Origin of the sequence: Microbacterium marinum (genome assembly GCF_014204835.1) — a bacterium.
Lineage (GTDB): Bacteria > Actinomycetota > Actinomycetes > Actinomycetales > Microbacteriaceae > Microbacterium > Microbacterium marinum.
This window is the reverse complement of record NZ_JACHMD010000001.1, coordinates 2,650,055-2,764,448: the sequence shown is the minus strand read 5'-3', so window position 1 is coordinate 2,764,448 and position 114,394 is coordinate 2,650,055. Positions and strand designations below refer to the sequence as shown.

At 69.4% G+C, this 114,394-nt stretch carries 97 protein-coding genes, 3 tRNA genes, 1 other RNA gene and 1 pseudogene (2 of these 102 cut by a window edge); 64 read left to right on the top strand and 38 right to left on the bottom strand.

What is annotated here, in order from left to right:
- A pseudogene (locus BKA24_RS13605) lies at window positions 1-954 on the top strand (IS3 family transposase) (it extends 196 nt beyond the left edge of the window).
- A gap of 122 nt (window positions 955-1,076) precedes the next feature.
- Here BKA24_RS13605 and BKA24_RS13600 read toward each other — a convergent pair.
- Window positions 1,077-2,234 (bottom strand): DNA (cytosine-5-)-methyltransferase, encoded by a 1,158-nt coding sequence (locus BKA24_RS13600; RefSeq protein WP_184219304.1) that lies wholly within the window; start codon window positions 2,232-2,234, stop codon window positions 1,077-1,079.
- Between the two features lie 205 nt (window positions 2,235-2,439).
- Here BKA24_RS13600 and BKA24_RS13595 point away from each other — a divergent pair, with 205 nt between their 5' ends.
- Window positions 2,440-3,618 carry a hypothetical protein gene (locus tag BKA24_RS13595; protein WP_343066151.1) on the top strand — a complete coding sequence of 393 codons (1,179 nt, stop codon included), beginning with the start codon at window positions 2,440-2,442 and terminating at the stop codon, window positions 3,616-3,618.
- A 144-nt stretch (window positions 3,619-3,762) separates the two neighbouring features.
- Here BKA24_RS13595 and BKA24_RS13590 read toward each other — a convergent pair whose 3' ends face one another.
- On the bottom strand, window positions 3,763-4,794 hold the full coding sequence (locus tag BKA24_RS13590) for a lactonase family protein (protein WP_184219299.1): 1,032 nt from the start codon (window positions 4,792-4,794) through the stop codon (window positions 3,763-3,765).
- A gap of 267 nt (window positions 4,795-5,061) precedes the next feature.
- On the opposite strand from BKA24_RS13590, the gene BKA24_RS13585 reads away from it, so the two are divergent.
- Together BKA24_RS13585 and BKA24_RS13580 are read left to right on the top strand one after the other, a co-directional pair.
- On the top strand, window positions 5,062-8,385 hold the full coding sequence (locus BKA24_RS13585) for a helicase-related protein (RefSeq protein WP_184219296.1): 3,324 nt from the start codon (window positions 5,062-5,064) through the stop codon (window positions 8,383-8,385).
- A 20-nt stretch (window positions 8,386-8,405) separates the two neighbouring features.
- Window positions 8,406-10,337, top strand: coding sequence for an AAA family ATPase (locus BKA24_RS13580; RefSeq protein ID WP_184219293.1), 1,932 nt, complete (start codon window positions 8,406-8,408; stop codon window positions 10,335-10,337).
- 508 nt (window positions 10,338-10,845) lie between these two features.
- Here the strand turns inward: BKA24_RS13580 and BKA24_RS13575 are convergent.
- Entirely contained in the window at window positions 10,846-12,396 is a 1,551-nt protein-coding gene (locus BKA24_RS13575) for a carboxypeptidase-like regulatory domain-containing protein (RefSeq protein ID WP_184219290.1), read from the bottom strand.
- A gap of 124 nt (window positions 12,397-12,520) precedes the next feature.
- On the opposite strand from BKA24_RS13575, the gene BKA24_RS13570 reads away from it, so the two are divergent.
- Genes BKA24_RS13570 through BKA24_RS13555 form a run of 4 tightly spaced genes read left to right on the top strand, consistent with a single transcriptional unit; the run spans window position 12,521 to window position 15,378 of the window.
- A complete protein-coding gene (locus BKA24_RS13570) occupies window positions 12,521-13,324 on the top strand; it encodes a sulfite exporter TauE/SafE family protein (protein WP_184219286.1) in 804 nt (267 codons plus the stop codon).
- Window positions 13,325-13,382: 58 nt separating this feature from the next.
- The gene (locus tag BKA24_RS13565) at window positions 13,383-13,829 is read left to right on the top strand and encodes an FAS1-like dehydratase domain-containing protein (RefSeq protein ID WP_184219283.1); all 447 of its coding nucleotides are present in this window, start codon (window positions 13,383-13,385) and stop codon (window positions 13,827-13,829) included.
- Window positions 13,826-14,236, top strand: coding sequence for a MaoC/PaaZ C-terminal domain-containing protein (locus tag BKA24_RS13560; RefSeq protein ID WP_184219279.1), 411 nt, complete (start codon window positions 13,826-13,828; stop codon window positions 14,234-14,236). The genes BKA24_RS13565 and BKA24_RS13560 overlap by 4 nt, the downstream gene beginning before the upstream one ends.
- A 5-nt stretch (window positions 14,237-14,241) precedes the next feature.
- Window positions 14,242-15,378 carry a UDP-N-acetylmuramate dehydrogenase gene (locus BKA24_RS13555; RefSeq protein WP_184219276.1) on the top strand — a complete coding sequence of 379 codons (1,137 nt, stop codon included), beginning with the start codon at window positions 14,242-14,244 and terminating at the stop codon, window positions 15,376-15,378.
- A gap of 290 nt (window positions 15,379-15,668) precedes the next feature.
- Here BKA24_RS13555 and BKA24_RS13550 read toward each other — a convergent pair whose 3' ends face one another.
- Window positions 15,669-16,868: an aminotransferase class I/II-fold pyridoxal phosphate-dependent enzyme gene (locus BKA24_RS13550; RefSeq protein ID WP_184219273.1), complete on the bottom strand. Its 1,200-nt coding sequence runs from the start codon at window positions 16,866-16,868 to the stop codon at window positions 15,669-15,671.
- Between the two features lie 61 nt (window positions 16,869-16,929).
- A complete protein-coding gene (gene map / locus BKA24_RS13545) occupies window positions 16,930-17,703 on the bottom strand; it encodes a type I methionyl aminopeptidase (RefSeq protein WP_184219268.1) in 774 nt (257 codons plus the stop codon).
- A gap of 46 nt (window positions 17,704-17,749) precedes the next feature.
- Here map and BKA24_RS13540 point away from each other — a divergent pair, with 46 nt between their 5' ends.
- Window positions 17,750-18,007 (top strand): helix-turn-helix domain-containing protein, encoded by a 258-nt coding sequence (locus BKA24_RS13540; RefSeq protein WP_184220818.1) that lies wholly within the window; start codon window positions 17,750-17,752, stop codon window positions 18,005-18,007.
- Window positions 18,008-18,085: 78 nt separating this feature from the next.
- A complete protein-coding gene (locus tag BKA24_RS13535; protein WP_184220815.1) occupies window positions 18,086-19,903 on the top strand; it encodes a DEAD/DEAH box helicase in 1,818 nt (605 codons plus the stop codon).
- 72 nt (window positions 19,904-19,975) lie between these two features.
- Here the strand turns inward: BKA24_RS13535 and BKA24_RS13530 are convergent, their stop codons facing one another.
- Window positions 19,976-21,571 carry an isocitrate lyase gene (locus BKA24_RS13530; protein ID WP_184219265.1) on the bottom strand — a complete coding sequence of 532 codons (1,596 nt, stop codon included), beginning with the start codon at window positions 21,569-21,571 and terminating at the stop codon, window positions 19,976-19,978.
- Between the two features lie 45 nt (window positions 21,572-21,616).
- Complete coding sequence (gene aceB / locus BKA24_RS13525) at window positions 21,617-23,275, bottom strand: malate synthase A (RefSeq protein WP_184219262.1); 1,659 nt, start codon at window positions 23,273-23,275, stop codon at window positions 21,617-21,619.
- Between the two features lie 140 nt (window positions 23,276-23,415).
- On the opposite strand from aceB, the gene BKA24_RS13520 reads away from it, so the two are divergent.
- Window positions 23,416-24,879: a helix-turn-helix transcriptional regulator gene (locus BKA24_RS13520; RefSeq protein ID WP_184219259.1), complete on the top strand. Its 1,464-nt coding sequence runs from the start codon at window positions 23,416-23,418 to the stop codon at window positions 24,877-24,879.
- 4 nt (window positions 24,880-24,883) lie between these two features.
- On the opposite strand, the gene BKA24_RS13515 is transcribed toward BKA24_RS13520, so the two are convergent.
- Entirely contained in the window at window positions 24,884-26,431 is a 1,548-nt protein-coding gene (locus tag BKA24_RS13515) for a PucR family transcriptional regulator (protein ID WP_184219256.1), read from the bottom strand.
- Between the two features lie 91 nt (window positions 26,432-26,522).
- Between BKA24_RS13515 and gabT the strand changes: the two genes are divergently transcribed.
- From gabT to BKA24_RS13440, 15 genes are all read left to right on the top strand, one after another.
- Window positions 26,523-27,881: a 4-aminobutyrate--2-oxoglutarate transaminase gene (gene gabT, locus BKA24_RS13510; protein WP_184219253.1), complete on the top strand. Its 1,359-nt coding sequence runs from the start codon at window positions 26,523-26,525 to the stop codon at window positions 27,879-27,881.
- Window positions 27,882-27,919: 38 nt separating this feature from the next.
- Complete coding sequence (locus BKA24_RS13505; protein ID WP_184219250.1) at window positions 27,920-29,278, top strand: flavin monoamine oxidase family protein; 1,359 nt, start codon at window positions 27,920-27,922, stop codon at window positions 29,276-29,278.
- A complete protein-coding gene (locus BKA24_RS13500; protein ID WP_184219247.1) occupies window positions 29,275-30,162 on the top strand; it encodes a universal stress protein in 888 nt (295 codons plus the stop codon). Before BKA24_RS13505 ends, BKA24_RS13500 begins: the two co-directional genes overlap by 4 nt.
- Window positions 30,159-31,724 carry an APC family permease gene (locus tag BKA24_RS13495; protein ID WP_184219244.1) on the top strand — a complete coding sequence of 522 codons (1,566 nt, stop codon included), beginning with the start codon at window positions 30,159-30,161 and terminating at the stop codon, window positions 31,722-31,724. The genes BKA24_RS13500 and BKA24_RS13495 overlap by 4 nt, the downstream gene beginning before the upstream one ends.
- Window positions 31,721-33,181: an NAD-dependent succinate-semialdehyde dehydrogenase gene (locus BKA24_RS13490; RefSeq protein ID WP_184219240.1), complete on the top strand. Its 1,461-nt coding sequence runs from the start codon at window positions 31,721-31,723 to the stop codon at window positions 33,179-33,181. Before BKA24_RS13495 ends, BKA24_RS13490 begins: the two co-directional genes overlap by 4 nt.
- A gap of 20 nt (window positions 33,182-33,201) precedes the next feature.
- Window positions 33,202-34,566, top strand: a complete 1,365-nt coding sequence (locus BKA24_RS13485) for an aldehyde dehydrogenase family protein (protein ID WP_184219237.1) — start codon at window positions 33,202-33,204, stop codon at window positions 34,564-34,566.
- Window positions 34,567-34,695: 129 nt separating this feature from the next.
- Window positions 34,696-34,768, top strand: a tRNA-Trp gene (locus tag BKA24_RS13480).
- 44 nt (window positions 34,769-34,812) lie between these two features.
- Window positions 34,813-35,076 (top strand): preprotein translocase subunit SecE, encoded by a 264-nt coding sequence (gene secE / locus BKA24_RS13475; RefSeq protein ID WP_184219234.1) that lies wholly within the window; start codon window positions 34,813-34,815, stop codon window positions 35,074-35,076.
- A 90-nt stretch (window positions 35,077-35,166) separates the two neighbouring features.
- Entirely contained in the window at window positions 35,167-36,174 is a 1,008-nt protein-coding gene (nusG, locus tag BKA24_RS13470; protein WP_184219231.1) for a transcription termination/antitermination protein NusG, read from the top strand.
- A 199-nt stretch (window positions 36,175-36,373) separates the two neighbouring features.
- Window positions 36,374-36,805 (top strand): 50S ribosomal protein L11, encoded by a 432-nt coding sequence (gene rplK, locus BKA24_RS13465; RefSeq protein ID WP_184219227.1) that lies wholly within the window; start codon window positions 36,374-36,376, stop codon window positions 36,803-36,805.
- Window positions 36,806-36,818: 13 nt separating this feature from the next.
- The gene (gene rplA, locus BKA24_RS13460; RefSeq protein ID WP_184219224.1) at window positions 36,819-37,508 is read left to right on the top strand and encodes a 50S ribosomal protein L1; all 690 of its coding nucleotides are present in this window, start codon (window positions 36,819-36,821) and stop codon (window positions 37,506-37,508) included.
- A 94-nt stretch (window positions 37,509-37,602) separates the two neighbouring features.
- Window positions 37,603-38,643 carry an NAD(P)H-dependent flavin oxidoreductase gene (locus BKA24_RS13455; protein ID WP_184219222.1) on the top strand — a complete coding sequence of 347 codons (1,041 nt, stop codon included), beginning with the start codon at window positions 37,603-37,605 and terminating at the stop codon, window positions 38,641-38,643.
- 118 nt (window positions 38,644-38,761) lie between these two features.
- A complete protein-coding gene (locus BKA24_RS13450; protein ID WP_184219219.1) occupies window positions 38,762-39,559 on the top strand; it encodes an amino acid ABC transporter substrate-binding protein in 798 nt (265 codons plus the stop codon).
- 76 nt (window positions 39,560-39,635) lie between these two features.
- Window positions 39,636-40,304: an amino acid ABC transporter permease gene (locus BKA24_RS13445; RefSeq protein ID WP_184219216.1), complete on the top strand. Its 669-nt coding sequence runs from the start codon at window positions 39,636-39,638 to the stop codon at window positions 40,302-40,304.
- On the top strand, window positions 40,291-41,076 hold the full coding sequence (locus BKA24_RS13440; protein ID WP_343066127.1) for an amino acid ABC transporter ATP-binding protein: 786 nt from the start codon (window positions 40,291-40,293) through the stop codon (window positions 41,074-41,076). The genes BKA24_RS13445 and BKA24_RS13440 overlap by 14 nt, the downstream gene beginning before the upstream one ends.
- 25 nt (window positions 41,077-41,101) lie before the next feature.
- Here the strand turns inward: BKA24_RS13440 and BKA24_RS13435 are convergent, their stop codons facing one another.
- From BKA24_RS13435 to BKA24_RS13420, 4 genes are all read right to left on the bottom strand, one after another.
- Window positions 41,102-42,133, bottom strand: coding sequence for an NADP-dependent oxidoreductase (locus tag BKA24_RS13435; protein WP_184219213.1), 1,032 nt, complete (start codon window positions 42,131-42,133; stop codon window positions 41,102-41,104).
- 122 nt (window positions 42,134-42,255) lie between these two features.
- Entirely contained in the window at window positions 42,256-42,717 is a 462-nt protein-coding gene (locus tag BKA24_RS13430; protein WP_343066126.1) for a MarR family winged helix-turn-helix transcriptional regulator, read from the bottom strand.
- Window positions 42,710-44,383, bottom strand: coding sequence for an MDR family MFS transporter (locus BKA24_RS13425; protein WP_184219207.1), 1,674 nt, complete (start codon window positions 44,381-44,383; stop codon window positions 42,710-42,712). Before BKA24_RS13425 ends, BKA24_RS13430 begins: the two co-directional genes overlap by 8 nt.
- A 141-nt stretch (window positions 44,384-44,524) precedes the next feature.
- Window positions 44,525-45,202 carry a YqaJ viral recombinase family protein gene (locus tag BKA24_RS13420; RefSeq protein ID WP_184219204.1) on the bottom strand — a complete coding sequence of 226 codons (678 nt, stop codon included), beginning with the start codon at window positions 45,200-45,202 and terminating at the stop codon, window positions 44,525-44,527.
- Window positions 45,203-45,575: 373 nt separating this feature from the next.
- On the opposite strand from BKA24_RS13420, the gene rplJ reads away from it, so the two are divergent.
- Window positions 45,576-46,064: a 50S ribosomal protein L10 gene (gene rplJ / locus BKA24_RS13415; protein ID WP_184219200.1), complete on the top strand. Its 489-nt coding sequence runs from the start codon at window positions 45,576-45,578 to the stop codon at window positions 46,062-46,064.
- A 50-nt stretch (window positions 46,065-46,114) separates the two neighbouring features.
- Window positions 46,115-46,498: a 50S ribosomal protein L7/L12 gene (gene rplL / locus BKA24_RS13410; RefSeq protein WP_184219196.1), complete on the top strand. Its 384-nt coding sequence runs from the start codon at window positions 46,115-46,117 to the stop codon at window positions 46,496-46,498.
- 75 nt (window positions 46,499-46,573) lie between these two features.
- On the opposite strand, the gene BKA24_RS13405 is transcribed toward rplL, so the two are convergent.
- Entirely contained in the window at window positions 46,574-47,623 is a 1,050-nt protein-coding gene (locus BKA24_RS13405; protein WP_184219193.1) for a LacI family DNA-binding transcriptional regulator, read from the bottom strand.
- A gap of 270 nt (window positions 47,624-47,893) precedes the next feature.
- Between BKA24_RS13405 and BKA24_RS13400 the strand changes: the two genes are divergently transcribed.
- From BKA24_RS13400 to BKA24_RS13390, 3 genes are all read left to right on the top strand, one after another.
- A complete protein-coding gene (locus tag BKA24_RS13400) occupies window positions 47,894-49,219 on the top strand; it encodes an ABC transporter substrate-binding protein (RefSeq protein WP_184219190.1) in 1,326 nt (441 codons plus the stop codon).
- Window positions 49,220-49,328: 109 nt separating this feature from the next.
- On the top strand, window positions 49,329-50,672 hold the full coding sequence (locus BKA24_RS13395) for a carbohydrate ABC transporter permease (RefSeq protein ID WP_184219187.1): 1,344 nt from the start codon (window positions 49,329-49,331) through the stop codon (window positions 50,670-50,672).
- Window positions 50,672-51,643 carry a carbohydrate ABC transporter permease gene (locus BKA24_RS13390; RefSeq protein WP_184219184.1) on the top strand — a complete coding sequence of 324 codons (972 nt, stop codon included), beginning with the start codon at window positions 50,672-50,674 and terminating at the stop codon, window positions 51,641-51,643. The genes BKA24_RS13395 and BKA24_RS13390 overlap by 1 nt, the downstream gene beginning before the upstream one ends.
- Before the next feature lie 69 nt (window positions 51,644-51,712).
- On the opposite strand, the gene BKA24_RS13385 is transcribed toward BKA24_RS13390, so the two are convergent.
- Window positions 51,713-52,414: a DUF305 domain-containing protein gene (locus tag BKA24_RS13385; protein WP_184219182.1), complete on the bottom strand. Its 702-nt coding sequence runs from the start codon at window positions 52,412-52,414 to the stop codon at window positions 51,713-51,715.
- Window positions 52,411-53,121 (bottom strand): thioredoxin-like domain-containing protein, encoded by a 711-nt coding sequence (locus BKA24_RS13380; RefSeq protein WP_184219179.1) that lies wholly within the window; start codon window positions 53,119-53,121, stop codon window positions 52,411-52,413. Before BKA24_RS13380 ends, BKA24_RS13385 begins: the two co-directional genes overlap by 4 nt.
- Window positions 53,122-53,305: 184 nt before the next feature.
- Between BKA24_RS13380 and BKA24_RS13375 the strand changes: the two genes are divergently transcribed.
- From BKA24_RS13375 to BKA24_RS13365, 3 genes are read left to right on the top strand one after another with little or no spacing between them, the layout of a single operon-like run.
- Window positions 53,306-53,959, top strand: coding sequence for a phosphatase PAP2 family protein (locus BKA24_RS13375; protein WP_184219174.1), 654 nt, complete (start codon window positions 53,306-53,308; stop codon window positions 53,957-53,959).
- 5 nt (window positions 53,960-53,964) lie between these two features.
- Window positions 53,965-55,860 carry a helicase HerA-like domain-containing protein gene (locus BKA24_RS13370; protein ID WP_184219171.1) on the top strand — a complete coding sequence of 632 codons (1,896 nt, stop codon included), beginning with the start codon at window positions 53,965-53,967 and terminating at the stop codon, window positions 55,858-55,860.
- Window positions 55,861-55,867: 7 nt separating this feature from the next.
- Window positions 55,868-56,464, top strand: a complete 597-nt coding sequence (locus BKA24_RS13365; protein WP_184219168.1) for a GNAT family N-acetyltransferase — start codon at window positions 55,868-55,870, stop codon at window positions 56,462-56,464.
- Window positions 56,465-56,470: 6 nt separating this feature from the next.
- Here BKA24_RS13365 and BKA24_RS13360 read toward each other — a convergent pair whose 3' ends face one another.
- A complete protein-coding gene (locus BKA24_RS13360) occupies window positions 56,471-57,982 on the bottom strand; it encodes an MFS transporter (protein WP_184219165.1) in 1,512 nt (503 codons plus the stop codon).
- Window positions 57,983-58,130: 148 nt separating this feature from the next.
- Here BKA24_RS13360 and BKA24_RS13355 point away from each other — a divergent pair, with 148 nt between their 5' ends.
- Window positions 58,131-59,702, top strand: a complete 1,572-nt coding sequence (locus BKA24_RS13355; protein WP_184219163.1) for an SDR family oxidoreductase — start codon at window positions 58,131-58,133, stop codon at window positions 59,700-59,702.
- 9 nt (window positions 59,703-59,711) lie between these two features.
- On the opposite strand, the gene cydC is transcribed toward BKA24_RS13355, so the two are convergent.
- The 5 genes from cydC to BKA24_RS13330 all read right to left on the bottom strand — a co-directional run bounded on the left by cydC (window position 59,712) and on the right by BKA24_RS13330 (window position 66,252).
- Window positions 59,712-61,373: a thiol reductant ABC exporter subunit CydC gene (gene cydC / locus BKA24_RS13350; protein WP_184219159.1), complete on the bottom strand. Its 1,662-nt coding sequence runs from the start codon at window positions 61,371-61,373 to the stop codon at window positions 59,712-59,714.
- Complete coding sequence (gene cydD, locus BKA24_RS13345) at window positions 61,370-62,998, bottom strand: thiol reductant ABC exporter subunit CydD (RefSeq protein ID WP_184219156.1); 1,629 nt, start codon at window positions 62,996-62,998, stop codon at window positions 61,370-61,372. The genes cydC and cydD overlap by 4 nt, the downstream gene beginning before the upstream one ends.
- A gap of 21 nt (window positions 62,999-63,019) precedes the next feature.
- Window positions 63,020-64,051: a cytochrome d ubiquinol oxidase subunit II gene (gene cydB, locus BKA24_RS13340; RefSeq protein WP_184219153.1), complete on the bottom strand. Its 1,032-nt coding sequence runs from the start codon at window positions 64,049-64,051 to the stop codon at window positions 63,020-63,022.
- A gap of 9 nt (window positions 64,052-64,060) precedes the next feature.
- Entirely contained in the window at window positions 64,061-65,488 is a 1,428-nt protein-coding gene (locus BKA24_RS13335) for a cytochrome ubiquinol oxidase subunit I (protein ID WP_184219132.1), read from the bottom strand.
- Between the two features lie 134 nt (window positions 65,489-65,622).
- Window positions 65,623-66,252 carry a winged helix-turn-helix transcriptional regulator gene (locus tag BKA24_RS13330; protein ID WP_184219129.1) on the bottom strand — a complete coding sequence of 210 codons (630 nt, stop codon included), beginning with the start codon at window positions 66,250-66,252 and terminating at the stop codon, window positions 65,623-65,625.
- A 70-nt stretch (window positions 66,253-66,322) separates the two neighbouring features.
- Here BKA24_RS13330 and BKA24_RS13325 point away from each other — a divergent pair, with 70 nt between their 5' ends.
- A complete protein-coding gene (locus tag BKA24_RS13325) occupies window positions 66,323-66,820 on the top strand; it encodes a DUF427 domain-containing protein (protein WP_184219126.1) in 498 nt (165 codons plus the stop codon).
- 37 nt (window positions 66,821-66,857) lie between these two features.
- Here BKA24_RS13325 and BKA24_RS13320 read toward each other — a convergent pair whose 3' ends face one another.
- From BKA24_RS13320 to BKA24_RS13310, 3 genes are all read right to left on the bottom strand, one after another.
- Window positions 66,858-68,450, bottom strand: coding sequence for a serine/threonine-protein kinase (locus BKA24_RS13320; protein ID WP_184219123.1), 1,593 nt, complete (start codon window positions 68,448-68,450; stop codon window positions 66,858-66,860).
- Between the two features lie 108 nt (window positions 68,451-68,558).
- Window positions 68,559-69,584: an LLM class flavin-dependent oxidoreductase gene (locus BKA24_RS13315; protein WP_184219120.1), complete on the bottom strand. Its 1,026-nt coding sequence runs from the start codon at window positions 69,582-69,584 to the stop codon at window positions 68,559-68,561.
- Window positions 69,585-69,652: 68 nt separating this feature from the next.
- Entirely contained in the window at window positions 69,653-70,513 is an 861-nt protein-coding gene (locus tag BKA24_RS13310) for an SDR family oxidoreductase (RefSeq protein WP_184219117.1), read from the bottom strand.
- A gap of 105 nt (window positions 70,514-70,618) precedes the next feature.
- Between BKA24_RS13310 and BKA24_RS13305 the strand changes: the two genes are divergently transcribed.
- Window positions 70,619-70,993 carry a winged helix-turn-helix transcriptional regulator gene (locus BKA24_RS13305; RefSeq protein ID WP_184219114.1) on the top strand — a complete coding sequence of 125 codons (375 nt, stop codon included), beginning with the start codon at window positions 70,619-70,621 and terminating at the stop codon, window positions 70,991-70,993.
- 54 nt (window positions 70,994-71,047) lie between these two features.
- Window positions 71,048-71,995 carry an aldo/keto reductase gene (locus BKA24_RS13300; RefSeq protein WP_184219111.1) on the top strand — a complete coding sequence of 316 codons (948 nt, stop codon included), beginning with the start codon at window positions 71,048-71,050 and terminating at the stop codon, window positions 71,993-71,995.
- 18 nt (window positions 71,996-72,013) lie between these two features.
- Here the strand turns inward: BKA24_RS13300 and BKA24_RS13295 are convergent, their stop codons facing one another.
- Window positions 72,014-72,670, bottom strand: a complete 657-nt coding sequence (locus BKA24_RS13295; RefSeq protein WP_184219108.1) for a TetR family transcriptional regulator — start codon at window positions 72,668-72,670, stop codon at window positions 72,014-72,016.
- Between the two features lie 73 nt (window positions 72,671-72,743).
- Between BKA24_RS13295 and BKA24_RS13290 the strand changes: the two genes are divergently transcribed.
- From BKA24_RS13290 to BKA24_RS13265, 6 genes are all read left to right on the top strand, one after another.
- Window positions 72,744-73,754 (top strand): SDR family NAD(P)-dependent oxidoreductase, encoded by a 1,011-nt coding sequence (locus BKA24_RS13290; protein ID WP_184219105.1) that lies wholly within the window; start codon window positions 72,744-72,746, stop codon window positions 73,752-73,754.
- Between the two features lie 45 nt (window positions 73,755-73,799).
- Window positions 73,800-74,531 (top strand): sulfurtransferase, encoded by a 732-nt coding sequence (locus BKA24_RS13285; protein ID WP_184219102.1) that lies wholly within the window; start codon window positions 73,800-73,802, stop codon window positions 74,529-74,531.
- A gap of 31 nt (window positions 74,532-74,562) precedes the next feature.
- Window positions 74,563-75,642, top strand: a complete 1,080-nt coding sequence (locus BKA24_RS13280) for a DNA glycosylase AlkZ-like family protein (RefSeq protein ID WP_184219098.1) — start codon at window positions 74,563-74,565, stop codon at window positions 75,640-75,642.
- 268 nt (window positions 75,643-75,910) lie between these two features.
- The gene (locus BKA24_RS13275) at window positions 75,911-76,978 is read left to right on the top strand and encodes an ECF transporter S component (protein ID WP_184219095.1); all 1,068 of its coding nucleotides are present in this window, start codon (window positions 75,911-75,913) and stop codon (window positions 76,976-76,978) included.
- The gene (locus BKA24_RS13270) at window positions 76,975-77,493 is read left to right on the top strand and encodes a GNAT family N-acetyltransferase (RefSeq protein WP_184219091.1); all 519 of its coding nucleotides are present in this window, start codon (window positions 76,975-76,977) and stop codon (window positions 77,491-77,493) included. Before BKA24_RS13275 ends, BKA24_RS13270 begins: the two co-directional genes overlap by 4 nt.
- 29 nt (window positions 77,494-77,522) lie before the next feature.
- Window positions 77,523-78,026: a bifunctional nuclease family protein gene (locus BKA24_RS13265; RefSeq protein ID WP_184219088.1), complete on the top strand. Its 504-nt coding sequence runs from the start codon at window positions 77,523-77,525 to the stop codon at window positions 78,024-78,026.
- On the opposite strand, the gene BKA24_RS13260 is transcribed toward BKA24_RS13265, so the two are convergent.
- Both BKA24_RS13260 and BKA24_RS13255 read right to left on the bottom strand, forming a co-directional pair.
- Window positions 78,023-78,841: an HAD family hydrolase gene (locus BKA24_RS13260; RefSeq protein ID WP_184219085.1), complete on the bottom strand. Its 819-nt coding sequence runs from the start codon at window positions 78,839-78,841 to the stop codon at window positions 78,023-78,025. The two genes, BKA24_RS13265 and BKA24_RS13260, sit on opposite strands and share 4 nt — an antisense overlap.
- A gap of 90 nt (window positions 78,842-78,931) precedes the next feature.
- A complete protein-coding gene (locus BKA24_RS13255) occupies window positions 78,932-79,747 on the bottom strand; it encodes a hypothetical protein (protein WP_184219082.1) in 816 nt (271 codons plus the stop codon).
- A 142-nt stretch (window positions 79,748-79,889) separates the two neighbouring features.
- Here BKA24_RS13255 and BKA24_RS13250 point away from each other — a divergent pair, with 142 nt between their 5' ends.
- The 3 genes from BKA24_RS13250 (at window position 79,890) to BKA24_RS13240 (ending at window position 81,398) form a co-directional block, all read left to right on the top strand.
- Window positions 79,890-80,336: an SRPBCC family protein gene (locus BKA24_RS13250; protein WP_184219079.1), complete on the top strand. Its 447-nt coding sequence runs from the start codon at window positions 79,890-79,892 to the stop codon at window positions 80,334-80,336.
- A 140-nt stretch (window positions 80,337-80,476) separates the two neighbouring features.
- Complete coding sequence (locus BKA24_RS13245; RefSeq protein WP_184219076.1) at window positions 80,477-81,253, top strand: isocitrate lyase/PEP mutase family protein; 777 nt, start codon at window positions 80,477-80,479, stop codon at window positions 81,251-81,253.
- A 56-nt stretch (window positions 81,254-81,309) separates the two neighbouring features.
- A tRNA-Ser gene (locus BKA24_RS13240) sits at window positions 81,310-81,398 on the top strand.
- Window positions 81,399-81,443: 45 nt separating this feature from the next.
- Here the strand turns inward: BKA24_RS13240 and BKA24_RS15965 are convergent.
- Genes BKA24_RS15965 through BKA24_RS13225 form a run of 3 tightly spaced genes read right to left on the bottom strand, consistent with a single transcriptional unit; the run spans window position 81,444 to window position 85,954 of the window.
- Window positions 81,444-83,699 carry a transglutaminaseTgpA domain-containing protein gene (locus BKA24_RS15965; protein WP_184219073.1) on the bottom strand — a complete coding sequence of 752 codons (2,256 nt, stop codon included), beginning with the start codon at window positions 83,697-83,699 and terminating at the stop codon, window positions 81,444-81,446.
- Complete coding sequence (locus BKA24_RS13230; protein ID WP_184219069.1) at window positions 83,689-84,933, bottom strand: DUF58 domain-containing protein; 1,245 nt, start codon at window positions 84,931-84,933, stop codon at window positions 83,689-83,691. Before BKA24_RS13230 ends, BKA24_RS15965 begins: the two co-directional genes overlap by 11 nt.
- Window positions 84,934-84,946: 13 nt before the next feature.
- The gene (locus BKA24_RS13225; RefSeq protein WP_184220809.1) at window positions 84,947-85,954 is read right to left on the bottom strand and encodes an AAA family ATPase; all 1,008 of its coding nucleotides are present in this window, start codon (window positions 85,952-85,954) and stop codon (window positions 84,947-84,949) included.
- Between the two features lie 116 nt (window positions 85,955-86,070).
- Between BKA24_RS13225 and ffs the strand changes: the two genes are divergently transcribed.
- From ffs to BKA24_RS13200, 5 genes are all read left to right on the top strand, one after another.
- Window positions 86,071-86,167, top strand: an RNA gene (gene ffs / locus BKA24_RS13220) — signal recognition particle sRNA small type.
- 82 nt (window positions 86,168-86,249) lie between these two features.
- Window positions 86,250-88,373 carry a phosphate acetyltransferase gene (gene pta, locus BKA24_RS13215; RefSeq protein WP_184219065.1) on the top strand — a complete coding sequence of 708 codons (2,124 nt, stop codon included), beginning with the start codon at window positions 86,250-86,252 and terminating at the stop codon, window positions 88,371-88,373.
- Complete coding sequence (locus BKA24_RS13210) at window positions 88,370-89,593, top strand: acetate/propionate family kinase (RefSeq protein WP_184219062.1); 1,224 nt, start codon at window positions 88,370-88,372, stop codon at window positions 89,591-89,593. The genes pta and BKA24_RS13210 overlap by 4 nt, the downstream gene beginning before the upstream one ends.
- 70 nt (window positions 89,594-89,663) lie before the next feature.
- Window positions 89,664-90,386 carry an HAD family hydrolase gene (locus BKA24_RS13205; RefSeq protein ID WP_184220806.1) on the top strand — a complete coding sequence of 241 codons (723 nt, stop codon included), beginning with the start codon at window positions 89,664-89,666 and terminating at the stop codon, window positions 90,384-90,386.
- Between the two features lie 55 nt (window positions 90,387-90,441).
- Window positions 90,442-93,054 carry a glycoside hydrolase family 65 protein gene (locus tag BKA24_RS13200; RefSeq protein ID WP_184219058.1) on the top strand — a complete coding sequence of 871 codons (2,613 nt, stop codon included), beginning with the start codon at window positions 90,442-90,444 and terminating at the stop codon, window positions 93,052-93,054.
- 7 nt (window positions 93,055-93,061) lie between these two features.
- Here BKA24_RS13200 and BKA24_RS13195 read toward each other — a convergent pair whose 3' ends face one another.
- Window positions 93,062-94,162, bottom strand: a complete 1,101-nt coding sequence (locus BKA24_RS13195; RefSeq protein WP_184219054.1) for an FAD-dependent oxidoreductase — start codon at window positions 94,160-94,162, stop codon at window positions 93,062-93,064.
- An 89-nt stretch (window positions 94,163-94,251) separates the two neighbouring features.
- On the opposite strand from BKA24_RS13195, the gene BKA24_RS13190 reads away from it, so the two are divergent.
- Together BKA24_RS13190 and recR are read left to right on the top strand one after the other, a co-directional pair.
- A complete protein-coding gene (locus BKA24_RS13190; RefSeq protein ID WP_184219051.1) occupies window positions 94,252-96,369 on the top strand; it encodes a DNA polymerase III subunit gamma and tau in 2,118 nt (705 codons plus the stop codon).
- A 2-nt stretch (window positions 96,370-96,371) separates the two neighbouring features.
- Complete coding sequence (gene recR, locus BKA24_RS13185; RefSeq protein WP_184219048.1) at window positions 96,372-96,965, top strand: recombination mediator RecR; 594 nt, start codon at window positions 96,372-96,374, stop codon at window positions 96,963-96,965.
- 6 nt (window positions 96,966-96,971) lie between these two features.
- Here the strand turns inward: recR and BKA24_RS13180 are convergent, their stop codons facing one another.
- The gene (locus BKA24_RS13180; RefSeq protein WP_184219045.1) at window positions 96,972-98,366 is read right to left on the bottom strand and encodes a threonine/serine exporter family protein; all 1,395 of its coding nucleotides are present in this window, start codon (window positions 98,364-98,366) and stop codon (window positions 96,972-96,974) included.
- Between the two features lie 136 nt (window positions 98,367-98,502).
- On the opposite strand from BKA24_RS13180, the gene BKA24_RS13175 reads away from it, so the two are divergent.
- The gene (locus tag BKA24_RS13175) at window positions 98,503-99,789 is read left to right on the top strand and encodes an aspartate kinase (RefSeq protein WP_184219042.1); all 1,287 of its coding nucleotides are present in this window, start codon (window positions 98,503-98,505) and stop codon (window positions 99,787-99,789) included.
- Between the two features lies 1 nt (window position 99,790).
- Window positions 99,791-100,006, top strand: a complete 216-nt coding sequence (locus tag BKA24_RS13170) for a hypothetical protein (RefSeq protein ID WP_184219039.1) — start codon at window positions 99,791-99,793, stop codon at window positions 100,004-100,006.
- On the opposite strand, the gene BKA24_RS13165 is transcribed toward BKA24_RS13170, so the two are convergent.
- Complete coding sequence (locus tag BKA24_RS13165; protein ID WP_184219036.1) at window positions 99,973-100,719, bottom strand: SDR family oxidoreductase; 747 nt, start codon at window positions 100,717-100,719, stop codon at window positions 99,973-99,975. The two genes, BKA24_RS13170 and BKA24_RS13165, sit on opposite strands and share 34 nt — an antisense overlap.
- 89 nt (window positions 100,720-100,808) lie before the next feature.
- Here BKA24_RS13165 and sigJ point away from each other — a divergent pair, with 89 nt between their 5' ends.
- From sigJ to BKA24_RS13145, 4 genes are all read left to right on the top strand, one after another.
- The gene (sigJ, locus tag BKA24_RS13160; RefSeq protein ID WP_343066125.1) at window positions 100,809-101,684 is read left to right on the top strand and encodes an RNA polymerase sigma factor SigJ; all 876 of its coding nucleotides are present in this window, start codon (window positions 100,809-100,811) and stop codon (window positions 101,682-101,684) included.
- A 159-nt stretch (window positions 101,685-101,843) separates the two neighbouring features.
- On the top strand, window positions 101,844-102,914 hold the full coding sequence (locus BKA24_RS13155; RefSeq protein WP_184219033.1) for an aspartate-semialdehyde dehydrogenase: 1,071 nt from the start codon (window positions 101,844-101,846) through the stop codon (window positions 102,912-102,914).
- A gap of 113 nt (window positions 102,915-103,027) precedes the next feature.
- Entirely contained in the window at window positions 103,028-104,506 is a 1,479-nt protein-coding gene (locus tag BKA24_RS13150; protein WP_184219030.1) for a malate:quinone oxidoreductase, read from the top strand.
- An 11-nt stretch (window positions 104,507-104,517) separates the two neighbouring features.
- Window positions 104,518-105,156 carry a thymidine kinase gene (locus tag BKA24_RS13145; RefSeq protein ID WP_184219027.1) on the top strand — a complete coding sequence of 213 codons (639 nt, stop codon included), beginning with the start codon at window positions 104,518-104,520 and terminating at the stop codon, window positions 105,154-105,156.
- A gap of 38 nt (window positions 105,157-105,194) precedes the next feature.
- On the opposite strand, the gene BKA24_RS13140 is transcribed toward BKA24_RS13145, so the two are convergent.
- The 4 genes from BKA24_RS13140 to BKA24_RS13125 all read right to left on the bottom strand — a co-directional run bounded on the left by BKA24_RS13140 (window position 105,195) and on the right by BKA24_RS13125 (window position 109,746).
- Window positions 105,195-105,959, bottom strand: coding sequence for an HAD-IIB family hydrolase (locus BKA24_RS13140; protein WP_184219024.1), 765 nt, complete (start codon window positions 105,957-105,959; stop codon window positions 105,195-105,197).
- Between the two features lie 89 nt (window positions 105,960-106,048).
- A tRNA-Pro gene (locus BKA24_RS13135) sits at window positions 106,049-106,122 on the bottom strand.
- Between the two features lie 16 nt (window positions 106,123-106,138).
- Window positions 106,139-107,098 carry a metallophosphoesterase gene (locus tag BKA24_RS13130; protein ID WP_184219020.1) on the bottom strand — a complete coding sequence of 320 codons (960 nt, stop codon included), beginning with the start codon at window positions 107,096-107,098 and terminating at the stop codon, window positions 106,139-106,141.
- Entirely contained in the window at window positions 107,095-109,746 is a 2,652-nt protein-coding gene (locus BKA24_RS13125; RefSeq protein WP_184219017.1) for a transglycosylase domain-containing protein, read from the bottom strand. The genes BKA24_RS13130 and BKA24_RS13125 overlap by 4 nt, the downstream gene beginning before the upstream one ends.
- A gap of 119 nt (window positions 109,747-109,865) precedes the next feature.
- Between BKA24_RS13125 and sp36 the strand changes: the two genes are divergently transcribed.
- Both sp36 and BKA24_RS13115 read left to right on the top strand, forming a co-directional pair.
- Window positions 109,866-110,087, top strand: a complete 222-nt coding sequence (sp36, locus tag BKA24_RS13120; RefSeq protein WP_184219014.1) for a Sp36 family protein — start codon at window positions 109,866-109,868, stop codon at window positions 110,085-110,087.
- The gene (locus BKA24_RS13115) at window positions 110,087-110,554 is read left to right on the top strand and encodes a RidA family protein (protein WP_184219009.1); all 468 of its coding nucleotides are present in this window, start codon (window positions 110,087-110,089) and stop codon (window positions 110,552-110,554) included. Before sp36 ends, BKA24_RS13115 begins: the two co-directional genes overlap by 1 nt.
- 148 nt (window positions 110,555-110,702) lie before the next feature.
- Here the strand turns inward: BKA24_RS13115 and acs are convergent, their stop codons facing one another.
- Window positions 110,703-112,667: an acetate--CoA ligase gene (gene acs, locus BKA24_RS13110; protein ID WP_184219006.1), complete on the bottom strand. Its 1,965-nt coding sequence runs from the start codon at window positions 112,665-112,667 to the stop codon at window positions 110,703-110,705.
- A 395-nt stretch (window positions 112,668-113,062) separates the two neighbouring features.
- Here acs and BKA24_RS13105 point away from each other — a divergent pair, with 395 nt between their 5' ends.
- Window positions 113,063-114,052 carry a TadA family conjugal transfer-associated ATPase gene (locus tag BKA24_RS13105; protein WP_184219002.1) on the top strand — a complete coding sequence of 330 codons (990 nt, stop codon included), beginning with the start codon at window positions 113,063-113,065 and terminating at the stop codon, window positions 114,050-114,052.
- Window positions 114,049-114,394 carry the start of a type II secretion system F family protein gene (locus BKA24_RS13100; RefSeq protein WP_184218999.1) on the top strand. 530 nt of this gene lie beyond the right edge of the window, so the window shows 346 of its 876 coding nt (coding positions 1-346); its start codon is at window positions 114,049-114,051; its stop codon lies off the right edge, out of view. Before BKA24_RS13105 ends, BKA24_RS13100 begins: the two co-directional genes overlap by 4 nt.

Genomic DNA, 114,394 nt, shown 5'->3' with positions numbered 1-114,394 from the left:
AGAAGCAGATCGCCACCCTCAAGCGGCTACTCGCCGAAGCGGAGCTGGAGAAGGCGGCGCTGAAGGAGTTGGCTGAGGGAAACTTCTAGGCCCGGGCAGACGTCGCGCCGCCGTCTCGCACCTGCTCAGGACACTGCGGGTGAGCGAACGGTTGGCGTGCCGCCTGGCCGGGCTCTCACGCTCCGCATACCGGCGCCCGCTCGCGGGCGAAACCACCGACGATCCGGACATGGCGCTGCGGGACTGGCTGCGCGCCTGGGCGAAGAACCATCCCCGCTACGGGTATCGGCGGGCGTATCACGACGCCCGCGCCGAGGAGTGGGTGGTGAACCACAAGAAGATCCAACGGCTGTGGCGTGACGAAGGGCTCCGGGTCCCGCAGCGGCGTAGGCGCAAGCGCGTCGGGTCCTCGACCGTCGACGCGCCGACGGCGGATGCGCCGAACGTGGTGTGGGCGGTGGACTTCCAGTTCGATGTCGACGATCACGGCCGACCGATCAAGATCTGCTCATCGTCGACGAACACACCCGGGAGTGCATCGGCGGCCTCGTGGAGCGCTCGATTACCGCCGACCGACTCACCGCCCACCTCGAGGACCTCGTCGCCGCCCGGGGCGCCCCGGCGGTGCTCAGGTCGGACAACGGGCCGGAGTTCATCAGCGAGGCGATGGCCGACTGGGCCGGCACCCGCACCGGCTTGAGCTACATTCATCCGGGCTCGCCGTGGCGCAACGGGTACGTCGAGTCGTTCAACAGCCGGATCCGCGACGAGTGCCTCAACATCAACAGCTTCTATTCGCTACTGCACGCGCAGGTTGTGATCGGCGACTGGAAGGACGAGTACAACCACCACCGCCGGCACTCCTCGCTCGGCTACCTACCCCCAGCTGAGTACGCTCGACAGTGCACCCATCAAATGGAAACCGACGACTCACAGAACGTCCGGACCGAATAAAGGGGGCGGCTCAACTCTCTTGCTCGGCGAACTCCCGCCAGGAAGCGAACTCACTGACGTGCTGATCCAAGACCTCGCGTCGGCTTGGGGGCTGCGTGAAGGACTTGTGAGACCGGCGTCCGTTAGCCAGCGACGACCAGCTGCCGCTGCGCCACATCGATGTATCCGAGCTGAGTCATCAGCGCTCGCGCTACGGCTTTGCCAAGTTCGAGGGGCACCGCGTTGCCAAGTTGACGTTGCACGTCAGCGCGCGCCCCTGCGATCTTGAAGTCGTCAGGGAAAGACATGAGACGGAGCATCTCGTTGACTCGGAGCCGGCGCGCGCGCTCGACACCGGCTGTGGTGAGCACGTTCTCCCAGTGGAACGGGCCTACCCAGGGGCCCGGCTGCGCCTGGAGGGTTGTCGAGGGGCGGTTGGGGTCCAGGCGGAGGAGGAATGTCCAGTAGCGGCTCCGCCACTGAAATTGATTGCGGCCGCCGTACCGTTCGGTGTGCCAGAGGTAGTTCTGTCCCGGTGGAACTTCTGCGGCAAGTTCTCCGTAACTCCCGTCGACTACTTCATCGTCCGCTGCTCGTACGAGACGGGGTAGGCCCTCAAATGCTTCGGCAGCAGTGACATGCGGGAGCTTACTTGTATCGAACGCGCGGGAGTGTTCGCTCCATCCAGAATGCGTCGGTTCGGGGAACTCAAACTTCTCGCCGTCTCGGCGACCGACCACGAAGACACGTCGTCGCAGCTGGGGAACCCCATAGTCAGCGGCGAGTAGAACCTTCCATTGCGGGTTATATCCCAGCTCGCCGAGTGCCTTAAGGAGCCGCTCGAACTGAGCCTTGTGCGTCTTGTAGGTCAGACCCTGAACGTTCTCAAGGATGAACGCCTCGGGTCGCGCTTCCCGTACAACCCGAACATACTCGTCGAGCAAAGACGCGTTGGGGTCGCGGCTCTCGCGCTTCTGCTCAAGCCAGAAACCTGACTTGCTGAACGGGGTGCAAGGTGGCCCCCCGACTACCAGCACCGGCTCGCTCGCCCTCAGGCCCGCACTGGCTAGAATTTGCTCAGTCGAGACGTTGCGGATATCCCCAGTCAGCGTAGAGGTGTCGCGGAAGTTTGCCTTGAGAGTTCGGAGCGCGGACTCGTTATAGTCCGTCGCAACGCTGACGCGAAGTAGACCGCTCCCCGGGTCGTCGCCCGCGAGAGGCTCACCGTCAACACGTTCGACAGCGAGGTCGAGTCCGCCCGCTCCGGAGAACAAACTCACGACGGGGAGCTGCTCAGCCACTTGCCACCTCATTCCAACATGACGCGCATCGTCCGAAGGAACGAGACGAACACGTCATCCAAGTATCGTCGAGACTGAGTGTGACTCAGACACCCGACATGCACCGAAGTGGTGCGCGGTCTGTGGAGATTTCAAGTGGGATGCGGCCTGGGGAGGACACGCCGATCCATCGTGAGTTTCACCCCGAGGAGCAGCATTGAACGACGTGGCAAGGGCCGACCTGGCTGGCAGGATTTATGCCCGTGTCTATCAGGCGAGCGGTCGCGGGGACATGCATGCTCTGCTGCGACGCGCGATCACGGAGAGCGGCGGCCGAGTGGTCTGGGCGAGCGATCACAAACGCGCCCCGTTCTACTTCGGAGTGCAGACTGACCGAGGCGAGAGCCTCGGTCTGCTCATCTACCCCATCAGGCTGACCAGGGTAGTTACGAAGGGCCGGCCCACCGACGAGCATCACGCGCAGGTCAAGTTCGGCGCCGACAGCACCTGGAAGTCAGAGGTTCACCCCGTTGCCTTCGATGTGGCGGGAGTCGATACGACTCTGTTTCTCGGGATCAATGCGAAGGAGGACAAGCTCGTCGGACTCGACCCGACACTGTGGGATCCCATGCCACTGGGCGTCTCGTTCTATGCATATGAGCGGGACTTCGATCAGATGGGCGCTGACGGTTGGCACGTATGGGAAGTCGACACCCGGCGCGGACACCGCCACTCCGCGCGCACACCTGAAGGATTCGAGTGCCGGGTGGGGTTCACGCCAAACCGCTTGTTGGACTTCGCTCGTTTTGAGCGGCGGGCCACCGATCTAGGACTCGACGCTGCGCTCCGCGTGAACCTTGCGGCGCAATTTCGCGAGTCGTCAACGGCCAGCAAGATGGCCGGTGGCATCCACCCTCTGGAGAAACAGTTCGGACTCTCGGCGCCGAAGATCCTCGACTTGATCGCAGAAAGGAGGATGCTCACAACCGCAGTCAAAGGCGGAGTTGCCGAAGCCCATCTCGAGCAACTACTCGAGTTGGATCCAGCTGTCTCGTCAGTGGACCGGCGGACAGACGATCGTGGCGCTGACTTCGACGTGCGGCTAGCGTCCGGCAGGACCTTCGTCGTGGAGTGCAAGAACGTGAGTCCGACGGTGCTCGCCGACGGCACGGTGCAGGTCGAGACACAACGGACGCGTAACAGTAAGGATGACCCGACCGGACGTCTATACAGCTTCGATGCCTTCGATGTGGTTGCGGCGTGCATGTTCTCCGTGACCGGCGTCTGGGAGTTCAAGTACGCGAGAACCAACCAGCTCAAACCTCATGCCAAGTTCCCCGGATTCCTCGCCACGAAGCAGGCTGTCGATTCGCGCTGGACAGACACCATTGACGAACTTCCGTAACCCGGGGAGGCTACCGACGCGGGACATCGCCCCAGGCCGACGTCAACGCCAGCGAACACGATTCGATGCGTAGCAAGGGCTCGCGATGGGCTTTCGGACCGCAAGGCGTTCCGCCACGTTTGTCTCGGGAGTCGGATCGATGCCTCAGTCGAACCGCACCCAGTTCGCCCCGCCGCCGGTCTCGGCCTGCTGCAGCAGCTGCAGCGAGTCGCCGTCGACGGCGTACAGCGACACGGTCGTCGAACGCTCCCCGGCGGCGACCAGGAACCCCCCGTCCGGGCTCACCGCGAACCCGCGCGGCTGCGGCTCGGTCACGGTGAACCGCTCCGGCGCGGTGAGCGACCCGTCGGCCTCGATGCGCACGGCGCCGAGGGTGCTCTCGGTGCGCTCCGAGCACCACAGCATCCCGTTCGCGAGGTGGATGTCGGCGCCCCAGATGTAGTGGTGCTCGCGCGGGTTCTCGTCGATGACGCTGTGCTCCAGATCCTTCGACAGGTCGTACGCGGGCACCGCCTGGCGGAACTCCAGCACGCCCGACTCGACGTCGCGGTCGAATCGCAGCACCTCGCCCGAGAACTCGGTCAGCACGTACACGGCATCCTGACGCTCGCTGAAAGCGAGGTGACGCGGGCCGCTCCGATCCGGGCACGCGACCGTTGCGGGCGTGAGCGGGGTCAGCGACAGGTCGTCACCGAGCGCGTACTCCGCGACGAGGTCGGCCTCCAGCGACACGAAGTACGCGAACCGGCCGTCCTCACTCGCCAGCACCGAATGCAGCCGCGGATACTCCACCCGCGCCACCGGCTCACCGACCACGCCGCCCCCGACCGGGCACACGATCCCGTAACCGCCGCCGTACGACGCACCCAGCAGCACCGACCCGTCCCGCGTCAGCGCGAGGTAATTCATCCCGCCGTCTGCCAACGCGAGGTGCGTCCGCGGCGTCAGCGCACCGGATTCCCGATCGATCTCGAGGGTCAAGATGCCGGCATCCCGCGCCTCGCTCTTCTTCACCGCCGCGTACAGCAAATCGCGCTCGCCGTCGATGACGAACGTCGAGCAGCCCGGCACGCCCTCGGTCACCGCGAGCCGCTCGAGCCGGCCCTCCACGAGCCGGAACGTGCTGATCGAACCATCACCGGCATTGGCCACGAACACGAAGGGAAAGTCGCTCATCCTCCGATCGTAGGGGCGTCACGCGGCGGGGGAGCGGGACCGCGGCGGATGGCGAGGTGCGGCATCCCGAGCAGAAGCGGAGTCCCCGTGACGCGACGGCGGGTGCGGTCAGGCCAGCGCGAGGTGCGCGAGCGCCGCCTCGACCCGGTCGGCGGGAGCGCCCACGCCGCCGCCGCGCGGCGTGGTTTAGTCTGCAGACAGATCTCACTGGGGAGGGAACGATGGTTGTCAATGACTCGTGTCGCGTTAGAGGCTGCGTGACCTGACATGATCAGCTTCGGTTACCACCCGATTCCCGATGACCTCGGTGTCGTTCTCTCGCGCGGCGGCTTCTCTCGCGCAGTGATCGTGGATGAGTCTGTCGACCACCTCTACGACGCCGTGCCCGTCGTTCGTACGTCCCAGGACTCAGAGAGTGGTCTGCCCGCGGGACTGTACTGGTTCGAGGGCATCGGATCGCCGATCGTAATGCAGGTCGGGTCCGGCCCGACAGGCTCATCCGCGCAGCTAACCCTCGAAAGCTGGGATGACACCGTCGAGCACCCGCTGTTCGAAGCGCTGAACTGGGCAGAACACCTGTGGGAGACAGGAGACCCGGTGCCTGCCCCCAGATTCGGAGTAGGGGAGCGGGTTCTGACGGTTCCCGGGGGCGCGGACGTCGAGATCCGGACACGAGCCTTCGACCGCCGCGCCTGGTCCTACCGAGTGTTCGGTGATGGCGGGCTGCGTATGGAACTCGAGCACAAACTGGCACCAATCGAGGCGGCGGACCAGCCGGACGAGTGGGTCCTCGGACCAGCCGCGTCCGCAGCGCGCTTTGGAGCGACGCTCACCCGGGCGAAGCTTCGAGGCCGTTTCGCGGACACGATCTACTCATTCCGAGCGACGCGGACGGTTTTTCGGCCGTACCAGTTCAAACCGGTCCTGAAGCTTCTTCAAACAGGGCAGGCGCGCATTCTCATCGCGGACGAGGTTGGACTCGGGAAGACGATCGAGGCGGGTCTCATCTGGACGGAGCTGGAGGCGCGTCACGAGGCAGACCGGGTGCTCATCGTCTGCCCATCTGTGCTGGTGGATAAGTGGCGCGATGAGATGGAAGAGCGATTCGGCTTCGACCTGGTCCAGCTGGATCGGGAGGAACTGGAGAGGTTCCTGGCGCAACATCGAGAGGGTCGGGTACCCAAACGCAGGTCCTACGTGGTCTCTCTGGAGACGCTCAGAACGTGGGATGCGCTCGACGAGTTGCGCGACAACCCGCCGGAGTTCGATCTCGTCATCGTCGACGAAGCGCATTCGATGCGTAACAGTGACACCAAGAGCTATCAGCTCGGCACTCAACTGTCAGAGTGGACGATCGGCTCCAACATGGTCTTCCTCACGGCGACGCCGATAAACCTTCGTCAGACGGACCTGCTTCACCTCCTCGGGCTGCTCGAGCCGGCGGATTTCGACACCATCGAGGACCTCGAGGCTCGGCTAGAACCTAATGCCGTGCTCAACGAGGTGGGTCGCATGCTTCCGAGGCAGGACGTCCGAGGGTCTGACTTCGACTCAGTGCTCGGTGGCCTGAAAGGTCTCGTGTTCGAGAGATCGCTCACGCAGCGCCCGGAATTCGCAGAGCTCTCTGGAATACTTCGCCGCGCCCCGCTCCCTCCGAAGGACGTCGCAGACGCGCGGCGACTTCTTGGGGAACTCAACGCCCTCTCTACTACCGTCACGCGCACCCGCCGCGCTGAAGTCGATGAGAGGAAGGCTGTGCGGGACGCGGAGCCGGGCATTGAGGTCGTGTGGCATCCGGCCGAAGCGGCGTTCTACGAAGAGTATCTGAAATGGTGTGCGCGCCGTGCAGATGTGGCGCGCACACCGATGTACTTCTCCATGCAGATGCCTATCAGGCTGGCGAGCACGAGCATTCATCTTGCAGCCCGGGATGTACTCGGATCGGACCCGGAGGTTTGGGAGGGAGACGCGGACAAGGCACACCGACCGAGCTGGGTAGAACCACACCCCGAGCTCATCAACGCAGCCAAGCGCGTACTCGAGGTCCCTGACTCCAAGCTCGAAGTATTGGGCGGCGTGCTATCCGAGCTACACACACTCGGGCGGCAGGCCCTCCTCTTCACATGGTCCAAAGCCAACCTTCGGAACCTGAAGGCCACTTTCCAGGGCCGCTACCGCATCGCCGTGCTCAATGGTGACGTTAAGCGAGACCAACGGCGAAAGATCATGAAGGATTTCCGCGCGGGCCACTATGATTTCCTCTTCGCGAACCGAGTGGCGTCGGAGGGCCTGGATTTCGAGTTCTGCTCAGCAGTCATCAACTACGACCTTCCGTGGAATCCCATGGAGATTGAGCAGCGGATCGGTCGCATCGATCGAATCGGCCAGCAGTCCGAGAAAATTCTGATTCGCAACTTCTATAACGACGGTGCGATCGACTCTCGCATCATGTTCAGGGTCCTCGAGCGAATCCAGATCTTCGAGCAGTCGATAGGCGAGCTCGAGCCGATCATTGGACAGCACATGGATGTGCTTCGCGAGGCGATGGATTTCCGACTCACTCGCTCACAGCAGGACGAGAAGGCGCGCCAGTTCTTGACCGCGATCGAAGCCCAACGCCAGGGGCTTCGTCAGGTCGCTGACTCCGCCGCGAGTCTCATCATCGCTAATGACGTCGAGGTAGCTGGACTCGTAGACGAGCTCGTTTCCACCGGACGCTACCTCGGTCAGGCTGAGCTGGCGCACCTTCTCGACGACTGGGCCCAGAGCGACGGTGGTGACGGGTTGGCGCGTGGTGGCGACGGGAGGACGGTCGAGCTCCGCGGTAATCCAGCGATGGCTGCTCGGATTCTCGAGTTGATCCGGCGAGGCCGGCGGAACCGGTCCGAGACCGGCTCGCTCGTCACCGACCTGCAGAACGACATCCCGATCCATCTCGCGCTCGACCCCGAGCTGGCACGCACGAGCGGGATCGAATTGCTTTCCGCCAACCATCCTCTCGTTATGGCGGCAGCAGAGGTCCCCGGACACCGACACGCGCGGTTCGCCTACGTCAGCATTCGCGCCGACGGAGATGTTGCACCAGGGAACTATCTGATCGTGCTTGCTCATGCCGAAAACGCGAGCCGCGGTGGTGATGAGATCTGGGGTGCGTCCATCGATTTCACGGGCAAGACAATGGGCAGCTCCCCGGCAGACGCGCTTCTGGCGGCGCTTGCCCGCGGCACGATGGGGAAAGGGCGTCCAATCGATACGGGTCCGCTGCCGCGGTTAGCCAATCGAGCGAAGCGCGAACTCGAACTTCGGCATCGGGAGGTACAGGACCGTCGAGACATCGAGGAAGGCGCGCTCGCAGAGGCGCGCCGAGCGATCCTCGCGGATCAACACGCGCGCCGGATGAAGGGGATCCATCGACGCATGCAGACCATGTTGGAGAGAGACCGGGGACGTAGCGTGCTCCGGATGGTGGAGGGGCAAAAGCGACGGCAGCAAGAGCGGTACGAGGCGCTCGCGGCTGAACTCGACGCGCAAAGGCCGGAGGCAGTGTCTCTGCGGTACCTCGCAGTTTGCGTTCTTGAGGTGCTCCAGTGAGTGGCGCGGCAAAACCGGGCGTGGTCGCCGATGAAATGGCCAAGGAAAAACGCTACAACGAGGAACTGTCGAAGAATGCCGCCCGGCATCAGCGACTCCGCAGCGCACAGACTCAGAACACATGGACGACCTCCACATCGACAGACGTCGCGATGGCGGGCGAACTGGTTGGTCGCGTGGCTTTGGGGTCACCCGATGCGTCGCTCGATGGCGCTCGAGACTTCTATATCGGCACGGCGTATCTCGACGGTGGCGATTTCAAAGTATTCAGCTGGACCGCGAAGGTTGCGTGCACGTACTACCGAAAGGCAGCTGAGCACCACGAGCTTTGTGAGAACGTCGTCGGCGTGCGGGTGCTCGCGCACCAAGGCGGACGCATCGTGGACTACCAAGACGAGACGTTCGGACCGGAACAAGTGGCTGAGCTCTTCCCCGAGCGCAGGTTGCAGATTCCGCGAGCACCCTTCGCGAAGGGACGGGCGCGTGGGGTGGGAGCTTCGACACCTGACATCGACCACAGCGCCAAAATAGTCGAGGTAGCTCCTGGACCGGAGTCCGCCCGCGTCTCGCGCGGGCTGGTTCCAGGGCCGGTGCTTCGAGCTCCAGACCTGCTTCGCCGCCAGCTCGCGGCCCCGAAGACTGCCGCAATGTCCGCAGTCCTGGCGACGCTGCAGTCCGATCAATATGAAGCGATCACTCGCCCCGCTCGGGAGAACCAGATACTCCAAGGACATCCCGGGACGGGAAAGACGATCGTCGCCGCCCATCGTGCGGCGTATCTCCTCAGCAAGGATGTGGCTCCCATCTCGGGCAAGGTTCTCGTGCTGGGACCCACGGTGGAGTACGTCAAACATGTGCAGGGCGCCCTACGAGCTCTCATCGCCGATGACTCGCAGTATGAGGTGAAGCCGATTCCCACACTGCTCGAGGAGCTCGCAGGACTGCCCCGCTCGGACATGCCAACCGAGTCATTCGTCCTGCAGGACGTCGATCAGAGTCTGGCGCGATTGATTGACGCGGCCTACTCGCGGGCGAGAGCGGGGTTGGACGACGTCGGGGAGAAAGCGACGGCGAGCGACGTTTATGCCGAGCTTCGCTGGTTCCTGGAAGATCCGCCCGCAAACGGTTTGGAGGCGGAGTGGGTGCGGTACCTGCGAGAGTTGCCTACCACCTTCGAGAGGCTGCAGGCGAGTCGAATCACTTCATACCGCGGTCTCATGGCATACATCGGAGTCCGGACAACTCGAGTGGAGAACCCAGGCCACGTCATTGTCGATGAGGCGCAGGACATCCACCCCATTGAGTGGGAGGTCTTGGGGTGGCTGGGAAACCGCGGCGGATGGACAATCCTCGGTGATATGAATCAGCGTCGCACGGATCACACGTTCGGGTCGTGGAAGGAGGTGGCCAACCTGCTCGCGATCGAAGACAGCGACGGGCAGGCACCGGTAGAGATTCTTGCCCGCGGATACCGGTCCACGGCGCAGATCCTTCGCTTCGCCAACCAGCTACTGCCCGCGCGTGACAGGCATCTGTACTCGCTCCAGCAGGATGGAGAGGAACCTACAGTCACCCGGGCCGTGTCCCTAAGGGAGCTACCGGAGCTGACGTTGTCACGGGCCACGAAACTACTCGCGCGGGTAGGTGCGGGGACTGTTGCGATCATCACGGTCGAACCGCTCGCGGTGCAGGCAGCGCTCGTGCGGCGCGGCTGGCAGGCGGATTTCGGAGACGCGTCCACGTGGCGCAGTGGCGGTCAAACGCTCACCCTTTTCCCGCCGGAACGTGCGCGCGGACTGGAGTTCGACGGGGTCGTCGTTGTCGAGCCCGCCGCATTCCCGGAGAACGTGGGACGACAAGGGGTCCTGTACACGGCGCTGACGCGAGCGAATCGTCTGCTCACCGTCGTGCACAGCCGCCCCCTGCCGCGCGGTCTCAGGGTGCGCGCGTAGTTCGATCTCCGGAACGTCGGCAACTCTCTCACTTGCGGCTGGGTGGCGCCGTGGGGGTGTCACGCGGCGGGGGAGCGGATGTGCAGCGGACGGCGAGGAGCGGCATCCCGAGCAGAAGCGGAGTCCCCTGAGGCGACGGCGGGTGCGGTCAGGCCAGCGCAGGTGCGCGAGCGCCGCCTCGACCCGGTCGGCGGGAGCGCCCACGCCGCAGCCGCGCGCCCACGCGCGGATCGCCGCGTTCGCGACCGCCTCGTGCCCCGACGCCAGCGCGTGCGCCGTGTCGGCGTCGATCCCCGGCACCCGCGCGGCGATCGCCTCGGCCAGCAGCGCCATCCACGGCTCAGACGCCTCGAGGTGCAACGCCTGCAGCGGCGGCCCCTCCGCAAGCACCCTCAGCAGCTGCGACCCCATTACGCCGACCGCATTGGTGCGGGAAACGTATGCCACGACCGCCGCGCGCAGCACCTCCCCGGGGTCTCCGCCGAGCGGCGCCTCCGAGGTCGCGGCGTCAGCGTTTGACGGTCGCGGTCTTGGCCGAGGTCTTCGACGCTTTCGCGTAGCCAGCGGCAGTTCCTACGACAGTGACGGTAATGCGCTTACCGGCGTGGGCCCGTGTGAGCGTGAGCGTCTTACCCGTCGCCGATAGGGGGCGGCCGTCGGCCTTCCACGTATAACTGAGCTTCGCGTCCTTCGTCCATGAGCCGGGTTGCACGGTCAGCTTCGAGCCGACCTTCACCCTCCCCGAAAGCTTCGGCGTCGCCGTCTTCAACGTTCCCATCGCGACGGCGGCCGTTCGTCCAGACGTTTTGGTGACCGAGGTCCACCCCTCGCGCGCACCCGTCACCGATACCGTGATGCTCTTGCCTCGGTGCACCGCGGTCGGGGTGAACTTCGATTTCGTCGCCCCGGCGATCGGCGCGCCATCGGCCTGCCAGCGATACCGGAACGTGGTACCGGCTTGCCAGCCGGCCGTGCCCACTTTCAAGATCGCGCCGACTTTGGCGCTGCCGCTGATCTTGGGAGTAGCCGAGCGCAGGGTGCCCCAGAGCTCATACGTGAGGTCTGCGTCGATGCCAGCGGACCCGGGAGTCACTGGCTCAGCCGATGACCAATTGTCCGCGTTCGGGTACCACTCCGCGTGGACTCCCGTTACGCTCTCCGGTCCGCCGATCAAGCTCACTCGCGGTCCGAACTCGACGTAAACAGGCTCGGCCGGTAGGCGCTCAAGCCTGTACACACCCGTCTTCGGGTCGGGGTTCGCCTTCGAGATCCACTCGGACAGGTCTTCGGAGTAGGCAGTCACGGTCGAGGAGCCCAGCCACGACGCGGGCGCCCCCTTCGGCAGAGTCACGCGTCCCGTGATGGTCTTGCCTGCTTTCATCTCATGATTGATACCGACGGCGTTCGCAGCGCGCACGTCCACGAGCAGTGCCTCATCCTCGTGCGGCGTGCCCCCGTAGTATTCGTCGACGAGATTAGGCCTCATGCCGCCATCGTCGACAGCTGCGAAATCCACCGGATACCGCCCGGGGCGAAGACCAACCAGTGTGTACGCGCCGGTCGCGGAGTTCGGGTAGGCCACTGCCCCGCCCGCGCGCACCCAGATCCGCTTGAGCCAGGATGCCGGCGCACCCGGCGGCAGTGAGATTCTGCCGCTGATGGTGCGTCCAAGTGTGAGAGTGGCGTTCACACCGCGCTTGCTGCTGGAGCGGAGATCAACCGTGCGCGTACCAGGACCAAGGAGGTTCGGAACGACACGTCGACCCTTGGAATCGGTGTATTCGTCGATCTCGACGTCGAGTTCGTACTTCTTCGCGCCGAGTCCTTCGATCGAATACCGTCCCCGGGAGTCGGGGACGGCGCCGACACCTCCACCGGTGTTCGGGTCATACGCCGTCACCGAGACACCCTCGTACCACGACGTCGGCGCGCCCTTCGGGAGGGTGACCGTCCCCGACACCGTCCGGGTCGAGGCAGCGGTCGCCTCCGGCGAGTAGAGCACGCCAGAGGGGATCAACACCGCGAGCGCCACGATCAGCGCCCCGAACTTCCGACTCATTCGAGCACGCATTGGAAACCCCATCCCCCAGGGCGTCCGAATCTTCGGCCGCCGGTGTCATCCTGGCGGGTCGGCGCGCCTGGGCGCAACCTCGCTCAGCATGCCGGCCAGATAGGGTCGAGGGATGACTTCGGCCGCCCCGCGCACCGCGCGCTTCGTCGTCCTCTGCATCCTGATCGGGCTCATCGCGGGCCTCATGTCGGGCATGTTCGGCGTCGGCGGCGGCACCGTGATCGTCCCGCTGCTCGTGTTCCTGCTCGGCTTCGACCAGAAGCTCGCCGCCGGCACCTCGCTCGCCGCGATCGTCCCGACCGCGACGGTCGGCGTCATCTCTTACGGGTTGAACGGCACGGTCGCCTGGATCCCCGCCCTCATCCTCGCGGCGGCGGCCGTCGTCGGCGCGCAGCTTGGCACCTGGCTGCTCGCACGCCTGCCGCAGAACGCGATCCGGTGGGGCTTCGTCGGCTTCCTCGTCGTCGTCATCGTGATGCTGTTCATCGTGATCCCGTCGAGGGATGCCACGTTGCCCCTGAACATCTGGACGATCCTCGCCCTCGTGGCCCTGGGCCTGTTCACCGGCACCGCCGCGGGCCTGCTCGGCGTCGGCGGGGGAGTGATCGTCGTCCCGGCGCTCATGATGCTGTTCGGCACGAGCGACCTCGAGGCCAAGGGCACGTCGCTGCTCATGATGATCCCGACCGCTATCTCGGGCACCATCGGCAACCTCCGCCGCTCCAACGTCGACCTCGTCGCGGCGGCGTGCATCGGCATCGCCGCGTGCACGACGACCGCGCTCGGCGCCTGGGTCGCGACGCTCCTCGACCCGTTCACCGCGAACATCCTGTTCGCCGCGTTCCTCACCTTCATCGCGACGCAGCTGGCCCTCAAGGCCTGGCGGGCGAGCCGCGACGCGCGCAGCGCGCGCTGACACGCGGCATCCCGTCGACCCCCGACCTGCCGTCGAGGCCCGCCGGTAGGATCGACGGGTGCCCGTGAATCCCGAGTTGCAAGGTCGAGCCTTCCCGCCGACCGTCCCGTACCTCGTCGGTCGCGAGAAGGTGCGCGAGTTCGCGCGTGCCGTCTTCGCCACCGACCCGCAGCACGACGACGTCGCCGCAGCGCAGGCGCTCGGCTACCCCGACGTCGTCGCGCCGCCCACCTTCGCGATGGTCATCCAAGACCTCACCCTCCAGCAGCTCCTCGCCGAGCCCGACTCCGGCATCGTTCTGGAGCGCGTCGTGCACGCCGAGCAGCGATTCCGCTACACGCGCCCCATCGTCGCGGGCGACGAACTCACCGGCGCGCTCACCGTCACCGGCATCCGTGCCTTCGGCAAGGGCGCGATGGTCACGAGCGAAGCCGAGATCACCGACGCCGCAGGAAGCCACGTCGTGACCGCGACCTCCGTGCTGCTCGTGGGAGGAGACGAATGAGCGCCGCACCCGCCGTCGGCGACATCGTCGCCGAGCGCACCGTCCACCTGACGCGCGCATCCCTCGTCCGGTACGCCGGCGCCTCGGGAGACTTCAACCCGATCCACTTCAACGACGCCGTCGCCGAACGCGTCGGCCTGCCCGGCGTCCTCGCCCACGGCATGCTCACCATGGGCCTGGCCGTCGAGACCGTCGTCGAGTGGCTCGGCGACTCGGGTCGCATCCTCGAATACGGCGTGCGGTTCACCCGCCCCGTGGTCGTCGACACCGACGCGGGCGCCGATGTGACCGTCGTCGCGAAGGTCGGTGCCGTCGACGACGACGCGCTGCGCCTCGATCTGACGGTCAGCCACGACGGCACCACGGTGCTCGGCAAGGCGCAGGTCCGCGTCCGCGCGGCATCCTGACCGCCATGCCCGAGATCGATCCCGTTCCACTCGCGCAGCTGACCACGCTGCGCGTCGGCGGCACCCCGCGTCGCACCGTCGAAGCGCGCACCCGCGACGAGCTCGTCGACACGCTCCGCGACCTGTGGAGCGAGAACGAGCCGTGGCTCGTCGTCGGCGGGGGATCGAACCTGCTCTTCGGAGACGACGACTTCGAGGGAACCGTCGTCCTCGTGCGCACCGAGGGCGTCGAGCGGCTGTCATCGCCGCACGAGGGCCGTGTGCGGCTCCGCATCCAGGCCGGACACCCCTGGGACGACCTCGTCGCCCAGACCGTCGCCGCTGGGCTCAGCGGCATCGAGGCGATGTCGGGCATCCCCGGCACGACCGGCGCCGCCCCGATCCAGAACGTCGGCGCCTACGGGCAGGAGATCGTCGAGACCCTGGTCGAGGTCGAACTCCTCGACGAGGCGACGGGCGAGGTCGCCACCGTCCCGGCATCCGAGCTCGGTCTGGGACTGCGTACCTCGGTGCTGAAGAAGCACTACGGGTCGGTTCCCGAACGCTCCGCCGTCATCCTCTCGGTCACCCTCGAGCTCCGGCAGGTCGGGCACGGTGACGTCCCGGTGCAGGGAGCGCAGCTGCGGACGGCCTTGGGTCTGGCGGAGGATGCCGCGGTGTCCCTCGGCTGGATCCGCGAGACGGTCCTCGCGACCCGTGCACGCAAGGGCATGGTCCTCGACGACGCCGACAACGACACGTGGAGTGCGGGATCGTTCTTCCAGAACCCCGTGGTCTCGGCCGAGTTCGCCGCCACCCTCCCGCCGGAGGCGCCCCGCTGGCCGATGGCCCCCGAGCCCGCCGCCGACACGATCATCCCCCTCGACCGGTTCGAGGGCTTCATCCCGCCGCGGCCGACGAGCCTTCCGCCGGTGAAGGTGAGCGCCGCGTGGCTTATCGAGCACGCCGGCATGGCGAAGGGGTTCCGCCTGCCCCGCTCCCGTGCGTCGCTGTCCACAAAGCACGCGCTGGCGCTGACCAACCGCGGATCCGCCAGTGCCGAGGAGGTCGCTGCGCTCGCGAGGCTCATCCAGCAGCGTGTGCAGTCCGAGTTCGGCATCCTGCTTCAGCCCGAGCCGGTGCTCGTCGGCGTCGAGCTCTAGGCCGCGTCGCCCGTCCGGTCGTCGCTCAGGCGGCTGCTGCGTGCGCGTGGCATCCGCTCCCTGCGCACAACGGCGGACCGCACGGTGTGACACGCCGCCGCCGAGGCGGCTCAACCGGCGTGTCGACCCCTCGGCTCCGCCGTTGTGCACGGACAGGCGCGCGCACCGATGCAATGGATTCGAGCCGACACGCGGGGAGCGGATGCCGCAGCGCGGCGTGCCGCGCGGAATCCATTGCAAACGTGCGCGACGGACGCCGCCGCGCCAGCGGCATCGGCGGAGACCGGCGCTCAGCCGAAGAGGCGCTGCAGGCGCTGGACACCCTCGAGCAGCTGGTCCTCGCCAAGGGCGTAGGACAGGCGCAGGTAGCCCGACGGCCCGAACGCCTCGCCGGGCACCACGGCCACCTCGGCGCGTTCGAGGATGAAATCGGCCAGCTCGAGCGACGTGTCGATGCGGACGCCGTCCCACTCGCGGCCCAGAAGACCGGTGACGTCGGGGTAGACGTAGAACGCGCCCAGCGGGTTCGGCACCGTCACGCCCGGGATCTTCGCCAGCTCCGACACGATCAGACCGCGGCGGTGGTCGAACGCCTGCCTCATCTTCTCGGCCTCGTCCTGCGGCCCGGTGAGGGCGGCCAACGCCGCGCGCTGCGCGATGTTGTTGACGTTCGAGCTCAGGTGGGACTGCAGGTTGCCGGCCGCCTTGATGGCGGCGGTCGGGCCGACCATCCAGCCCACGCGCCACCCGGTCATCGCGTACGTCTTCGCGACGCCGTTGACGAGGATCGTCTGCTCCGCGAGCGCCGGCACCGCCTCGACGATCGACACGGCGCGGGCACCTTCGTAGACCAGGTTCTGGTAGATCTCGTCGGTCACGACCCAGATGCCGTGCTCGAGCGCCCACTCGCCGATCGCGGCGGTCTCGTCGGCGGTGTACACCGCGCCGGTCGGGTTCGACGGCGACACGAAGACGAGCACGGTCGTCTTGTCGGTGCGCGCCGCCTCGAGCTGCTCGACGGTGACCTTGTACTCCTGGTCGGCTCCGGCGAAGACCTCGACGGGGATGCCGTCGGCGAGGGCGATCGCCTCGGGGTAGGTCGTCCAGTACGGCGCGGGCAGAAGCACCTCGTCGCCCGGGTTCACGACCGCCTGGAACGCCTGGTACACCGCCTGCTTGCCGCCGTTGGTGACGATCACCTGCGACGGGGCGACTTCGAGCCCGGAGTCGCGCAGGGTCTTCGCGGCGATCGCCTCGCGCAGCACCGGGAGGCCGGCGGCGGGCGTGTACCGGAAGTTCGCGGGGTCGCGGAGGGCCTCGGCCGCGGCATCCACGATGAACTGCGGGGTCGGGAAGTCGGGCTCTCCCGCCGCGTAGGAGATGACCGGGCGGCCGGCCGCCTGCAGCGACTTCGCCTTGGCATCGACCTTGAGGGTCGCGGACTCGGCGATGGCGGTGAGCTTGCGGGAGAGGGGAGCGCGTTCGGTCACTCTCAGAGAGTACCGCCCGACGCATGCCCGAATCGGATGCCGCCGGTCACCCGGTGGCCTCTCAGGAGGTGGGGCGGGTGAGGATCACGGGACCGTCGTCGGTGATGGCGACGGTGTGCTCCGTGTGAGCCGTGCGGCAGCCGGTCGCGCTGCGCAGGGTCCACCCGTCGTCGTCGGTGACGAGCACGTCGGTGTCGGCCATGACCCACGGCTCGATGGCGAGCATGAGGCCGGGGCGCAGGCGGTAGCCGCGGCCGGGGCGGCCGTTGTTCGAGACGTGGGGGTCCTGGTGCATCGTCGTGCCGATGCCGTGGCCGCCGAACTCCATGTTGATCGGGTAGCCGGCGCCCGAGAGCACCTCGCCGATCGCGTGGGAGATGTCGCCGATGCGGTTCCCGGGCTGAGCGGCCTCGATTCCCGCGGCCAGGGCGCGCTCGGTCGCGGTGATGAGCGGGTCGTTCTCGGAGTGGGCCCCGCCGCCGACCGTGAAGCTGATCGCGGCGTCCGCGGCGACGCCGCTCGTCTTGATCGCGAGGTCGAGGGTGAGCAGGTCACCCGCGGCGACGCGCTGGTCGCGCGGTCGCCCGTGCAGCACCGCGTCGTTGACGGCCGTGCAGATGTAATGCCCGAACGGACCGCGCCCGAAGGAGGGGGCGTAGTCGACGTAGCAGGACTCGGCACCCGCGCCGAGGATCATGTCCTTCGCCCACGCGTCGATCTCGAGGAGGTTCGTCCCGGGCTTCACCCGCTCCTTGATCCCGTGCAGGATGTCGCCGACGAGTCCACCCGTCGTGCGGGCACGGTCGATCTGGTCAGGGGTGAGGATTTCGATCATCCAATGATCATACCGGCCAAAGAGTACCGGTATGATCATCGCCATGATGGTGCGACTCCCGCTCTCGGATGCCGAGATCGCGCGCGGCCGACGGCTCGGCGCCGTGCTGCGGCGCGCCCGCGGGGACCGCTCCATGCTCGACGTCTCCCTCGCCGCCGGTGTCTCGCCCGAGACGCTCCGCAAGATCGAGGCCGGGAGGATCGCCACCCCCGCCTTCCCCACCATCGCCGCGATCGCCGACGTCCTCGGGCTCTCCCTCGACGCCGTCTGGGCAGAGGTCAACAGCGCCGCCCTCGCTCGCTGACGCCGAGGCGCGGCATCCGCCCGCACAACTCCCAGGCCACTCCACTACCCTTGATGGGTGAGTGACACTTCTTCCGCCGTGCCCGAGACCCGCCAGGACCAGGCCGGTGACACCCCCGCCCTCCCCGGCTTCGACGAGCTGGGTCTGACCGGTCCCGTCCTCGCCGCCATCAAGGACCTCGGCTACGAGACGCCCTCCGCGATCCAGGCCGCCACCATCCCCGTCCTCCTCGGCGGCCGCGACGTCGTCGGCATGGCGCAGACCGGCACCGGCAAGACGGCCGCGTTCGCGCTGCCGATCATGGAGAACCTCGACCTGACCCAGAAGACGCCGCAGGCGCTCGTCCTGGCACCGACCCGTGAGCTCGCGCTCCAGGTGTGCGAGGCGTTCGAGTCGTACGCCGCCCGCATGAAGAACGTGCACATCCTCCCCGTCTACGGCGGACAGGGCTATGGCGTGCAGCTGTCGGCCCTCCGCCGCGGCGTGCACATCGTCGTCGGCACCCCCGGGCGCATCATGGACCACCTCGAGAAGGGCACCCTCGACCTCTCCGAGCTGAAGAACCTCGTGCTCGACGAGGCCGACGAGATGTTGAAGATGGGCTTCGCCGAGGACGTCGAGCAGATTCTCGCGCAGACGCCCGAAGAGAAGCAGGTCGCCCTCTTCTCGGCGACCATGCCGGCATCCATCCGCCGTCTCGCGCAGCAGTACCTGCGCGACCCGGAGGAGATCACGGTCAAGACCAAGACCTCCACGAACACGAACATCACGCAGCGCTACCTGATCGTGTCGTACCAGCAGAAGGTCGACGCGCTCACCCGCATCCTCGAGGTCGAGGACTTCGACGGGATGATCATCTTCGTCCGCACCAAGAACGAGACCGAGACCCTCGCCGAGAAGCTGCGCGCCCGCGGCTTCAGCGCAGCGCCCATCAACGGCGACATCCCGCAGCCGCAGCGAGAGCGCAGCATCCAGCAGCTCAAGGACGGCAAGCTCGACATCCTCGTCGCGACCGACGTCGCCGCGCGCGGCCTCGACGTGGAGCGCATCAGCCACGTCGTGAACTTCGACATCCCCACCGACACCGAGTCGTACGTGCACCGCATCGGCCGCACCGGCCGCGCCGGCCGCAAGGGCGACGCGATCAGCTTCGTCACCCCGCGCGAGCGCTACCTGCTCGCCCACATCGAACGCGCCACGCGCCAGGCGCCGACGCAGATGCAGCTGCCGACGACCGAGGACATCAACTCGACGCGTCTCACCCGCTTCGACGACGCGATCACCGCCGCGCTCGCCGAGACCGACCGCATCGCCGGCTTCCGTGACGTGATCGCCCACTACGTCCGCAACCACGACGTGCCCGAGCAGGACGTCGCCGCAGCGCTCGCCGTCGTGGCCCAGGGCGAGACGCCGCTGCTGCTCGACCCGGCTGCCGACCAGCTCGCGAAGACGCTCGCCGCCGACGCGCAGCGCGGCGTGCGCAAGGAGCGCACCGACCGCCCCGACGGCGGCGGGCGGGAGCGGCGCAGCAAGGGCGACTTCACCACGTACCGCATCGACGTGGGGCGCCGCCAGCGCGTCGAGCCGCGGCAGATCGTCGGTGCCCTCGCGAACGAGGGCGGGCTCGGCCGTGACGACTTCGGAGCGATCACGATCCGCCCGGACTTCTCCCTCGTGGAGCTGCCCACCTCGATGGACTCGTCGGTCCTCGATCGCCTCCGCGACACCCGCATCTCGGGCCAGCGGATCAACATCGCGCCCGACCGTGGTCGTCCCGGTCACCGCCGCGACGACACCCGCCGCGACGACACGCGCCGCGACGACACCCGCCGCGACCGGCCGCAGCGCTCCTTCGACGACCGTCCGGCGCGCAAGCCCCGACACAAGAACGACTGACCGCTCTCACGCGGAAAGAGAAGAGGGTGGATGCCGCGACGCGGCATCCACCCTCTGTTGTCTGCTGTGCGCTCAGCCGAACTGGTTCATCGTGTTGTGCACGCCACCGGCCTTCAGCGCGGCCTCCCCGGCGAAGTACTCCTTGTGGGAGTCGCCCAGGTCGCTGCCCGCCATGTTCTGGTGCTTCACCGTCGCGATGCCCTCGCGGATCTCTCGGCGCTGCACGCCCCGGACGTAGGCGAGCATGCCGTCGTCTCCGAAGTAGCCCTTCGCGAGATCATCGGTCGACAGCGCGGCCGTGTGGTACGTCGGCAGCGTGATCAGGTGGTGGAAGATGCCGGCGCGCGCCGACCCGTCGCGCTGGAACGTGCGGATCTTCTCGTCGGCGAGCCGCGCGAGGTCGGTGTCGTCGTACTCCGCGCTCATGAGATTGTTCCGGTCGTACGCGGAGACGTCGGCGCCCTCGCTCTCGAGCAGGTCGTAGGCCTGCTGGCGGAAGTTCAGCGTCCAGTTGAACGACGGGCTGTTGTTGTAGACGAGCTTCGCGTCGGGGATCTCCTCGCGGATCGCGTCGACCATGCCGGCGATCTGGTCGATGTGCGGCTTCTCGGTCTCGATCCACAGCAGGTCGGCGCCGTTGCGGAGCGACGTGACGCAGTCGAGCACCACGCGCTCCTCTCCCGTCCCCGGGCGGAACTGGAACAGGTTGCTGGCCAGACGCTTGGGGCGCAGCAGCTTGTCGCCCCGGGCGAGGACGACGTCGCCGTTGCCGAGCTCCGCGTGGGAGATCTCCTCCGTGTCGAGGAAGGAGTTGTACTGGTCGCCGAGGTCGCCGGGTTCGCGGGTCACGGCGAGCTTCTGGGTGAGCCCTGCTCCCAGGGAGTCGGTGCGGGCGACGATGATGCCGTTGTCGATGCCGAGTTCGAGGAACGCGTACCGGACGGCGGTGAGCTTGGCGATGAAATCCTCGTGGGGAACCGTCACCTTGCCGTCCTGATGGCCGCACTGCTTCTCGTCGGAGACCTGATTCTCGATCTGGATCGCGCACGCCCCGGCCTCGATCATCTTCTTGGCCAGCAGGTAGGTCGCCTCGGGGTTGCCGAACCCGGCGTCGATGTCGGCGATGATCGGGACGACGTGGGTCTGGAAGTTGTCGATCTGCGACCGGACGAACTCGGCCGCCGTCTCGTCGCCGGCCGCGCGTGCCGCGTCGAGCTTCGCGAACAGCAGGTCGAGCTCGCGGGCGTCGGCCTGACGGAGGAACGTGTAGAGCTCCTCGATGAGCGCGGGGACCGACGTCTTCTCGTGCATGGACTGGTCGGGCAGCGGCCCGAACTCGGAGCGAAGCGCGGCGACCATCCAGCCGGACAGGTACAGGTAGCGTCCCTTGGTGCTCTTCAGGTGCTTCTTGATCGAGATGAGCTTCTGCTGCCCGATGAACCCGTGCCAGACCCCGAGCGACTGGGTGTAGGCGGAGGGGTCGGTGTCGTACTCGGCCATGTCGCGGCGCATGATGTCGGCGGTGTACTGGGCGATCTCCAGCCCGGTGCGGAACCGGTTCTGTGCGCGCATCCGTGCGGCCGACTCGGGGTCGATGGCGTCCCACGGGGCGCCGTGGGTGGCCTTGAGTGCGCGGATCGCGTCGATGTCGTTCTGGTAGGCGTTCATGTCACTTCCTTGTGCGTGTGGGGGTGGGGGTCCGGTGAGGAACCGTCAGTCGATGTCGGTCAGGTGCTTCGCGTAGGCGCCGAGGGTGAGGAACGCCGGGAAGTCCGCCCCCAGGGCGACCTCGCGGAACACCTCCGCGGCGTCGTCGAAGCGGTCGGAGTCGTTGCGGGGAGCCTCTGCGAGCACCTGCGTGATGAGGTCCTCGATGTACTCGCGGGTGATGCGCGTGCCGTCGTCGGTGACGTGGTCCTGATGGATCCACTGCCAGACCTGTGACCGGCTGATCTCGGCGGTCGCGGCATCCTCCATGAGGTTGTCGATCGCCACGGCGCCGAGGCCGCGCAGCCAGGCCTCGATGTAGCGGATCGCCACCGACACGTTGCCTCGCACGCCCTCAGCCGTGACCGGGAGCCCGATGTGCACGTCGATGAGCTCTGCGGGGAGGACCGTCACGTCGTCACGGAGCCGCGACACCTGGTTCGGCTTGTCGCCGAGCACCGCGTCGAACTCGGCCTGCGCCACCGGGATCAGGTCGGGGTGGGCCACCCAGGTGCCGTCGAACCCATCGCCGGCCTCGCGCTTCTTGTCGGCGGCGACCTTCTCGAACGCCTGCTTCGTGACCTCGGGGTCACGGCGGTTCGGGATGAAGGCGCTCATGCCGCCGATCGCGAAGGCACCGCGCTTGTGGCACGTCTGCACGAGCAGCTCGGTGTACGCCCGCATGAAGGGAACCGTCATGGTGACCTGGCTGCGGTCGGGGAGCACGAAGCGCGCGCCGCGGCCACGGTAGTTCTTGATCATCGAGAAGATGTAGTCCCAGCGGCCGGCGTTGAGGCCCGCGATGTGGTCGCGCATCTCGAAGAGGATCTCCTCCATCTCGAACGCGGCCGGGAGCGTCTCGATGAGCACCGTCGCGCGGATCGTGCCGTGGGGGATGCCGACGTACTGCTCGCTGAAGGTGAACACGTCGTCCCAGAGCTTCGCCTCTTCGGACGACTCGATCTTCGGGATGTAGAAGTAGGGGCCACGACCACGGGCGATCAGCTCGGTCGCGTTGTGGAAGAAGTAGAGACCGAAGTCGACAAGCGAACCGGATGCCGCCATGGTGCGACCGTTGCGGTCGGTGAACTCCATGTGCTTCTCCACCAGGTGCCAGCCGCGCGGACGCATCACGATGGTCGGCGTCCGCTCCGCGGTGACGCGGTACTCCTTGCCCTCGGGGCTCGTGAACTGCAGCTGTTCGCGGATGGCGTCGAACAGCGAGAGCTGGCCTTCGATGACGTTCTTCCACGTCGGGCTGGTCGCGTCCTCCTGGTCGGCGAGCCACACCTTCGCGCCGGAGTTCAGCGCGTTGATGGTCATCTTCGGGTCGGTGGGGCCGGTGATCTCCACGCGGCGGTCCTCCAGGCCCGGGCCGGGGCCGGCCACGCGCCACTCGGCGTCCTCGCGGATGTGTGCGGTGTCGTGACGGAAGGTCGGGTCCTGGCCGTTGCCGATCTCGAAGCGGCGACGCATGCGGTCGGCGAGACGGTCGTGCCGGCGCCCGGCGAAGCGGTGGTGCAGCTGGGCGAGGAAGTCGAGGGCGGCAGGGGTGAGGACCTCGTCGTAGCGCTCGCTGAGTCGGCCGACGACCGTGATGGTCGGGATGCTCTGGGTCGCGATGGTCGATGTCGTGGGCGCGGTGCCCGTCATGGTGGGGGTCATGGCCCTGCCTTCCTCTGTGAACCGGATTCTTCCGGGAACGGCTTCCCGTGACACCACTATGTGTGAATTTCCAAGCTCACTCCGGCCAAATCGGGAGTGAAGTTTGTACGATCTTCTGTTTTTCTGACACACTTTCGAGCATGACGATCGTGGAAGAAGCGGCATCCGACATCGAAGAAGCCGACGCACTCACCATCGGCCGGCGCATCCGGCAGCTGCGCACCGCGCGCGGGATGACCCTCGACGAGCTGGCCTCCGCCGTCGAGCGGGCGCCGAGTCAGCTGTCGATGATCGAGAACGGCAAGCGCGAGCCGAAGCTCACCCTGCTGCGCACGATCGCGAAGGCGCTCGGCGTGACGATCGACGCGCTCCTCGAGGCCGAGCCCCTCGACGAGCGCGCGACGCTCGAGATCACGCTCGAGCGCGCCATGAAGGGCCAGACCTTCCAGTCACTCGGCATCGCGCCGTTCCGCATCGGCAAGAGCGTGCCCGACGACGTGCTGCGCACCATGGTGGCGCTGCAGAACGAGATCGAGCGGCTCAACGACGAGCGCTCGGCGACGCCGGAAGAGGCGCGCCGCGCCAACGTCGAGCTGCGGCACCTCATGCGCCGCCAGGACAACTACTTCGCCGAGCTCGAAGAGCATGCCTCGCGCATCCTCGCCGCCGTCGAGCACCCGGGCGGGCCGCTCACCCAGCGCACCGCGTCGGAGATCGCCGCGCACCTCGGGTTCTCCCTGCACTACGTGTCGGACCTGCCGCAGTCCACCCGCAGCGTCGCCGACATCCGCAACGGCCGGCTGTACCTCTCGAACACGATCCCCGGGCGCGGCGACAGCCGCACCCCCGTGCTGCAGGCGCTCGCCAGCCGCATCCTCGGGCACGCCGAGCCGCGCTCGTACGCCGAGTTCCTGCGCCAGCGCGTGGAGACCAACTACCTCGTCGGCGCGCTCATGGTGCCCGAGAAGCACGCGGCATCCTTTCTGCAGGATGCCAAGTCGCGCCGCGCCATCTCCATCGAAGACCTCCGCGACGCGTACTCCGTCTCGTACGAGACCGCCGCGCACCGCTTCACCAACCTGGCGACGCGACACCTCGGCATCCCGGTGCACTTCCTGAAGGTGCACGAGTCGGGCACCATCACGAAGGCGTACGAGAACGACGACGTCAACTTCCCCGCCGACCGCTTCGGGTCGATCGAGGGGCAGATGTGCTGCCGCAAGTGGACCAGCCGCGAGGTCTTCGACATCTCCGACAAGTTCAACCCGTACTACCAGTACACCGACACCGGCAACGGCACCTACTGGTGCACCGCCCGCGTGGAATCGTCCAGCGATGGAGCGCATTCTGTGAGCGTCGGGGTGCGCTTCGACGACACCAAGTGGTTCATCGGGCGCGAGACGACGAACCGGGGGGTGTCACGCCACTCGGTCGACGTCTGCTGCCGGCGCCCGCCCGAGCAGCTCGAGTCGCAGTGGCGCGACCAGGCCTGGCCGAACGTGCGCACGCCGAGGACGCTGCTGGCCACGCTTCCGACCGGAGCGTTCCCCGGCGTCGACACGACCGACCTCTACGAGTTCCTCGAGGCGCACGCGCCGAGGTGACGGCTCACCCGCCGTGAAGGCGGAACGCCGCCCACAGCTCCGCGCGCACCGCGAACGAGCCCAGGTCCCGCTCGAGGAGCCGCTCCGCGAGAGCCAGGCGGGTGCGCACCGTGTGCCGGTGCACGCCCAGGGTGAGGGCCGTCGCCTCGTGAGAGCCGTCGGCGTCGAGCCAGGCACCGAGGGTCGCGACGAGGGCCCCGCGATGGTCGCGATCGTGCGCGGCGAGCGGCTCGAGGACGGCGGATGCCACCGCGCGTCCGGCGGCGCTGTCGACGGCGCCCAGGATCCCGTCGGCGCGGACCGTCGAGAACCGCACCACGGCCGTCTCCCCATCCACCCGTCGATGCGCCGATCGCGCCTGCGTGAGGGCGGCGTCGAAGTCCTCGTAGCCGGCGGCGGACGAGACGCCCAGGCGCAGCTCGAGCGCGTCCGCGAGCGCGTCCAGCTCGTCCTCCTCGTCGGCACCCGTGACGAGGACGATCTCCGAGCCGTCGCGCCCGTAAAACAGCGCGCCGCCGCGCTCGTCGGCGATGAGCTCGAGGCGCTCGAGGACCGCGTCGCCGCGCGCGCCGGTGGCATCCGTCACCGCGACGACGACGGGAGGCGCCGGCAACGGACCCCAGATGTCGCGGGAGATGCGTTCGGCGAGAGCGGGGTCGCCCGCCTGCAGGGAATGCACCATGCCCGTGCGGAGGGCGTTGCGCGCCCGGCCGAGCCGCTGGTGCTGTTCCAACGCCAGTCCCGCCATCGCGATGACGGCCGTGACGACGTCGCGGCCCTCCCGGTCGAGTTCGCCGGCCGCGATCGCCACGACGCCCCGGAGGCTCCCGCCTCGGCCGAGCGTCTGCAGGGTGAAGGCGCGCTCGCCGGAGTGGAGGGACGAGCCGGCGCGTGCGCCGCGGCGCAGCACCGCGTCGACCTCGGCGCGAAGACTCGCTGCCGCCGCCTGGGGGATGCCGCCGACGGGATGCTCCTGCATGAGCTCACCCGCCGCGTCGAACATGCCGACCCAGGTGTCCAACTGCCGCGCGAGCTCCTCGATCGTCGCGGCGAGTCCGTCGGGGCGGAGTGCGGCGAGGGCGATGGCGCGCTGCGCGGACAGCGCCCAGCTGCGCCGCGCGTATGCCTGCGCGGCGACGGTCTCGGCGTTGGCGCGCGCGACGGCGATGAACGGCGTGCTGTACGGCACCTCGAACAGCGGCATCCGTGCGTCGCGACAGGCGGTGTGCAGGGCGGAAGGGATGCCGGCGCGCACCACCTCGGTGCCGAACCCGAGCGCGGCGACGCCGCGATCGACGAGTCGACGGACGTAGGCGTCGAAGGGCGCCCGGTCGGCGTCGTCGCCGCCTGGGAACTGGGTGCCCGTCGTCAGGAGCACCAGGTCGTCGGCGAGGAAGGGGGTGGGGTCGGCGAGGTCGGAGCTGTGGACCCAGCGCGTCGGCCGGTCGAGCGCGTCGTGGGCGAGGTCGGCGGCGTCGGAGGCGAGCCGCAGCGACAGCTCTGCCCGCCCGAGGAGGGCGCGAAGCGTCGGTTCCGGGTTGGCGACGGCCATCGAGCCTCTTTCGTACACTGTGTACAGGATCGTCGCCAGCTTATACACGCGGGCAGGTGACGCCGGCTCGCGGCCGCCCTACGCTCGCGACATGAGCACCACGATCGCGCCCTCGTCCACGCCCCTCGGCGGTCCCTCCCTCCCGCAGGAGCGCAGACTGGCGACCGCGATCCCAGGGCCGCGCTCGCAGGAGCTGCTGGATCGGAAGGCGTCGGCGGTCGCCGCCGGTGTCGGACACACCGTGCCCATCGCCGCCATCGCGGCCGGCGGCGGCGTGGTCGTCGACGCCGACGGCAACTCGCTGATCGACCTCGGTTCGGGTATCGCCGTCACCACCGTCGGGGTGTCCCACCCCCGGGTCGTCGAGGCGATCGCGGCGCAGGCCGCGCAACTCACCCACACGTGCTTCATGATCTCGCCCTACGAGTCGTACGTCGCCGTGGCCGAGGCTCTCAACCGCGTCACCCCCGGCGACCACGCCAAGAAGAGCGCGCTGTTCAACTCCGGCGCCGAGGCGGTCGAGAACGCGATCAAGATCGCCCGCAAGCACACCGGCAAGCAGGCAGTCGTGGCTTTCGACCACGCGTACCACGGCCGCACCAATCTCACGATGGCGCTCACCGCGAAGTCGATGCCGTACAAGAGCGGCTTCGGCCCGTTCGCCTCGGAGGTGTACCGCGTCGCCGCCTCGTACCCGTACCGCGACGGGCTGAGCGGAGCGGATGCCGCCGCGAAGGCGATCTCGTCGATCGAGAAGCAGATCGGCGCCGACAACCTGGCCGCGGTCATCATCGAGCCGATCCAGGGCGAGGGCGGTTTCATCGTCCCCGCAGAGGGCTTCCTCCCGGCGGTCGCCGCGTGGTGCCGCGAGAACGGCGTGGTCTTCATCGCCGATGAGGTGCAGTCCGGCTTCGCCCGCACCGGGGCGATGTTCGCGAGCGAACTGTTCGGCATCGTGCCCGATCTCGTCACCACCGCCAAGGGCATCGCGGGCGGCATGCCGCTGGCCGCCGTGACCGGCCGTGCGGAGATCATGGACGCCGCGCACACCGGAGGACTCGGGGGGACGTACGGCGGCAACCCGGTCGCCTGCGCCGCGGCGCTGGCCGCGATCGACGCGTTCGAGAACGACGGCCTGATCGAGCGAGCACGCCAGATCGAGTCGATCCTCAAGGGCAGGCTCACCAGCCTCGCATCGGTCGACGCGCGGATCGGTGACGTGCGCGGGCACGGCGCGATGATCGCCGCGGAGTTCGTCGACCCCGCCACCGGAGCGCCCGACGCAGCACTCGCCGCGGCCGTCGCGAAGGCCTGCATCGCGGAGGGCGTGATCGTCCTCACCTGCGGAACCTACGGCAACGTCATCCGCTTCCTGCCGCCGCTGTCGATCGGCGACGACCTGTTGAACGAGGGCATCGACGTGGTCCTCGCCGCCCTGGCATCCGCCTGACCCCCCTGACGTCGCCCGACCGATCGAGAAGAGGACCCATGACCGAGATCACCAGAGATGTCGTCATCATCGGAGCGGGGGCCGCGGGGCTCACCGCCGCGAACCGCCTCCGGACGGCGGGCCTGTCCGTGGCGGTGCTCGAGGCGCGGGACCGCGTCGGCGGCCGCCTGTGGACCGACGTCATCGACGGCGCCATGCTCGAGTTGGGCGGCCAGTGGGTCTCGCCCGACCAGGATGCGCTCAAGGAGACGATCGCGGAACTGGGGCTCGAGACGTTCGACCGCTACCGCGAGGGCGACAGCGTGTACGTCGGACCAGACGGGACGGCGTCGCGATTCACCGGCGAGATGTTCCCAGTGAGCGCCGAGACCGAGCGCGTCATCGACGAGATCACCCGGCGCCTCGACGAGATGGTCGCCGAGATCGATCCCGACCGTCCCTACGCGCACCCGAAAGCTGCGGAGTGGGACACGATCTCGTGGGACGCGTGGCTGCGTCAGCAGACCGACGACGACGAAGCGGTGCGAAACCTCGCCTTCGCGACCGGGTCGGCGATGCTGACCAAACCCACGCACGCGTTCTCGCTCCTGCAGTCCCTCCTGATGGCGGCAAGCGCCGGGAGCTACTCGCACCTGGTCGACGCGGACTTCATCCTCGACAAACGGGTCGTGGGGGGTCTCCAGCAGGTGCCGCTGCTGCTGGCCGAACGCCTGGGGGACGACGTCTTCCTGAACCAGCCCGTCCGCACGATCGAATGGTCGGATGCCGGGGTGACCGCGATCGCCGACGGCATGACCGTCCGGGCGCGGCACGCGATCCTCGCGGTGGCGCCGGTGCTCTACAACCGGATCTCCTTCGTTCCGCCGCTTCCCCGTCTCCAGCACCAGATGCACCAGCACCTGTCGATGGGCTTCGTGATCAAGGTTCACGCCGTGTACGACCGGCCGTTCTGGCGCGAGGCGGGCCTGTCCGGGACCGCATTCAGTCCCTACGAGCTCTCGCACGAGGCGTACGACAACACCAACCACGGTGACGAGCGCGGCACCCTCGTGGGCTTCGTCTCGGACCGCAACGCCGATGACCTCTTCCGCCTGAGCGCCGCCGAGCGCAGGGAGCGGATCCTCGAGTCGCTCTCGCACTACTACGGGCCCGAGGCGAAGAACCCCGTCGTCTACTACGAGAGCGACTGGGGGAGCGAGGAATGGACCCGCGGCGCGTACGCGGCGAGCTTCGACCTCGGCGGTCTCCACCGCTACGGCGCGGACCTGCGCACCCCGGTCGGACCGATCCGCTTCGCCTGTTCCGACCTGGCGGGCGCCGGGTATCAGCACGTCGACGGCGCGATCCGCATGGGTCGACTCGCGGCCGCCGACATCATCGAAGGGGGCCGGTCATGAGCGGTCGGATCGTGGTCGGCTACACGGCGACCAAAGCGGGCAAGGATGCCATCGCGGTGGCGAGCGGTCTCGCCGCGGCATCCGGCGCCGAACTGGACATCGTGCTCGTGCTGCCGGGGGAGGGGCGCAGCGTCATCACGCCGCCGGACGCTTCGTACGACCGGTATCTCCTCGGCCAGGCGGAGCAGTGGCTTGCCGAGGCTGCCACCTCGGTGGGGGAGGGAGTCGTGCACCGTGAGCACGCGCGGTACGCGGAGTCCTTCGCCGAGGGACTGATCGAGGCGGCGGGCGAGTTCGGTGCCACGCACATCGTCGTGGGCGCCGCCGACGGCGGGTCGCGCGGTCGTCATCGGCTGGGCTCGACCACGGGGCAGCTCCTCCACTCGTCCGACGTGCCCGTCGTGCTCGTGCCCCGCGGTTCGCGGAAGCGGGTGACGGATGCCGGTGTGCCCCGACTCACGGTGGCCGTCGGCACGCGCGCCGGGGCCGACGTCCTCCTCGACGAGGCGGTGGCGCTGGCCACCGACACGGGAGCGTCGCTGCGGCTCGTCTCACTCGTCACCGTCGACCTGCCGGCATCCGTGGACACGGGCGTCATCCGGTTGGCGGGAGCCGCGCACGCCGAGGAGGTGCTCGCGTCGGTGCTCGATCGGGTGCCGCCGGGCGTTCCCGCCGAGATCCTCGCGGCGCGCGGTGACGACATCCAGGACGCCGTCTCGCACCTCGACTGGCTTCCCGGCGAGATCATCCTCGTCGGATCGAGCAGGCTCGCCCAGCCGCGGCGACTGTTCCTGGGTTCCACCGCGGCGAAGCTGCTCGACCAGATCCCGGTGCCGATGATCGTCGTGCCCCGGACCCGCACACCCGAAGGAGCCGGACGATGACCCGGAACGCACCCGAGAAGGTCCCCGTCGGCGGCGACAGCGGCCTCTCGCAGAAAGGGCTGAACGCCGGGACCGTCGGCCTCATCGGTGCCGTCGTCATCGGCATCTCGTGCATCGCGCCCGCATACACGTTCACTGCGGCGATCGGCCCGACCGCATCGACGGTCGGCGCACAGATCCCGGCGGTGATCCTCATCGGCTTCATCCCGATGCTCCTGGTCGCCTTCGGCTACCGCGAGCTGAACAACCGCATGCCCGACGCCGGCACCTCCTTCACCTGGGCGACGCGGGCGTTCGGTCCGTGGATCGGCTGGATGGCCGGCTGGGGCCTCGTGGTCGCCACGATCCTCGTGCTCTCCAATCTCGCCGGGGTGGCGGTCGAGTTCCTCTTCCTGCTCATCTCGCAGATCACCGGCAACGCGGGCGTTGCCGACCTCGCCTTCGAGGTCTGGATCAACATCGCCGTCTGCCTGCTGTTCATGCTGGGAGCCACCTACATCTCGTACCGCGACATGCAGACGACGCAGAAGCTGCAGTACGTGTTGGTCACCTTCCAGGTCGCCGTCCTCGTCCTGTTCTCGGTCGTCGCCATCTCGCAGGCCGTCGGCGGGAACGGCTTCGACTTCCAGCCGTTCGACCTCGAATGGTTCAACCCGTTCGCCATCTCGTCGTTCAGCGCGCTTGCGGCCGGCCTGTCCCTGTCGATCTTCATCTTCTGGGGCTGGGACGTCACCCTGACCATGAACGAGGAGACGAAGGATCCCGAGAAGACGCCGGGGCGCGCGGCGACGGTCACCGTCATCACCATCGTCTCGCTCTACCTGCTCCTGGCCGTCGCGATGATCATGTTCGCGGGAGTGGGAACGGGCGAACTGGGGCTCGGGAACGAGGACATCCAGGCGAACGTCTTCTTCTTCCTCTCCGACCCCGTGCTCGGGCCCCTCGCGTTCCTCGTCTCGCTGGCGGTGCTCACGAGCTCCGCCTCGTCGCTGCAATCGACCTTCGTCGGTCCCGCGCGGACGCTCCTGGCCATGGGCCACTACGGTGCCCTGCCGCCGGCGTTCGCCAAGGTCAGCCCGCGCTTCTTCACCCCCGGCTACGCGACGATCGTCTCGGCGATCGTGGCGTCCGGCTTCTACGTCGTCATGCGTCTGGTGAGTGAGAACACGCTGTGGGACACGATCCTCACCCTCGGCATGATGATCTGCTTCTACTACGGGATCACCGCGTTCGCGTGCGTCTGGTACTTCCGCAAGCAGTGGTTCGATTCGGTCCGCAACGTCTTCTTCACGTTCCTGTTCCCGCTGATCGGCGGTGTCATCCTCGCGATCCTGTTCGTCACGACCCTCATCGACTCGATGGACCCGGCCTACGGGTCGGGAGCGAACGTCTTCGGAGTGGGCATCGTGTTCATCCTCGGCATCCTGATCATCCTCATCGGGATCGGCGTGATGGTGTGGCAGTCGTTCGTGCGCCCCGCCTTCTTCCGGGGTGAGACGCTGGGTATGGACGCCCCTGTCAGCGCGCGCAAGCTGCGCGCAGAAAGCGAGAACCGCCGATGACCTCAGCCGAGACCGACCTTCTGGCCCGAGTCCCCGCACAGCTGTTCATCGGTGGCGAATGGGTGGATGCCGCGAGGGGTGCGACCTTCGCCGTCCACGACCCGTCGACGGGCGAGGTCGTCCGCGAGATCGCGGACGCCTCGCCCGAGGACGGCATCCGCGCCCTGGACGCCGCCGTCGCCGCCCAGGACGCCTGGGCGGCGACAGCTCCGCGCGAGCGGGGCGAGATTCTCCGCCGCGCATTCGAGCTGGTGCAGGAGCACAAGGAAGACCTGGCGCTGCTGATGACCCTCGAGATGGGGAAGCCCCTCGCGGAGTCCCGCGGGGAGGTCGCCTACGGCGGCGAGTTCCTCCGCTGGTTCAGCGAGGAGGCGGTGCGGATCTCGGGTCGGTACGGCACGAACCCCGAAGGGACCGGCCGGATCGTCGTCTCGCAACGGCCGGTGGGCCCGTCGTTCTTCATCACCCCGTGGAACTTCCCTCTCGCGATGGCCACCCGCAAGATCGCGCCGGCGCTCGCCGCCGGGTGCACCGTGGTCGTCAAGCCTGCCGAGCTCACTCCGCTGACGACGCTGTTCTTCGTTCGACTGCTCGCCGAGGCGGGCGTGCCGGCGGGCGTGGTGAACGTCGTGACGACGACCTCCTCCGGCGAGGTTTCGGCGCCGATCATCGCCGACCCGCGCCTGCGCAAGCTCTCGTTCACGGGCTCGACGCCGGTCGGGCAGAAGCTCATCGCGCAGGCGGCCGAGGGAGTACTCCGCGTCTCGATGGAACTCGGCGGGAACGCCCCGTTCGTCGTCTTCGAGGACGCCGACCTCGACAAGGCGGTCGAGGGCGCGATGCTCGCGAAGTTCCGCAACATCGGCCAGGCGTGCACCGCCGCGAATCGGTTCATCGTGCACGAGTCGGTCGCGGCCGAGTTCGCCCGCCGGGTGACCGAGCGGGTCGAGGCGATGCGCGTGGGCCGCGGGACCGAGGACGGCGTGCAGATCGGTCCGCTCATCGACGATCGTGCGGTGGCGAAGGCGACCGAGCTCGTGGCGGATGCCGTCGAGCGCGGCGCCCGCGTCCTCGTGGGTGGAAACGCGGTCGAGGGTCGCGGCTCGTTCTACGAGCCGACCGTCGTCGAAGGTGTCGTCCCCGGCAGTGCCATCCTCCGGGAGGAGATCTTCGGCCCCGTGCTCGCGATCAGCACCTTCTCCGACGAGGACGAGGCCGTTCGCCTCGCGAACGACACCGAGTACGGGCTCGTCTCGTACGTCTTCACCGAGAGCCTCTCCCGCGGGCACCGGATGATCGATCGGCTCGAGACCGGGATGATGGGCCTGAACGTCGGCGTCGTCTCGAACGCGGCTGCGCCGTTCGGCGGCGTCAAGCAGTCCGGGGTCGGCCGGGAGGGCGGCCTGGAAGGCATCCACGAATATCTCAGCGTGAAGTACACCCTGATCCCCGCGTGACGGGGGAGGAACGGAGCATCATGAGCGACTACGCCGTCATCGACCCCTCGACCGGGGAGACCATCGCCACCTATCCGACCGCGACCGACGCCGACGTCGAACGCGCGCTCGCCGGCGCGGACGCCGCTGCCCGCGGATGGGGGCGCGAGTCGACACCCGCCGACCGGGCCGACCTCCTGCGCCGGGCCGCGCAGCTGCACCGGGAGCGCCGCGACGACCTCGCCGCGATCATCGTGCGCGAGATGGGCAAGCAGATCGACGGTGCTCTCGGTGAAGTGGACTTCGCCGCGGACATCACCGAGTACTACGCCGACCACATCGACGAGATCACCGCAGACGTGCCCGTCGCCATCGAGGGGGAGGGCACCGCCGTCATCCGCAAGGCGCCCCTGGGAGCCCTGCTGGGCATCATGCCGTGGAATTTCCCGTACTACCAGGTCGCCCGCTTCGCGGCGCCGAACCTGGCGGTGGGCAACACCATCCTCCTCAAGCACGCACCGCAGTGCCCGGAGTCGGCGGCGGCGATCGAGGCGATCTACCGCGACGCCGGATTCCCCGTCGGCGCGTACACGAACGTCTACCTGACCAACGAGCAGGCGGCCGAGGTCATTGCCGACCCGCGGATCCACGGTGCGTCGGTCACGGGTTCGGAGCGCGCGGGGGCAGCTGTCGCCGAGGTCGCCGGCCGCAATCTGAAGAAGGTGGCGCTCGAGCTCGGCGGATCCGATCCCTTCATCGTGCTGTCCGCGGACGACCTCGACGCCGTCGCGCAGGCGGCGGTCGACGCCCGACTCGACAACACCGGCCAGTCCTGCAACGGCGCCAAGCGCTTCATCGTCGTGGAGGGCCTCTACGACCGCTTCGTGGAACTGTTCGCCGCGAAGATGTCGGACGCGTCGGTGGGCGACCCGTGGAGCACCGACACCGTCCTCGGCCCGCTGTCGTCGCTGGCGGCGGCGGAGCGGCTCGAAGGCCAGATCCGGGGTGCCGTCGCGCAGGGCGCGACCATCGTGACCGGAGGGACCCGTGACGGCGCCTTCTTCACGCCGACGGTCCTCACCGACGTCACCGCCGAGATGGACCTCTATCGCGAGGAGCTGTTCGGACCCGCAGGCGTCGTCTACCGTGTGGCGGACGAGGACGAAGCGGTGCGCGTCGCCAACGACACGCCGTTCGGCCTCGGCTCCTACGTCTTCACGACGGATGCCGCGCAGGCGGAGCGCGTGGCGGATCGCATCGAGGCGGGCATGGTCTACGTCAACCTGGTCCTCGCCGACGAGCCCGGCCTGCCGTTCGGCGGCATCAAGCGCAGCGGCACCGGGCGCGAGCTCGGCCTGCTGGCGGCCGAGGAGTTCGTGAACAAGAAGCTCGTCCGCGTCGGCTGAGCGCGTCCACGGCCGGGGGCGGTTCGCGCCGCCCCTGGCCATGACGTACACTGAATGACGCAGTTGTCTGCATTCTTTCGCCGTGCCCACGGGCACGCGGAGATGCGGATCCCCGGGTCGCAAGACCTTAGGGCGGTAGCTCAATTGGCAGAGCAGCGGTCTCCAAAACCGCAGGTTGCAGGTTCGATTCCTGTCCGCCCTGCGCGTCAGCGTCAGCTGACTCGTACCGAGCAACAGGTGGGTTGAATGGTCCAGGATGAGCCGAACGGCGAGGTCGTCGCAGCAGGCGGCGCCGCCCGTGAGAGGAAGCTCAACTTCTTCCAGCGGATCGCCCTCTTCATCCGTCAGGTGTTCGCGGAGCTTCGCAAGGTCGTCACCCCGACCCGGCAGGAGCTGCTGAAGTTCACCGCCGTTGTCCTGGCCTTCGTGGTCGTCGTGATGGCGTTCGTCTACGGCCTCGATCTCCTGTTCACCTGGATCGTCGACGTCGTCTTCGGCGTCCCGGCGTGACGGGCTGAGGCCCATCCGCCCGGATGACAGACGGCATCCGTATCGGGTCCCCATCATCTCGGTGCCGAATCCCTGAGGGAAGTGAATCAAGTGTCTGAAAGATATGTCGACGACGCCGACTGGTCGACCGCCGCTGAGCAGTCCAGCGAGGACGACGAAGCCCAGGAGGGCAACGTCCTGGCCGACCAGGAGCGTTCCGCCGAGTCCGCGGAGCACGCAGCCCTGCACATCGAGGACGACGAGCCGGTCGACGAAGAGCCCAGCGGGGACGACGCCGTCGTGATCGAGGACCCCGAGGCCGACGCCGTCGTCAACGACGCGCTCGAGATCGACCAGGCCGACGAGGCCGAGGCCGCCGCCGAGGTGCTGACCGAGTCGCTCGCTGACGAAGAGGCTGAGCGCGCCGCCGAGGCCGCTGACGAGGTCGCGCCCTACGACGGCCCCGAGCTCGGCGACGAGTCGGACGACGTCGAGTCGGACGACCCGTACGAGGCGTTCCGTCAGGAGCTCCGCTCGCTCGAGGGCAAGTGGTTTGTCATCCACTCCTACGCCGGCTTCGAGCGCAAGGTGAAGGCCAACATCGAGCAGCGCAAGTCCACGCTCGAGGTCGAAGAGGACATCTACCAGGTCGAGGTCCCCATGGAGGACGTCGTCGAGATCAAGAACGGCCAGCGCAAAATGGTCACGCGCGTCCGGATCCCCGGGTACGTGCTCGTTCGCATGGAGCTCAACGAGGACACCTGGTCCGTCGTCCGCCACACCCCGGGTGTCACCGGCTTCGTGGGCAACGCCCACAACCCGACGCCGCTGCGTTTCGAAGAGGCCTTCAACATGCTGAAGTCGCTCGTCGAGGTCAAGGAGACCGCGCCCGCCAAGGCCGGCGCCGCGAAGGGCTCCGCGACCCAGGCACGCGCCGTCGTCACCGAGGTCGACTTCGAGATCGGCGAGACCATCACGATCAAGGAGGGCTCGTTCGCCGGGCTCCCCGGATCGATCTCCGAGATCAAGCCGGAGAGCGGCAAGCTCACCGTCCTCGTCTCGCTCTTCGAGCGCGAGACGCCGGTCGAGCTCAGCTTCGACCAGGTGACCAAGCAGTAGAAGGCACAGCGCAGTAAGACGTTTCGCACGAAGGCCCCGCTCCGGCGGGGCCTTCGTCGTTCGGCGGAGGATGCCGCGATGCGGTAGACTTCTGTGGTTTGTGTGCCGCTTCTGCGCGCACCGAAACGGACACCGCGACCCGGACCCGCCGGGACCGCGGGAGAACGGGGCATCCACCCCGCTCGTGAAAGGAAGAGGAATGGCACCGAAGAAGAAGGTGACCGGCCTGATCAAGCTTCAGATCAACGCCGGTGCAGCCAACCCGGCGCCGCCGATCGGCCCCGCGCTCGGTCAGCATGGCGTCAACATCATGGAGTTCTGCAAGGCGTACAACGCCGCGACCGAGTCGCAGCGCGGCAACGTCATCCCCGTGGAGATCACCGTCTACGAGGACCGCAGCTTCACGTTCATCCTGAAGACCCCGCCCGCCGCCGAGCTGATCAAGAAGGCCGCCGGCGTCGCCAAGGGCTCGCCGACCCCGCACACCACGAAGGTCGCGAAGCTCACCAAGGAGCAGGTCCGTCAGATCGCTGAGACGAAGATGCCCGACCTGAACGCGAACGACATCGAGGCTGCCTCGCTGATCATCGCCGGCACCGCCCGCTCCATGGGCATCACGGTCGAGGGCTGAGGGGAAGAACATCATGGCTAAGTCCAAGGTTTACGAAGCAGCCGCGGCGAAGATCGACCGCGACACGTTCTACAGCTCCACCGAGGCCGTCGCCCTCGCGAAGGAGACCGGCTCGAAGAAGTTCGACTCGACCGTCGAGGTCGCGCTGAAGCTCGCCGTCGACCCGCGCAAGGCGGACCAGATGGTCCGTGGCACGGTCATCCTGCCCCACGGCACCGGCAAGACCGCGCGCGTCATCGTGTTCGCGACCGGTCCCGCCGCTGAGGCCGCTCTCGCGGCCGGTGCGGACGAGGTCGGCGGCGCCGAGCTCATCGAGAAGGTCGCCGGTGGTTACACCGCGTTCGACTCGGCCGTCTCCACCCCCGAGCTCATGGGCCAGGTCGGTCGCCTCGGTAAGGTCCTCGGACCCCGCGGCCTCATGCCGAACCCCAAGACGGGCACCGTGACCCCCAACCCGGCCAAGGCCGTTGAGGAGATCAAGGGCGGCAAGATCGAGTTCCGCGTCGACAAGCACGCCAACGTGCACTTCGTCGTCGGCAAGGCCTCGTTCTCGGCTGAGCAGCTCGACGAGAACTTCAACGCCGCTCTCGAAGAGATCGTGCGTCTGAAGCCCTCGAGCGCGAAGGGCCGTTACATCCAGAAGGGCGCCATCTCGACCACCTTCGGTCCGGGCATCCCGCTGGACGTCAACGCTCTCGTCTGAGACACCACGTCAGCGAACGGGGTTCCACCTTCGGGTGGGGCCCCGTTCGTCGTTTCCGGTCCTCGCGCGACCCGGCCGCCGGTAGCGTCGGATCATGGCCACCGACCTGACCGACGTCCTCGGCATCGACGTCCCCCTCCTCCTCGGACCGTTCGGCGGACTGTCGTCCGTCGAGCTCACGGCCGCCGTCAGCGAGGGCGGCGGGCTCGGGTCGTTCGGTCTCTACGGTTTTGACGCCGCGCGCATCGGCGCAACCGTGGCAGATCTCCGTCGCGCCACCATGCGGCCCTTCGCGCTCAACCTGTGGCTGCCCACGGGCGACGAGGTGACTCCGGGCGATATCGATTTGGCTCCCGCGACAGCTGCGCTCGCACCGCTGTTCGACGCCGCAGGCGTCGATGCTCCGACGGCTCCGCACCGTTTCCTCCCGCCGCTCGAGGAACAGCTCGACGCGGTCTGGGAGGCCGCGCCCGCCGTACTCAGCGTGGTGTTCGGCGTGCCCGACGACGAGCTGATGGATGCCGCGCACCGACGCGGCATCCGTGTCATCGGCACCGCGACCACCGTCGCAGAGGCCGTCGCCCTGGACGCCGCCGGCGTCGACGCGATCGTGGCCAGCGGTGCAGAGGCCGCGGGGCACCGGGTCAGCTTCCTCGCGGCGCCGGAGGAGTCCCTCGTCGGGACCTTCGCGCTCGTCCCGCAGGTCGTCGATGCGGTGCACGTCCCGGTCATCGCCGCCGGCGGCATCGCCGACCGCCGCGGGGTGGCCGCCGCGTTCGCGCTCGGCGCCGCGGGAGCGCAGGTGGGGACCGCGTTCCTCCGCACCCGCCAATCCGCCGCGTCCGACGGGCACCGTGCGGCGATCGCCGGTGCGCGTGACACCGACACCGTCCTGACCCGTGCCATGAGCGGACGGCTGGCCCGCGGCATCCCGAATCGTGCCGTTCGCGAGATCGAGGCCGGGGGAGTGATCGCACCCTTCCCCGCACAGAACTGGCTCACCGGGGTCTTCCGCGCGGCGGCGGGCGGCGATCCCGCCCTCTCGTCGCTGTGGGCGGGGCAGGCTGCGGCCCTCGCCACCGGTGCCGACGCGCTCGAGGTGCTCGCGGAACTGCGCGCCGGACTGCCTCGCTGAGGCCACGAGCAACAGGACGTCACACGAGGGAAGAATGACGGGCGCTGCGTGTTGTACTGAGGGGTCGCGCGGCCCACAGGAGCCCGCGACAGTACCACGCCCCTCATCAAGGAGATCCATGTCCCGTCGCCTCGTCGCCCTCGGCGCCCTCACGCTCACTGCCGCCCTCGCCCTCTCCGCCTGCGCACCCGGCGGAAGCGAGCCCGAAGGCTCCGCGGCAGACGACCTCGGCCTCGTGTCCTCGGGCACCCTCACCGTCGGCACCGAAGGAACCTACCGTCCCTTCACGTATCACGATGAGACGGGAGCCCTCGTCGGCTTCGACGTCGAGATCATCGAGGCCGTCGCCGAGAAGCTCGACCTCGAGGTGGAGTTCGCCGAGACGCAGTGGGACGGCATCTTCGCCGGTCTCGACGCCGGCCGCTTCGACGTCATCGCCAACCAGGTCTCGATCAACCCCGAGCGCGAGGAGAAGTACCTCTTCAGCGAGCCGTACACCGTCTCGCCCAGCGTCGTGGTGGTCAAGGAGGACGACGACTCGATCTCGAGCTTCGACGACCTCGACGGCAAGAAGACCGCTCAGTCGCTGACGAGCAACTTCTACGAGCTCGCCGAGGAGGCCGGCGCCGACGTGACCCCGATCGAAGGGTGGGCGCAGGCTGTCGAGCTGCTCCGCCAGGACCGCGTCGACGCGACCGTCAACGACAAGCTCACCTTCCTCGACTACGAGAAGACCGACGGCCCGACCGGTCTGAAGATCGCCGCAGAGACGGACCCCGCCCGCAGCGCCGTCGCCGCGACGAAGGACAAGACCGCTCTCATCGAGGCGATCGACGGCGCATTGGCTGAACTGCGCGAAGATGGAACCCTCGCCGAGATCAGCGAGAAGTACTTCGGAGCCGACGTCACCGAGTGACCATCGTCTCCACGGGCTCGGCGCGGCGTCTGATGGCGCCCGCCGAGTCCGTTCCCTGTTCAGCGAAAGGATGCCGATGGACGCCGAGACGTGGCAACTGATCGTCACCTCCTTCTGGCCCATGCTCAGCGCCGGGCTCGCTGTGACGATGCCGCTCGCGCTCGTGTCGTTCGCGATCGGCCTGGTCCTCGCGGTCGCCGCCGCGCTGATGCGAATCTCGGGCAACCGCGCGCTGTCGGGTATCGCCCGCGTGTACATCTCGGCCATCCGCGGCACGCCGCTGCTCGTCCAGATCTTCATCGTCTTCTACGGGCTCCCGCAGGTGGGCGTGCGCATCGAGGAGTTCCCCGCGGCGATCATCGCGCTGTCGCTGAACGTGGGCGGGTACGCGGCAGAGGTGATCCGCGCCGCGATCCTGTCCGTTCCGAAGGGGCAGTGGGAAGCGGCCTTCACCGTCGGCCTGTCGCGGGCGACGGCCCTCCGCCGCATCATCCTGCCGCAGGCGGCGCGGGTCTCCGTGCCGCCGCTGTCGAACACCTTCATCTCCCTCGTGAAGGACACCTCGCTGGTCGCGACGATCACCGTCACCGAGCTCTTCCGCGTCGCGCAGAACATCGCCGCCTTCAGCTACGAGTTCATGGTGATCTACATCGAGGCGGCCTTCATCTACTGGCTCTTCTGCCTCATCCTGTCCTTCGGGCAGGATCGCATCGAACGGAGGCTCGATCGCCGTGTCGCCCACTGACGCCCCGCTGCTCGAGGTCTCCGGACTGGTCAAATCGTTCGGCGACAACGTCGTCCTCAACGGCGTCTCGTTCGCCGTCGACCCCGGCAAGGTCACCTGCCTCATCGGTCCCAGCGGGTCGGGCAAGACGACCGTGCTGCGCTGCCTCAACGGTCTCGAGACGCCGGATGCCGGCGTGCTCGCCTTCTCCGACGGCGGGCGATACGACTTCTCGCAGGCGCCCTCCGGCCGCGCCGCGAAGGCCGAGCGCGCCGCCCTGCGCGACCGATCGGCGATGGTGTTCCAGCACCACAACCTCTTCCCGCACCTGACGGTCATCCAGAACGTCATCGAGGGCCCCGTCCGCGCACGCGGGATCGCGAAGGACGCCGCGGTGGCGGAGGCGGAGCGGCTGCTGGAGCGGGTCGGACTGTCGCAGAAGCGCGACGCCTTCCCGCACGAGCTCTCCGGAGGTCAGCAGCAGCGGGTCGGCATCGTCCGTGCCCTCGCGCTGCGACCGGACCTGCTCCTGTTCGACGAGCCCACCAGCGCCCTCGACCCGGAACTCGTCGGAGAGGTGCTGCTCGTCCTGAAGGAGTTGGCGGAGGAGGGTTGGACGATGGTCATCGTCACCCACGAACTCGGCTTTGCGCGTCAGGTCGCCGACCAGGTGGTCTTCTTCGACGAGGGTGTCATCGTGGAACGCGGGCACCCCGCGGAGATGTTCGCGGCCCCGCAGAACGCGCGCACCCGCCGCTTCCTCGACCGTCTGCTGCGACCGCTCGACGAGTGAGGTCGCCGCGCGCCGACCGGCCGGGTCAGGCCTCGCCGATGCTGAGGACGAGCTTCCCCCGCGAATGCCCGCGCTCCAGCTCACGGTGGGCCTGCGCCGCCTCCGACAGGTCGAACACCTGGTCGACGTAGACCTGGATCGCGCCCGACTCGAGGAGTCGCGCAAGGGTGGCGAGCACCGCACCGTCGGGGACGACCTTGTACGTCGTCGCTCGGACTCCGGCGGCGGCAGCCGCGGCGGCGTAGTCGGGCCAGGCGCCGGTGGGCACCATGATGTAGAGCCCTCCCGGCCGCAGGACATCGAGGGAGCGTGAGCCGGTGTCGTCGTGGGCGTTGCCCACGAGGTCGATCACGACGTCCATCTCGCCGACGACGTCCTCGAACCTCGTCGTGGCGTAGTCCACGGCGACCGCCGCCCCCAGCTCGCGCAGCCAGGGCAGATTGCGTGCGGAGCCGGTCGCGGTGACATGCGCGCCGAAGTACGCGGCCAGCTGCACCGCGAAGTGGCCGACGCCGCCGGACCCGGCGTGGATCAGCACCCGCTGCCCCTCGTGCGCATGAGCGGTCTCGACCACCAGTCCCCAGGCCGTCAGGGCAGCCAGGGGGACGCCGGCGGCCTCGACGTGCGAGAGGGCGGCGGGCTTGCGCGCCACGGAGAGGGTGGGCACCACGACATACTCCGCGTACGAACCGCCCGAGCGCGGGAAGGGGACCATCCCGAAGACCTGCTCGCCGGGCCGCAGCGGATGCGCCTCGAAGGGACTCTTCACCACCACGCCGCTGAAATCGAAGCCCAGGGTCGTCGGGTACGAGGGGATCGCGCCGGTCACACCGCGTCCGGCGCGGGTCTTCGCGTCGATGGGGTTCATCCCCGCCGCGACCACCCGGACGAGAAGCTCGCTCATGGCCGGCTGCGGCACCGGCATCCGCTCTTCCCGAAGGGCATCGGCGGGACCGGGCCCGTCATAGACGACGGCGCGCATCGAGCTGGGCGGCGCCGCGACGTCGACCTTCTCGGGAGAGGCGGATGCTGCGGATCGCAACGGCCGGAATCGCATCGGTCGCTCCTGTTCCCTGCGCCGGTCGACGTCGGCCGCGCAGATGCTCGGTGTGCCCACCAGTCAACCGCGGGATTGTCTCCAGGGTGTTACACCGGTGCTACCGGAGGGAGAATCCCCGTTCACGCCGTCGGGTCGGTCCCGTGTGAGAGGGCGTGCAGCAGCCGGGAGAGGTTCTGGATGTCGGAGATCTTCCAGTCCTCGAGGGCGCTCGCCAGCGCGTGCTCGCGCGGCGCGCGCGCCGCGGCGAGGCGCTCGCGCCCCGTCGCCGTGGCCGACAGCAGGCTCGAGCGCTTGTCCGTGGGATCCGCCGTGCGTTCGACGAGTCCGAGCTCCTCCAGTTCCCGCACCGTGCGGCTCATCTGCCCCTTGTCGGCCATCAGCGTGTCGGCCAGCGCGGAGAGCGTGATGCCGTCGTGGCGGGCGACGGTGGTGAAGACCTTGTACGCCCCCGGCAGCATTCCCGGGCTCACCCGCTCGGCGTTCTCCATGATCGCCTTGCGGAAGATCGCGATGAGGCTCGAGAACTCGTCCTCGAGCCCCCTCACCGCGGCCATCCGATCCGCGTCGGCACTCTCAGTCACGGTCGTCCATCGTACGGTGCGACGCATCCTCGACGACGCGGACCGAGCCTGTCGCCGTCACGGCATCCATGCCCTCGGGGACCGAAACTGTCGCGAGATCGGCCTCGGAGGCGTGACGCCGCTCGGCCGTCGTCATCCGGCTCAGCGACGTGTTGGGGAGGAACAGCACGGCGATGATGCTGATGACCGCGAACGGCACGGCGATGAGGAACGCCGACGAGATGCCCTGCGCGTAGATGTCCTCGACGATCACGCGCAGCGACTCGGGCATGGTCGAGACCTGCGGAAGCGTGCCGGACTGCAGCTGCTCGGCCCACGCCTGACCCTCGGCTCCCATCCCCGCGAGGACGGCGCCGATCCGCTCCCGCGAGTCGGTGAACAGGTCGGTGACGCGCGTGGCGAGGGCGGCGCCCATCACCGAGACGCCGACGGTGCCGCCGAGGCTGCGGAAGAACGTCACGCCCGAGCTCGCGACGCCGATCTCGCTCGGCTTCGCCGTGTTCTGCACGGCCAGGACGAGGTTCTGCATCGTCATGCCCACGCCCGCACCCAGCAGGAACATGTAGACCGAGACGAGGAAGAAGTCGGTGTCGTAGTGGATCGTCGACAGGAGCACGGCTCCGGCGGTCAGCAGGATGCTTCCCACGATGAGGTAGGGCTTCCAGTGGCCGAAGCGCGTGATCAGCGCACCGACGCCGACGGACGCCAGCAGCAGGCCCGCGATCATGGGGATCGTCATCAGGCCGGCCTCAGTGGGCGTGGCGCCCCGGGCCATCTGCATGTACTGGCCGAGGAAGACCGACGCGCCGAACATCGCGATGCCGGTGGCGATCGAGGCGATGACGGACAGCGTGAAGGTCCTGTCGCGGAAGAGCGTCAGGGGGACGAGCGGCTCGGCGGAGCGGAACTCCACGACCACGAAGAGGATCGCCGCCACGATGGCGCCGCCCACCATGAGCATCGTCTCCACGCCCCACCAGTCGAAGCTCGACCCGGCGCTGGTCACCCAGATGAGCAGGAGCGACACGGCCGCCGAGAGGAGGACGATGCCCAGGTAGTCGATCCGCACCTTCTTCTCGCTGCGCGTCGAGTGGGGGAGGGTCCGCTGCACCATGATCAACGCCGCGACGGCGATGGGGAGGGACACGAAGAAGTTCCAGCGCCATCCGAAGGCGTCCGTGATGACGCCGCCGAGGAGCGGGCCGCCGACGGTGGCGACGGCCATGACGGCGCCGAACAGACCCATGTAGCGACCGCGCTCGCGCGGGCTGATGATGTCGGCCATGAGCACCTGGCTGAGGGCGGCGAGCCCGCCCGCGCCGAGGCCCTGCACGGCGCGGAAGGCGATCAGGGTGCCGGGGTCCTGCGCGAAGCCGGCCGCGGCGGTCGCGAGCACGAAGATGACCAGGGCGACCTGGTAGAGCACCTTCCGGTTCACGAGGTCGGCGAGCTTGCCCCAGATGGGCGTGGAGATCGCCGTGGTCAGCAGGGTGGCCGTGACGACCCAGGTGAAGGCGCTCTGATCGCCTTCGAGGTCGTGGATGATGACGGGCAGCGAGGTCGAGACGACCGTCGAGGCGATCATCGACACGAACATGCCGAGGAGCAGGCCGGAGAGGGCGGCGAGGACGCGCCGGGGGGCGGCCTGAGGGGTGGAGGTGGTCATGCGGCTCCTGCAAATGGTTGACTGAAGTCAAAAGTTGAGATTAGTCAACTATAGGTGATGGTTGACGAAAGTCAACCTTTCTCGGAGGTTCGTGGCGCGCGACAGCGCCCGGCCGTGCGGGCGGCCGGAGGGGTGCGCCGATCAGTCGGCGAGGGCGAGCGCGCGGAAGATGTCGCGCTCGCGGAGCTGATCGCGCTTGCTCGCGGGAGGCGCCTGCTCGCGCACCGGAGGGGTGAGTCCGGTCGTGCGGTGGTACAGCTCGTCGATGAGGGTCGTGGCCAAGCGCACGAGGGAACGGATCTCGGTCTCGTCCCGCTCGATCCACGCGCACCGCGGCTCGTCGCGGAGCGGCACGAAGTCCTGGTGCTCCTCCCACACGACGAGGGTGCGCTCCGCCCCGAGGACGTGCTGCTGCCACCAGACCTGACGCAGGTACGTGCGGGGAATGCTGCGCCACGACTTGTTGGTGGTCTTGATCTCGGCAAGCACGACCCGCCCCGATCCGTCCACCATGATCCCGTCGGGCGTCGCGAGATGGCGCTTCTCGATCTCTGCGTGGAAGAGCGCAGACGACGGGCGGATGCCGTGGGTCGCGGCCACCCACGCGGCGATCTCCGGTTCACGACGGCGGCCGTGATCCGTGTAGGCGTTTCCGCTGAAACCGGACCCGTTGAGCTTGGCCTCCGCGGCGCGCGCGATGGACTTCTCGCTCGTGAGCCCGGCGACGTCCGTCGCGGTGATGCCGCGGGACCGCGCGCGCATCCAGGCCACCCGATCGCGGCTGTCCGCGACGATGCGGGCGGCGAGTTCGGGGGTCACCCGAAAAGCCTACGTCGCACGTCCCGCATCGGGATCCAGGACCCGCCGAGCCGCGGCATCCCTCGTCTTCAGAGGTTCGCGAGCAGGGCAGACGCGGGGAAGCGGATGCCGCGCCCCACACCCGTCCGGATTTGGCGGGGGCGGGCGGGCGGCGTATGCTGGGGGCAAGCCAAAGACCGTCGGTCATCGGCGTGCGCCCGCGCACATCGATCGAAGCTCTGCATCGCAGGGGCCCACGCAGGTGTACGACAGACTTCCGGGAAACCGGGCCCAAAGCTCCGTGCGCTTGCGCCGGAGCTTTTCTCATGCAGCCCGACCGTCGAGGTCGACGCTCCGCCACCGCGGAGCGTCTCGTACACATCAAGGAGTGACCATGGCGCAGAAGGATGCATCGGTCGCCGAGCTCACGAAGAACTTCGAGGACTCGACCGCCGTCTTGCTGACCGAGTACCGCGGTCTGACGGTTGCCCAGCTCAAGCAGCTGCGCAACGACATCCGTCAGGACGCGCAGTACGCCGTGGTGAAGAACACGCTGACCAAGATCGCCGCGAACAACGCGGGGATCACGGCGCTGGACGAGGACCTCAAGGGCCCCTCGGCCGTCGCTTTCGTGCACGGCGACTTCGTCGCCACTGCCAAGGCTCTGCGTGACTTCGCCAAGGCCAACCCGCTTCTCGTGATCAAGGGCGGCATCTTCGAGGGCAACGCCCTCACGGCCGACGAGGTCAACAAGTACGCCTCGCTCGAGAGCCGTGAGGTTCTGCTGGCGAAGGCTGCGGGCATGATGAAGGCGACGATGGGCAAGGCTGCGGCCACCATCGACGCGCTTCGCGAAAAGCTGGAGACCGCTGACGCCGCGTAAGCGAGCAGCGACCTCTTTTACACAACCCCCATCTATCTAGGAGATACATCATGGCGAAGCTTTCCACCGAGGAGCTGCTCGAGCAGTTCGCCGGCCTCACCCTCGTCGAGCTCAGCGAGTTCGTGAAGGCGTTCGAGGAGAAGTTCGACGTCACCGCTGCCGCCCCCGTCGCCGTTGCCGGCGCTGCTGGTGGTGCTGGTGCCGCTGAGGCCGAGGAGGAGAAGGACTCGTTCGACGTCATCCTCGAGGCTGCCGGCGACAAGAAGATCCAGGTCATCAAGGTCGTCCGCGAGCTCACCTCGCTCGGCCTCGGCGAGGCCAAGGCTGTCGTCGACGGCGCTCCCAAGGCCGTCCTCGAGGGCGCGAACAAGGAGGCCGCAGACAAGGCCAAGGAGTCCCTCGAGGCTGCTGGCGCGACGGTTACCGTCAAGTAAGGCTGACACCTTTCGCGAAGGGCCCCGGATGCTTCGGCATCCGGGGCCCTTTGTCGTGTCGGGATGCCGCTGTGCTCAGCTCTGCGGTGCGAATCCGGAGTCGCGGACGGCCGCCGAGGTGCGGCCGGGACCGCCGGCGGTGGTGCCGCGGACGACCAGGCGCGGTTTGATGCTGAGGGTCACCGGCTCGGCATCCGGATCCTCGAGGTGGCGGACGAGGAGCTCGACGGCGGCGCGACCCTGCTCGCGAGGGACCTGGCGGAGGGTCGTGAGCGAGAACATCTCGGCGTTGACGTGGTCGTCGATGCCGACGACGCTCAGTGTGGAGGGGACGAGGATGCCGAGGCGGCGAGCGGCGATGATCGCACCGATCGCGACCTCGTCACAGGCCGCGACGATCCCCGTGGGGCGGGCGGCGGCGTCGCTCAGGAGGTCGACCGCGGCTGCGTAGCCCGCGGGCATCGACAGCTCGGCCGGTGTCCGCGTGATCTCGCCTTCGAGTCCGGCACGCCGCATCTCCGCCTCGTAGCCGGCGTAGCGCGCGGACTCGACGTGCGGCCAGTGGGTCGCGTCGGTTCCGCCGAGGAAGGCGATGCGCCGATGTCCGAGTTCGATGAGGTGGGCGGTGGCGAGGACGGCGGCGTGGCTGTCGTCGAGGGTGACGACGCTCGTGCTCTGCTGTGTGCCGATGACGCTGACGACGGGTTTGCCGAGGGCGAGCAGCGCGTCCAGTTCGCTCTCGGCGGGTTCGAGTCCGACGGCGATCAGCCCGTCGAAGCGCCGCCGGGCGAGGAAGTCTTCGAAGACCCGTCGGCGGCTCGCGCTGCCGGGGGTGGCGTCGTAGAGGGTGAGGTCGAGCCCGCGTTCGAGGAGGGCGAGCTGAATCCCCTCGAGGACCTCCGCGAAGAACCACCGGTTCACATGGGGCATCACCACGCCCACCGTCTGGGTGCGTCCGGTGGCCAGGCTGGTTGCGGAGGAGTGCGCGACGTAGGACAGCTCTCGTGCCGCCTGCGCGACCCGCACGCGCGTCTCATCGGAGACGTAGCCGCGGCCGGTCAGGGCTCGGCTCGCCGTCGCTTTGGACACCCCGGCTCGGGTGGCGACGTCGGCGATGGTGCTCATCGGTCCTCCTCGACCGGTGCGTCCGACGTTCCGGTCGCACTCCAGGGTGACAGCGTACTGTCTTCGCGGCGCGGAGGGAACCGGTTCCACCCCATCGGTATGGGATCGCTCTCATTTCGGATGCCTCGAACGCGAGATGGTTGCCATCCTGTGATGTTCCGTGGTTGTGCGGGGGCCACACGGGACAGTAGGTTTACCTGGAATCGGTTCCCCAATGGATGCGGACATGGCTTCCCTGGGCGGACGATGATCCCGAAAGAGGAGAGGTACATGGCATTGTCACAGCGATTCCGTCTGCTCGCCCCCGTCGCCCTGGTGGGCGCGGCAGCACTGGTGCTGGCAGGGTGCGCCGAAGGCGGCACCGAGGGCGGCAGCGGCGAGGGGAAGACGACCGTCCGCATTGCGGGAGGCATCACCGGTGGTGAGGCCGACGCGCTCAACGAATCGTTCGCGTCGTTCACCGAGGAGACCGGCATCAAGGTCGAGTACACCGGTGACAAGTCGTTCGAGGGCAACATCGTCACGAAGGTGACCGGTGGCGACGCCCCCGACATCGCGATCGTTCCGCAGCCCGGTCTGCTGAAGACCCTCGTCGACACCGGCAAGGTCCTCGAGGCGCCCGACGCCGTCGAGACCGCCGTGGACGAGAACTGGTCGGAGGACTGGAAGAAGTACGGCACGTTCGACGACACCTTCTACGCGGCACCCATGCTCGCGAACCTGAAGGGGTACGTCTGGTACTCGCCGAAGCAGTTCGCCGAGTGGGGTGTCGAAGCACCGAAGACCTGGGACGACATGATCGCGCTCACCGACACCATCGTCGAGACGACCGGCGGCCCCGCGTGGTGCGCCGGCTTCGCCTCGGACGCGGCGTCCGGATGGCCGGGCACCGACTGGATCGAGGACCTCGTCCTGCGCCAGTCCGGCGCAGACGTCTACGACCAGTGGGTGGCCGGTGACGTGAAGTTCACCGACCCCGAGATCAAGGACGCGTTCGACGCCGTCGGCGAGATCCTCCTGAACCCCGACTACGTCAACGCCGGTTACGGCGACGTCAAGAGCATCAACGCCACCGCATTCGGTGACGTGGCGGCGGCGGTGGCCAGCGGCGACTGCGCCCTGACCCACCAGGCCTCGTTCCTGTCGGCGAACTTCCTCGACGTGCAGACGGCGGAGGGTGAGACCCCGGTGGTCGCTCCCGACGGTGACGTCTACGCGTTCATCATGCCGGGCTACACCGAGGGTGAGCTCCAGATCGAGGGCGGCGGCGAGTTCGTCGCAGCGTTCTCGGACGACGAGTCGACGCAGAAGGTGCTGGAGTTCATGGCGTCGCCCGAGTTCGCCGACGCGCGTGTCGAGCTGGGTGGCGTCATCTCGGCGAACAAGAACGCCAACCCCGACCTCGCTTCGAGCGAGTTCCTGAAGGAAGCGATGATGACGCTGCAGGACGACTCCACGGTCTTCCGCTTCGACGCCTCCGACCTGATGCCCTCCACGGTGGGCCAGGGCTCCTTCTGGAAGGGCATGGTCGACTGGATCGACGGCAAGGACACCGAGACGGTGCTCTCCGACATCCAGGCAGGCTACGAGAACTGATCGTCTGAGGACGATCGGTCGAGCCGAGCGGGGCCGGGCTTCACAGCCCGGCCCCGCTCCTCCCATCCGCACCGCTCGGGTACGCCGCAGTACTCAGAAGGGGACATCCATGTCGAACACCACCGTCGATCGGCCGCCCGTCGCGACCGACGAGCCGGCGAAGACGACGCACGCCACCGACCCGAGAGGCCGCGCGATCACCCGAATCGTCCTGGTCGCGGGCTTCGTCGTGCTGGTCGCGCTCGCCCTGCTCCTGGTCTTCACGACGCCCGCCGAGGGATCCGCCCGCATCACCATCGGCTTCTCGCTCAACAGCTTCTTCCTCTGGCTGGGAGGCCTCACACCCCTCGTCCAGATCCCCGTCATCCTGCTCGTCTTCGGCATCGTGGTCGGGATCATCCTCGTCCTGATCGAGTTCGCGCCCCGACCGGGTCGTGGCTACTTCATCATGCGGCTCGTCGCCTGCCTGGCGATCCCCGTCCTCGCGTTCCTGCTGCTGCGCCCCTACGCCAACGCCGTCCTGTACGTCGTGGCCATCGCGCTGCTCGTCGGAGCGCTGCTGTTCTTCGCGGACTTCCGTGCTCGGCAGGGCGCGGGCTACCTGTTCCAGCTGGTCCTGTTCATGGCGCCGGCGACGATCATGCTGACGCTCGGCCTGATCTACCCCGCCATCGCGACCATCATCAAGTCGTTCTACGACAAGACCGGCGACCAGTTCGTCGGGCTCGAGAACTACTTCTGGGTCTTCACCAACCCCACCGGCACCGCCTCGGTCGTCAACACGATCATCTGGGCCATCCTCGCGCCGACCATCTCCGTCGCGATCGGCCTCGCCTATGCCGTCTTCATCGACCGGGCGCGAGGGGAGAAGTTCCTCAAGGTGCTCGTGTTCATGCCGGTCGCGATCTCCTTTGTGGGCGCCGGCATCATCTGGAAGTTCATGTACGACGCGCGGCAGGGCGACCAGATCGGTCTGCTGAACGCGATCGTCACCGGCCTCGGCGGCGACCCGATCCAGTGGCTCGCGATCAAGCCGATCATCAACACCCTCATGCTGCTCGTCGTGTTCATCTGGACCCAGACCGGCTTCGCGATGGTGATCCTCTCGGCGGCGATCAAGGCGGTGCCCGTCGAGCAGATGGAGGCCGCCGAGCTCGATGGCACGAACGCCTGGCAGCGGTTCCGGAATGTCACCGTCCCCGGCATCCGCTCCTCGCTGATCGTGGTGCTCACGACGATCACGATCGCCTCGCTGAAGGTGTACGACATCGTCGCCGTCATGACAGGCGGTCGCGACGACACGACCGTGCTCGGCTTCGAGATGGTCAACCAGCAGCAGCGCTTCCAGAGCTACGGCCACTCGTCCGCGCTCGCTGTCGTCCTGTTCCTGTTCGTCCTGCCGCTGATCATCTACAACGCCCGATCGATGGCCAAGCAGAGGGAGATCCGCTGATGACCGTCGCCGCTCCGACGACACCCGTCGACACCCGCACCGCGCGCCAGGTCGCGCGCGACACCCGCCGCAACGAGGCGATCGCCCACAAGAAGCTGACGTCGAAGGGCGCGACGATCGCCGCGGTCATCATCGCGATCTTCTGGACGATCCCGACCTTCGGCCTGTTCGTGACCTCGTTCCGGCCCGGTGCCGACACCCAGACCACCGGCTGGTGGTCCGTGTTCACCGACCCCGAGTTCACGCTCGACAACTACCTTCAGGCGTTGAACTCGGGCGGAACCTCGACGACGCTCGCCTCCGCGTTCGTGAACTCGCTCGCCATCACCATCCCGGCGACCGTGTTCCCGATCGTCATGGCGGCGCTGGCGGCGTACGCCTTCGCGTGGATCGACTTCAAGGGACGCAGCGCGCTGTTCGTCTTCGTGTTCGCGCTGCAGATCGTGCCGCTGCAGATGGCTCTCGTGCCGCTGCTCAGCCTGTTCTCGGACGGACTGACCATCGGAGACGTGCCGATCTTCCCCGGTTTCGGTCTCAACGATGTGCAGTACAGCTTCGCGCGCGTGTGGATCGCGCACGCGATCTTCGCACTGCCGCTGGCCACCTTCATGCTCCACAACTTCATCGCGGAGATCCCGGGTGAGGTCATCGAGGCGGCGCGGGTGGACGGCGCCGGCCACGGACAGGTCTTCTTCCGGATCATCCTCCCCCTGGCCGCTCCGGCGATCGCCTCGTTCGCGATCTTCCAGTTCCTGTGGGTGTGGAACGACCTCCTGGTCGCGACGATCTTCGCCTCGCCGGGGGCACTGCCGATCACTCAGGCGCTCAACTCGCTGTCCGGCACCTGGGGCAACAAATGGTTCCTGCAGTCCGCGGGAACGTTCATCTCGATCATCGTCCCGCTGATCGTGTTCTTCGCCCTGCAGCGGTTCTTCGTCCGCGGCCTCCTGGCCGGTGCCACGAAGGGCTGAGCGGGTACACAGAACGAGAAGAGGGGATGCCGGTGGCGACCGGCATCCCCTCTTCTGATGTGTCCCGTGTCAGCCGCTGCAGCCGAAGCGGGTCTGCATCGAGGTCATGGCCTCGATCTCGAAGGTCTGGCCCTTCTTCATGTTCTCTGCGACGGCGAGCGTGCGCTCGTCGGAGCCGAGTTCGACGACCGCATCGACCATCGGGATCGCACCCTCGTGGTGGCGGATCATGAGGCTCAGGAAGCGGCACTCGGCGTCGCGGCCGCTCGCGGCGCGAAGCTCGGCGAGCTCTGCGTCCGACGCCATACCCATCGCCTCGCGCATCTCCGCGTCGGTCATGGGCTCGTCGTCGGTCGCGGCGGCGCCGTGCGCGTGCCCGCCGTCGGATGAGCCCTCCATCCACGTCATCGGCGTTCCGTACTGCGGCAGCCCCCAGCGCACGAGCCAGTCGTACATCTCGCCGCGCTGAGCCGACTGCCCCGTGGCGATGTCGTAGGCGAGGGCGCTGAGCTGCTCATCGTCGGTCTTCGCGTAGATCGTCATCGCCATGTCAACGGCCTGCGCATGGTGCACCTGCATGTCACGGGCGAAGCCGGCCTCGGCGGAGTCATCGGCAGGCGTCGACGCGACGATGTCGAACGTGGTGAAGCGTCCGATCGCGAAGGCGAGGCCCGCGATGGCCAGGGCGACCAGCAGCAGCACCCACCACGGGGGCAGGGTGCGCGCTCCGGCATCCTCGGCCGGGAGGTCGCTGCCGGGGGCGTCGGTCACAGCTTGCCGGGTCCGTCGATCGCTCCGGCGCAGGTGGCGTTCGGCTCGGGGCCGTTGACGTTGCGCCAGTAGGCCTGAAGGAACTCGCCGATGCGCTCGTCGTCTGCGGACTCGACCTTGAGCTGCGCATCCCACGCGCTGACGACGATCGGGGAGTCGATGTCGTCGTAGGGCGCGAGGATCGTGTACGTCGACGGCAGCTGGGCCTTGAGGGCGTCGACCTCTGCCTGGTCCACCTGTGCGGGGTCGTAGGCGACCCAGACGGCGCCGTGCTCCAGCGAGTGGACGGCGTTGATGTTGGGGACCGGTTCGCTGTAGACGCCGCAGTTCAGCCACGCCGCATTGTGGTCGCCGCCGGCCGGCGGGGTCTGCTCGTAGTCGACCTCGCCCTCCACGTGATTGGCGGTGTGGTCGAAGGTCTCCACGCCCGTGATGCCGGCGCCGTCTCCGTCGCCGCGGGCGATGCTCACCGGTCGCGGGGTGAGGATGACCGAGGCGACCACGACACCGATGACGACGATGGCGGCGGTGACGCCGACGATCCACCATGTCGCCTTGTTGCGGCGACGCTTCGCGAGCTGACGCTGGTACTCCGCGAGCTTCTGCTGCTTCTGCTGCTCGCGCTGCTGCTTGACGGTCAGGTTGATCTCGGACTGCGTCGCGGGGTTTCCGCTCTGACGCTTGCCGGACGGAGGGTTCGGGGTCATGGAATGATCTCGTTCTCGGGGAGGCGGCGCGGGCGCGCGGTCCCTGCGATTCTATGCGGCGACATGCGGCCGAGCCCGGGGAGAGGCTGTGCGTTGAGCGGGTTCATAGGAACCGGGATGCCACAGCGGGGCCGCCCGCGACAAGGGGGTCGGTCGCGCGTGTGAGCTGCGGCATGATGAGGCGATGAGACGACCGGCCGGCGACCACGAGATCAGCATCGCGCTACGGATGACGATCATCGGCATCCCCCTGCTCCTGTTCGCCGTGGCGCTCGGGATCGCGGCGGCGTCGACCGACTCGGATCTCATCGACCTCGACGCGTGGTGGAACTCCTACGTCACGACCTTCCTCCCCGCCTTCCGAGAAGTGTCGTTCTTCATGAACGTCGCGGGTGCGGGGGTGGTCGGCACGTACGTCGTGCCGCTGGCCGGAGCCGCCCTCCTGGCGCTGGCGCGGCGCCCGTGGGGTGCGGTGTTCTTCCTCCTCGCGTCGATCGTCGGAGCGCTCACGGTGCAGGTGCTGAAGGGACTTTTCGGTCGGGTGCGCCCTGAAGAGATCCTCGTCATCTCCGACCACGGCTCCTACCCCTCCGGCCATACGGCCAACGCGGCGGTGATCGCGACCGTGGCGGTGATCCTCTTCCCCCGGATCTGGGTGGCTCTCGTGGGCCTCGCGTGGACGCTCGCGATGGCGTTCAGTCGCACGCAGGTGCACGCGCACTGGTTGAGTGACACGTTCGGCGCGGTGCTCGTGGGCGTGGCCACCACGCTGCTCGTGGCGGCGGTGCTCGCCGTGCCGATCACCCGCGAGCGGGAGCGGCGCCTCTCGCTAGGCTGATCGCCATGACCGCGCACGATGAGGTGGCAGCCGCTGAACTCGCCCGACTCGAAGCCGAGGCCGCCGCGGCGGAGGCCGCTCTGAAGCTCGCTCAGGCGAACGCGGCGCTCGCCGCGGCCCGAGCGGCGGCGGCGGAGGACGGCGCGTCGAGTCCGCCCGAGGCCCCGACGGCCCCTGCACCCGACGCCCCGACGGCCCCTGCACCCGAAGCTCCCGCAGCGGATGCCGCCGCGCCTCAGGCGACGGTGCGTCAAGCCCCGACGCCTCGCACAACGGGACCACTGGATGCCGATGAGATCGCCGCCATCGTCGCCGGGTACACCTTCGAGGACGAGGCTCTCGGACTCGGTGCGCTGATGAACAGCGAGCCCGTGCCGCAGGCGCAGATCCGCATCCCGCTCGCGATGACGAACCGGCACGGACTCATCGCCGGCGCGACCGGCACCGGCAAGACACGCACCCTGCAGGGGCTTGCGGAGCAACTGGCCGCGAAGGGCGTCCCCGTCTTCGCCGCGGACATCAAGGGCGACCTCAGCGGTGTCGCGACGCCCGGGGAGCCGAGCGAGAAGCTGCTGGCGCGGACCGCTGCGATCGGGCAGGACTGGGCGCCGGCGGCATCCGCAACGGAGTACTTCGCCCTCGGTGGCGTCGGCCGAGGAGTGCCGGTCCGTGCCACCGTCAGCGGATTCGGACCCCTCCTGCTGAGCAAGGTGCTCGGCCTCAACGAGACCCAGGAGTCCAGCCTCGGGCTCGTGTTCCACTACGCCGATGAGAACGGCCTCGCGCTCGTCGATCTCGCCGACCTGCGCGCGGTGCTGAGCTTCCTCACGAGCGACGAGGGCAAGCCCGAGCTGAAGCAGCTCGGCGGGCTCTCGTCCGCGACGGCCGGCGTGATCCTGCGCGAGCTGATCACCTTCGCCGACGATGGCGCCGACGTCTTCTTCGGCGAGCCGGAGTTCGACGTGCAGGACTTCCTCCGGCTCGCCGACGACGGGCGGGGGATCATCTCGCTGCTGGAGGTGCCGGGTGTCGCCGACAAGCCGGCGCTGTTCTCGACCTTCCTGATGTACCTGCTCGCGGAGCTGTTCGAGATCCTCCCCGAGGTGGGCGATCTCGACAAGCCGAAGCTGGTGTTCTTCTTCGACGAGGCGCACTTGCTGTTCACCGATGCGTCGAAGAGCTTCACGGCGGCGATCGTGCAGACCGTCCGTCTGATCCGTTCGAAGGGAGTGGGTGTCTTCTTCGTCACCCAGACGCCGAAGGACGTCCCCGCCGACGTCCTCGGCCAGCTCGGTTCGCGCATCCAGCACGCGCTGCGCGCCTTCACCCCCGACGACGCGAAAGCGCTGCGCGCGACGGTGGGCACCTATCCGACGTCGGGGTACGACCTCGACCGGGTGCTGCAGGAGCTCGGCACGGGCGAGGCGATCGTCACGGTGATGAGTGAGAAGGGTGCCCCGACTCCGGTCGCCTGGACGCGTCTTCGCGCGCCGCAGGGGCTCATGTCGCCCACCCCCGAGCCCGCCATCGTCTCCGCCGTCTCGGCGTCGCCGCTGCTGGCGAAGTACGGCACCGCGATCGACCGCGAATCGGCCCGCGAGATCCTCGCGGCGAAGATGGCGGCAGCGGATGCCGCGGCGCAGGCGGCCCTCGCGGCGGCGCAGAAGGCGAAAGACGACGCCGAGTACGCCGCCCAGAAGGCCGCAATCGACAAGGCCCAGGAGAAGGCGGAGCGCGACGCGCAGAAGGAGTACGACCGGCTGATGAAGAAGACCGGTGGCACGAGCCGAACCACGCGTCGCGCCGAGAAGGGGCCGCTGGAACAGATCCTCGGGTCGAAGACGACCGAGCGCATCATCACCGGCGTGATCCGCGGCGTCTTCGGCAACGGCCGGCGGTGAAGCGGCGATGACGCACATCCGTCCCTTCCGCCCCGGCGACGAGCCGGCGCTCTCGGAGATCTGCCTGCGCACCGCCGACGCGGGCGCCGACGGCACCGGCATCTTCGCCGACGACGACCTGTGGGGCGAGGTGTTCGTGCTGCCGTACGTGGCACGGCATCCCGACCTCGCCTTCGTCGTCGAGGGCGACGGGGGATCTGTCGTCGGCTACGTGGTCGGGACCGATGACACCGACGCCTTCGAAGACTGGTTCGCCCGCAAGTGGTGGCCGCGGTTCGCCGAGCGCTGGCCGAAGCCGGCGTCAGAGCAGTCTCGCCAGGATGGCACCCTCATCTACGCCTACGGGCGGCGGGCAGGCTCCGAGCCGTACTCCCGGGAGCACCCGGCGCACCTCCACATCGACCTGCTCCCGCAGGTGCAGGGTCAGGGCTGGGGTCGCCGTCTCATCGGCGAGTTCTCCGAGGCGCTCCGGGCTCGGGGGGTCGACCGGCTGCACCTCGTGTCGTCGGCCGCGAACACCGGCGCGCTCGCCTTCTACACGAAGCTCGGGTTCGCCCCGCTCCCGTCGCACGCAGGGGTGCAGGCGTTCGCCATCACGCTCTGACGGAACTCAGGAGCGCACGAGCGGGATCGGCATGGTCGAGGTGTCGATGCGGGGATCCTCGTCCTGGTGCTCGACGACGTGCTCGGCCTCTGCGACGGTCTCGACCGTGGGTACCGACCCGAGGAGGGGACGCCCCGCGCTCTCGCGCATCGAGAGCAAGGCGACAGCGCCGAGCGCCGCGAAGAACATGATGTAGAACGCCGGCATGTAGGTGTTGCCGGTGAGTTCGATCAGGCCCTGGCTGAAGAGGGGCGTCGTTCCGCCGAAGAGCGACACCGACACGTTGTAGGCGATGGCCATCGCGCCGAAGCGGGACGCCGTCGGGAAGAGGGCCGGCAGCGCCGACGCCGACACCGCCACGTAGAACGCGACCGGGATCGCGACCATCGCGAGGGCGATGAACACCGCCCACTCCTCGCCGATCTGCATGACCGCGAACGCCGGCACCATCAGCACGAGTGTCGACCCGGCCGCGATGAGGTACACCGGCCGACGGCCGATCCGGTCGCTGAGGAGGCCGATGAGAGGGAGGCAGGCCGACATCACGATGAGGACGGGAACCGTGGCGACCGCCGCGCCCAGGTTGGAGATGCCCACCTCGTTCTCGAGGTAGGTGGGCATGTAGCTGGTGAGCGCGTAGCCGGCGGTGTTGGTCGCCGCGACGATCGCGATGCCGATGAGGACCTCCCGCCAGTGGTGACGCAGGATGCCGCCGATGCCGTGACGCGCGAGCGGGTCGTCGGGGGAGATCTCGTCCTCGCGGCCGGCGGTGCTCTCGTAGGCGGGGGTCTCAGGGATCTTCAAGCGGAACCAGATCGCGACGATGCCGAGCGGGATCGCGACGAGGAACGGGATGCGCCACCCGAACTCGACCATCGCGTCCTCACCCCAGATGCCCTGGGTGATCACCGTCGTGAGCGCCACGACCGACGCGCCCGCGGCGAAGCCGACGTACGAGCCGAGATCGAGCCACGATGACCAGAAGCCGCGGCGACGGTCGGGGGAGAATTCGGCGACGTAGGTCGTCGCACCCGCGTACTCGCCGCCAGTGGAGAATCCCTGGACCATCTTCAGGACGTACAGCGGGACGATGGCCCACAGGCCGATCTGCGCGCTCGTGGGCAGGACACCGATCAGCGCCGTGGCGACGGCCATCATCGCCATCGTGAAGAAGAGGACCTTCTGCCGGCCGATCTTGTCGCCCAGCGGGCCGAGCACGAGCCCGCCGATCGGGCGGACGAGGAACGAGATCGCGAACCCGAGCAGGGTCACCAGAAGTCCCCACGGGTCGGGGAGGTCTGCGGTGAAGACGACCGCGAGGGTGACGGCGAGATAGCCGTAGATCCCGAAGTCGAACCACTCCATGAAATTGCCGACGACCGTGCCGCCGATGGCGGTGCGGATGCGCTTCTTGTCGACGACGATGACGTCGTCGACCTCGAGGCGGGGCGGGTCGCTCGGGTGGGTGAGCGAGGGCGTGGAGGGCAGAGCCGCGGACTTCCGGGAAGATCTAGGCATCTTTCCACGATACGGGAACGGCCGGTGAGCGCACCTTTCGGGTCGGGGTCTTGACAACAGTGGGGGAGGCGTTCCGGGCCGTCCTACCGCGTTCTGTCCGTTGCGGCAACCGTGTGCGAGCGCGAGGGAGGAGTCCTACCGTGGCGGCATGGCAGAGTCGATTCCGAAGCCCTCCGACGACGTTCTCTCGGCGCCCACCGGCCGCGAGCCCGGGCTTCAGGCGCTCCCGCGCTCCGACGGTTCGGCGCCCCGCGCGCTCGTGCTCGGCGGCACCGGGTACATCGGCGGCAGGCTCGTCCCCCGACTGCTCGCCGCCGGCTACCGGGTTCGCGTGCTGGCCCGCACGCCTGACCGGGTGAACGCCTTCGTGTGGGGCGCCGAGGTGGAGGTGGCTGAGGGTTCCGCGGACGACGCGGATGCCGCGGCTCGAGCGATGGCGGATGTCGACGTCGTCTTCTACCTGATCCACTCGATGGGCGGAGGAACCGACTTCGAGGCGAAGGACCTGCGTGCTGCTCGCGTCGTCGCGGAGGCCGCGGCCGCGGCATCCGTCGGGCGAATCGTGTACCTGGGCGGGCTGCACCCGTCCGGAGTCGCGCTGAGTCCGCATCTGCGCTCCCGGGTCGAGGTGGGGGAGACCCTCCTGGCCAGCGGAGTGCCGACGCTGGTGCTGCAGGCGGGGGTCGTCATCGGCTCGGGGTCCGCCTCGTTCGAGATGATCCGGCACCTGACCGAGGTGCTTCCGTACATGCCGGCGCCGAAATGGGTGAGGAACCGCATCCAGCCGATCGCCGTCCGCGATGTGCTGCACTACCTGCTCGCGGCGGCGCGCGTGGGGCCGGACGTGAACCGGGCGGTCGACATCGGCGGGCCCGACGTGCTGCGCTACGGGCAGATGATGAACGGCTACGCCCTCGAGGCCGGGCTCCGCCAGCGGGCCATCGCGGCGCTCCCGGTGCTCACCCCGGGCCTCGCGTCGCACTGGGTGAACCTGGTGACGCCGGTGCCCCGCGCGATCGCGCGGCCGCTGATCGCGTCCCTGCAGAACGAGTGCGTGATGGACGACCACTCCGTCGATGATCTGCTGCCCCGGCCCGAGGGCGGTCTCACGCCGTACCGCGAGGCGGTGCGCTTGGCGCTGCGCCGCGTGGAATCGGACGCCGTGGAGACGAGTTGGCAGGATGCCGAGGTGAGCTCGGTGCCGAGCGACCCGCTGCCGAGCGACCCCGATTGGGCGGGCCGCACGGTGTTCACCGACGTGAAGTCGGCGACGACGACGGCCGCGCCCGACAAGCTGTGGCGGGTGATCGTCGGCATCGGCGGCGAGAACGGCTGGTACTCGTCCCCCTTCCTCTGGGCCGTGCGCGGCTGGATGGACCGCCTCGTGGGCGGGGTCGGGCTGCAGCGGGGCCGGCGCAGCCGCGGTCGCGTGGCCGCAGGCGATGCGATCGACTTCTGGCGCGTCGAGGCCGTCGAGCCGGGGACGCTGCTGCGCCTACGTGCGGAGATGAAGGTGCCCGGCCTCGCCTGGCTCGAACTCCGCGCTTCTCCCGAGGGGGCAGGTTCCCGGTACGACCAGCGCGCGGTGTTCTTCCCGCGAGGGCTCGCCGGTCGACTGTACTGGCTCGCCGTGCTGCCCTTCCACGGCTTCATCTTCCGAGGGATGGCGAACCGGATCGCGGCGGCCGCCGAGGCCGGTGACGACCGCTCGCGCCGCTGAGGGGACGGATCAGCCGACGACCCGGCCGCCGGCCAGGCGCACCGTGCGGTCGACGAGCCCGCTCGGCACGTCCACGTGGGAGATGAGGATCACCGCACGGTCGTTCCCGATGGCGGTGAGCATGTCGGTCAGCAGGCGATCGGATGCCGCGGCGTCGACGCCGGCCGTGGGTTCGTCGAGCACCAGGACGGGGAAGTCGCGCAGGAGCGCGCGAGCGAGGCCGAGGCGCTGGGCCTGACCGCCCGAGACGAGCGCGCCGCGCTCGCCGACGCGTGCATCGAGGCCTCCGCGCTCTCGGAGCCAGGGTCCGAGCCCCACGCGCCCGAGGACCTGCTCCAGTTCGGCGTCGCCGGCGGTGTCCTTCGCGAACAGGAGGTTCTGGCGGATGTCCTCGTCGAACAGCATCGGACGCTGTTCGCACAGCCCGACGGTCAGGCGCACGTCGTCGGGGGCGAGATCGTGCACGCGGGTGCCGCCGATCGTGTAGATCCCCTCAGCCTCGAGGAAGCGCACGAGCGCGTACGCGAGGGTGGTCTTGCCGGCCCCGCTCGCACCCACGACGAGGACGCGCTCGCCTGGCGCCACGTCGAGGTCGACGTCGACGAGGGTAGGCGCCCCGTCACCGGGCCAGGTCGCGGAGACGCCGCGGAGCGAGAGACCCCTGCCGAGGGGCGGTGCGACGCCGGATGCGGCGTCGGATCGGGGGATGTGCGGCGACTGCTCGGCGGGCACCGCGGCCGCAACCCGCGAGGCGGCGGATCGCACCTGACGCCAGGCGGATGCGGCGAGCGGCACCGAGGTGAACACCTCAAACACCGCCATCGGCACGAGCGCGACGACGGCCAGCGCAGGACCCGCGAGACCGCCCTGCGCGACGGTCGGTGCGGCCAGAGCCAGCGTGATCAGCGTGGCAAGGCCGGCCGCGAGCGACACGACCGCTGTCGTGCCGGCCTGCGCCACCGCGCGCCGCGTCGATGCGCGGCGGAGGTCGTCGTCGGCCGCGTGGATCCGCCGTCGGCTGGCGTCCGTGGCGCCGTAGGCGACGAGCACGTCGAGGCTGCCGAGATGATCGAGCACCGCATCGGCGAGTCGGGCGCGCAACGGCGCGATGGCGCGCTCGGCCCGAGCGCCCGAGAGCCAGCCCCAGCCCACGGCGACACCGGCGGCGGCGAGAAGGCACCCGAGGAGGACCAGCCCCGCAGGCCACCACACGAACGTGACGAGCACGACCGAAGCGAGAGCCACTGTCGCCGACGAGACCAACGGGAGGACGACCCGCAGGGGAAGGTTCTGGAGCTCATCGACGTCGTCGACGAGAGCGGCCAAGGTGGACCCGCGCGACGTGCGCCCGAGGCCTGCGGGCGCGTGGGGGATGAGCCGCCGGACGAGATCCGTCCGCGTCGCCGCCAGCTCTCGGAGCGCCGCATCGTGGCTGGAGAGCCGCTCTGTGTAGCGGAAGACGGCTCGCGAGAGCGCGAAGGCGCGGACGCCCACGACGGCGGCGGTGATGTACATCACGAGCGGCTGCTCCGACGCCCGCACGATCAGCCACGCCGACACCGCCAGCAGGGCGACCGCCGACCCCTCGGACAGGAAACCTGAGGCGAGTGCCGGCCAGAAGCGGCGGGGCGCGGGAAGGGACATCCGCAGCACGTCCGCGGTGGTCGTCATGTCGTCACCCCGAGTCCCACGTGCACGACCCGGTCGGCCACCGCGCGCGCAGACGCGCGGTGCGAGACGAGCAGGACGATCGCGCCGCCGTCGGCGAGGGCGCGGAGCTCTCGCCACAGGATCGTCTCGGTGTCCGCGTCCAGCGCGGCCGACGGCTCGTCCAGCGCCAGCACCGGCGCCCGTCCGCGCAGGTGACGGGCGATCGCCCGCGCCACGGCGACCCGCTGCGCCTGTCCGCCCGAGAGTCCGCCGCCCTGCACGCCGAGCTCGCGCGACGGGTCGAGCTCGTCGGCGCCGGCGCGCCGGAGGGCATCGCGTACGGTATCCGCGGGCATCGCGTCGTCGCCCAGCGACACGTTCGCGGCGATCGTGCCCGCCACGAGGCCGGGAGTCTGGCCCGCCCAGGCGAGCCAATCCGACGGATGCAGCTGCGCGGCATCCGCGTCACCGAATCGGACGCTCCCGGTGGCCTCGGCGGCCCCGCGGAGCGCGGCGAGCAGGCTGCTCTTGCCGGCTCCGCTCGGACCCTCGACGAGGACCAGGTCGCCCGGGGCCGCCGTGAACGACACCGGCGGGAGGCCCCGCACGCGCAGGTCGTCGACGGTCAAGGTCGCCGGCTCACGGACGTCGCCCGCGGAGGCCGGCGCGGGCGCCTGGGCCGCGGCATCCAGCACCGCGAAGACATCACGTGTCGCGGCGACGCCCTCGCTGGACGCGTGGAACTGCACACCCACCTGGCGCAAGGGCAGGTAGGCCTCCGGCGCGAGCAGGAGCACGAACAGGCCGACGGCCAGCACGAGGGTGCCGTCGAGCAGACGGAATCCGATCGACACGGCGACGATGGCCACCGAGATCGACGCGAGGAACTCGAGCGCGAAACCGGAGAGGAAGGAGACGCGCAGAACGCGCATCGTCTCACGGCGATACGCGTCGGTCACCCGGGCGATCGAGTCGGCGGCGCGGTGCTGGCGACCGAAGACCGACAGTGTGCCGAGGCCGCGGACGGTGTCGCTGAAGCGTGAGGCGAGATGTGTCAGGGTGCGCCACTGGCGATCCTGCACGATGCGGGTGGCCAGGCCGATCAGGATCATGAAGATCGGGATCAGCGGAAGCGTCAGCAGTACGGTGAGCCCCGAGATCCAGTCGCTCCACCACATGACGGCGACGAGGATCGGCGTCGCGATGACCGTCTGCACCAGCTGGGGGAGGTAGCGACCGAAGTAGGCGTCGAGCGCGTCGAGTCCGCGTCCGGCGACGAGAGCGAGGCGGGCGGTGCTCTGCGTTGCGAGCCATCCCGGACCGAGGCGGTCGATGGCGCCGAGCAGCGCGCGGCGCAGTTCCGACTCGACGCGCGCGGAGGCGCGGGTCGCGACCGTCTCCCGCGCCCAGATGAGCACGGCACGGACGACCGCGACCGCGAGCAGGGCCGTCAGTGTGCCGGTGACGTCGCGCCCCTCGATCGCGTCGACGATCGCCGTCGTGACGAGGGCGGCGAAGCAGACGACCGCAGCGGTCTGCGCGAGACCGATCGCGCCGATGGCGAGGAGGAAGAAGCGGGATGCCGCGGCGTACCTCAACAGCCGAGGGTCGAGCGGACCCTGCCGGGTGCGCCCTTCCGATGCCATGCGTCAATCCTCACACGCGTGTCAGTGGACGGCGCTGGATGCCTTCTCGATGTGGGCGCGGGTCACGCGCTTGCGGAAGATCCAGTAGGTCCATGCCTGGTACGCGAGGACCAGGGGGAGGAAGATCAGCGCGGCCCACGACATGATCGTCAGCGTGTAGTCGGTGCTGGAGGCGTTCTCGATCGTCAGGGAGAACGCCGGGTCGGTGGACGACGGCATGACGTAGGGGAACAGGGCCAGCCACAGCGTGAGGACCGCGAAGACGATGGTGCCCGCGCCGAAGGTGAACGCCCAGCCGTCGCTGCGACGCAGGTTCGCCACGATCGACGCCAACAGGGTTCCGGCGGCCACCGCGCCGCACACGAACACGGCCCACAGCAGCGGCGCATCGCGGCCGATCGCGATCGCCGCCGTCCAGACGACGGTGCCGGCCGCGAACAGGACCGCGGGGATCGACGTGCGCTTTGCGAGGAGGTGGGCGTCGGCCTGCACCTGTCCGTCGGTCTTGAGGGCGACGAAGTACACGCCGTGGAGGAAGAACAGCAGAAGGGTCGTCGCGCCCACCCACAGGCCGTAGGGATTCAGCAGGGTGAGGAGACTGCCGGTGAACTCCTTGTCGGCGTCGATGGGGACGCCCTGCACGATGTTGCCGACGGCGACACCCCAGAGGAACGCGGGCACGGCGGAGCCGATGACGATCATGCGGTCGAAGCCGCGCTTCCACGCCAGGCCTTCGCGCTGGTGCCGGTACTCGAAGGAGACCCCACGGAGGATGAGCGCGAGCAGGATGAGCAGCAGCGGCAGGTAGAAGCCGCTGAACAGGGTGGCGTACCACTCCGGGAAGGCAGCGAACAGGCACGCGCCGGCCACGATCACCCAGGTCTCGTTGAGATCCCAGATCGGGCCGATGGTGTTGATGACCTGGCGCCGGGAGACGTCGTCCTTCCCGAGGAACGGCAGGCTCATGCCGACACCGAAATCGAAGCCGTCGAGGACGAAGTAGCCGACGAAGAGGACTCCGACGACGAAGAACCAGAGGTAGGCGAGATCCATGGCGCGCTCCTAGTAGACCGTGGAGGGGGTCTGGTCGACGGGAAGGTCCCGTGGATCGGGGTCGTCCGGGCCGGGCAGCGGGTCGGGGCCCTGCTGTGCCGCCTTCAGGATCAGCCGGAACTCGACGACCGCGAGCGCGGCGTAGATCGCGGTGAACGCGACGAGAGAGATGAGCACGGTCCAGCCGGGCACGCTCGGCGAGACACCATCCTCCGTGCGCATGAGCCCGAAGACGATCCACGGCTGGCGGCCCATCTCGGTGAAGATCCAGCCCACGAGGCTGCCGAAGAGGGGGAGCGGAGCCGACCAGATCGCGACGCGCCACATCCAGTCCGCGACGGGACGCTTCGCCTTCTTGCGGGTGACCCAGAGGCCGGCGACGGAGATGAGTGTCGCGATGCCGCCGAAGCCCATCATCCAGCGGAACGACCAGTACGTGACCCAGACCTCGGGCATGTAGTCGATGCCGGCGCCGTAGATCTGCTCGTAGTCGGCCTGCAGCTGATTCAGACCCTCGACGCAGCCATCGAACGTGTGCGTCGAGAGGAACGAGAGCAGGTAGGGCACGCGGAGTGACCAGACCTCTTCGGTGCCGTCGGGCGTGCCGATGGAGAAGATCGAGAACGAGGCGTCCGCGCCGCACGCCGTGTTCCACAGGGCCTCGGCCGCCGCCATCTTCATCGGCTGCGTCTCCACCATCACGAGCCCGAGCTGGTCGCCGCTGATGGCGGTGCCGACGAACGAGGCGATCATGAACCACGCGCCGTAGCGGAGGGCGGGGCGCATGGTGTCGACGTGCTGCCCGCGGCGCAAGTGGAAGGCGGCGACGGCGACGATGACGGCGGCCGCGAACATGAAGGCCGCGAAGATCGTGTGCGGGAACGCGGCGAGGGCGACAGGGTTGGTGAGGAGGGCGAAGAAGTCGACGAGTTCGGCACGGCCGGTCTCGGGATTGAACTCGTAGCCGACCGGGTTCTGCATGAACGCGTTGGCGGTGAGGATGAAGTACGCCGACAGGATCGATCCCACGGCGGTCGCCCAGATGGTGAGCAGGTGGATGCGGCGGGGCAGCTTGTCCCACCCGAAGATCCACAGGCCGATGAAGGTGGCCTCGAAGAAGAAGGCCATGAGTCCCTCGAAGGCGAGGGGCGCCCCGAAGACGTCGCCGGTGAAGCGCGAGTACGACGACCAGTTCATGCCGAACTGGAACTCCTGGACGATGCCGGTGACGACGCCCATCGCGAAGTTGATGAGGAAGATCTTGCCGAACAGGCGCGTCAGGTGCAGCCACCGCACGTCACCGGTCCGGTGCCAGATCGTCTGGAACACCGCGACGGTGAGGGCCATGCCGAGCGTGAGCGGCACGAAGAGGTAGTGGTACAGCGTCGTCAGGCCGAACTGCCATCGAGCGAGGATGAGCGGGTCCAGAAAGTCCACGGGCTTGGTCCTTCCACGGGTATGCTCCGACACTACGATCGGGCGGCTGGCCCGCGGGGCGATTCAGGCCGTGCAAAATAGCCGGCCGTGCGCGGATGCGCCGAGGGTGCGGGCGACGCGCGCCGTCGCGGGCCTCAGTCGGTCGTGTCGGGGCGGCGACGCATGAGCTGGATGACGCATTCGCGCGGATCACACGAGGGGCGCATCCCGACGACCTCGAGAGGGCCGCCGACTTCGCGGAGGGTGCCGCGCATGAGACCGAGGTGCACCTCGCACAGCTTGTCGCGGTGTCCTGCCTGGGACTCGGCGTGCGCGCAGGGGGTGAGTTCGACGGTGAGGTCGTCTTCATCGACGACGGGGTCGAAGCCGCCGTCGAGCAGCTGTTCGACGAGGGCGTCGAGTTGGTGCTGGGACTCGCCGGTGAGGGCCCCGGCGGTCTCGGGCATGACCTTGCGCATCAGCTCGCCGCGGCTGATGGCGGCCTGCACCTTACGGCGGTGCTCTTCGCTGGAGACCTGGTCGCCGTCGACGGCGCGGTAGAGCACGCGGGGGCGGCCGCGGACGGTGCGCTTCTCGATCTCGCTGGCGACGAAGCCGCGTTCGATCAGGCGCTGGACGTGCTCGCGGACGGTGTTCGCGTGCAGGCCGGTGGCGGCGACGAGATCGCCGATGGTCTGCTGCGGGTTGGATTGCAGCAGATGAAGGATCTCCACACGTGAGTAGTTGGAGATGGCGCTGTAGGCAGCGGGACGCCCCGACGTCATGCCTCCATTATCCATCGGCGAGGCGTCTGGCGGGCGGCCGGATGCCGGGAATTGGCCGTACGCTGAGTCGATGCGGCATCCCGTTCCCGATCCCATCGGCCCCGGTCAGGAGAGCGTGTGGGAGTATCCACGTCCGCCGCGAGTGGAGTCCGTGGCGGGGCGCGTCACGATCACGTTGGGCGGCGAGGTGATCGTCGACACGGCGGACGTCGTGCGCGTGCTCGAGACCAGCCATCCGCCGGTGTACTACCTGCCGATCGCCGACTTCGTTCCGGGAGCGTTGCGGGATGCCGCGGGCTCGTCTTTCTGCGAGTTCAAGGGTGCCGCCCGGTACCTGGATGTGTGGGGTGGCGGGCAGGTGCGGGAACGCGCCGCGTGGAACTATCCGCAGCCCGAGCCTGGTTATGAGGCGCTCGCCGGACGCGTCGCGGTCTACGCCCAGGGAATGGATGCGTGCACGGTCGCGGGGGAGACCGTCGTCCCGCAGCCGGGCAAGTTCTACGGCGGCTGGGTGACGTCGTGGGTGGTCGGGCCCTTCAAGGGTGTTCCCGGCTCCATGGGGTGGTGACGCACTCAGAAGGGTGCGGTGCCGGTATCCGGTGCGGTCAGGGGGTCGTCACGGGGTCCGGTGCGGGTTCCTCCGGAGACGGCTCCGCGGGGGCGGGTTCCTCCGGCGCAGGCTCCTCCACGGGCGTCGTCGGCTCCGGTTCGGGTGCCGGCTCGACGGGAGTCGTGGGGTCGGGTTCCTCTGCGCCCGGGTCTGCGGGCGCCGGGGACTCCTCCGCGGGCGCGTCCGGCTCCGGAGAGGAGGACTCCTCATCGGAGGGCGCAGTCGACTCCTCGTCCGTCGGACGGGTGTCTCCTCCTGTGGACGTCTCGCCGTCCGCCTCCGTGTCGGTCGGTTCGCCGGAGGGTCGCGGCGTGCTCGGGGTCTCCTCGGTGACGGCCGGTTCCTCGGACGCCGGTGCCGGCGCCCCGCCGAGAGTTCCGATTCCCCACGCGCCCGCGCCGACCAGGATGGCGGCTCCGACCGCTGCGGCACCGATCAGGGTTCGGCGTCGCCGCGGACGACTCGCGCCGTCGTCGGGAACGGTGTCGGTCGGTGCGGTCGCGGCATCCGTTCCACCGGTTGAAGCGGCTGTCGCGCCTGCGGCGGACGCGAGGCCGGGCATCACCCGGGTGGGCGGGTCACCCGCGCCTGCGCCTGCACCTGCGCCTGCGCCTAGCGGTGCGGCGGCCGCGGCAGCGAGCAGTTCGGTCGGGACGTCGGTGTTCGCACTCTCCGCGGCCGGCGCAGCGGTGAGGAGCTCCGTCGGGGCGGCACCCGCGGCCGCGACCGGGGCGCTCGGCTCCTCGGGCACTCCCATGAGGCGGGATGCCACGATCGCGACGTCGAGCGCGGAGGGACGCTCCGACGGTTCGAGTCGGGTCATCTGCTCCAGGAGATCGCGCCACGGGGCGGACACGGCGACGGGGAGCTCGGGGGGTGCGTTCAGGCGTGCCAGTGCGGTGGCGACTCCTGCGGCGTGAGGGAATGCGGGCTGGCCTGACAGCGCCTCGATCAGCACGAGTCCGAGCGCGTACACGTCTGCCGGTGGCGCGGGTGCCGCACCGTTCACCTGCTCGGGAGCGAGGTACGCGGCGGTGCCGATCACATCACCCGGCTCGGTGACGCGCGCCTCGTCGACGAGGTAGGCGATCCCGAAGTCCGCGAGCTTGGCGCGATAGCGCAGCCCCGGCAGATGCGCCGGCGCCAGCAGGACGTTCGACGGCTTGATGTCACGGTGGACGACATCGGCGGAGTGCACGACGTGCAGACCTTCGGCGATCTCGCTCGCCAGCCGGGCCGTGTCGTGCTCGCTCAGGGGTCCTTCGCGGAGAACGTCGGAGAGGGTGGGTCCCTCCACGAGCTCCATCACGAGGTAGTCCTGCCCGTCGGCGTTGTCGAGTCGGGCGTCGAGCAGCGTCACCAGCGAGGGATGGTTGAGGGTCGCCAGCGCACTCATCTCGCCTCGGGCGCGTTCGGGGGACGCGACACCGTCGACGCCGGGCCGGATGATCTTCACCGCAACGTCACGGCCGAGCAGTTCGTCCATCGCTCGGTACACATCGGCCATGCCGCCGCGGCCGAGACGCTCGCCGATGCGGTACCTGCCGTCGAGCAGGTCTCCGGCGGGGCTGTCGTGGGTTTCGGGCATCCTCATCCTCCGTCCGCGGGGGCGCGGTGCATGGATCCCTCGACGATAGCCACGGCCGGCTGAGTGATCGCCTGCCTTGACGAGGACCGCTCGACCTGCAAGTAGGTCTCAGCGCGTGGACACCCAGCCGAGCGACGGCGCGACGTGCTTCGCGAACGACTCGACGATGCGGAGGTTGAACTCCACGCCCAGCTGCGACGGGATCGTGAGCATCAGCGTGTCGGCCGCGGCGACCGCGGCATCCTGCTGGAGCTGCTCGACGAGCTGGTCGGGGGATCCGGCGTAGGTGCGCCCGAACGTGGCGTGCATGCCGTCGATCACGCCGATGCCGCCCTGCTCGGCCGAGCGACCGAAGTACAGGTCGTCCTCCGCGGTCGTGATGGGGAACACCGATCGGCTGACAGAGACCCGAGGGGTCCCGGCGTGGCCGGCCTCGCGCCACGCACCGCGGAACGCGTCGATCTGCTCGGCCTGCAGCAGATCGAACTCGCGCCCGTCCGCTTCGGTGAGCAGGGTCGACGACATGAGGTTGACGCCCATGGTGCCCGCCCACGCGGCGGTGTCGCGGTTGCCCGCGCCCCACCAGACGCGCGAACGCAGGCCGGGGGAGTGCGGTTCGATGCGCTGCAGACCGGTCCCGCCGCCGAACGGGCTGTGCGGGTCGCGCTCTGCGAGACCCTCGCCATCGATCGCCCGAAGGAACGTGTCGAAGTGCTGCCGGGCGATGTCGGCGCCGCGCGGGTCCTGCGAGCCCGTGTAGCCGAACGCCTCGTAGCCGTTGACGACCGACTCGGGTGAGCCGCGGCTGACGCCGAGCGCCAGGCGGCCGTCAGAGATCAGGTCGACGGATGCCGCTTCCTCGGCGAGATACAGCGGGTTCTCGTACCGCATGTCGATGACGCCGGTGCCCATCTCGATGCGCTCGGTCGTCGCGGCGATGGCGGCGAGCAGCGGCATGGGGGAGGACTGCTGACGCGCGAAGTGGTGCACGCGGAAGTAGATGCCGTTCGCGCCGAGGTCGTCCATGCCCTGGGCGAGATCGATCGCCTGGCGCATCGAGTCGCCGGCGGTGAGTTCGCGGCCGCGGCCGAGGGGGCCGTAGTGGCCGAAGGAGAGCGTGCCGAATCGTTCCATGTCGATCGCAACGCGGCATCCGCCCGCTCCATTCCCGTGAATGAAGCAGCGGATGCCGCGCGAGGGGATCAGGCCGACAGCGCCGCCCGGATGCCCTCGGCGAAAGGCGTCGTGGGGCGGCCGATGAGGCGGGCGAGCGTGGGGTCTGCGTCGGCGAGCACACCGCGGCCGATCCCCGCCTGCATCTCGGCCACGAATCCGATGGTTCCGGCGTCGAGGCCCGCGGCCGTGAGCGCCTCTTCCAGCTGCGCGCGCGACACGGGGACGTAGGCGACGTCACGGCCGAGAGCGGAGCCGAGGGCATCGGCGATCTCGGCGTACGAGACCGCGATGTCGCCCGACAGCTCATAGGTCCGGCCCACGTGCCCGTCTTCGAGCAGCACCACGGCAGCGGCCTCCGCGTAGTCGGCCCGACTCGCGGCGGCGACCCGGGCGTCGCCCACGGCGGCGGCGAGCGCGCCGGTGGCGCCGGCGGTCGCGGCATCCGCGACGTAGTTCTCGATGTACCAGTTGTTGCGCAGGATCACGGCGGGGATGCCGCGGTCCGCGATCTCCCGCTCGGTCGCGGAGTGGTCGGGGGCGAGCACGAAGTCGATCGTGTCGGTGTGCGCGAGGCTGGTGTAGACGAGCTTCGCGACGCCTGCGGCCTGCACCGCGTCGATCACGGTGCGGTGCTGTTCGAATCGGGCGCCCGGGTCGGACCCGGAGACCAGCAGGACGCTGTCGACGCCCTGCAGCGCCGCGGCGACCGATGACGGGTCGTTGTAGTCGAGTGCCGTGACGCGGACGCCGCGCGCGGCGAGGTCGCTCGCCTTCTCGGGCGTGCGGGCGCCGGCGACGATGTCCTCGGGTCGCGCTCCGCGCCGCAGGAGGGCGTCGACGACGAGGTGTCCGAGGTGTCCGCCGGCGGCGGTGACGAGGATGGTCATGGCTGTCCTTTCGATGTCCGCGCGAATGCGCGTCACGCGGGCCAACGGCCGTCCGGCAGTACGCATTCCGATCCACGGGTACCCACTTTTCGGTAAGGTACCCACATGAAGGTGAGTTTCGACCTCCTCCGGTCGGAGTCGCCGGGCCTCTTCGAGGACGGGTGCCCCACTCGAGCTGTCCTGGATCACGTGATGAGCAAGTGGGGCGTCCTCGTGCTGATGGCACTGACGGACGGCACACGGCGCTGGGGTGAGCTGCGGCGCACGGTGGACGGTGTCAGCGAGAAGATGCTCGCCTCCACCCTGCGCACCCTCACCGCCGACGGTCTCGTCACCCGCACCTCGTATCCGGAGGTGCCGCCCCGCGTCGAGTACGCGCTCACTCCGCTCGGCGAGGAACTCATGGAGCGGATGATGCCGCTCATGGCGTGGATCGGCGACAACGCCGCCGGCATCCTGGAGTCATCCCGCGGGCGGTGACCCGGGCCGCGGTCACCGGAGCCCGCTCTTCTCAGCCGTGTCAGGATCGAGGACATGACTGCTCTCGGAACCAGCGACCTCGACGTCTTCCCCCTCAGCTTCGGCGGCAACGTGTTCGGTTGGACCGCTGACCGCGACACCTCCTTCGCGATCCTCGACGCCTTCGTCGCCGGCGGGGGCGACTTCGTCGACTCGGCCGATGTGTACAGCGCGTGGGCTCCGGGAAACTCCGGCGGCGAGAGCGAGACGATCATCGGGCAGTGGCTGGCGTCGCGTCGCCCCGACGGCGTCGTGGTCGCGACCAAGGTCAGCAAGCACCCCGACTTCCGGGGCCTGTCCGCGTCGAACGTGCGGGCCGGCGCAGAGGCATCGCTGCGGCGGCTGGGTGTCGAGGCGATCGACCTCTACTACGCGCACGCCGAAGACCCCGACACCCCGCTCGAGGAGACGGTGGCCGCATTCGGTGCACTGGTGACCGACGGGCTGATTCGCTACCCCGCGATCTCCAACTTTTCGGCGGAGAACACGCGAGAGTGGGTGCGCATCGCGCGTGAGCTCGGGGTCGCCGAGCCCGTCGCCGTGCAGCCCCGGTACAACCTCGTCGATCGCACCATCGAACGCGACCTCGTCCCCGTCGCCGACGAGCTCGGGCTGGCCGTCGTCCCCTACTCCGCCCTCGCGAGCGGATTCCTCACCGGGAAGTACCGCTCGAGCGACCCGGCGGGCCAGGCATCGCCGCGCGCCGGCACCGCAGCGTCGTACGCGACCGCCGAGGGCCTCGCCATCATCGCGGCCCTCGAGGAGGCGGCATCCGCTCACGACGTGTCGGTGGCCAGTGCCGCGTTGGGCTGGCTGCGAGCGAAGGGCACCGTCCCGATCGCCTCCGCCTCGCGGGTCGAGCAGGTCGACGGTCTTCTGGCGGGGGCGCGGCTCGAGCTGAGCGCCGACGAGATCGCCTCGCTGGATGCCGCATCGGACGCGTACGCCGCGACCAAGGTCTGAGCGGCAGCGGTCCTCGCGTCAGAGCAGCCGCTCCATCCCGGCGAGGAACGCGTCGACGTCGAAGCGCAGCTGGTCGGCGCCGTGGTTGTCCACCCGCGCGTCGACCAGCTCGCGCAGCGTGGGATAGGTCTCCGCGGTGTCATCGAGCGCCTGGCGCAGGCGGGCGACCTGCGGATCCTCCGCGGCGTGTCCGGCGATGACGGCGTCGCGCGCGAAGCCCTGACAGATGCTCGCCAGCAGGTGGATGGCGCGGCTCGTCGTGAGGACGTCGAATCCGGCCTCACGCAGTCGCCGCGCGAGCGTCTCGGCGGGCGCGATGATCGCGAGGTCGCGCGGTGACGCGAATCGGAGGTAGCCGAGCCACGCGCCGGTGTCGATGATCCCCTCCACCATCGCGGCGGCGTACCCCCGGCAGGCGTCCTGCCACGTGTCGCCGAGGTCGACGTGGGCAGCGTCGAACCGGCGGCGGAACGCGTCGACGGCGAGCAGTTCGAGGAGGTTGTCGCGATCGGTGACGTGGTGGTTGAGCGCCTTGCGGTCCACCCCGATCGCGTCGGCGACCTGCTGCATCGTCAGGGTCGCGGGGTCGAGTCCTCGCGCCGCCGTGAGGATCTGCTCGCGGTCGAGGCCGGCGCGATTGCCGCGCCCTCGCCGTCGCTCCTCGCCCGTGATCATCCTCTTCCCTTCATCGTCGGGCGAGAGTAACATTTCCCGCACGGGAATTAAATGATCCGGAGAGGACTCGACCATGGCCGCCAGCACCCCACTCACCGCCGCATCGACGATCGGCGACTGGCTCGACAGCGAGGTGGGAGGCCCCCTGATCCGCGGCCTCCTCGCCGCGTCCGGAGCGTCGGAGGACTCGCTCGCTCCCGTGCGCGGGCTCCCGCTCCAGCAGCTGGTCGCCCTCAGCCGGGGGCAGATGCCGCAGTCGGTCGTCGACGACCTGGTCAGGCAGGCGAACGACGGCGAGCTGCCCGACGCCGCGCCGAGCGGGTGGACTGAACGAATTTCGTCGGGCCGCTTCGCCGGCCAGACGGTGATCGTGACGGGCGCCGCCTCCGGGATCGGCCGGGCGACCGCCGCACGGATCGTCCGCGAAGGCGGCCGCGTCGTCGCCACCGACATCTCGGCCGAGAAGCTCGCCGAGTTCGCGGCATCCCTCCCGGAGGCGGACATCGTCGTCGTCCCCGGCGACATCACGGAGCAGGAATCCGTCGACGCCGTCGTCGCTGCTGCCGGAGACCGCATCGACGCCCTCGCGAACGTCGCCGGCATCAACGACGACTTCTCGCCGCTCGCCGAGACGACCGACGCGATGTGGCACAAGGTGCTCGCGGTCAACGTCACCGGCCCCTTCCTCCTCAGCCGTGCCGTCCTGCCCGCCATGCTCGCCGCGGGCCGGGGATCGATCGTCAACGTCGCCTCCGAAGCGGCCCTGCGCGGAAGCGCGTCCGGCAACGCCTACACGACCTCCAAGCACGCCGTGATCGGACTCACCAAGAGCGCCGCCGTCATGTACGGGCCGCAGGGCATCCGAGTGAACGCCGTCGCCCCGGGAGGTGTGGCCACCGGCATCCCCTTCCCCGCGCACGTCTCGGAGTACGGGCAGGAGCGGCTGGGGGCGTTCCACGGGCTCATCCCCTCGGTCGCCACCGCCGAGCAGCTGGCGGCGTCGATCACGTTCCTGCTCTCCGACGACGGCGTCAACATCAACGGCGCCGTGCTCGCGAGTGACGGCGGGTGGTCGGCGCAATAGTCTCCGCGGCGCCACGATCCGAGGGCCAGTGACTACCCTCGGATCGTGGCATCCGTTCTGAACATCTCGGCCTACCTCTTCACCCCCATCGCCGACCCGGCTGCGCTGCGACCGGTGCTCGAGCGGCGGGCGACCGAGCGGGAGCTCAAGGGGACCATCCTGGTCGCCGAAGAGGGGATCAACCTGTTCCTCGCCGGATCCGCGACGTCGGTGCGCGGCTTCGTCGACGAGCTGCGCGAGGACGAGCGCTTCGCCGCGCTGACCACGAAGGAGAGCTGGTCGGAGGATGCGCCCTTCCGCAAGATGATCGTCAAGCACAAACGCGAGATCATCCGGATGGACCGGCCCGCGATCCGCCCCGCGGAGGGACGTGCGCCGGCCGTCGAGCCGCGCGTGCTGCAGCGATGGCTCGCGCAGGGTCACGATGACGACGGTCGTGAGGTCGTGCTCCTCGACACCCGGAACGCCTTCGAGGTGGACCACGGCACCTTCACGGGAGCGGTCGACTGGCGGATCGAGAAGTTCACCGAGTTCCCGGGAGCGGCCGATGCGCACCGTGACGACCTGCTCGGAAAGACGGTCGTGAGCTTCTGCACCGGCGGCATCCGATGCGAGAAGGCCGCGATCCATCTGCGCGAGGAGGGCATTGACGCGCGCCAGCTCGAGGGCGGCATTCTCGGCTACTTCGAAGAGGTGGGCGGCGAGGGCTTCCAGGGCGAGTGCTTCGTCTTCGACGAGCGCCGCACCGTCGACGCCCGGCTCGCGCCGACCGGCTGAGCGGGTCGGAGGCTGGCGCTACCCTCGACCCATGCACCGGCTCTCCCGCGACGACGCGCGCCGCATCGCCGTTCGCGCCCAGCTCCTCGACGCCGACCGCCCTGCGGACGTCGTGGAGGTCGCCGAGCAGCTCGGAGCGATCAAGATCGACCCCACCGCCGTGATCTCGCCGAGCGAGCACACCATCTGCTGGTCGCGGATCGGATGGGCCTACGAGCCGGGGCAGCTGTCGAAGGCGGTCGAGACCGACCGCCAGCTCTTCGAGTACGACGGTCAATTCCGCCCCACGAGCCTCCTGCCCTTCCTGTGGCCACTGATGCGCACGCGCACGCTGCGGGCGGCGACCCGCGAGTACCTCGAGGCCAACGCACGCTTCCGCGCCGATATCCTCGCCAGGCTCACGAGCGAAGGAGAGCTGCTCGCCGCCGACATCCCCGACACCTCCCAGGTGCAGGCGAAGAATGAGGGCGGCTGGTACGGCTCCAATCAGGTGCCCCGCATGCTCGAGCTCATGATGTATCTCGGAGAGGTCGCGGTCAGCCGCCGCGTCGGTCGTCAGCGGGTGTGGGACCTCGCCGAGCGTGTCTACCCGACCGGGCTCCCCGAGATGTCGCCGGAGGATGCCGAGACGGCTCTCGCCGCGCGTCGGCTTCAGGCGCTCGGCATCGCGCGGCAGAAATCGTCGTGGAGCGGGGTCGGTGTCGCCGGCGAGGAGGCGCGGGTCGAGGGGAGCACCTGGGTGTGGCGCGTCGATCCCGAGGCGATCGCGGCACTCGAGGACGATCCCGGCGGCCGCGCGGCTGTCCTCAACCCGTACGACCGCATGCTCTTCGATCGGCCCCGGCTGGCGGAGCTGTTCGACTTCGAGTTCGTCCTGGAGCAGTTCAAGCCCAAGAGTCAGCGCGTGTACGGCTACTTCGCCCATCCGATCCTGGTGGGCGACCGGTTCATCGGGTTGCTGGACGCTGCGCTGGACAAGAGGAAGGAGAACCTCGTCGTCGGCGCGGTCCACGAGCTGGTCCCCTTCGACGACGAAGAGCGCGAGATGGTGCACGCCGAGATCCGAGACCTCGCTGAATGGATCGGCGTCCCCGTGCGAGGACTCGACTGAACGAGGAGTCGCGGCGATGCCGGGGGAGGTGGGGATCGGACGCCGTCCCTCCGGCATCCGATCCCGCCATGTCCCGCTGGTCGGACAGGGGCACCTACGCGCGGAGCGGGCCCGACCGTCTCCGCACTCTTCCCCCCAGAAGAGGCGCGTCTCGAATGGTACGTTCCGCGGGTAACGGAATGGCCACGGACGGGCGATCCCGGACGACTCCGGACAGCTCCGACGTCCGGATACACTCGGGAGTCGCACGCACCGAGGGGGATCGATCGTGAAGGCAGCCGACATCGGAGAGACTCCGGATGAGTCATCCGCCGATGTCGCCCGCTCGCTCCAGGACCTCCGATCCCGCTCCGGCGCGACGTATGCCGATATCGCCATGCGCATCGCGGCGCTCCGCGTCGCGGCGGGCGTGAGCCCGTCGGCCGCACGCGTGGCGCGCTCGACGGTCTTCGACGCGTTCAAAGCCGACCGTGCGCGTCTGAACCCTGCGCTCGTCGCGGAGATCGCGACCGTCCTCGGTGAGGATGACGCCGCCGTGGCGTCGTGGCGTGAGCGCGCCACGAAGGCCGCGCTCGTGCGTCGCGACCCCGCGCCGCACTCCGAGAAGCGGCCGCAGGTTGCGACCGATCTGCCGGCAGCGGCGACGCTGCCGCCGCTGACCGCCCCCGCGACCACCGCCCGTGCGGGGTGGTGGGAGCGCCACTCGGTGGCACTGATCCTGCTCACCGTCTGCATCGCGGCGAACCTGCTCGGACACCGCTTCGTGTCCGCGCTGCAGGTGCCCCTCTTCTTCGACATGATGGGCACCGCCATCGCATCGATCGCGCTCGGGCCGTGGCACGGCGTGCTCGTCGCGGTCGCCACGAACGTCGTGGGCATGGCACTGTCCAACCCGGCGTCGATCTTCTTCACCGCGGTGAATGTGGCGGGTGCCCTCCTCTGGGGCTACGGCGTGCGCCGCTTCGGCATGGGCCGGACCGTGCTCCGATTCCTGCTGCTGAACCTCCTCGTCGCTTTCGTCTGTTCGGTCATCGCCGCAGCCATCATCGTGTTCGCGTTGTCCGGGACGTCGCACCATCCGCTGGACGATCTGGCGCGGTCGTGGATGGCGCTCGGGCAGGGACTCCTGCCTGCGGTGTTCTCGTCGAATCTGGTCACGTCTGTCGCGGACAAGCTCATCGCCGGGTTCGTGACCCTCGTGGTGCTGGGCTCACTCGGGCCGGTGGCCGACCGGATCTCGCTCCCGCGCGACACCGTCTTCCGCCGGCTGCAGGCGCCCACCAGGGCCACGGCGCGCGCCCATGGGCCGCAGCGGACCCGTACGCTCGAAACATGAGTCCGGAACACGGCGCCGTCCTGCGTACCTTCGACGACGGCACCGTCCTGCGGGCCGCGTCGCCCGGGGACGAGGCGGGGCTGCTGGCGGCGATCCAGGCCCTCGCGGACTACGAACGCGAACCCGATGCAGTCGAGAACACCGCTGCCGACCTCACATCGAGCCTGTTCGGCCCCGATCCCAAGGTTTTCGCGCACGTGGTCGAGCGCGAGGAGCGCATCGTGGGGATAGCGATCTGGTTCCTCACCTACTCGACGTGGACCGGCCGCCACGGCATCTGGCTGGAAGACCTCTTCGTCGACGCGGACCAGCGCGGCCGCGGCTACGGAAAGGCGCTCATCGCGTCGCTCGGGGCCGTGGCTCTTCAGCGCGGATACTCGCGGGTGGAATGGACGGTGCTCGACTGGAACGCGCCCTCCATCGCGTTCTACCGCTCGCTGGGTGCGGAGCCGATGGACGAGTGGACCACACAGCGGATGAGCGGGCCTGCGCTGGAGGCGCTCGCACGCGCGTGATCGCGGCGACGCCGGACAGGAGGATCGGGATGGTTCAGGTGCGTGTGGCGGGCGTCGCGGTGGATGCCGCCGGCGACCACGTCATCCTGCTGAAACCCGTCGACACCCTGCCCGGTGCCGGCCGGGTCCTTCCGATCTGGATCGGCGCACAGGAGGCGACGTCGATCCTCATCGCGATCGAGGGCGTGGAGGCGCCTCGCCCACTCGCGCACGACCTCATGAGCGCCATGCTCGCGGGAATGGGCGCCACCGTGACCCGGGTGGAGGTCACGCGGGTGGAGGACGGCACGTTCTACGCCGAGGTGACGATCGCGGCATCCGGTGTCCTCACCCTGGATGCACGTCCGTCGGATGCCGTCGCTCTCGCGTCGCGTACGGGTGCCCCGATCTTCGTCGCCGACTCCGTGCTCGCCGAGGCCGGGATCGTGGACATCACGGCGGAGGACGAGGAGGCCGATCCCGAGGAGAACGTGGCGGAGTTCAAGCGGTTCCTCGACGACGTCGATCCGGACGACTTCCGGGACGGGCGCTAGGCCACGTCGTCGATCTCGTCGGCGGCATCCGACTCGTCGGAGGTGAGGAGCGTGCCGCGGCGGGGCGTGCGCGGTCGGGTCCGCGGGGCGGGCGAGTCCCGCAGTGCGGCGACGAGCGTCGCCACGTCGGACTCGTCACGCACCGCGAGCACGTGGCCGACGCCGGCTCGTCGGGCGGCGAGAAGGTCCCGGCGGGGGTGACTGCCGACGTACCAGGCGTCGACGGGATGGACGCCGAGCAGGGCGGCGGCGACCTCGATGCTCCGCGGATGCGGCCGACGGACGCCCACCTCCTCGCTGAAGACCTGAGCCGTGACCATCGGCGAGAGCGAGCCCGCTGACAACAGCGCCCTGCGTCGGTGTCCGGGCGGGGCGTCGCCGATGAGGGCGACCGGGATGCCGCGGCTGTGGGCGACGGCGATCGCCTCGACGGCCTGCGGGCGAGGGTCGCGCTGCCAGAGCGCGGCGTCGAGGTCGCCGCTGAGCGCGGCGGCGTCACGGAGAAGGGCGGATCGCGCGTCAGCGTCGAGTTCGGCGGTGAGGACGGCGGCGACCGTCTCGGCGGGAACCTCTCGCGGCACGCGACGGTGCCGGAGGGTGGCGTCACGCTCGGAGATCGCCCGCAGTCCGTGCTCGAGCGCGCCGCGCACCCGGTCGACGTCGTGTTCGATCGCCGCCGTGGTCAGACGCCTCACGACCTGTTCGGTGAGCACCCTGATCGTGTCCCGGTGGACCATCGGGGCGAAGACGACACCGTCGGCGTCGAGCAGGAGGGCGCGCGGAGCCGAGGGCCCCTCGGCGAAGGGATCGAGCACGCTCCGACGCTACGATCGGGCCCTGACATCCACGCCACCGGAAGGTGAATGGCGCGGGAACAGGCACCTCGGTCTCGTGGAGCGTCGGACTCAGCCGAGCGGCGTGATCGTCACCGCGTCGCCGAGACCCGAGAACTGCTGGGTGATCGTCGTCGTCCGTCCCAGGAAGCCCGTGGTCGACTCGGCTCGGACGGGAGCCCACTCCTCGGTGACCCACACGGCGTACGCCTCGACGGGGATGTCGAACCACGAGTAGGGCGCGTCGCTGTCGATGCGCCATGCCTCGACGGTCGTTCCGTCGTCGAGCGCGAGCTCCTCCGCGGCGTCGGCGACGGTCCAGGTCGCACCCTCCCGGATGAGGTCGGAGATGAAGCCGGGATCGGCGAACACGCGGTAGAGCTCGCCGGTCGTCCCGGCCATCTGCTCGTCGGGGTCGCTCGACTCCCGATCGCCGACGACGGGTCCCTCGCCCGTGTCCAGCATCATGACGTCGTCGACGAAGCTGAGGGCGAGTGGTCCGTCTCCCGTCTCGAGGTCTGCGCGGAAGTCGAACGTGGGCGCGTACCGGTAGACCACCTGCCCGGCGAGCTCGTCGCCGGTGAGCGTGAGGGTCCCGCTCTCGTGGCCCACCACGATGGCCTGGAGGCAGGGGCCGAGGTCGGCGCCTTCGACGACCGCTCCGGCGGCCAGCGCGACCGGCTCGCACTCGGCGGGTGCTTCGGCCGACTCTGAGGTCGGCTCGGGCGTCGGTGTCGCAGCGGTCGGTTCTGCCGACGGCTCGGACGAGGCGGGTGTCTCGGCGGGAGCGGGAGCGGGCGTCGGTGCGCAGCCGGCGAACAGGAGGGTCGCCGCCACGAGGGCAGGCACCAGGCGGGCGGCGGATCGGTTGCCGATGTCGAGGCGCACGAACGACTCCTTGCGGTGGAGGGACGCGTCCGAGCCTAGCCTGCCTACTAACAGACCCCCGGGGAGGGTCGCAAGCCCCTGGGGGCGGGCGCGCGACTGCGCCCAGGATGGGGACACATCCACCGATGAGAGGAGTCGGACCATGGCAAGCATCATCGAGACCATCGACGTCGACGTGCCCGTGACGACGGCGTACAACCAGTGGACGCAGTTCGAATCGTTCCCGCATTTCCTGAGCTACGTGGAGCGGATCGACCAGATCGACGACACGACGACGCGCTGGACCGTCAAGATCAACGGGGCGGAGCGCGAGTTCACCGCGAAGATCACCGAGCAGCACCCCGACGAGCGCGTCGCGTGGAACAGCGTGGACCAGGATCACGCCGGTGTCGTGACCTTCCATCGCCTGAGCGACACCGAGACGCGGGTCACCGTCCAGCTCGACTGGAAGCCGGAGGGATTCGTCGAGACCGTGGGAGCCGCCTTCGGCGTCGATGACCACGCGGTCAAGAAGGACCTGAAGAAGTTCAAGGAGTTCATCGAATCCCGCGGCGCTGAAACCGGTGCCTGGAGAGGCGACGTGGGCTGAGCGGTCGGATCCGTCCGATCGTGACCGACGACCCGGTGGCTGCGGCCACCGGGTCGTCTCCGTCTGCGGCAGGCCGGAGGCCGATGTCGGTGTGTGTCAACCCGACCCGCGGAGGTCTGCGGTGGTGGCACGGTGGAAGCATGACCGAGAACAACACCACGGACCGTGCCCGCCGACTGCGCGAGCTCCACGCCGCCTCCGAGATCCTCCGGGTGGTGAACGTCTGGGACGTGATCTCCGCGAAGGCCGTGCTGGCGCTTCCCGAGACGAAGGCGATCGCCACGGCCGGGCACTCCATCGCGGCATCCTTCGGATACGACGACGGCACCATCCCGCTCGAGCTCACCCTCGACGTCGTCGGACGGATCGTGTCCGCCGCCGGCGAGGTCCCCGTCAGCGCCGACCTCGATGACGGATACGCCGACCCCGCCGACACCGTGCGGCGAGCGGTCGGTGTCGGCATCGTCGGCGCGAACATCGAGGACCGGCTCCGGCCCTTCGACGAGTCCGTCTCCCGGGTGTCGGCGGCCGTGCGGGCGGCGGAGGCCGAGGGAGTGCCGTTCGCGCTGAACGCCCGCACCGACGCGTTCGTGCGCGGCGGCGACCGCCCCGCCGCCGATTCCCTCGCCGACGCGATCGCCCGTGGCCGGGCCTACCTCGACGCCGGCGCCGACGTCGTCTTCGTCCCCGGTGTCCTCGACGCCGAGACGACGGCCGCCCTTGTGGAGGGGATCGGCCGCGTCAGCGTGATCGGCTTGCCCGGTGCGCTGACCGCCGGCGAGTACGAGAAGCTCGGCGTCGCCCGCATCTCGTACGGACCGCTGACCCAGCGGGTCGCGCTGACGGCGTTCCAGGACGTGGCGAAGAGCCTCTACGCCGACGGGGCGATCCCCGAGTCCACGCGCGCCCTCAACTGAGCGCAGGCCCGCCGGCACGCAAGGGCGACGCATGCCGCATGGTAAGGTCGTCGTTTGGAAGCGTGTCCGAGCGGCCGAAGGAGCATGGCTGGAATCCATGTAGGCGGGGTAACTCGTCTCGCAGGTTCAAATCCTGTCGCTTCCGCTCTCGAGCCCCTCACCGGTGATCCGGTGAGGGGCTCTTCTCGTCTCAGGCGTTCGCGGCGGTCGCCGCCGCGAACGTGGAGCCGGGTCGCACGATCAGGGAGCGGGGGAGGACGGTCGCGGCCAGGCGGCGCCCGGGGGACACCGCGTCCCGCAGCGAGCGGTGGACGCTCGCGGCATCCGCCACCAGGGACTCGCCCGCGGGGCGCCCTCGCTCATCCGGGGCCGCGTAGCTCGCCCGCTCGACCGCGGCGGTCAGGCGGCCCAGTGCGGTGGGATCGGCGCCGTGCTCGGTGGTGAGCCGTGCCGCGAAGGCGCGGGGCGACTCGGCTGCGGGAACCTCGATGCCGAGGTCGAGCGCGGAGTCCTGCACCATCCGCCACGCGGTGCCCGCGCTTCCGCCCTGAACGCGTGCCACCCGGGATGCCGCGCGGAGGCGTCGCGCGAGGGCGGGGGCGGCGATGAGGGCGGCGATCCCGAGGATCAGCCCCAGCGTCGGGAGGAGCTTCGACGGGTCGATCCCGCCGGCCACGGATCCCGATTCCGGGTCCCGCTCGTCCGCGCGGGGTCCCGCGGTCGCCGACGGGCTGGCCGACGCGCTGGGTGCGGGTGACGCGGACGGCTCGGGCGCGGAGGGGTCGATGTCCTCAGCGATGAAACGCTGGGCGCTGCCGAGGCTCTTGGTCGGCTCGAAGGCGACCCATCCGATGCCCTCGAAGCGCACTTCGGGCCAGGCGTGGAGCTGGGCGGTCGTCGCCTCGTACACCCGTTCGTCGTCCGCGGTCTCGCCGGTGGGTGCGCCGGGGAGGAAGCCGACGACGACGCGCGAGGGCATGTCGAGGGTCCGTGCCATGAGCGCGAAGGCTGAGGCGAAGTGCACGCAGTAGCCGGAGCGCACCTCGAGGAAGTCTCCGATCGCATCGGCTCCCGAACCGTCGAAGCCCTCCTCGACGGGTGCGTCCAGCGAGTAGTCGAACGACGTCCCGCGGAACCAGCTCTGCAGGGCGAGAAGCCGGTCGTAGTCGTTGTCGGCGTCGACGGTGACTTCCTCCGCGAGCCGGGCGATGTTCTCCGGCATCCCCAGCGGCAGCTCGAGGGCGCTCGCGAAACGGGCGCCTCCCGATGTCGCCTGCGACTCCCGCGCCTGCTCGAGGCTCGGGCGCGGGACCGTGGTGGCCACCTCGTACTGCTGGCCCTGTGCGGCGACGCCGGTCGACCTCACGGTGCGGTTGTCGGGTGTGACCACCCACTCCGCGCCGTCGACACCCTCGATGGCGGTCGCGGGGTAGGGGACCGGAAGGGTCGCCGACGCCAGGTCGAGCACCTCCACCTGGGTGCGGTACTCGACGACGCGGATGTCCTCCGCCGTCTCGGGCGCCGCTCCGTCCCACTCGTCGAGGGTGACCGACCGGCCGCGGTCGGGTCGCCACGAATCGCCGTCGAGTCTCGTCAGCGTCGCGACCCGCAGATAGGGGGGTGTCGGGGTGTCGCCCCACGTCCGTACGACCGGGACCTCGGAGGGCCGGCGGAGATCGTCGCCGAGGTTCAGCGACGCATCGATCGTGGTGCCCGAGACCACGCCGCCGGTCGCGGCGGACTGCGGAAGCGTGGGTGCGGCGACCACCGCCACGACGATCGCCACCGTCGCGATCACTGCCGACACCACACCCACCCCCGATACAGGGGAGGGAGCGGATGCCGAGCGGACGCGCGATCTCGTGTCGGAGCGGATCACCCAGAGCATCGCCGCGGCGAGCAGGACGAACGCCCAGACGTCCACCTCCGATCGGATCGCGAGCGAGGGGATGAGCCACACCGCCATGAAGGCGACCGTCGCCAGGAGCGGCATCCGGGCAGTGAGGACCACGTGATCGAGGGCGATGACGAGGAGGCCGACCGACCCGACGACCAGGAAGGTCACGGCGGGGGTCGCCTCCAGCGGCGCGACTCCGACGGTGATGGCGGCGACGGCCTCTTCGAGGAGGAGGGGGACGCGCTCGATGGTTTCGAGGGTGGGGAGGACGACCAACCAAGCGACGTCGCTGAAGAACACCGCCGTCGTGCCGAGGATCCACAGGGCGACCTCGATGAGCGTCACCGCGACGGCCGGGACACCCCATCTCCGCGCCAGGTATCCCGCGAGCAGGAGCGCAGCGGGCCCCGCGATGCACAGCAGCGTCCACGTGCCCGGTGCGATCACGGTCAGCAGGGGGAGGAGAGCTGCGACGAGCGCGACGAGGAGCGCGATCGTCGTCCCGGCGTCGCCGCGCCTGCTCCGGGACGGGGTCCCGTCAGTCGACACCGACGGTCCCTCGTTCGGGTGCCCACTGGCTCCAGAGGGTCTTCAGCTCGTCCTCGGGCTCGAGTGGGGTCGTCCGCCATCCCGTCGCGGAAGCCGCGCGGAGCCCCTCCGGATCGGCGCCGACGGAGACGAGGACCGGCAGGGAGGTGTGCGCGACGATGGGCGCCAGCAGTGCGGCATCCGATTCGCGCACGGGTCCGGTCACGACCACGACCGGGCCCAGCGTCGCCCCGGCGAACAGCGGTGCCGCATCGGCGAGCGAGCCGTCACGGCGCGCCGTGACCGTGGCGAACGCGATCGTCATCGTCTCCACGGCGGCGAGGTCGCCCGCCTCGATCGGCTCGACCAGCTCCGCACCGTCGACATCCAGCACGGCGACCGTGTACCCCTCGCGGACGAAGCGCGCCGCGGCCGAGACGACCGCGGAGACGGCGACCTCGAACGCGGGGTCGTCGCCGGGGGTGCGCAGCGCCTCCGCAGACCAGCGATCGCGGGACCGGTCGAAGAGCACGACCGCCTCGGGGTTCGACTCCTGCTCCTCCTGCCGCACCATCAGGTCGCCGCGATGCGCGCTCGCCCGCCAGTGGATGCGTCGCATCGAGTCGCCCGGGAAGTACGGCCGCGGGATGAGGTTGTCGGCTCCCTGCCCGAGCCGATCGGTGGCTGTCTGCATGCTGCCGCCGGCGTCGCCGGGGAGGTCTTCGAGCGCGCCGAGATCGATCCGGGCGGGTGCCACCGTCAGGGGCACCGGCGTGTCCAGCCGCTGGGTGCGCCGCGCGAAGCCGAACGGGTCGGTCGTGGTGACCCGCAGTGGCCCGATCGAGCGGATGCCGCGCCGACGTGCCGTCAGCCGGTAGGCGAGGTCGACGCTGTGGCTGCCGGCGATCAGCCCCGACCGCATCCCCGGGAACGCGCCGGTCGCCTCGCCCTCGACGCCGGGGGCCAGTGCGTCCTCCCACCTGCCGCTCATCGTCGGCAGGACGGTCCGGGATTCCACATGGGCGCGCACCGTCACCTCTTCACCAGCCGTGGCGACTTCGGGCGAGAACGTGCGGCGGACATGATCGGGGCGGTGTCCCAGGTAGAGGGAGCCGAGGCCCAGGGCGACCGCGCTCAGCAGCAGGACGCCGAAGAAGAGAAGGGCGGGGATGGTGAAGGCGCCCGCCAGGACGAAGGAGAGCAGCCCGAGGAGGACGGCGCCCGTTCCGCGCAGCGTGAGCGGCCATCTCGTCATGTGCCGGCCAGACTCAATGCGCCGCGAGCGGGACCCGGACGGCCGCCGCGATGCCGTGCAGCGCGTGGGCGACCGCGTCGGCACCGCTGCGTCCGCGGGTGACGCTCGATCCGCGCGCCGGGATCAGCCGGTGCGCGAACACCGGCTCGAGCAGCGTCGCGATGTCGTCCGGGATCACGAACTCCCGGCCCTCCAGTGCCGCCCAGACCTTCGCCGCCCGGACGAGCTGCAGCGTCGCCCGCGGGCTCGCACCCAGGCGCAGCTCCGGGTGAGCGCGGGTGGCACGGGCGAGCGCGACCGCGTACTCCTCGACCGACGGAGAGACGTGGATGCCGCGCGCCCACGCGATGAGCGCCGCCACCCGGTCCGCGGTGATCACCGGGGTCAGCGCGTCGAGCGGGTTCGCGTCGTCGCGCTGACGCAGCATCAGGGCCTCGTCGGCGGCATCCGGGTACCCCATCGAGATGCGCATCATGAACCGGTCGCGCTGCGCTTCGGGCAGTGCGTACGTGCCCTCCATCTCGAGCGGATTCTGCGTGGCGACGACGAGGAACGGGTCGGGGAGGTGGCGGCTCGTGCCGTCGACGGTCACCTGCCGTTCCTCCATCGCCTCCAGGAGCGCCGACTGGGTCTTGGGGGAGGAGCGGTTGATCTCATCGGCGATCACGATGTGGGCGAAGATGGCCCCCGGCTTGAACTCGAAGCGGCGCTCGGCGGGGTCGTAGACGCTCACGCCAGTCACGTCGCCCGGCAGCAGGTCGGGGGTGAACTGGATGCGACGCACCGTCGCGTCGACGCTCGCCCCGAGGGCCCTCGCCAGCATCGTCTTGCCGACACCGGGGACGTCCTCGATGAGCAGGTGCCCTTCGGCGAGCAGACACAGCAGCGCCGCGCGCACGGCGCCGGGTTTGCCGTCGATGACGCGCGAGATCGACGCCGCGATCGCGTCGGTCGTGCGGGCGAACTCATCGGCATCCACCGGCCCGGCGAGCGGGCCCGCCTCACGACGCGTCCGCGTCATCGTCGGCTGGTCCTCGTCGGTCATCCGTCCCCCTTGCACCCGTCGGCGCGGCACCGCGCTCGGACCGATGCTAACCCGGCGCCGACAGCAGCCGGTGAGACGTCAGGTAGACTTGCAGCAGCTCTCCGCGAGGCGACATCCAGGCCAACTCCCCCAGGACGGAAACGTAGCAAGGGTAACCGGGCTCTGTCGGGTTCGCGGAGAGTCTTACTCTTTCCGGCTGTCATCGCGGACCGTCCCGGATATTCCCGGCTCTTCCCGGTCTGCTCCCCGAGCCCGCGCCTAGGCTGGTGACGTGGCGCAGAGCATCTACATCACTTCCGCAGAGGGCCATTCCGGCAAGTCGACGATCGCGCTCGGGGTGCTCGACACCCTGCTGCGCGCGTCGCCCCGGGTGGGCGTCTTCCGGGCGATCGCCCGATCCACCGAGGAGCGCGATTACGTCCTCGAGATGCTGCTCGACCACGACGGTGTCGATCTCGGGTACGACGAGTGCATCGGCGCGACCTACGACGAGGTGCGGGCAGACCCCGAGGCCGCCCTCGGTCGCATCGTGGAGCGCTATAAGGCGGTCGAGGCGCAGTGCGACGCCGTCGTCATCGTCGGCAGCGACTACACCGATGTCGGCAGCCCTGCCGAGCTCGGCTACAACGCGCGCATCGCGGCGAACCTCGGCGCTCCCGTCCTCCTGGTGCTCAGCGGACGGGGCGACGACGCGGACGCGCGGACGGATGCCGCCGCGCTCGCCCCCGAGAAGGTCGCTGACCTCGCGACCTTGGCGCTCGCCGAGGTGAAGCACGAGCGGGCGGGCATCTTCGCCGTCGTCGTCAATCGCGCCGACCCGGAGCGGCTCGAGGACATCGTGTCCGCGGTGAAGGCCGCGCCCGCTGCGACAGGGGACGTCGGCGTGTGGGCGGTCCCCGAGGACGCCTATCTCATCGCACCCTCCGTGGGCGATGTGGCCCGGTCGCTGGGCGCGAAGCTCGTGGGCGGCGACGAGGCGCTGCTCGACCGCGAGGTCCTGCACGTCGTGGTCGCCGGCATGTCGCTGAACAACGTGCTGCCGCGCCTGGAGGAGGGGGCGATCCTGGCGGTCGCCGCCGACCGCACCGAGGTGCTGCTGGCCGCTCTGCTGGCCCACGCCTCAGGAACGTTCCCGGCACTCTCGGGCATCGTGCTCTACGGCCCGTTCGACCTCCCCGAGCCCGTCGAGCGGCTCATCGCCGGGCTCGATTCGAACCTCCCCATCCTCGCGACCGATCAGGGCACCTACGAGACCGTGCGCGGGATCATGGGGGCTCGGGGTCGCCTCGCCGCAGACTCCCAGCGCCGCTACGACACGGCGCTGGCCCTGTTCGAGCAGCACGTCGACGCGGAGGAGCTGCGGCGCCGCATCGGTCTGGCCAGCTCCAGCGTGGTGACGCCGCTGATGTTCCAGTACCGGCTCATCGAGCGGGCGCGCGCCTCTCGGCGGCGCATCGTCCTCCCCGAGGGCGACGACGACCGCATCCTCCGTGCGGCGGCCACGGTGCTCGCCCGCGGCATCGCCGACATCACGATCCTGGGCGAGCCGATCGAGGTGCGCTCGCGTGCGCTCGAGCTCGGACTCGACCTGCAGGCGGCACAGATCCTGAGCCCGTTCGACGCGGTGCAGGTCGACAAGTTCGCCACCGAGTACGAGCGCTTGCGCGCGCACAAGGGAGTGACCTACCGGCAGGCGGCCGACACGGTCACCGACGTGTCGTATTTCGGCACGCTCATGGTGCACCTCGGCCTCGCCGACGGGATGGTCTCGGGGGCCGCGCACACCACCGCCCACACGATCCGGCCCGCATTCGAGATCATCAAGACGAAGCCGGGGGTGAAGGTCGTCTCGAGCGTCTTCCTCATGGCGCTCGCCGATCGCGTCCTGGTCTACGGCGACTGCGCAGTCATCCCCGATCCAACCGCCGAGCAGCTCGCCGACATCGCGGTGTCGTCGGCGGCGACGGCATCCCAGTTCGGCATCGATCCCCGGGTCGCGATGCTGTCCTACTCCACGGGGGAGTCGGGGTCGGGGGCTGACGTCGAGAAGGTGCGCGAAGCGACGGCGCTCGTGCGCGAACGCGCCCCTGAGCTCCTCGTCGAGGGCCCCATCCAGTACGACGCGGCGACGGATGCCGCCGTGGCGGCCACCAAGATGCCCGGCTCCGACGTGGCGGGGCGCGCGACCGTGTTCGTGTTCCCCGACCTGAACACCGGCAACAACACCTACAAGGCGGTGCAGCGATCCGCGGGTGCGGTGGCGATGGGGCCGGTACTGCAGGGCCTCAACAAGCCGATCAACGACCTGTCGCGCGGGGCGCTCGTGGAGGACATCGTCAACACGATCGCGATCACCGCGATCCAGGCACAGAACGCCGAAGGAGCAGCGGAATGACCCCCGTCCTCGTCATCAACAGCGGCTCCTCCTCCTTCAAGTACCAGCTGATCGACGTCGAGACCGAGCGCTCCTTGGCGTCGGGCCTCGTGGAGCGCATCGGCGAGGCGGCGGGTGTCGCCACGCACACCGTGTTCTTCCACGGGGAGGATGCCGCTGTCGCCGCGACGAAGGCCACCTCGTCGCGCGAGCTCCCGATCCCCGACCACACCGCGGGCTTCGCCGTGATGCTCGAGGCGTTCGGCGAGCACGGACCCTCCCTCGACGACGCGCGGCCGGTCGCGGTCGGGCACCGCGTCGTGCAGGGCGGCGCGCGCTTCTTCGAGCCGACCCTCATCACCTCGCTTGTCGAGATCAACATCGACGAGCTGAGCGCCCTCGCGCCGCTGCACAACCCCGGCGCGCTGCAGGGCATCCGAGCGGCGCGTGCGGCCTTCGCGCAGGTTCCGCACGTCGCCGTCTTCGACACCGCCTTCCACCAGACGATGCCGGCGGCCGCCTTCACGTACGCGATCGACCGCGAGACCGCCGAACGGCACCGCATCCGCAAGTACGGCTTCCACGGGACGAGCCACAAGTTCGTCAGCGAAGCCGCGGCGGCCCACCTCGATCGACCGCTGAGCAGTCTGAAGCAGATCGTCCTCCACCTTGGCAACGGAGCGTCGGCGACCGCCGTGGACGGCGGCGCATCCGTCGACACCTCGATGGGGCTCACCCCGCTCGAGGGTCTCGTCATGGGAACACGGTCCGGCGACATCGACGCCTCGGTCCTGGGGGTCCTCGCCCGACGCGACGAGATGACGCCCGGCGAGCTCGACGCCTTCCTCAACACCCGCAGCGGACTGCGCGGTCTCGCGGGCGCGTCGGACATGCGCGACATCGAGCGGCGCCGCGCCGAAGGCGATCCGCACGCGACGCTCGCCTTCGACGTCTACATCCACCGGCTCCGCGCCTACATCGGGTCCTACCTCGCCCAGCTGGGCGGCGCCGACGTCATCGTCTTCACCGCCGGAGTGGGGGAGAACTCCGCGGGCGTGCGCGCGGCCGCGCTGGCGACCTTCGGCTTCGCCGGGATCCACCTGGATGCCGCGCGGAACGAGTCGCCGGGCCGCGGCATCCGGGTCATCTCCACCGACGAGTCACCCGTCACGGTCCTCGTCGTGCCCACCGACGAGGAGCTCGAGATCGCCCGGCAGGCGCACACCGTCGCGGCGGGATGACCCGTCCGTCCCGGTCGGGGCGCCGGATGCCACGAGGCGCGGCGACGCCGTTACGCTGGAGCGCGTGACGATGGACACCCGGCCCGACCTCACCGCCTACGACGGCGTGCTCTTCGACCTCGACGGCGTGCTGACGCCGACGGCAGAGGTCCACATGCACGCGTGGAGGACGATGTTCACGGACCTCTTCCGCGACTGGGACATCTCGCCGCAGTACTCCGACCGCGACTACTTCGAGCACCTCGACGGCAAGAAGCGCTACGACGGGGTGGCGGCCCTGCTCCGCTCCCGCGACGTCGAGATCCCGTGGGGTGAGCCCGGCGACCCGGTCACCGCCGACACCGTCTGCGGGATCGGCAACCGCAAGAACGTCGTCTTCGAAGAGGTGCTCCGCGCCGACGGCATAGCGGCCTACCCGGGCTCGCTCGCACTCGTGCAGAAGCTGCAGGATGCCGGTGTCCCCATCGCCGTCGTGTCGAGTTCGAAGAACGCCCGTGAGGTGCTCACCGTGGCGGGCATCCTCGACCGGTTCCCCGTGATCATGGACGGGGTGGTCGCCGAGCAGGAGGGACTCGCCTCCAAGCCGGCACCCGACGTGTTCGCGCGTGCCGCCGAGATGCTCGGCGTCGACCCGGCTCGCAGCGCCGCCGTCGAGGACGCGCACTCCGGTGTCCAGTCCGCCGTCGCCGCCGGTTACGGCCTCGTCGTGGGCGTCGACCGGGGCGCGGGCGCCGCGACGCTCACCGCCGTCGGTGCGCACGTCGTCGTCGACGACCTCTCCGAACTCGTCTGAACTCCTCCGCAGCCGGCCGCCCGACCGGCATCCACGTCCCTCCCGAAGGACTCGCATGATCGATCGTCTCCGTTTCCCCGTCGACCCTTGGCGCCTCGTCGAGACCTCGTTCTCGCTCGACGACGTCGGTGTCACCGAGACCCTGTTCGCCGCCGGCAACGGCTACCTCGGCCTGCGCGGCAATCACCCGGAAGGGCGCCACGCGCAGGAGCACGGGACCTTCATCAACGGGTTCCACGAGATCTTCCCGATCCGGCACGCCGAGCAGGCGTTCGGCTTCGCCGAGGTCGGTCAGACGATCATCAACGCCCCCGACAGCAAGATCATGCGCGTGTACGTCGACGACGAGCCGCTCTCGCTCGACATCGCCGATGTGCGGGAGTACGAGCGTGCGCTCGACTTCCGCCGCGGCGTCCTCACTCGTCACGTGCGCTGGATGACGCCGAGCGGCAAGGACGTCGTCGTCGACTTCGAGCGGCTCGTCTCGTTCGAGGAGCGCCATGTCGCGATCATGCGGTTGACCGTCACGGTGCTGAACGCGGACGCGCCCGTCACCGTCAGCTGCCAGATGATCAACCGCCAGGACGGTGAAGACGTCTACGGCGGGGCGGGCAAGCTCGCCTCGAAGGCTGCGGCCGGCTTCGACCCGCGCAAGGCCGAGCGCATGTCGGAGCGGGTGCTTGAGCCCGAGGAGTATTGGCAGAACGGCGTGCGGTCGGCGCTGTCGTACAAGGTGAACGCATCGGGCATGACGATCGCCGTCGTCGCCGACCACCTCGTCGAGACCGAGAACGAGTACTCCGCCCGGGCGCTGATCGAACCCGACATCGCGAAGAACGTCTTCCGCGTCCAGGCGAAGCAGGGCGTGCCGGTCACCATCACCAAAGCGGTGAGCTACCACACCTCCCGCGGCGTCCCCGCGCACGAACTGGTCGACCGGGGCCGCCGCACCCTCGACCGCGTCGAGGACGAGGGGATCCAGACCCAGTTCGATCGACAGGAGGCGTGGATTCAGGATTTCTGGCGTCGCTCCGACGTCGTCATCGAGGGGCACGACGACCTGCAGCAGGCGACCCGGTGGTGCCTCTTCCAGCTGGCCCAGGCCGCCGCGCGTGCAGACTCGATGGGGGTGCCCGCCAAGGGCGTGACGGGGTCGGGCTACAGCGGGCACTACTTCTGGGACACCGAGGTCTACGTCCTCCCGTTCCTCGCGTACACGACGCCGCTCTGGGCGCGGAACGCGCTGCGCATGCGTTATCTCATGCTTCCGGCAGCGCGGAAGCGTGCGGGTCAACTCAACGAGGCGGGCGCCCTGTTCCCGTGGCGCACGATCAACGGCGAGGAGGCGTCGGCCTATTACGCCGCCGGGACCGCGCAGTACCACATCAACGCCGACGTCTCCTTCGCGCTCGGCAAATACGTCCGCGCGACGGGCGACACCGACTTCCTCTACCGGGAGGGCGCCGACATACTCGTCGAGACGGCGCGGCTGTGGGCCACCCTCGGGTTCTGGCGATTCTCCGAGGGCGGCGACCCGGAGAGCTTCCACATCCACGGCGTGACCGGGCCCGACGAGTACACTACGGTCGTGAACGACAACCTCTTCACGAACGTGATGGCGCGATACAACCTGCGCTATGCGGCCCGCGTGGTGCGAGAGATGGCCGTCGACGACCCCGACGCCTACCGCCGACTGGTCGAGCGCCTCGACCTCGACGCCGCGGAGCCCGACGCCTGGCAGGCGGCGGGTGAGGCGATGCACATCCCGTACAGCGACGCCCTCGGCATCCACCCCCAGGACGCGGTGTTCCTCGAGCGCGAAGTGTGGGACCTCGAGAACACGCCGCCCGAGCAGCGACCGCTGCTGCTGCACTTCCACCCCCTGGTCATCTACCGCTACCAGGTCCTCAAGCAGGCGGACGTGGTGCTCGCCCTCTTCCTGCAGGGAAACCAGTTCACCCCCGCCGAGAAGCTCGCCGACTTCGAGTACTACGACGCGCTGACCACGGGCGACTCGACGCTGTCCGCCGTGGTCCAGGCGATCCTCGCCGCCGAGGTCGGGTACCAGGACCTCGCGCTGGAGTACTTCCGCGAATCGGCCTTCGTCGATCTGGGCGACCTCCACAACAACGCCTCGGACGGCGTGCACGTCGCGTCGGCCGGCGGAGTGTGGACGGCGCTCGTCTCGGGGTTCGGAGGCATGCGGGACCACCGCGGCGCGCTCAGCTTCGACCCGCGGCTGCCGGCCGACTGGCCATCGCTGTCGTTCACGCTCCACTGGCACGGCACCCGACTGTCGATCACCATCCGCCGTGACGCGATGACCGTCGAGGCCGGCGACGGCGAGGCGGTCTCGTTTACGGTCCGCGGTGCCGGGTACACGGTCGCCGGCGGGGAGAGCGTGACGATCGCGCTCGAGGGTCAGGGGCCGGTGATCGCCGGTCGGCCGACGCTCCAGCAGATCGGCGAGCAGCTGCGCGAAGACGGCACGCTCCTGTCGGCGTCGGTCCCGGATGCCACCGCGGCCACGTCCGTGCCCGTCCACACCGGGACGATCCCCGTCATCGGCGACACGGGGGAGACCCCGACCGCGGAGGACGACCAGCTCGAGACGCGCACCCGCGCGATTCCGACCGTCGACGCGAGCGACGTCGGCATCGAGGGCTGACCGCGGCTCACACGGGCGCGGGCGATCGGCTCTCCAGACTGATCGCCCGCGCCGCGGTACGCCCTGCCCGGTTGGCCCCGACCGTCGACTGCGACGGACCATAGCCGATGAGGAACAGACGCGGCTCGTCGATCGACCGGGTGTCGCGCACCCGGATGCCGCCCGCCGGCGTCCGCAAGCGCAGGGGCGAGAGGTGGGCGATGTCGGCACGGAAGCCGGTCGCCCAGAGGATCACGTCGACCGGCTCGAAGCTCCCGTCGGCCATGCGCAGCCCGTGCTCCTCGATGGCGGTGAACATCGGATGCCACACGAGTGCGCCCCGGTCCTTCGCGGCCTGCGCCCACGGCGACCAGTGGGCGCCCGTCACCGAGACCACGCTCCCCGGCGGCAGGCCCTGCCGCACGCGCTCCTCGGCGCCCGCGATCGCCTGGATGCGTGCCGCGGTGTCGAACCCGGTGGCATCCCACTGCGGCTCACGTCGCGACACCCACAGCGTCGAGGTGGTGCGGGAGATCTCATCGAGGAGCTGAATGGCCGACACCCCGGCACCGACGATCGCGACGCGCGCGCCGGAGAACTCTGCAGCCGACACGTAGTCGTGGACGTGCAGCTGGCGGCCCGCGAACCGGGCCTGCCCGGCGACCGTGGGCCAGAACGGGCGGCGCCACGTGCCGGTCGCGTTGATGACGTATCGGGCCGCCCAGGTGTGCAAGCCGCCCGCTCCGTCCGTCGAGATGAGCAGACGCCCGTGCGGATCGTCGTCCGCGCGGCGGACGGCACGCACGCGGACGGGGCGCTGCACGGCCAGGTCGAAGCGCCGCTCGTACTCGGCGAAGTAGGCGGGCAGCACGTCGCGGCTGGATGCCGCAGGATCGGCCGGCGGCACGGCGAAACCGGGGAGTTCGTGGATGCCGTTGACCGTCCCCATCCGCAGAGACTCCCACCGGTGCTGCCAGGCGCCGCCGGGGGAGGCCTCGGCGTCGAGGACCACCATGTCGGGCCCCGCGGCCGGTGCCGGCGCGAAGCCGCGGCGACGCAGGTGGTACGCCGCCGACAGGCCCGCCTGGCCCGCGCCGATCACCGCGACATCGACCGGCTGAGCATCCATGTCGTCCTCAACACCGTCACCGGCCGCGCGTGTTCCCGGCGTCGGATCCCGCCGTCCCGGGTGTCGGCCCCAAGCCGTAGTCTGTTCTGGTGACCACCGCCCTGTACCGCCGCTATCGCCCGGAGACCTTCGGCGAGATGATCGGTCAGGCGCAGGTCACCGATCCGCTGATGACGGCGCTCCGCAGCGACCGGGTCGGTCACGCCTACCTCTTCTCCGGCCCGCGCGGCTGCGGCAAGACCACGTCGGCGCGCATCCTCGCCCGCTGTCTGAACTGCGCCGAGGGCCCGACCGACACGCCCTGCGGCGAGTGCGACAGCTGCCGCGAGCTCAGCCGGGGCGGCGGCGGATCGCTCGATGTCGTCGAGATCGACGCGGCATCCCACAACGGCGTCGACGACGCCCGCGACCTGCGCGAGCGCGCGGTGTTCGCGCCGGCCCGCGACCGTTTCAAGATCTTCATCCTCGATGAGGCGCACATGGTCACGGCGCAGGGGTTCAACGCGCTGCTCAAGCTCGTCGAAGAGCCTCCCGCGCACGTGAAGTTCATCTTCGCGACGACCGAGCCCGAGAAGGTCATCGGCACGATCCGTTCGCGCACGCATCACTACCCGTTCCGGCTCGTCGCCCCGGCCGCCATGCTCGAGTACGTCGAGCAGCTCTGCGCACAGGAGGGGGTGCAGGTCGAGCCCGGCGTGCTGCCGCTCGTCGTGCGTGCCGGCGGCGGGTCGCCCCGCGACACCCTCTCCCTCCTCGACCAGCTCATCGCGGGTTCGGATGACGGCCTCGTGGCCTATGCGCGCGCCGTCTCCCTGCTCGGGTACACCCACGCCGAGCTGCTCGACGAAGTCGTCGAGGCCTTCGGGTCCCGCGACGCGTCCGGCGCGTTCGGCGCCGTCGACCGGGTCGTGCAGACCGGCCAGGACCCGCGACGCTTCGTGGACGACCTGCTCGAGCGGCTGCGCGACCTCATCATCGTCGCGGCGACGGGGGCGGGCGCGAGCGCCGTGCTGCGCGGCATCCCCGCGGACGAGCTGGAGCGGATGGGGCGCCAGGCCGCGACGTTCGGCACCGACCGGCTGTCGCGCATCGCCGATCTGGTGGTCACGGCCCTCGACGACATGACGGGGACGACGTCTCCGCGACTGCAGCTCGAGCTCCTCGTCGCCCGGGTGCTCGCCACCGCCGATGCGCCGACGGGGCTCGGTGCCGTCGCGGCGCCCCCTGCTGCGACTGCTCCGGCGGCCCGGCCGAGCGTTCCTGCGGCGGATGCCGCGGCGACCCCGCCCGCCGCGAGCCCTGCCCCGGCTCCGTCCGCGTCGTCAGATCCCGCTCCCGCGACCCCGGCTCCGGCGACCCCCGCGACGTCGAGCCCTGCGCCGGCGGCTACTCCCGCGCTGCCCGACCCCCCGACGCCGACCGGTCCGGTCACCTTCGAGCAGGTGCGCGATGCCTGGACCGAGATCCTGCGACGTCTCGAGGATCTCAGCCGCACGTCGTGGATGATCGCGAGCGCCGCGCGCCCCGTGGCCTACACGGAGGACGACGTGCTCACGCTGTCGTTCCAGAGCCACGCCGACGTGCAGTCCTTCAAGAAGCTCAACGCCGGGAAGGGGCCGAGCGAAGACCTCCGCACGGTGGTCCGCTCCGTTCTCGGCGTCCGGGTGAAGTACCTCACCCGTCACGATTCCGATCCGACGCCGCCGCCCGGAGGAGATGACGGCGGCGGCAGGGGGCCTGCGCCGCAGCCGCCCTCGGGTCCGGGGCCTGCGGCGACGTCGAGCGCGCCGGTGCCCGCCGCGTCGGCACCGGTTGCCGCACCCCGTTCGGCACCGTCAGCGGCGGCGCCCGTCACCGAATGGGCGGTCGCGCCGATCCCCGTCGACGATGCGCCGCGGGCGCAGTTCGCGGTGGACGACGAGCCGGAAGAGGCGGCCTCGGCACCCGTGCGCACCGCCACGCTGCAGCGCGAGGGCGACGTGATCGCCGCCGAGGCGCCCGAGCGTGACGACGACGAGGACGAGGTGCCCCCGCCGGTCGACGCCGATGCACCGATCCCGGTGAGCGTCGTGCCCGAGCGGCCGGCTCCGCCCGCGCCCATCCGGTCGGGCGGCATCGAGCGCGTCGGAGAGGCGGCGGTCCGTCAGCTCCTGGGAGCGCGCTTCGTCCGTGAAGAGCCCTACACGCCGCCGACGAGGTTCGCCTGATCATGTACGACGGCATCGTCCAAGACCTGATCGACGAGTTCGGACGCCTGCCCGGCATCGGTCCGAAGTCGGCTCAGCGCATCGCGTTCCACATCCTGCAGACCCCGACCTTCGACGTGACGCGCCTCGCGCACCTGCTGTCGGAGCTGCGCGAGCGGGTGCGGTTCTGCGAGATCTGCGGCAACGTGTCCGAGCAGGACCAGTGCGGAATCTGCCGTGACCCGCGCCGCGATCGCACCTTCATCTGCGTCGTCGAGGACGCGAAGGACGTGTCGGCCATCGAGCGCACCCGGGAGTTCCGCGGGCTGTACCACGTGCTCGGCGGCTCGATCAGTCCCATCGCGGGGGTGGGCCCCGACGATCTGCGCATCGCCCAGCTCATGCAGCGCCTCGCCGACGGCACCGTGACCGAGGTCATCCTCGCCACCAACCCCAACCTCGAGGGCGAGGCGACGGCGACCTACCTGAGCCGGCTCCTGCACGCTCTCGAGATCCGGGTGACGCGTCTCGCCTCCGGTCTCCCCGTCGGCGGAGACCTCGAGTACGCCGACGAGGTCACGCTGGGCCGCGCCTTCGAAGGACGCCGCGCGATCTGAGTGCCGTCAGACCCGGAGGCGCGCGCGCGACCGGATGACCGATCCGAGTGAGGCGCGCAGGGGCTGACCGAGGTAGATGCCGAGCGACGCCCCGACGGCGAGGGCGATGCCGATGGTCGCGGCGGAGGCGAGCGTGCTGAACCCGGTGAGCAGGGTCGCGGCGCTTCCTTCTGCCTCGACGATCCCGAGCAGACCCCGGAAGACGGCGGCGCCGGGGACGAGCGGAAGGATGGCAGCCGTCGTGATCGCCACGGAGGGCACGTGCAGCCGGTAGGCGACGACGATGCCGACGATGCTCCCGGCGAATGCGCCGAGTCCACTCGCCGCCGCCGTGTCGAATCCGACGGCGGATGCCGCGACGTACCCCGCCCACGCGACCACGCTCAGTCCCGCGCTGACGGCGATGATGCGGGCTCCGGCGCCGTTGAAGACGGTGACGGCCAGGGCGATCAGGGCGGCGCCGAGGAACTGCACCGGAAGGGGACCGAGCGGCAGGGATTCGCTGGGTGCGCTCATTCCGAGCCCGATGACGCGCGCCGTCTCGAGTCCGGCGAGGATGCCGAGGACCACGCCCACCGTCTGGGTGGTCAGCTCGAGGATGCGGCCCATGGCGGTCAGCGCGAAGCCGTCGATCGCATCCTGCGCCGCGCCGACGACCGTCAGCCCCGCGAGCATCAGGACGATGCCGGATGCCACGATGACGGTCGGGCGGATCGCTTCGGCGGCATCCCATCCGGTCAGCTGCAGCAGCGGCGGGACGGTCGCGGCGACGAGAGTGAGCACGAAGGCGCCGGCGATCTGACTGAAGAAGAACGGCACCCGCGCGCGGGCGAGGAACGACTGGGTCAGGGCCGCCGCACCTGCGGCGACGAACGAGAGGGCGATCACCAGCCAGTTGCCGCCGAACATGACGGCCACCCCGACGGCGAGGAGGGCCTGTGAGGTGATCACGACCGGCTGGTGGTAGCCGAACGGTGTTCGGCGGATGGTACGGAAGCGCGCGGCGGCCTCGTCGAGAGCGACCCCGGCGCGGATGTCCGTCACGAGGGCCTGCAGACGCTGCAGCCGGGCATGGTCGGGTGCGGAGCCGCGCACGACGCGCATGAGGGTGACGGGCTTGTCGGCTCCGCTGCGGTGGTGGGCCACCGTGATGGAGTTGTAGGTGACGTCGACGTGGACGGGGTCCAAGCCGTAGGTGCCCGCGACCCGCACGATCGTCGACGCGACCTCGCTCGCAGGCGCACCCGCGACGAGCATCGTCTCTCCGATCCGGATGGCGAGATCGAGCACCCGCACGGTGAACGCATCGTCGATGACCGGAAGGATCTCGGTCGCCGGGCTCGCGGCATCCGTCACCCGGACCAGGGAATGAAGCGAGGGGAGCAGCCGGCGACGAGCCATGCATCCAGCCTACGATCGCGTTGGAGAGCACCGTCACATGGCGGCGCGCGCATGCGGCGCTCCTTAGGATGGAGCGCAGGGCGTGAGTCCCCGCCCGCCGGCCCGCACCGGCATCCACCCGGGAGTTTCGCAACACATGGCTTTGATCGTCCAGAAGTACGGTGGCTCGTCTGTCGCCGACGCTGAGAGCATTCGGCGCGTGGCTAAGCGCATCGTCGACGCGCGCCGCAAGGGCGATGACGTCGTCGTCGCCGTCAGCGCGATGGGCGACACCACCGACGAGCTCCTCGATCTCGCATCGCAGGTCTCACCGATCCCCGCGCCCCGCGAACTGGACATGCTGCTCTCCAGCGGCGAGCGCATCTCGATGGCGCTGCTGGCGATGGCGATCAACTCGATGGGGTTCGAGGCGCGCTCGTTCACGGGCAGCCAGGCCGGCATGATCACCGACAGCTCCCACGGTGCTGCGCGCATCGTCGACGTCACCCCGGTCCGGGTGCGCGAGGCGCTCGACGAGGGCGCCATCGTGATCGTCGCCGGCTTCCAGGGGTTCAGCCGTGACACCCGCGACATCACCACCCTGGGCCGCGGCGGCTCCGACACGACGGCCGTCGCGCTCGCCGCTGCCCTCAACGCCGATGTGTGCGAGATCTACAGCGACGTCGACGGCATCTTCACCGCCGACCCGCGCGTCGTCCCGAACGCCCGCAAGCTCACCACCGTCACCGCTGAGGAGATGCTCGAGCTCGCCGCCAACGGCGCGAAGGTGCTGTACATCCGCGCGGTCGAGTACGCCCGCCGTCACGGCGTCATGATCCACGCCCGTTCGACGTTCAGTTCGGGTGTCGGCACGTACGTCCTCGGGGCCGGGATGACCGCGCCCGACCACCAAGAGGGAGAAGAGATGGAAGAGCCCATCGTCACGGGGGTCGCCACCGACCTCAGCCAGGCGAAGATCACCGTCGTCGGCGTTCCCGACGTGCCCGGCAAGGCTGCCGACATCTTCAAGATCGTGGCGAAGTCGGGTGCCAACGTCGACATGATCGTCCAGAACGTGTCCGCCGCTGCGACCGGCCGCACCGACATCTCCTTCACCCTGCCCAAGGCGGAAGCATCGACCGCGCTGCGTGCGCTGGCCGGCGAGCAGACCGAGGTGGGCTTCGACAAGCTCGTCCACGACGACCAGATCGGCAAGCTGTCGGTCGTCGGCGCCGGGATGCGGACCCACTCGGGTGTCTCCGCGACCCTGTTCGAGGCGCTGTCGACGACGGGCGTGAACATCGAGATGATCTCGACGTCGGAGATCCGCATCTCGGTCGTCGTCCGCGGCGACGACCTCGCGGGAGCGGCGCGCGTGGTGCACGCCGCGTACGGACTCGACGGCGACACCGAGGCGGTCGTGTACGCGGGTACCGGCCGCTGACATGCCCCGGCCGCGGCTGCACCTCGGCCAGATCGAGGTGACTGCCGCGGTCGTCCGCCGTCTGCTCGCGCAGGCGCCCGAGTTCGCCGACGGAACGCTGCGCGAAGTGGCCTCCACGGGAACGGTCAATGCGCTGTACCGCGTCGGCGAGCGTGCGCTGGCACGCCTGCCGATCATGAGCGCTCACTCGGTCTGGTCGGCGAGCCACTCGGCGTAGGTCGGACCCAGCCGGAGGGCTTCGGGCCCGGGCAGCGCGAGTCCGGCGCGCATCCCGCGCATCTGTGCACCCGGAAGACTCACCGGCACGACGAGTCCTCGCTTCCCGGTCCGGCGCGCCCAGGCGCGGATCATGTCGGAAAGCTGCTCCTCCCGCGGCCCCGCGATGTCGACCGTCCTGCCTGCGGCGCCGCCCTCGGCGACGTCGAGAAGTCGACTCGCGACGGTCGCTGCGGCGATCGGCATCGTGCGGGCACGCGGGGCGAGCTGGATCGGCCCGAACGCGGCCTGCGCGGCGACCTGCGGCGCGAACTCGTGGAACTGCGTCGCCCGCACGATGGACCACGGGGTGTCGTGCTGCGGATAGGCCTCCTCCTGGGCGACCTTGCCGGCGTAGTAGCCGTGGGGGTTCCGGTCGATTCCCACGATGGACAGCAGCACGGCGTGCGATATCCCGGCGCGCCCGGCCCCCTCGAGCAGGCGTCCAGCGGCGACGCGGAAGAAGGCGCTCGATTCCGCGGCTTTCATCGTGCCGACACTGACGGCGTCGATGAGCGTGTCCACCCCCGCGAGTGCGGCATCCACTCCTGCGCCGGTCAGGACGTCCACTCCGGTCGAGCGGGCGATGACGACGGCGTCGTGCCCTCGTCGGCGCGCCTCGGCCACGATGTGGCGGCCGACGGTCCCGGTTCCTCCTGCGACTGCGATCCTCATGGTCGTCCTCTCTGGTGCTCTCATCATGTTGACGACGCAGCCCGGCAGAATGTGAGGCGGATGCCGCATTCCGCGGCGAAGGAGGACTCGTGTCGGACCTGTTCGCGGACGCCGACGTCGACGCGCACCGCGACGTGCTCCGCGGGGCCGCGTTCCGCATGCTGGGAACGCTCGCCGATGCGGATGACGCGGTTCAAGAGGCCTACGTGCGGTGGTTCCGCCAGGACGAGGGCACGCGTGCCGCGGTGGTCTCGCCGGGGGCGTGGCTGATGCGGGCGGTGGGGCGGATCTGCCTCGACATGCTCGGCTCGGCGCGTGCCAGTCGGGAGACCTACGTGGGGGAGTGGCTCCCCGAGCCGTTGCCGGCGCCGGATGCCGCGGCATCCGATCCGCTCGAGCGGGCGATTCGCGACGACTCGCTCTCCGTCGCGCTGCTGCGCGTGATGGAGTCGCTCACCCCCGCTGAACGCGTGGTCTTCGTCCTGCATGAGGTCTTCACCCTGCCCTTCGCCGACATCGCGGACGTCGTCGGACGCTCCACTGCGGCCTGCCGGCAGCTCGCGGCATCTGCGCGTCGCCATCTCGGGCAGAGGCGTTCCCCGGTCGACCGGCGTCGTCATGACGAGGTGGTGGCCGCGTTCGCCGCGGCATCCGTGACGGGAGACCTCGACGCCCTCGTGCGTGCCCTCGATCCGGATGTCGTCCTCGTCTCGGACGGCGGCGGGATCGTGTCGGCGGCCCGCCGCCCGGTGCGCGGCGCCGACGCCGTCGCGCGGTTCCTCCTGGGACTGGCCCTCAAGCAGCCCGACGCCCGGTACGAGCCGGTGCAGACGGGGGACGGCCTCGGTTTCGCGATTCGTGCAGCGGGGGAGACCCTCGCGCTGGTGACGTTCGCGACGGACGACGCACGGGTGACCGACGTCTGGATCATGCGCAACCCGCAGAAGCTCGGATCGTGGGCGTGACCTTCGGCAGGATGCCGCGCACGGTTGTCCGTTCACGAGCGGCAACACGGGCCGGCCGGGTCCTGCCCGCCCGGTAGAATCGGCGAAGCCCCGTCGACGACGCCCACTGCGGCGTCCGCGCGCCTCGTCGCGCACCCGAGCCCCACGCGAGGATCTGCCATGACCGTCATCTCCGAATCCGGAATCTCCGTCGCCGTCGTCGGCGCCACCGGTCAGGTCGGCACCGTCATGCGCGAGATCCTCCTCGAGCGCGCCTTCCCGATCGGTTCGCTGCGTCTGTTCGCCACGGCGCGCTCCGCCGGCTCGGTCGTCGAGTTCGACGGGCACGAGATCGTCGTCGAGGATGTCGCGACGGCCGACCCGACGGGCGTGGACATCGCGCTGTTCTCGGCGGGCGCCACCGGTTCGCGTGCGCACGCCCCGCGCTTCGCCGAGGCGGGCGCCGTGGTCATCGACAACTCGAGCGCCTGGCGCATGGACCCCGAGGTCCCGCTGGTGGTGAGCGAGGTCAACCCGCACGCCATCGAGGACCTCCCCAAGGGGATCATCGCCAACCCGAACTGCACCACGATGGCCGCCATGCCGGTCCTGAAGCCGCTGCACGCCGAGTCGGGGCTCGTCCGCCTCACGGTGAGCACCTATCAGGCGGTGTCCGGATCAGGGCTCGCCGGTGCACAGGAGCTGCTTGGTCAGGTCGAGTCCGCCGTCGCGCAGGGCACCGCGATCGACCTCGTGCACGATGGCGGCGCCGTCGAATTCCCCGCACCCGAGAAGTACGTGGCGCCCATCGCCTTCGATGTCATCCCCTTCGCGGGCAACCTCGTCGAGGATGGCGACGGCGAGACGGACGAGGAGAAGAAGCTCCGCAATGAGAGCCGCAAGATCCTCGAGCTGCCCGATCTCCGCGTCGCAGGAACCTGCGTCCGCGTGCCGGTCTTCACCGGGCACTCGCTGACGCTCCACGCCGAATTCACCCGCGACCTCACGCCCGAGCGTGCGCGGGAGATCCTCTCGGCGGCGCCCGGGGTCGAGCTCGTCGACGTCCCGACGCCGCTGCAGGCCGCCGGCGCCGACCCGAGCTTCGTCGGACGCATCCGCACCGACCAGTCGGCGCCCGAGGGCAAGGGTCTCGTGCTGTTCGTCAGCAACGACAACCTCCGCAAGGGTGCCGCGCTGAACGCGGTGCAGATCGCCGAGCTCGTCGCCTCCCGCATCGCCGCGCGCGTCTGAGAGCGGGCCGGGGTGCCCCGGCATCCTTTTCGCGCTGAGTCAAGAACCCCGGTTGTTGCCGCGCCCAGCCGGGGCGGGACGGCCGGTACCTCTCGTGCGCGCACGTAGACTGGATGATCGTGACTGAGACGTACGATGCCGTCCTCATCGGCGGTGGGATCATGAGCGCCACCCTGGGCACCCTCCTGAAGCAGCTCGAGCCGGATTGGAAGATCGCGGTCTTCGAGCGGCTCTCCGACGTGGCGCAGGAGTCGTCGAACGCGTGGAACAACGCGGGCACCGGTCACGCCGCGCTGTGCGAGCTCAACTACACTCCCGAGGGCCCCGACGGGACGATCGATCCCACCAAGGCGATCGGCATCAACGAGCAGTTCCAGCAGTCGCGCCAGCTGTGGTCGGCGCTCATCGAGCAGGGCGTGCTCGATGAGCCGTCGACGTTCATCAACCCGACGCCCCACATGACCTTCGTACGCGGTGAGAAGGACGTGGCCTTCCTCAAGAAGCGCTATGAAGTGCTCCGCGAGCAGCCGCTGTTCGCGGGCATCGAATACTCCGAGGACTCCCGCGTCATCAACCAGTGGGCACCGCTGCTCATGCACAAGCGCCGGAAGGGCGAGCCGTTCGCCGCGACGCGGGTGCCTGCCGGCACCGACGTCGACTTCGGCTCCCTCACCCGCCAGCTCTTCGCGCATCTCGACGAGCAGGGCGTCGCCGTCGCGGTCAACCGTGAGGTCCGAAACCTCTCCCGACAGAAGGACGGCACCTGGAAGGTGTCCTTCCGCAAGACGGTCGGACGCACGCCCGGCTCGGTGAACGCGCGGTTCGTGTTCGTCGGCGCCGGCGGTTGGGCGATCAAGCTGCTCCAGCGCTCCGGCATCCCCGAGATCAAGGGCTACGGCGTCTTCCCCATCGGTGGGCAGTGGCTGAAGACGTCCAACCCCGAGCTGGTCTCCCAGCACAAGGCGAAGGTCTACTCCCAGGCGTCCGTCGGTGCCCCGCCGATGTCGGTGCCCCACCTGGACACCCGTGTCGTCGACGGCGAGACTTCGCTGCTGTTCGGCCCCTTCGCCACCTTCAGCCCCAAGTTCCTCAAGCAGGGTCGGATCACCGACATCGTGGCGCAGGTGCGTCCCGGCAACCTGTGGCCGATGCTGAAGGTCGCCATCGACAACCCGGGGCTCATCAAGTACCTCGTGAGCGAGCTACTGAAGGGCCACGCGAAGAAGGTCGACTCGCTCCGCGACTTCATGCCGAGCGCGCGCGACGAGGACTGGGAGCTGCTCCAGGCCGGTCAGCGCGCCCAGGTCATGAAGAAGGACCCGAAGAAGGGCGGCGTGCTGCAGTTCGGCACCGAGGTCGTGAGCTCCGCCGATGGCTCGATCGCCGGCCTCCTCGGCGCGTCGCCCGGGGCTTCGACCGGGGCATCCATCATGCTCGGCCTGCTGAAGACGTGCTTCCCCGACCGTATCGCCGGCTGGGAGCCGACGCTCCATTCGCTCATCCCCACCTACGGTGAGACGCTGAACGGGGATGCCGCCAAATCGTCGCAGGTGCTGCAGCAGACGGCATCCGTATTGCAGATCAACGCCTGAGCCCGCCCGCCATGGCGAAGCTGTACTTCCGCTACGGCGCGATGAACTCGGGGAAGTCGACCGCGCTCCTGCAGGCGGCGTACAACTACGAGGAGCGCGGTCAGCGCATCCTGCTCGCCAAGCCCGAGATCGATACCAAGGGTGCCGACCAGATCTCCAGTCGGCTCGGCGTCGAGCGGACGGTCGACTTCCTCATCCGTCCCGAGGATGACGTGCGGGCGCTCTTCGCCGAGCATCGCCGCCGTGTGCAGGAGGCGGGCGCCGACGCCCTCATCCCCGACACGGGCGCCGACGTGGCGTGCCTCCTGGTCGACGAGGCGCAGTTCCTCACCGCGGAGCAGGTCGATGACCTCCTGCGAATCAGTGTCGAGGACGGCATCCCGGTGCTCGCCTACGGCATCCGGACCGACTTCCAGACGAGGGCCTTTCCCGGTTCCGCGCGGCTGATGGAGCTCGCGCACAGCCTCGAAGAGCTCAAGACGATCTGCCGCTGCGGCAGCAAGGCGTTGTTCAACGCCCGCCTGGTCGGAGGCCGCTTCGTCTTCGACGGCGACCAGGTCGCGATCGACGAGCTGTCGGCGGACCGCGTCACCTACGAGTCGATGTGCGCCCGGTGCTATCTGCGGGAGTCTGCGGGCCGCTTGCGCTGACCCTGCGCGCCGGTGTTGCAGGCCTCACGCCCTGGACCTCAGCGGGCGGCGAGGGTGGGGACGAGCTGCTCGAGGAAGGCGGCGGTGTCCTGCCAGCCCTCCACCGCGTGGCACTCGACGCCGAGCGCGAGCACCGGGTAGTCATTGCCGTGCTCGTCGAGGCGGTCCCCGACGAAGAGCATGTCCTCCAGCGGGACGCCGGTCTGCTCGGCGAGCCGGCGCATGCCGTACGCCTTGTCGATGCCGCGGTGCGTGATGTCGACGGACGTCGATCCGCCGGAGCGGACCTCGAGGTCGGGGATCCGAGCGGCGACCGCGTCGCGCAGCGCGTTCTTCTTCTCACCGGTCGGGTCCCAGGCCGTCTTCGCCTCGAGCGGGGCCGACTGGCCGAGGGCCGAGAACGTGATCTGAGAGCCGCGGTCCTCGAGGATGTCGCCCCACGTCGTGCTCTCCCAGAGGCCGAGGCGGCGTGCCTCCTCCTCGACGGCCGCCAGCGCACGCGACTTCTCATCGTCGGTGAGCGAGTGGGCGTAGACCGTGTCGACACCGTCGGGCGTCAGCCGGTAGTACTGCGTGCCGCACGTCGGCATGAGGTGGAAGTGCGACAGGATCGCGGCATCCGTGCGGGGGAGACGCTCGACGACCTGCGTGCGGAACTGCTGGAGCTGACCGCCCGAGATGATCGCGACCTCGACCCGTTCGGCGAGCTGCAGGAGCAGATCGCCGATGCGCGGATCGATCGCGCTTTTGGACGGCGCGAGCGTGTCGTCGAGGTCGAACGCGACGAGTCGAGGAGAGGTCATGGTGCGGCTCCGTCCCAGGCGAGAGTGCGATGGCCCCTCCGAAGGAGGGATGCGAAAGGCCCCGCCGAATCGGCGGAGCCTCTCTGCTGTCGGGGTGACAGGATTTGAACCTGCGGCCTCGTCGTCCCGAACGACGCGCGCTACCAAGCTGCGCCACACCCCGTGGCAACCCTCCGAGTCTACCCTCTCGGAGGCCTCTCCGACGAATCGGGCACGGCGCGCAGCGTGATCGCCGACGCCTCGGGTCGACACGCGAAGCGCACCGGCGCGTAGATCGAGTGTCCGAGCCCGGCGCTCACATTGAGCGGCACGGTCCGCCCGGACGCCGACCACTCGCTCAGGCCGCGCGCCTGATCGAGGGGGATGTCGCAGTTGGCGACCAGCGCCTTCGGCGAGAACGGAATCCGAACCTGCCCGCCGTGGGTGTGACCACCCAGCAGCACGTCGGCGCCGGCAGCCGTGAAGCGGTCGAGTACGCGCCGGTACGGGGCGTGGGTGACGCCCAGCAGGAGCCGTGGCGCGTCCCTGTCGGGCAGCGCCGACTGGGCATCCACGGCGGCGTCGAGATCGTCCCAGTCGCGATGGGCATCGTCGACGCCCATCGCGTCGATGCGCAGACCGGCGACCGAGAGGGATGCCGCGGTGTTGTGCAACGCGGTCCAGCCGACGTCCTCGGTCAGGTAGGCGTCCAGGGCCTCGGTGTCGAGGCGACCCGCCGTCTTCGAGTGCGACGAGGGCCCGCTGAAGTACCGCAGCGGGTTGCGCCCGCTCGGGGCGACGACATCGTTCGATCCGTGGACGAACAGGCCCGGTACGCCACGCAGCGGTGCGAAGGCGTTGCGGATGCCGTCGAGTCCACGCTCATGGCCGAGATTGTCGCCCGTGTTGACGACCAGATCGGGCTGCACAGACTCGGCGAGGTCGGCGATCCAGCGCTGCTTGCGCCCCTGCCACGGCGCCATGTGGGCATCGGACAGGTGGAGGAGCGTCACGGAGGGTGACCCGGGAGGGAGCACCGCGATCTCGTGCCGACGCAGGGTGAACAGGTAGCGCTCGATCCCCACACCCCACAGGGCGGCGGCGGCGCCGACCGCCCCCACCGCGCCGAGCGAGGTGAGGGCGGTCCGTAGCGGCGTCACGGGCTGTTGCCGTTCCCGTTGCCGGGGCCGTTCCCGTTGCCGGGTCCGGAGTCCTCTTCATCGTCTCCGCTGCCATCGCAGTCGGGTGACTGGTACTCGACGGTGATGGTGTCACCCTTGGAGACCGTCTCCCCGGCGGCGGGTTCGGTCCCCGTGACGACGCCCTCCTTGGGCGCGCCCTCGGCGTCCGAACATTCCGCGCGCAGGTTCGAGAATCCGGCGGCTCGCAGCGCGGCCGCGGCCTGCTGGGGCGTCCCGCCGACGCCGGGAACAGTTGCGCCCTGACCGTTGCTGGGCCGTATCGTGACGGTCGTGCCCGAGACGACGCGGCCAGCCCCCGGCGACTGCTCGACGATCGTGCCCTCGGCCTCGGTGGCGTCGACCGCGTCGCCGACGGTGACGCTGAAGCCCGCTCCCCGGAGTCGACTCGTCGCCTCGTCGACGGTCATTCCGATGACGCTCGGCAGATTGACGTATGTGCGCCTGGTGAGCTCCTTGTCGGGCTCGGGGAAGGCCTGCCCGCCGTACTCGGCGTTGGCGGCGCGCTGCATCGCCGGCCAGATCGAGTTGCGGATACGCGAGAGCTGCCATCCGTTCTCGTAACGACCGTTCAGCTTCGCGTTGCCCTCGACGTTGCCGACCCAGACCACGGTCGCGACCTCGGTGCTCGCGCCGTCCATCCAGGTGTGCTCGAACTGGTGGATACCCGTCTTGCCGAGGATCGGCACGCCGTCGTAGGTGCGGGCACCGGAGCCGGTGCCACTGCCCTCCATGACGGCCTGCAGTGCATAGGCAGCGGTCGCGGCGACACCGCTGCTCATCGCGCGCTCGCACTTCGCTTCGGGAACGGCATGATCGCTGCCGTCCGCGTTGACGACCTTGTCGATGGCCTTCGACTGGCAGAGGATGCCGTCGCCGGCGATCGCGGCGTAGACCTGGGCCATGTCGATCGGCGCGACGTTGCCCGAGCCGAGGACGTCGTAGGGGACGTTCTCGTTGTCGAGCGGGGTTCCGTCTCCGCGCATCACGCCGAGGTCCATCGCGACGCGGTTGGTGCTGCAGATGGAGATCTTCTCGGCCATGGCGAGGAAGCCCGAGTTCAGCGAGTCCTTCGTGAACTGGTAGACCGTGCCGTTGTAGCCGGAGTTCCCCTCGAAGTTGCCGATGTGACCCGGCACGCCGCTGTTGTCGGCGGGCTGCTCTCGGGTCGCGCCGTCGCACGTCTGGACGTTCTTCACGCCGACGCGGCCGTTGACGTTCTCGTTGACCGAATGACCCTCCTGGAGCCAGTTGATGAGGCTGAAGACCTTGTAGGTCGACCCCGCCGAGTGGCCGACACCACCGCCGTCCTGGGCGCGCACGTTGTAGTTGACCTGGGTCGTGGTCTTGTTGTCTGCGTCGTTGGAGTACGGCCGGTTCTGGACCATGGACAGCACGCGTCCAGTGCCCACCTCGACCTGGATGCCGGAGGACCCGAGGTTCATGTCGTCGCGCGAGGCGGGGACGATGGAGATCGCGTCGCGAGCTGCAGACTGCAGCTTCGCGTCGAGCGTGGTGTAGATCTTCAGTCCGCCGCGCCGGAGGGCGGCGGTGCGCTCCTCGGGCGTCTCGCCGAACGCAGGGTCGCTCTTGATCTCGGAGACGACGTAGTCGCAGAAGAACTCGTTGCCCTTCGCCTGCGCGCAACCGCTCGGACGCGGGGTGATCTTCGGCTCGATCGCGCCGGCGCTGGTCCCGTCGTACTCTTCCTGGGTGATCTTGCCGTCGGCCAGCATGCGCTTGAGCACGTACAGTTGGCGGCTCTTGGTCAGCGAGTAGCCATCTGCCTTGCTGTTGATGGCTTCGCCGGCCTTATTGGTCGTCGAGCCCTTCGGGCGGTCGATCCGGAGGGTGTTCGGTTCGACGACCATGCCCGCAAGGGCGGCCGACTGACGGATGTTGAGCTTGTCCACGGTCGTGCCGAAGTAGTACTCAGCGGCGGCGCCGATGCCGTAGACCGATCCGCCGAAGTGCGCGATGTTGAGATACCCGATGAGGATCTCGTCCTTCGAGTACTCCTTTTCGAGCTGGATCGCGTAGCGCATCTCCTGGAGCTTGCGCTCGTAGCCCGCCGTGCCCGAGTTGACGGTCGACTCCTCGTAGCAGGCGGTGACCTCTTCGGCGGAGGTGGCTTTCGCCTCGCAGTTCTGCTGCAGCACGTTCTTGACGTACTGCTGGGTGATCGAGGAGCCACCGCGGTTGGAGCCCGAGCTGGCGTTGCCGACCAGGGCGCTGACCGTGCCGATCAGGTCGATACCGCCGTGGGAGTAGAAGTTCTTGTCCTCGCTGGAGAGGATCGCGTCGTAGACGACGGGGTTCACCTGGTCGAAGGTGACAGGGATGCGGTTCTGGTCGTAGAACTCGGTCATCAGCTGCCAGTCGCCGCTGGCGTTCTTCGAGTAGATCTCGGTGGGAAGCATGAGCTTCTCGATCTTCAAGAAGCTCGGCATGTTCTCGAACATCTCGATGGCGCTCGTGGCCGCGTAGCCGGAGACGGCGATCGCAGGGGTGACCGTGGCCGTGACGAGGACACCGGCGACGGTGCTGAGTCCGACGAGGCCGAGCACGCCTCCGAGCACACCGGTGGCCGTCCGTTTCGAGTGGGGCATAGGGTGATCGTAAGGGAGATAGCTGGGGGATACCTCGGATCGGATCCCCGTTTCTCGCGCCTGGCAGCCCGTTTCCGGTGCCTGGCAGGTGCTGCCACGCCGACCTCCGGGAGCTCGATATGACCACGTGGGAGTACATGACCACGCCGTTGCTGATCCACAACACCGCCGCGATCCTCAACAACTGGGGCAAGCAGGGGTGGGAGCTGGTGCAGGTGGTGACCGGTCCCGAAGGCGGGCTCGTCGGCTACTTCAAGCGTCCCAGCGGCGGTGGGGCGTCCAACGCCTCGGGTCTGGATGCCGCGGCTCAGGCCGCCCGTCAGTTCGGGGCGCAGGGCTGATGTCGGTCTCCGGACGTCTCGCTGAGCTCGGCATCGACCTCCCCGAGGTCGTGCCGCCCGTCGCCGCGTACATCCCCGCGAAAGTCCATGGCGACCTGGTGTACACCTCCGGACAGCTGCCGATGGTGGACGGCGCCCTCCCCGCGGTCGGCAAGGTGGGCGACGGCGCCGGGCTGGTGCCCGCCGCCGACGCCAACGCGCTCGCGCGCCGCAGCGCGCTCAACGCGATCGCCGCGGCGGCCGCCGCCGTGGGCGGCGTCGACCGCCTCACCGGCGTGCTCAAGGTCACCGGGTTCGTGGCATCCGTGCCCGAATTCACCGGGCAGCCCGGCGTGATCAACGGGGCGAGCGAGGTGCTCGGTGAGATCTTCGGCGACGCCGGGCGTCACGCGCGCTCCGCCGTCGGCGTGCCGGTGCTGCCGCTGGACAGCCCCGTCGAGGTCGAGGTCGTCTTCACCCACGCCTGACCCGCGGGCTCGCCCGCCTCGCCTGACCGCGAGACAGCAGCCACGGCCCGAGACATTGGTCGTGGACCGACGTCTGGGGCTCCCACTGCTGTTTCGCGGACCGGGGTTTCGCGGACCGGGGTTTCGCGGACCGCGGCAGGGTGGCGGCCTACTTGACCTGCGCGCTGATGACGCTCATGACCGCCGTGTCGGCGAGGGTCGTCGTGTCGCCGACCTCGCGTCCCTCGGCGACGTCGCGGAGCAGGCGGCGCATGATCTTGCCGGAGCGGGTCTTGGGCAGTTCGCCGACGATGTACACGTCTCGCGGCCGGGCGATGGGGCCGATCTGCTCGCCGACCCACTTGCGGAGCGTGTCGGCGAGGCCCTCGGGGGAGTGCTGGTCGAGGAAGCTCTGCTTGATGATGACGAAGGCGACCACCGCCTGACCGGTCGTCTCGTCCGACGCGCCGACGACAGCAGCCTCGGCGACCGCCTCGTTGCCGACGAGCGCCGATTCGATCTCGGTCGTCGACAGGCGGTGTCCGGAGACGTTCATCACGTCGTCGACGCGCCCGAGGAACCAGACGTCGCCGTCTTCATCGAGACGTGCGCCGTCGCCGGCGAAGTAGTAGCCCTGCTGCTCGAACTTGTCCCAGTAGGTCTCCTTGAACCGCTCGGGGTCGCCCCAGATGCCGCGCAGCATGCTCGGCCAGGGCTTCGTGAGCACGAGCAGTCCGCCGCCGCCGTTGCCCACTTCCTGACCGGAGTCGTCGACCACGTCGACGCCGATGCCGGGGAGCGGTACCTGGGCGCTGCCGGGCTTGGTCTCGGTGACGCCCGGCAGGGCGGAGACCATGATGGCGCCCGTCTCGGTCTGCCACCACGTGTCGACGATGGGCGTGCGGTCGCCGCCGATCACGTGCCGGTACCAGACCCAGGCTTCGGGGTTGATGGGTTCACCGACCGACCCGAGCAGGCGCAGGGACGACAGGTCGAACTTTTCCGGGATCGCTCGGCCGAGCTTCATGAACGAACGGATCGCCGTCGGTGCGGTGTAGAGGATCGTGACGCCGTACTTCTCGACGATCTCCCACCAGCGTCCCGGGTGAGGGCTGTCGGGGGTGCCTTCGTAGAGGACCTGGGTGACGCCGTTGGCGAGGGGCCCGTAGGTGACGTAGCTGTGTCCGGTGATCCAGCCGATGTCGGCGGTGCACCAGAACACGTCCGTCTCGGGGTGGAGGTCGTGGACCACCTTGTTGGTGAAGGCCGCCTGCGTGAGGTAGCCGCCGGAGGTGTGCAGGATCCCCTTGGGCTTTCCGGTCGTGCCGGAGGTGTAGAGGATGAACAGCGGGTTCTCGGCGGGGAACGGCTGGGCTTCGTGGTCGGCGGATGCCGCGGGGACGACGTCGTGCCACCAGACGTCGCGCCCGTCGGTCCAGGAGACCTCGTTCTCGGTCCGCTTGACGACCAGAACGTGCTCGACGGTCTCCTGCGGGCCGTGCCCGCGGTCGCCGAGCGCCTGGTCGACGGCCGGCTTGAGCGGCGAGACGCGCCCCTTCCGGTAGCCGCCGTCGCTGGTGATGACGAGCTTCGCGCCGGCGTCGTCGATGCGCGAGCGCAGGCTGTCGGCGGAGAAACCGCCGAAGATGACCGAGTGGATGGCGCCGATACGGGCGACAGCGAGCATGGCGGCGACCGCTTCGGGGATCATCGGCATGTAGATCGCCACTCGGTCGCCGGCGCTCACGCCGAGGTCGCTGAGGACGTTCGCGAGGCGCTTGACCTCGTCCGTGAGCTCGGCGTAGGTCACGCGACGCTGGTCTCCGGGCTCGCCCTCCCAGAGCAGTGCGACGCGGTCGCCGTGTCCCGCCTCGACGTGGCGGTCGAGGCAGTTGTAGGCGACGTTGAGCTCGCCGTCCTCGAACCACGTGGCGAACGGCGGGTTGGACCAGTCGAGGACCTTCGTGAAGGGCGTGTGCCAGTGAAGGTCGCGCGCCTGCTCGGCCCAGAACGCCTCCCGGTCGGCGTCAGCGCGCTCGTAGAGCTCGGCGGACCCCACGGCGGCGGAGGCGAAATCGCTCGATGGGGCGAACCGGCGGGTCTCGCTGAAGAGGTGGTCGATCTGGCTGCTCATTCGGCGCTCCTTTGCGTCTGGCGGCGGTGCCGCGGGCGGGCATCCTCGCCGCCGCGATGTCGTCACCATAGGTTCGCCGCCGGAATCGTCACTACTGCCGATAGTGGGGGTGCGACGGGAACCTGTGAAGAATCGATGTCACCGCATCTGTGGTCGCTGAAAAGTCTCTCGGCGTCGTAGTATTACAGAGCCCGAACATCAGCTTCGGCCTCGCAGCCCGCCGATCCCCCCTGACGCGCGGCTGCCGGGCGGCATCCTTTCCCCCAAAGGATGCCGCCCTCCTCTTTTCCCGCTCGCTCGCGGGTACTCCTCCCCACACGCGGGGAGGATGCCGCTGTCCACGGGACGACGACGTCGCCGCCAGGGCGCAGGGGTGGGCGGCCTACCGTCGCGGCATGTCGCTGTCGTTCATCGCCGTCCCGCGTGGGGGTGCGGATGCGCCCGCACCGCGCTCGGTGCCGTCGCATCCGCTGGTCGATCCGCTGCGCCGGTGGCTGTCCGACCCCGACGTGACGGACGTGTTCATCAACGGATCGGGAGGCCTCTTCGTCGACCGCGGTCGGGGACCGGAGCAGATCCCCGGGTGGAGCCTCGACGAGTCTGCCGCCCGCGAGCTCGCCGTCGGGCTGATCGCGATCGGCGGTCGCCACCTCGATGACGCGACGCCGTGCGCCGATGTGCGGTGGGAGCACGGCGTGCGGGTGCACGCCGTCCTCCCGCCGATCTCGTGCGAGGGGGCCACCATCTCCATCCGACTCCCCGGCACGGGGCTTCCCGACCTGGACGACCTCGGTCGGCGCGGGACGTTCGACGCGCACATCGGTGCGCAGCTGGAGCGTCTCGTGGAGACGCGCCAGAACGTTCTGGTGACAGGAGCGACCGGCGCGGGCAAGACCACGCTGCTGGCGGCGCTCCTGGGCCGGGTGCCGCGAAGCGAGCGGATCGTCACGATCGAGGACGTCGCGGAGCTGCGGATCGACCACCCGCATCACGTGCGGCTGGAGGCGAGGCAGGCGAACCTCGAAGGGGTCGGCGCCGTGCCCCTGAGCCGACTCCTCCGCGAAGCGCTGCGCATGCGTCCCGACCGTCTCGTGGTCGGCGAATGCCGCGGCGAGGAGGTGCGTGAGTTGCTGACCGCCCTCAACACCGGTCACGACGGCGGTGCCGGCACGGTGCACGCCAGCGGGATCGACGACGTCCCGGCGCGACTGGAGGCGCTCGGCGCCGGTGCGGGGATGACCGAACGGGCGGTCGCCCGACAGGTGGCCAGTGCCATCGGCGCGGTCGTGCACGTCGAGCGTGCCCGTGACGGCGATCGCCGGGTCGTCGGCATCGCGAGACCGGTCGTGCGGGCTGATCGCCTCGACATGGAGCTCGTCTCATGACGCGCCCGAGTGCGCCGGATGCCGCGTCGGTCGCGGCTACGGTCCAGTCCCTCGCAGTGCTGCTCCACGCCGGGCTCGCGCCGACGCGGGCGTGGGAGCACCTCGCGCGGTCGGGTGACGAGACCGCTCGCGCGGTGCGCTCCGCCGAGGCCGAGGGTGGCTCGGTGCCGACGGTCCTCGCGTCGCAGGGTGAGGCCTGGTCGCAGATCGGCATCGCCTGGCAGGTCGCGACGACGGTCGGGGCGCCCCTCGCGGCGAGTCTCCGCTCTCTCGCCGAGGCGCTGCGGGATGCGCATCAGGCCCGCGACGATGTCCGCACGGCGTTGGCCGAGCCGCGGACGA

Excerpts from the sequence above, each read along its gene's own strand:
- BKA24_RS13590 (WP_184219299.1), bottom strand. The coding sequence starts at position 4,794 with ATGAGCGACTTTCCCTTCGTGTTCGTGGCCAATGCCGGTGATGGTTCG.
- BKA24_RS13585 (WP_184219296.1), top strand. The coding sequence starts at position 5,062 with ATGATCAGCTTCGGTTACCACCCGATTCCCGATGACCTCGGTGTCGTT.
- BKA24_RS13575 (WP_184219290.1), bottom strand. The coding sequence starts at position 12,396 with ATGAGTCGGAAGTTCGGGGCGCTGATCGTGGCGCTCGCGGTGTTGATC.
- BKA24_RS13570 (WP_184219286.1), top strand. The coding sequence starts at position 12,521 with ATGACTTCGGCCGCCCCGCGCACCGCGCGCTTCGTCGTCCTCTGCATC.
- BKA24_RS13560 (WP_184219279.1), top strand. The coding sequence starts at position 13,826 with ATGAGCGCCGCACCCGCCGTCGGCGACATCGTCGCCGAGCGCACCGTC.
- BKA24_RS13555 (WP_184219276.1), top strand. The coding sequence starts at position 14,242 with ATGCCCGAGATCGATCCCGTTCCACTCGCGCAGCTGACCACGCTGCGC.
- map (WP_184219268.1), bottom strand. The coding sequence starts at position 17,703 with ATGATCGAAATCCTCACCCCTGACCAGATCGACCGTGCCCGCACGACG.
- BKA24_RS13540 (WP_184220818.1), top strand. The coding sequence starts at position 17,750 with ATGGTGCGACTCCCGCTCTCGGATGCCGAGATCGCGCGCGGCCGACGG.
- BKA24_RS13530 (WP_184219265.1), bottom strand. The coding sequence starts at position 21,571 with ATGAACGCCTACCAGAACGACATCGACGCGATCCGCGCACTCAAGGCC.
- aceB (WP_184219262.1), bottom strand. The coding sequence starts at position 23,275 with ATGACCCCCACCATGACGGGCACCGCGCCCACGACATCGACCATCGCG.
- BKA24_RS13520 (WP_184219259.1), top strand. The coding sequence starts at position 23,416 with ATGACGATCGTGGAAGAAGCGGCATCCGACATCGAAGAAGCCGACGCA.
- BKA24_RS13515 (WP_184219256.1), bottom strand. The coding sequence starts at position 26,431 with ATGGCCGTCGCCAACCCGGAACCGACGCTTCGCGCCCTCCTCGGGCGG.
- gabT (WP_184219253.1), top strand. The coding sequence starts at position 26,523 with ATGAGCACCACGATCGCGCCCTCGTCCACGCCCCTCGGCGGTCCCTCC.
- BKA24_RS13505 (WP_184219250.1), top strand. The coding sequence starts at position 27,920 with ATGACCGAGATCACCAGAGATGTCGTCATCATCGGAGCGGGGGCCGCG.
- BKA24_RS13500 (WP_184219247.1), top strand. The coding sequence starts at position 29,275 with ATGAGCGGTCGGATCGTGGTCGGCTACACGGCGACCAAAGCGGGCAAG.
- BKA24_RS13495 (WP_184219244.1), top strand. The coding sequence starts at position 30,159 with ATGACCCGGAACGCACCCGAGAAGGTCCCCGTCGGCGGCGACAGCGGC.
- BKA24_RS13490 (WP_184219240.1), top strand. The coding sequence starts at position 31,721 with ATGACCTCAGCCGAGACCGACCTTCTGGCCCGAGTCCCCGCACAGCTG.
- BKA24_RS13485 (WP_184219237.1), top strand. The coding sequence starts at position 33,202 with ATGAGCGACTACGCCGTCATCGACCCCTCGACCGGGGAGACCATCGCC.
- secE (WP_184219234.1), top strand. The coding sequence starts at position 34,813 with ATGGTCCAGGATGAGCCGAACGGCGAGGTCGTCGCAGCAGGCGGCGCC.
- rplK (WP_184219227.1), top strand. The coding sequence starts at position 36,374 with ATGGCACCGAAGAAGAAGGTGACCGGCCTGATCAAGCTTCAGATCAAC.
- rplA (WP_184219224.1), top strand. The coding sequence starts at position 36,819 with ATGGCTAAGTCCAAGGTTTACGAAGCAGCCGCGGCGAAGATCGACCGC.
- BKA24_RS13455 (WP_184219222.1), top strand. The coding sequence starts at position 37,603 with ATGGCCACCGACCTGACCGACGTCCTCGGCATCGACGTCCCCCTCCTC.
- BKA24_RS13450 (WP_184219219.1), top strand. The coding sequence starts at position 38,762 with ATGTCCCGTCGCCTCGTCGCCCTCGGCGCCCTCACGCTCACTGCCGCC.
- BKA24_RS13445 (WP_184219216.1), top strand. The coding sequence starts at position 39,636 with ATGGACGCCGAGACGTGGCAACTGATCGTCACCTCCTTCTGGCCCATG.
- BKA24_RS13435 (WP_184219213.1), bottom strand. The coding sequence starts at position 42,133 with ATGCGATTCCGGCCGTTGCGATCCGCAGCATCCGCCTCTCCCGAGAAG.
- BKA24_RS13425 (WP_184219207.1), bottom strand. The coding sequence starts at position 44,383 with ATGACCACCTCCACCCCTCAGGCCGCCCCCCGGCGCGTCCTCGCCGCC.
- rplJ (WP_184219200.1), top strand. The coding sequence starts at position 45,576 with ATGGCGCAGAAGGATGCATCGGTCGCCGAGCTCACGAAGAACTTCGAG.
- rplL (WP_184219196.1), top strand. The coding sequence starts at position 46,115 with ATGGCGAAGCTTTCCACCGAGGAGCTGCTCGAGCAGTTCGCCGGCCTC.
- BKA24_RS13405 (WP_184219193.1), bottom strand. The coding sequence starts at position 47,623 with ATGAGCACCATCGCCGACGTCGCCACCCGAGCCGGGGTGTCCAAAGCG.
- BKA24_RS13400 (WP_184219190.1), top strand. The coding sequence starts at position 47,894 with ATGGCATTGTCACAGCGATTCCGTCTGCTCGCCCCCGTCGCCCTGGTG.
- BKA24_RS13395 (WP_184219187.1), top strand. The coding sequence starts at position 49,329 with ATGTCGAACACCACCGTCGATCGGCCGCCCGTCGCGACCGACGAGCCG.
- BKA24_RS13390 (WP_184219184.1), top strand. The coding sequence starts at position 50,672 with ATGACCGTCGCCGCTCCGACGACACCCGTCGACACCCGCACCGCGCGC.
- BKA24_RS13380 (WP_184219179.1), bottom strand. The coding sequence starts at position 53,121 with ATGACCCCGAACCCTCCGTCCGGCAAGCGTCAGAGCGGAAACCCCGCG.
- BKA24_RS13375 (WP_184219174.1), top strand. The coding sequence starts at position 53,306 with ATGAGACGACCGGCCGGCGACCACGAGATCAGCATCGCGCTACGGATG.
- BKA24_RS13370 (WP_184219171.1), top strand. The coding sequence starts at position 53,965 with ATGACCGCGCACGATGAGGTGGCAGCCGCTGAACTCGCCCGACTCGAA.
- BKA24_RS13365 (WP_184219168.1), top strand. The coding sequence starts at position 55,868 with ATGACGCACATCCGTCCCTTCCGCCCCGGCGACGAGCCGGCGCTCTCG.
- BKA24_RS13360 (WP_184219165.1), bottom strand. The coding sequence starts at position 57,982 with ATGCCTAGATCTTCCCGGAAGTCCGCGGCTCTGCCCTCCACGCCCTCG.
- BKA24_RS13355 (WP_184219163.1), top strand. The coding sequence starts at position 58,131 with ATGGCAGAGTCGATTCCGAAGCCCTCCGACGACGTTCTCTCGGCGCCC.
- cydC (WP_184219159.1), bottom strand. The coding sequence starts at position 61,373 with ATGACGACCACCGCGGACGTGCTGCGGATGTCCCTTCCCGCGCCCCGC.
- cydD (WP_184219156.1), bottom strand. The coding sequence starts at position 62,998 with ATGGCATCGGAAGGGCGCACCCGGCAGGGTCCGCTCGACCCTCGGCTG.
- cydB (WP_184219153.1), bottom strand. The coding sequence starts at position 64,051 with ATGGATCTCGCCTACCTCTGGTTCTTCGTCGTCGGAGTCCTCTTCGTC.
- BKA24_RS13330 (WP_184219129.1), bottom strand. The coding sequence starts at position 66,252 with ATGACGTCGGGGCGTCCCGCTGCCTACAGCGCCATCTCCAACTACTCA.
- BKA24_RS13325 (WP_184219126.1), top strand. The coding sequence starts at position 66,323 with ATGCGGCATCCCGTTCCCGATCCCATCGGCCCCGGTCAGGAGAGCGTG.
- BKA24_RS13320 (WP_184219123.1), bottom strand. The coding sequence starts at position 68,450 with ATGCCCGAAACCCACGACAGCCCCGCCGGAGACCTGCTCGACGGCAGG.
- BKA24_RS13315 (WP_184219120.1), bottom strand. The coding sequence starts at position 69,584 with ATGGAACGATTCGGCACGCTCTCCTTCGGCCACTACGGCCCCCTCGGC.
- BKA24_RS13310 (WP_184219117.1), bottom strand. The coding sequence starts at position 70,513 with ATGACCATCCTCGTCACCGCCGCCGGCGGACACCTCGGACACCTCGTC.
- BKA24_RS13305 (WP_184219114.1), top strand. The coding sequence starts at position 70,619 with ATGAAGGTGAGTTTCGACCTCCTCCGGTCGGAGTCGCCGGGCCTCTTC.
- BKA24_RS13300 (WP_184219111.1), top strand. The coding sequence starts at position 71,048 with ATGACTGCTCTCGGAACCAGCGACCTCGACGTCTTCCCCCTCAGCTTC.
- BKA24_RS13295 (WP_184219108.1), bottom strand. The coding sequence starts at position 72,670 with ATGATCACGGGCGAGGAGCGACGGCGAGGGCGCGGCAATCGCGCCGGC.
- BKA24_RS13290 (WP_184219105.1), top strand. The coding sequence starts at position 72,744 with ATGGCCGCCAGCACCCCACTCACCGCCGCATCGACGATCGGCGACTGG.
- BKA24_RS13280 (WP_184219098.1), top strand. The coding sequence starts at position 74,563 with ATGCACCGGCTCTCCCGCGACGACGCGCGCCGCATCGCCGTTCGCGCC.
- BKA24_RS13270 (WP_184219091.1), top strand. The coding sequence starts at position 76,975 with ATGAGTCCGGAACACGGCGCCGTCCTGCGTACCTTCGACGACGGCACC.
- BKA24_RS13265 (WP_184219088.1), top strand. The coding sequence starts at position 77,523 with ATGGTTCAGGTGCGTGTGGCGGGCGTCGCGGTGGATGCCGCCGGCGAC.
- BKA24_RS13250 (WP_184219079.1), top strand. The coding sequence starts at position 79,890 with ATGGCAAGCATCATCGAGACCATCGACGTCGACGTGCCCGTGACGACG.
- BKA24_RS13245 (WP_184219076.1), top strand. The coding sequence starts at position 80,477 with ATGACCGAGAACAACACCACGGACCGTGCCCGCCGACTGCGCGAGCTC.
- BKA24_RS13230 (WP_184219069.1), bottom strand. The coding sequence starts at position 84,933 with ATGACGAGATGGCCGCTCACGCTGCGCGGAACGGGCGCCGTCCTCCTC.
- BKA24_RS13225 (WP_184220809.1), bottom strand. The coding sequence starts at position 85,954 with ATGACGCGGACGCGTCGTGAGGCGGGCCCGCTCGCCGGGCCGGTGGAT.
- BKA24_RS13210 (WP_184219062.1), top strand. The coding sequence starts at position 88,370 with ATGACCCCCGTCCTCGTCATCAACAGCGGCTCCTCCTCCTTCAAGTAC.
- BKA24_RS13205 (WP_184220806.1), top strand. The coding sequence starts at position 89,664 with ATGGACACCCGGCCCGACCTCACCGCCTACGACGGCGTGCTCTTCGAC.
- BKA24_RS13200 (WP_184219058.1), top strand. The coding sequence starts at position 90,442 with ATGATCGATCGTCTCCGTTTCCCCGTCGACCCTTGGCGCCTCGTCGAG.
- BKA24_RS13195 (WP_184219054.1), bottom strand. The coding sequence starts at position 94,162 with ATGGATGCTCAGCCGGTCGATGTCGCGGTGATCGGCGCGGGCCAGGCG.
- recR (WP_184219048.1), top strand. The coding sequence starts at position 96,372 with ATGTACGACGGCATCGTCCAAGACCTGATCGACGAGTTCGGACGCCTG.
- BKA24_RS13180 (WP_184219045.1), bottom strand. The coding sequence starts at position 98,366 with ATGGCTCGTCGCCGGCTGCTCCCCTCGCTTCATTCCCTGGTCCGGGTG.
- BKA24_RS13175 (WP_184219042.1), top strand. The coding sequence starts at position 98,503 with ATGGCTTTGATCGTCCAGAAGTACGGTGGCTCGTCTGTCGCCGACGCT.
- BKA24_RS13170 (WP_184219039.1), top strand. The coding sequence starts at position 99,791 with ATGCCCCGGCCGCGGCTGCACCTCGGCCAGATCGAGGTGACTGCCGCG.
- BKA24_RS13165 (WP_184219036.1), bottom strand. The coding sequence starts at position 100,719 with ATGAGGATCGCAGTCGCAGGAGGAACCGGGACCGTCGGCCGCCACATC.
- BKA24_RS13155 (WP_184219033.1), top strand. The coding sequence starts at position 101,844 with ATGACCGTCATCTCCGAATCCGGAATCTCCGTCGCCGTCGTCGGCGCC.
- BKA24_RS13150 (WP_184219030.1), top strand. The coding sequence starts at position 103,028 with ATGATCGTGACTGAGACGTACGATGCCGTCCTCATCGGCGGTGGGATC.
- BKA24_RS13145 (WP_184219027.1), top strand. The coding sequence starts at position 104,518 with ATGGCGAAGCTGTACTTCCGCTACGGCGCGATGAACTCGGGGAAGTCG.
- BKA24_RS13140 (WP_184219024.1), bottom strand. The coding sequence starts at position 105,959 with ATGACCTCTCCTCGACTCGTCGCGTTCGACCTCGACGACACGCTCGCG.
- BKA24_RS13125 (WP_184219017.1), bottom strand. The coding sequence starts at position 109,746 with ATGCCCCACTCGAAACGGACGGCCACCGGTGTGCTCGGAGGCGTGCTC.
- sp36 (WP_184219014.1), top strand. The coding sequence starts at position 109,866 with ATGACCACGTGGGAGTACATGACCACGCCGTTGCTGATCCACAACACC.
- BKA24_RS13115 (WP_184219009.1), top strand. The coding sequence starts at position 110,087 with ATGTCGGTCTCCGGACGTCTCGCTGAGCTCGGCATCGACCTCCCCGAG.
- acs (WP_184219006.1), bottom strand. The coding sequence starts at position 112,667 with ATGAGCAGCCAGATCGACCACCTCTTCAGCGAGACCCGCCGGTTCGCC.
- BKA24_RS13105 (WP_184219002.1), top strand. The coding sequence starts at position 113,063 with ATGTCGCTGTCGTTCATCGCCGTCCCGCGTGGGGGTGCGGATGCGCCC.